Origin of the sequence: Micromonospora sp. NPDC049101 (assembly GCF_040648675.1) — a bacterium.
Lineage (GTDB): Bacteria > Actinomycetota > Actinomycetes > Mycobacteriales > Micromonosporaceae > Micromonospora.
In genome coordinates this window covers 112,532-218,991 of sequence record NZ_JBEZED010000011.1, presented here as the reverse complement: position 1 = coordinate 218,991, position 106,460 = coordinate 112,532, and the positions used below count along the sequence as shown (strand labels likewise).

Sequence of the window (106,460 nt, the reverse complement as noted above, 5' to 3'; positions counted from 1 at the left end):
CGGGGCGCGGGGCGCGGGGCGCGGGGCGCGGGGCGCGGGGCGCGGGGCGCGGGGCGCGGGGCGCGGGGCGCGGGGCGCGGGGCGCGGGGCGCGGGGCGCGGGGACGGAAAAAGCCGACCGGAGGCCCCCTCGGGGTACCTCCGGCCGGCTATGTCGGTTAGCGGATCTAGTTCGCCATCAGATCGGCGCCACGCCAGCTGAAATCGGGCTCCGTTGCGAACCGCTCGGTGATCTTCACGAGATCCTCCGCGTACTTGTTCGCGTGGTGCCCGCAGAACACCAACTCACTCCCACCCGTGAGAGTGATCCGGAGCTTCCCGGCAGCATTGCAGCGGTCGCACCGTTCATCGGCGGCTGGGGGAGCCGCCGTCACGGGCGGCGGCGTGAGGGTCGGGGTCATCGCCTTCCTCCTCTGGTCGTCACCGATGAACAATCTCTTCGGTCGTTGCTCACCTATGGTGCAACACCCTTACTAGGCACTGCCTTCCCTGTGTGCCCGCGGGGGACCGAGGTCACACCTGGCAGGGACAGTGTGCCGTGCACCAAGGGTGCCACGTCAACGATCACATTCGTGCATCCGGACGATCACCATCTCGTGTTGCACACCAGGTGGTCAAAACGACACGTTCGGTTGACGAAACCCGCTCAGTCCAGGTAATCCCGGAGGACCTGCGACCGGGACGGGTGACGCAGCTTGGACATCGTCTTGGACTCGATCTGCCGGATCCGCTCCCGGGTCACCCCGTAGACCTGGCCGATCTCGTCCAGCGTCCGCGGCTGACCGTCGGTCAGGCCGAAGCGCAGGCGTACCACACCCGCCTCACGCTCGGAGAGCGTCTGTAGCACCTGCTGGAGCTGGTCCTGGAGGAGCGAGAACGAGACCGCGTCGACCGCGACCACCGCCTCGGAATCCTCGATGAAGTCACCGAGCTGGCTGTCGCCCTCGTCACCGATGGTCTGGTCCAGGGAGATGGGCTCCCGAGCGTACTGCTGGATCTCCAGCACCTTCTCGGGTGTGATATCCATCTCCTTGGCCAGCTCCTCCGGGGTGGGCTCACGGCCCAGATCCTGGAGCAGCTCGCGCTGTATGCGGCCGAGCTTGTTGATGACCTCGACCATGTGCACCGGGATGCGGATGGTGCGGGCCTGGTCGGCCATCGCGCGGGTGATCGCCTGCCGGATCCACCAGGTGGCGTACGTGGAGAACTTGTAACCCTTGGTGTAGTCGAACTTCTCCACCGCGCGGATCAGGCCGAGGTTGCCCTCCTGGATCAGGTCGAGGAAGGCCATGCCACGTCCCGTATACCTCTTGGCCAGCGACACCACCAGACGGAGGTTGGCCTCCAGGAGGTGGTTCTTGGCCCGCTCGCCGTCGCGGGAGATCCAGCCCAGGTCACGGACCATGTCCCGGACGAGCTTCTCCTCGCCCTCGTCGGCGGCGCGCAGCCGCTCGGCGGCGTAGAGCCCGGCCTCGATCCGCTTGGCCAGCTCCACCTCCTGCTCGGCGTTGAGCAGCGGAACCTTGCCGATCTGCTTCAGGTACGCGCGGACCGAGTCGGCCGAGGCGGTCAGCTCGGCGTCCCGCCGGGCCTGCTTGAGGGCCTCGGACTCCTCGTCGTCCCACTCGAAGTCGTTGTCGGTCGCCGAGGCGGCGGCGTCGGTCTCGGCGGCCTGGGCCAGCTCGGCCGGCTCCTCGACCACCACGTCCTCGATCGCGGCGGCCAGCTCCTCCGGGTCGATCTCGCCGTCGGCGCCCTCGCCCTTGGCCTTGCCGGCGGCCTTGGTCGGCTTGGCGCCGGCGGCCGCGGCCACCGTCGCCTTGGTGGCTCGGGTCGACCTGGTCGTCTTCGCCGGAGCCGCCGCGGCGCCCTCGGCGGGAGCGCCGGTGGCCTTGCGCGCGGCGGCCGCCTTGCGCGGCGTCGCCGGCGCGTCGTCGCCGGCCGGTGCCTGCTTCGGGGCCGGCGCGGCGGCCTTCTTGGTGGTCTTGGCGGTGGTGGCCCGGGACGCCGGCGTGGTCGACCGGGCCGCGGCGACGCGGCGGCGGGTGCTCGCCGAGCCATCCACCACTACGGTCACTCCCGCCTCGGAGAGCGCCCGCAGAATCTTCTTGGCCTGGGCCGGAGTCACCTCGGCGGACTCGACGGTGCGCGCGAGCTGGGCCGACGTCAGCTGACCACCGGCGCTCTGCGCGTGGGCGATCAGGGTGTCGGTGAGCGAGCGAACGTCGGCGCCGGTCTGGCGGGGTTCTGTCACGAATGACCTTCCGGAGGCGAAGAGCGGGCACGGCCGGGTCGTCCGGCACAGCGTGGGGCAACCGGCCGGGCGATGTGGTTGAGGGACCCTCGCGTCCCGGGCCGGCCGGTGGTCGGCGGTCCGTGGCACGTGGGCAGGGGTGAATTGTAACGCCGTCTGCGGCGAACATCCTGCGCCGCACTGCGTAATGACGGTGGGACCGCTGATTCGGCGCTGATCTGGACTTTGTAAGGATGATACCCGCGCGTGGCCCGGAACACCCCGGTCGTGCGGGAAGGGGACGTTGGGATGCCCGGTTCGAGGCCGTCACCTCGGGAACTTTTGGCGATCGCGCTCGACGTGGCGCGGGACGCGGCGGCCACCGCGTACCGGATGCGCGTCGAGGGTGTCTCCGTGGCCGCGACCAAGAGCACGGTCACCGACGTGGTCACCGCGGCGGACCGGGCTGTCGAACGGCAGGTGCTCGACGCGCTGAGACGGTCGCGACCGAACGACGCGGTGCTCGGCGAGGAGTACGGCACGGGGGACACCGGGCCGGTCGCGCCGGGCGGGGTGCGGTGGATCGTCGACCCGATCGACGGCACCGTCAACTACCTGTACGGGCTGCCGTACAGCGCGGTGTCGCTGGCCGCCGAGGTGGACGGGGTGGTGGTCGCCGGCGTGGTGCGCAACGTGAACACCGGCGAGGAGTGGACGGCCACGGCCGGGGGTGGCGCCTGGCGCGACGGTGTCCGGGTGCGCTGCTCCGGCGAGACGGACCTGGGGCAGGCGCTGGTCGGCACCGGGTTCGGCTACGACGCCCGTCGTCGTGCGCACCAGGCCCAGGTCGTGGCGGGGCTGATCGCACACGTACGGGACATCCGCCGACTGGGTGCCGCCGCACTGGACCTCTGCCTGGTCGCGGAGGGTCGGCTCGACGCGTACTTCGAGAAGGGTCTCGCGGCCTGGGACCTGGCGGCGGGTGGGCTGGTGGCCGCCGAGGCGGGTGTGCGGGTCGCCGGCCTGGCCGGTCGGCCGCCGGGGCCGGACCTGGTGGTCGCGGCCCCGCCGGCGCTCTTCACGCCGCTGCACGACCGGCTCGCCGAGTTGGACGCCGCCGGCGGGCCCTGATCGCTCGACCGCCCGGTTACGCCGTCACTTGGCGGGCGGGGACGGGCAGGAGCCCTTGGGTGCCTTCGGTGGGCCGGAGTCGCCGAGCGACTGGTTGACCTCGGTCGTGGTGGCGAGCTGCTGGAAGTTGTTGCCGAGCACCACGTCCACGACGTCGTCGGTGCGCGCCGGGTCGTAGCCCTGGGTGGCGTTGTTGAGGAAGTACGCCTGCAGCAGGTGCGCGGAGCCGACGCCCTTCGGGCCGTACCGCAGGACCGCGATGCCGTTGATCTGCTTCTTCTCGGTCGAGGTCTTCTGGACCTGGAACTGCCGGTTGCTCAACTCGTCGGCGACGGTGCGGGCGAGGCCGGGCTGGTCGGTGGCGTTGAGCACGTTGATCTTGACGTCCTTGCGCTCGCGCAGGTTCAGGTCGGCCAGCGGCCAGCCGTCCGGGCAGCCCTGGGCCGTGCCCGCGTTGCCCTGGCTGTCCCGCACGATCGCGGTGATCACGAAACCCAGGGCCAGCACCCCCAGCAGGCCGACGATGACGAGTGCTCGCACTCGCGCAAAACTCATCTGGGCACTCCCGGGACTTCAGGTGGGTGGCGGCAGCCGGCGACGATCGGACTGGCCGTCGGCCGTCGAATACGCCGCTGAGGTTAACGGTTGTCCGGCCGTCGCGTGGAAACAGCCCGACATGCCGGCGCGCCGACCGCGAACCGGGTACTACTACCCCTATCTTCGTGTCGCCTGAATCACATTGGGAACAACTTCGGGTGCAGGGGCGTACATCTCAGCCGCAAGGGCGGTATACATGCCTCGCCCAAGGGGGGGTAAGGTTCCGCGCTCGCAGGGGATCGCCCCAGCGAGCTCGACCCGTTCGGTCCCCGGGTCGGGTGCCCGACACAAGTGGCGGCCGGCCAGCGGAACCGAAACAGCGTCGTCCGGCGTTACAACCGGAAGCGACAACATCGATATGGGAGAGTGAAACCGATGGCCACCGACTACGACGCTCCGCGTCGCGACGAGGTCGACCTCGGCGAGGACAGCCTGGAAGAGCTCAAGGCACGGCGCGTCGACTCACAGTCGGGCGCGGTGGACGTCGACGAGGCCGAGGTGGCCGAGAGCTTCGAGCTGCCCGGTGCCGATCTGGCCGACGAGGAGCTCACGGTCAAGGTGCTTCCGATGCAGCAGGACGAGTTCCGGTGCGCCCGCTGCTTCCTGGTCCACCACCGTAGCCAGCTGGCAGTCGAGCGTAACGGCGAGCTGATCTGCCGCGAGTGCGTCTGACAACCACGACACCAGCGGCGGCCTCCTGAACGGGGCCGCCGCTGCCGGTGTAGGCATGCGCCCGTGGTGGGTACCTGCTTGACTCGAAGCGGGTAGCCACAGCACCGGGAGGTCCGATGAGCGATCGAGGCGGCACCACCGACGGCGGCACGGACAACCTCGGTGCCACCGACGGCGGCACCGACAAGCCCGCCGACGGTGGCACCGACAAGCCCGCCGCCACCGGTGGCGGCGCGGATGACCTCGGCGCTACCGTCGCGGCGTTGACCGCGGACGACATCGAGCCGGCCCGACGCCGTCAGCTGCTGACCCGGATGGTCGGGCAGGCCCGTGCCCGGGGCGTCTCTGACCTGTTCAAGCCCCGTGCCGCCATGCGGTGGATGGTCGACGCGGTCGCGGACATCGCCCCGCACGTGCCGGTACGCGACCTGGACACCCTGCGCCAACACTTCCCCGGCCTGGACGACGTCGCCCTGGCCGACCGGCTCATCCGCAACGCGTCGCGCACCACCGCCGCGATCGGCGCGGCCGGTGGGGGAGTCGCCGCCGTCGAGTGGACTGTCGCACCGACCCTGCTCTCCGCTCCGGTGCTGCTCGCCGCCGAGACGGTGGCCGTGGTCGCGGTGGAGCTGAAGCTGGTCGGCGAGCTACACGAGATCCACGGTGTGGAGCTACCGGCCGCCGGCAGCCAGCGGGCCGTCGCCCTGGTGCACTCCTGGGCCACCCAGCGCGGAGTCAACCCGATGGTGCCCGGTGTGGGGGTGGGCGCGGTGCTCGGCACCGCCGCCCGCAAGGAGCTGCGGGACATGCTGCTGCGGCGCTTCGGTCGCAACCTCACCACGCTCGGGCCGTTCCTGACCGGTGCGGCGGTGGCCAGCTTCCTCAACCGGCGGGCCACCCAGCAGATGGCCGAGCAGCTTCAGGTGGACCTGCGTCGGCGGGGCATCGCCCGACCCGCGCCACCGTCGGCCCTGCCCGGCCCGCCAACCGGCACCTGAGCGGGCCGGCGCGTCGGCTCAGCCCTGCTCGCCCGCCGCGGGACGGGCGAGCGTCCGGGCGTCCCGCGCGGTCAGCACCGCCTCGGCCAGCTCGACCGGGTGCCGCGTGCTGACCACCCAGAACGGGGTCGGGTCGGCCGGATCGTCGAGCACCACCTGCACGGCGCCGCCGATCCACGGCCGCTGCACGACGAAGGCGAGCGGGTCCGCGCCGACGCCCAGCACCTCACGGCGACCGGCGACGTCCAGCGGGATCACGTCGGCCACGAAACGCACCGGCAGCCGGGCGTCGTCCACCCGCAGCTCGGAGTCGACGACCGCGACCCGGATCCGGCCCAGCCACCACATTCCGGCGGCGGCGAGCGGCAGCAGCACGGCGAACGGCAGCCAGGCCCGGACGCCGTCGGCACCCATCCAGATCTCGACGGCCAGCAGCGCGGCGGCGACCAGCCCGGCCAACCACAGCCACCAGGGCAGATCCAGCCGTTCCGTGTACGCCGGGCGGGCGGCGACCGGCGGCTGACCGGCGGACGGGGAGGGCGACATGCTCACTCCTGCGAGGGTACGGCGCACGGCGGCTCGGCGAACCGGCAGGATGGCAGGGTCACCCCGCGAACCGGAGAAGAAGAGGGGACCCGTGACCGACGTCGTACCCGTGCCCGTGCGGCTGCTCGACTCCGAGCTGCCGCTGCCCACCTACGCCCATCCCGGCGACGCCGGGGCCGACCTGGTGGCGGCCGCGGACGTGGAGCTGCCGCCCGGCGGTCGTGCCCTGGTGCCCACCGGCGTGGCCATCGCGCTGCCGGAGGGGTATGTGGGTCTGGTCCACCCCCGGTCCGGCCTGGCGGCCAGGCTCGGCGTGACGGTGCTCAACGCGCCCGGTACGGTCGACGCCGGCTACCGGGGTGAGATCCTGGTCAACCTGATCAACCATGATCGGGATGTGCCGGCGAAGATCTCCCGCGGCGACCGGATCGCGCAGCTCGTGGTCCAACAGGTCGCGCGGGCGCGGTTCGAGCCGGTGACCGAGCTGCCCGCGTCCCGGCGTGGGACCGGCGGGCACGGGTCCACCGGTGGGCACGCCGGGCTGGTGCCGTCGCCGGCGGGCCAGGACCGGGTGGGGCAGCGGCCAGACGAGCCGGGCCGCGGGCAGACGGAAGAGGTGGCAGGGTGAGTGTGAACAGCGGAGGGCAGGCGCAGTGATCTTCTCCCGAAAGCGGGCCGATGCCGAACGGCACACCCGTGACGAGCGGGCCGTCGAGGTCCCGGACCAGGGTGATGCGGCGCCGGCGTTGGTGCGCGGCCCGTACGACATCTCGGAGCGCCACGACGACGTGCAGCGCCTCGATCTGGGCAGCCTGCACATCCCGGCGATCACCGAGGTCGAGGTGCGGGTGCAGGCCGACCCTCAGGGCGTGGTCCAGCAGGTCGTGTTGGTGCACGGCGACAACGCGCTCCAGCTGGGTGTCTTCGCCGCTCCCCGGTCCGAGGGGATCTGGGACGAGGTGCGCGAGGAGATCCGCCAGTCGCTGCTCCGCGACGGCGCGAGCGCGCAGGAGGTCGACGGCGAGTACGGCCCGGAGCTGCACGCCCAGGTGCGTACCCCGGACGGCGTGACGAACCTGCGGTTCGTCGGCATCGACGGGCCGCGCTGGATGGTCCGTGGTGTGTTCCAGGGGCCGGTGGCGACCGACCCGTCCGTGGCCGGGCCGCTCGTCGAGTGCCTGGACGGCCTGGTGGTCGACCGTGGCCAGGAGGCGAAGCCGGTCCGCGAGCCGTTGCCGCTGCGGCTGCCCCGGGAGATCTCCGACCAGACCGACGCCGAGGCGGGGGACGCCGCCGCCGAGCCGCGCCAGGTCTGACCCGCGCACACCGGCCCGCCGGAACCAGCCCCGTCGGCGTACGCTGGCGGCACGGTTCCGGCGCCGCCGGGGCCGGCCGGGGACGGCGAGCGTGGAGAGGGTGACGCGGAGGTCATGACGACCGACGAGGGCCGGGTGTCGCTGCGGCGCATCCTGCAACGGTTCACCGCCAGCGAGGCCGAGATCGACGCGCAGGAGCTGCGTCGGGAGAGCGCCCAGTGCGGCGGGATCCCCGCCCAGCAGTGCTCGCGGGGTCAGCTGGTCTCGGTCGCTGGTCGGCTGCGCACGGTGGTCTACACGCCGCGCACCAACCTGCCCACCCTGGAGGCCGACCTCTACGACGGCACCGACGTGGTCACCCTGGTCTGGTTGGGTCGACGGCACATCGCCGGGATCGAGCCGGGCCGGCACCTGACCGCCCGGGGCCGGGTGGCGGTCCGCGACGACCGCAAGGTCATCTACAACCCCTATTACGAGCTGGACTCGCCGAAGTGACGGCGCTGCGGACGGAAGGCCGGCGATGACGACGGGACAGCACCGGGCGGCACAGCCGGAGACCGGCCCCCCCGAGGAGGAGCCGCTGCCGACGATCGCCGAGCAGATGGCCGACCAGCTTGGCGGCTGGCGGGGGCTCGTCGAGTCCAGCATCCCGGTCGTCGTCTTCGTGGTCGCCAACATCATCGGCGAGCTGCGACCGGCGGTGATCGCCTCGGTCGCGATCGCGCTGCTGATCGCCGGGTTGCGGCTGGCCCAGCGCCGGCCGATCCGGCACGCCGTCAACGGCCTGTTCGGTGTCGGGATCGGCGCCGCCATCGCCTGGCGCACCGGCGACGAACGCGACTTCTACCTCCCCGGCATCCTCTACGGCATCGGGTACGGCATCGCCCTGCTGATCTCGGCGGCCATCCGGCAGCCGCTGGTCGGCTGGATCTGGTCGGTGCTGGTCGCCAAGGGCCGCTCGGAATGGCGGCACGACCCGAAGCTGGTGCGGACCTTCACCCAGCTGACCGTGCTCTGGGGTGTGGTGTGGTTGGCCAAGGTGGGCGTGCAGGCCGGGCTCTACCTGGCCCACCAGGACACCGCCCTGGGCGTGGCCCGGCTGGCGCTGGGCTACCCGCCGTACGCGCTGCTGCTGCTGATCACCGTCTGGACGGTGCGCCGGGTCACCCGGGAGCCGCAACCGACCCCGCTGCCCGGCGCCTGAACCCGGCGACCCGGGCCGCCCCACTCGCGCCCGCTCAGCGCGAGCCGCGGGTCCGTTCGACGCTGTCCGGCCCGAGGATCACCGCACGGACCTGGTCCTCCACCTCGGCGGTGCAGACGAAGACCAACTCGTCGCCGGCCTCGATCGGGTCGTCCGGGCTGGGCACCAGGACTCGCTTGCCGCGCAGGATCGCCACCAGCGCGGAGTCGCGGGGCAGCGGCACGGCGTGGATCGGCTGCCCGACGTAGGGCGCGGTCGGTGGCAGGGTGATCTCGACCAGGTTCGCCTCGCCCTGCCGGAAGGTCATCAGCCGGACCAGGTCGCCGACGGTGACCGCCTCCTCGACCAGCGCGGCCATCACCCGCGGCTTGCTCACCGCGACGTCCACCCCCCACTGCTCGGTGAACAGCCACTCGTTCTCGGCCCGGTTGACCCGGGCGACCACGCGGGGCACCGCGAACTCGGTCTTGGCCAGCAGCGACAGCACCAGATTGGTCTTGTCGTCACCGGTCGCCGCGACCACCACGTCGCAGCCGGCGACGTTGGCCTCCTCCAGGCTGCTCACCTCGCACGCGTCGGCCAGCACCCACTCGGCGGCCGGCACCCGGTCCGGGCGCAGCATCTTGGGCTGACGCTCGATGAGCATCACCTGGTGGCCGTTGTCGATCAGCTCCTGGGCGATCGAGCGGCCCACGTTGCCCGCGCCCGCGATGGCGACCCGCATGGCTCAGTGCCCCCCTTCCGGCGGTGCCGCCGCCACCGACGTGACAGTCGCCACGATGTCATCACTGACCAGCATGAACACCTGGTCACCCTCCTGCACGACGGTAGAGCCGGTGGCCAGCGTGCCGATGCCGAAGCGGATCAGATAGGCCACCCGCGCGCCGGACGCGTCCTCCAACGCTCGTAACGGTCGACCGATCCAGTCCTTGTGCACCGGCACCTCGACGATCGACACGGTGCTCGTGGGGTCGCGGAAGATCTCCACGTTGCCCTCCGGCACCAGGTGCCGCAGCATCCGGTCGGCCGTCCAGCGCACGGTCGCCACGGTGGGGATGCCGAGGCGCTCGTAGACCTGCGCGCGGCGCTGGTCGTAGATGCGGGCGGCGACCCGGGACACGCCGAACGTCTCGCGGGCCAACCGGGCCGAGATGATGTTGGAGTTGTCGCCGCTGGAGACCGCCGCGAAGGCGTCCGCGCGCTCGATGCCGGCCTGGCGCAGCACGTCACCGTCGAAGCCGGCCCCGGTCACCGTGATCCCGGCGAAGTCGGGGCCGAGCCGGCGGAAGGCGTCGGCGTCCTGGTCGATCACCGCCACCGAGTGCCCCCGGGACTCCAGGCTGTGAGCGAGGGTCGACCCGACCCGGCCACATCCCATGATCACGACGTGCACGCTGTCCCTCCCAAGGTGCGTACCACTCCGGCTGCCGGTGGCCTGACGACTGCGAGCCTGCCACGTCCCGGTGGGAAGCGGGGACCGACCGTACCCCGTCGTGTGGAGCAGCGACGATCGCCCACCCCCGTGCTCCCACGGTGGTGGTCGTACTCTTGGCGTTCGTGGCCAGTCCCACCTCGCTGTTGAAGCGGCTTCTCCTCGGTCGACCGTTCCGGTCCGACCGACTTCAGCACACCCTCCTGCCGAAGCGCATCGCGCTGCCCGTGTTCGCCTCCGACGCCCTGTCCAGCGTCGCGTACGCGCCCGACGAGATCCTGCTGACCCTCTCCATCGCCGGCACGTCGGCGTACTTCTTCTCCCCGTGGATCGCGCTGGCCGTTGTCGTGGTGATGCTCACCGTGGTGGCGAGCTACCGGCAGAACGTGTACGCCTACCCCTCCGGCGGCGGCGACTACGAGGTGGCCACGGTCAACCTGGGTCCCAAGTTCGGGGTCGGGGTGGCCAGCGCGCTGCTCGTCGACTACGTGCTCACGGTGGCGGTGTCGGTCTCGTCCGGGGTGGCCAACCTCGGCTCCGTGGTGCCGTTCGTGGCCACCCACAAGGTCCTGATCGCGGTGATCGCGGTGGTCCTGCTGACCGCTGTCAACCTGCGCGGCCTGCGGGAGTCCGGCACCGCGTTCGCCATCCCCACCTACGGCTTCGTCATCGTGATGGGCGGGATGCTGCTCACCGGGCTGTTCCGGGTCTTCGTGCTGGGCGACGACCTCCGGGCGCCCAGCGCCGACCTGGTCATCCAGGCGGAGCACAGTGTGACCGGTTTCGCGTTGGTCTTCCTGCTGCTGCGGACGTTCAGCTCGGGCGCCGCCGCGCTCACCGGCGTCGAGGCGATCTCCAACGGCGTGCCGGCGTTCAAGGCCCCGAAGAGCCGCAACGCCGCCACCACGCTGCTGCTGCTGGGTGCGATCTCGGTGAGCATGCTGGTCGGGATCATCTGGCTGGCCCGGCTGACGCACCTGCAGTTCGTCGAGGATCCGGCGCTCCAGATCGTCGGCGGCCCCGACGACTACGTGCAGAAGACGGTGACCACCCAGCTCGGCGAGACGGTCTTCGGCTCCGGCTCGATCCTGCTCTACGTGGTCGCCGGGATGACCGCGCTCATCCTCTTCCTGGCCGCGAACACCGCGTTCAACGGCTTCCCGGTGCTCGGCTCGATCCTCGCCCAGGACCGCTACCTGCCCCGCCAGTTCCACACCCGGGGCGACCGGCTGGCCTTCTCCAACGGCATCACCTTCCTGGCCCTGTTCGCGATCGTGCTGATCGTCGGCTTCCAGGCCGAGGTGACCCGGCTCATCCAGCTCTACATCGTCGGGGTCTTCGTCTCGTTCACGGTCTCCCAGGCCGGCATGATCCGGCACTGGAACCGGCGGCTGCGCACCGAGCGGGACGCGGAGGCCCGGCGCCGGATGTACCGCTCCCGGGCCATCAACACGTTCGGCATGGGCCTGACCGGCACGGTGCTGGTGATCGTGTTGATCACCAAGTTCCTGCTCGGCGCCTGGATCGCGATCGCCGCCATGGCGGTGATCTACCTGCTGATGCTTGCCATCCGCCGGCACTACGACCGGGTGGCGGCCGAGCTGACCCCGCCGGACGAGGGCCGGGCCGTGCTGCCCGCCCGCAACCACGCGATCGTGCTGGTCAGCAAGCTGCACCAGCCGACGCTGCGGGCCATCGCCTACGCCCGCGCCACCCGACCGGACACGCTGACCGCCGTGACCGTCAACGTGGACGACCAGGACACCCGGGACCTGCAGGCCGACTGGGAGCGACGGGAGATGGCCATCCCCCTCACGGTGATCGACTCGCCGTACCGGGAGATCACCCGGCCGATCCTGGACTTCGTCGCCAACACCCGCCGCAAGTCACCCCGGGACGTGGTCACCGTCTTCATTCCGGAGTACGTGGTGGGTCGCTGGTGGGAGAACCTGCTGCACAACCAGAGCGCCCTGCGCCTCAAGGGTCGGCTGCTCTTCGAACCGGGGGTGATGGTGGTCAGCGTGCCGTGGCAGCTCGCGTCGACGGCGAGCAAGAACCTGGACCGGCTGGACGCGACGCTGTCCCGGACCCCGGCACGCGGGCCGCGGGGCATCCCGCCGCCGGCCGACGCGCCGGTCGTCTCCACCCCGGCCCCGGAGAGCCGCCCGAGCGACGGTGGCCCGGTCGGGAGTGGCCGTGACTGAGCCCGGCGGGCGCGAGCCCGCGACCCCCGCGCTGTCGTCGTCGCCCTCGTCCTCGTCGTTGCTTGAGCGTGGTCTGGCCGAGGCGGAACAGGTCGAGCTGACCGTCGACGCGGTCGCCCCCGGCGGGCACTGCGTGGCACGGGTGGACGGGCAGGTCGTCTTCGTCCGGCACGCGCTGCCCGGCGAACGGGTCATCGCCGAGGTCACCGAGGTGCACCGAGGGTTCGTCCGGGCCGACGCGGTGACCGTGCTGGACGCCTCCCCGGACCGGGTCGAGCCACCCTGCCCGTACGCGAAGCCGGGCGCCTGTGGCGGCTGCGACCTCCAGCACGTCGCCCCGGCCGCGCAACTGGCCTGGAAGACCGCCGTGATCCGCGAACAGCTCGTCCGCCTGGGCGGGTTGACCGACGTCGAGCTGGACCGGCTCGGCGTCCGGGTCGAGGCGCTGCCCGGCGGGCTGCTGGGCTGGCGCTCCCGGGTCCGCTACGCCGTGGACGCCGCCGACCGCGCCGGCCTGCTCAAGCACCGGTCGCACGAGGTGGTGCCGATCGACCGCTGCCGGATCGCCCACCCCGACATTCAGCAGTTGCCGGTGCTCACCGAGCGCTGGCCGGCCGCCGAGGCGGTGGAGACCGTCGCCAGCACCGGCGGGGACGTGACAGTCACCGAGGTCCGCGACGGGGTGCCCAACCCGGTCAGCGGCCCGGCCGAGGTCCGCGAGGTGGCCGCCGGACGGGACTGGACGCTGCCCGCGTCCGCGTTCTGGCAGGTGCACCCCGCCGCGGCGGACACCCTCTGCACGGCGGTGCTGGAGCTGCTGGACCCCCAGCCGGGCGAGATCGCCTGGGACCTCTACGGCGGTGCCGGGCTGTTCGCCGCGGCCCTCGCCGGCCGGGTCGGCGACGCCCGGATCACCCTCGTCGAGTCGAGCCGGGACGGGGTGGACGCGGCCCGGGCCAACCTGGCCGACCTGCCCCAGGTCGAGGTGGTGGCCGCCCGGGTGGAGACCGCGCTGACCCGCCGACGGATCACCGGCCCGGTCGACGTGGTGGTGCTCGACCCGCCGCGCTCCGGCGCGGGCGCCCAGGTCGTGCGGGACATCGTCGCCGCCGGCCCGCGAGCGGTCGCGTACGTGGCGTGTGACCCGGCGGCCTTCGCCCGGGACGTGCGCACCTTCACCGAGCTGGGCTGGCGGCTGGCGGCGCTGCGGGGCTTCGACCTGTTCCCGATGACGCAGCACGTCGAGCAGGTCGGGCTGCTGCTGCCCCCGGCCGGGCGTTGACCGGAGATCCGCGTACCCCGGGAGCCCACCGCGGCGGCCGCGGGTCCGACTCTGAGCAGGCGCTCAGCGGACCCGTCCGGCCCGGGGCGCTCGGCCCGGGCTGCGGAGTGTCGGGCGGCCGATAGACTCTCCGGTCATGAGCGTTGAAGAGGACACGGCCAACCACGGCCGGCTGCTGGGCACGGTCCGCGGTCCGCAGGACGTCAAGCGGATGTCCGGTGAGGAACTGGACGTCCTCGCCGCGGAGATCCGGGACTTCCTGATCGCCAAGGTCTCCCGCACCGGTGGGCACGTCGGGCCCAACCTCGGTGTGGTCGAGCTGACGCTGGCCATGCATCGCGTCTTCGACTCCCCCCGCGACCGGCTCCTGTTCGACACCGGTCACCAGTCGTACGTGCACAAGATCCTCACCGGGCGTCAGGCCGGCTTCGACAAGCTCCGCCAGCGCGGTGGCCTCTCCGGCTATCCCAGCCAGGCGGAGAGCGAGCACGACCTCATCGAGAACTCGCACGCCTCGACCGCGCTCTCCTACGCCGACGGCCTGGCCAAGGCGTACGCCCTTCGCGGCGAGGCGCGCAGCGTCGTGGCCGTGGTCGGCGACGGCGCGCTGACCGGCGGCATGTGCTGGGAGGCGCTGAACAACATCGCCACCGCCGGCAACCCGCTCGTCATCGTGGTCAACGACAACGGCCGCTCGTACGCCCCGACCATCGGCGGGCTGGCCGACCACCTCTCCTCGCTGCGGCTCAACCCCGGCTACGAGAAGGTCCTCGACACCGTCAAGGACGCCCTCGGCTCGACGCCGCTGGTCGGCCGACCGATGTACGAGGTGCTGCACGCGGTCAAGAAGGGCATCAAGGACGCGGTCGCCCCGCAGGCCATGTTCGAGGACCTCGGCATCAAGTACGTGGGCCCGGTGGACGGGCACGACGTGGCGGCGGTCGAGGCTGCGCTGCGCGCGGCGAAGAACTTCGGCGGCCCGGTCATCGTGCACGCGGTCACCCGCAAGGGCTACGGCTACCGCCCCGCCGAGGAGGACGAGGCGGACTGCCTGCACGGCCCCGGCAGCGCCTTCGACGTCGAGACCGGCGCGCTGCTGGCCGCCCCCTCGGTGAAGTGGACGCACGTCTTCGCCGACGAGCTGCTGGCCGTCGCCGACGAACGCCCGGACGTCGTCGGTATCACCGCCGCGATGGCCGAGCCAACCGGCATCGCCAAGCTGGCCCGCAAATACCCCGAGCGGGTGTACGACGTGGGCATCGCCGAACAGCACGCCGCCACCTCGGCGGCCGGGCTGGCGCTCGGCGGCCTGCACCCCGTCGTCGCGGTCTACGCCACCTTCCTCAACCGCGCCTTCGACCAGGTCCTGCTGGACGTGGCGATGCACAAGCTGCCGGTGACCTTCGTGCTGGACCGGGCCGGCATCACCGGCCCGGACGGCCCCAGCCACTACGGCATCTGGGACATGTCCGTCTTCGGGGTGGTGCCCGGGCTGCGCATCGCCGCTCCCCGGGACGCGGCCACGCTGCGCGAGGAGTTGCGCGAGGCGGTCGCCGTCGACGACGGCCCCACGGTGGTGCGCTTCCCGACCGGCGCGGTCGCCGCGGACCTGCCGGCGCTACGCCGGGTGGGCCCGGTCGACGTGCTGGCCGAGTCGGCCCGCACCGACGTGCTACTCGTCGCCGTCGGCTCCTTCGGCCAGCTGGGCATGGAGGTTGCCGCCCGGGTCGCCGAGCAGGGCTACGGGGTCACCGTCGTCGACCCCCGCTGGGTACGCCCGGTCCCGGCGGAGCTGGTCGACCTCGCCGCCCGCCACCGGCTCGTGGTCAGTGTCGAGGACGGCGTCCGGGTGGGCGGGGTGGGCGACGCGCTCGGCCAGGCGATGCGGGACGCCGACGTCCGGGTGCCGCTCAAGGACCTCGGCGTACCGGCCGACTGGCACCCGCACGGCACCCGCGCGCAGATCCTCGCCGACCTGGGCCTGACCGCGCAGGACGTGGCCCGCAACGTGACCGGCTGGATCTCCGGCCTGGACGCCACCCCGGACCGCCTCACCGCCAGCGACGCGGCCGCGCAAAACTGACCCACCCCGCGACACCAACGGCGGGCGGCCCCTCCAGGACCGCCCGCCGCCCCCTGTCCCCGCCCCCGCGCCCGCCCCCGCGTCCACGCCCCCGGCCTTCGTCGATCATGGACTTGTGGTGGTCGATGAGCGATGATTCACCCCTTTTGTGGGGCACCACAACTGCATGATCGACCCGGGCGGGGGCGGGCGGGGCGGGGCGGTGGGGCGGTGGGGTGGGGTGGGGTGGGGTGGGTTAGCGGGGTTTTACTGAGCGGTAGTGGGTTTTGTCGGAGTTGGCGAGGCTGTAGGTCTGGGAGCGGGACGGGCTGGGGATGACCGCCAGGCCGGGGCGCTCGACCAGCAGCGGAGTGCCCGGGGGGACGGACAGGGAGCTGTCCCGGGTGGGCCGCCAACTGAGCACCACCAGCGGCTGGCCGGGCACGGGCAGTTGGTACGCCTGCAACGGGGTGGCCCGGTCGGCGGGCGAGACGACGGGCGTGCCTCCGTCGGCCGGTCGGTAGATCACCGCGGTCATCGCGCCGGCGTCGGTGTCCCAGCTGAGCTGCTGCAACTCCGCCGCCGCACCGCCGCCGAGGGCGACCTCGCCGAGCGAGCGCACCGTGAGCTTCGCCATCGGCCACGACGTCGGCACCGAGCGCGGTGCGTCCCGGTCGCCGATCCGGCGGGGGATGCTGCCGAACGGGCCCCGGTCACCGGCCAGCACGCAGGTGTCCAGGCCGGTCAGTGCCCGCCGTCCAGTGCCGGACTCGTCGCGGATCAGGGGATAGCGCGGATCGACGGTGCCGGTGCCCAGGTCGAGCAGCCGGTCGGCGGCCCGCCCACGGGGCAACGACTCGGTGGCTCGGAGGGTCGCGGTCACTCCGACGGCCGTGCAGGATGGCACGTCGACCGGCGCGCTGAGGCCATCCGCGACGGGCAGCGTCCGGTCCTGTGGCCCGACCAGGGTCTGCACCCGGGCGGAGACCAGGTAGCGCCGACCACCGGCGGTCTGTATCGGCAGGACGTCGGAGTAGACGAGGTAGCCCGGGTCGGTGTACTCGGTGGCGCGGGTCACCGCGTACCGATCGCCGTCGCGGGTGAGTTGCAGCAGCCAGGAGGCGCTCTCGCCGGGCACGTCGGCGGCCACGATCGCCACCGGGGCGCCGTCGACCCGACCGGAGAAGAGGATGCCGGACGAGGGCAGGTGCGCACGGTCGTCGGCCGGTGACCGCCAGCCACGGACCGCGTCGGTGACCGCTGCCGTCGCCGTGGTGTCCCGGGCGAGGTCGCCGCGCGGCGGCCACACGGCCAGCGTGCCGTCCAGGCTGTCGTACCCGACCCGCAGGTCCGCTGGCTTCCGATCGGCTACCGGACCGCACGCCGTGGTGGCCAGCAGCGCGCTCAGCAGGACGGGAACCGCCCTGCCGTACCGACGGCCTGGAGTCACCTGGCCCGCCCCCGATCGCCTCGCCGTCGCTGTCGGAAAGCGCCATAGTACGAGATGTCCGATGCGGGACCTCCGGTGGCCGTCGCCGGAGCAGCCACAGTGGACATCACCGGGGCTAAGGTGGGTTTTCTTTACTCCGGTAGACTCCGCCGACTGTGACGCCTGCCGAGTCCCGCGCCCTGCCCGCGCCGCACCCGGAGTCGGCAGCCGGCTCCGACGAGATGGTGAGCTATCGCACTCCGGCCGGTCTCTTCGTTGGCCCCGCCGCCCTGACCAGCACCTCCACCGCGTCGACCGAGGCACAGCGCGCCACCGACCCCACGCTCGCCACCCCCACCGAGGCCGCCGCGCCCGCTCCGGCTGAGGCCGCCGCGCCCGCTCCGGCTGAGGCCGCCGCGCCCGCTCCGGCTGAGAGCGCCGCGCCGGTTGCCGTGGAGGCTCCGGCCGGGTCTGCGGAGGACGTGGCGGCCGTACCGGCACGGGTCTGGTGGCGTCGGTGGACCCGGCGGCGGCAGCACCTGGCGGTGGGCGCCCTGTTCCTGCTGGCCGCGGTCTGGGTGACCAGCCGGATCTGGCTGGACCCGTCCGGTCGGGTGGCCTCGCTCTACACCGGTGATCCGGCCCAGGTGCAGTTCTTCCTCGCCCACTCGGTACGCGTGGTGCTGCACGGCGAGTACCCGTTCTACACCGAACAGTTCAACTATCCCGACGGCGTCAACCTGATGGCCAACACGGCGGTGCTGGCGTTGGGCATTCCGATGGTCCCGGTGACGCTGCTGTTCGGGCCGGCGGTCTCCTTCGTGGTGCTGGTGACGCTCGGCCTCGCCGGCACCGCCATGGCCTGGTACCTGATGCTGTCCCGCCACGTGGTGCGGGTCCCGCTCGCGGCGGCGGTCGGCGGCTGGTTCTGCGGGTTCTCGCCCGCGATGCTCTCGCACGCCAGTTGGCACCCGAACATCATCAGCCAGTTCCTGCTGCCGTTCATCGTCTGGCGGGTGCTGGTGCTGACCCGCTCCCGCAAGCCGGTCCGGGACGGCGCGCTGCTCGCCCTGCTGGTGGCCGTGCAGGCGTTCATCAACGAGGAGATTCTGCTCTTCACGGCGCTGGCGTGCGGCGTCTTCCTGCTGGCGGTGCTCGTGCAGGAGCCGGCCCGCTGGCGGGCGGCGTGGCGGCCCCTGGGCGCCGGTGTGGTGACCTGTGCGCTGCTGGCCGGGGCGCTGCTGGCGTACCCGCTGTACGTGCAGTTCGCCGGGCCGATGGCCTACCACGGCCTCAGCGACGCCGTGAAGGACTACGGCAACGACATCGCCGCCTTCTTCGCCCCGGGCTCGCCCACCCTCGGCGGCAATCAGCGAGCCAACATCAACCTGGCGCCGAACTACTCCGAGGAGAACGCCTTCTTCGGCTGGAGCCTGTCGCTGATCGCCATCGGCATCGTGGTCTGGTTGCGTCGGGAGTTGATCGTCCGGGCGCTCGCGGCGACGGGCCTGCTCTTCGCCCTGCTCTCGCTCGGCGAGCGAGTCTCCTGGTGGGACCGGGAGTTGGTCACCGGGCCGTGGCAGTGGCTGGTGCACCTGCCGCTGCTGGACGCGGTGGTGCCGACCCGGTTCGGTCTGATCACCAGTGTGGTGATCGGTCTGCTGCTCGCGCTCGCCGTCGATCGGGCCTGGGCGTCGCGTCCGGTCGACAGGCGTACGGTGCGGCTCACCGCCGCCGGCCTCGCGTTCGCGCTGCTGCCGATCGCCCCGATGCCGCTGCGGATGGTGTCTCGCCCGCCGGTGCCGCACTTCATCACCGCGGACCGTTGGCGGGCGTACGTCGGGCCGGACCAGACGCTGGTGCCGATCCCGGTGCCCAGCATGGGCAACACGCACGGCATGCGCTGGGCGGCGGCCACCAACCTCGACTTCAAGATCCCCGGCGGCTACTTCCTCGCACCGCGAAACGGCAACACCGGTGACGCCGGCCGGTTCGGGGGCCGACCCAGCGGGGTGGGCCAGATGCTGGAGGAGGTGGCGACCACCGGTCGTACGCCGAAGCTCGACGACCGGCAGCGCCGCCGATTCACCGACGAGCTGCGGCACTGGCGGGCGGCGATCCTGGTGCTGCCGTTGCGCCAGCAGAACGCCGAGCCGCTGCGACGGACCGTCGAGGAGCTGGTCGGTCCGGGTCGCCAGGAGTTGGACGTCTGGGTCTGGGACGTCCGGACACTCACCGACCGTTCGGCCTGATGACCACCGGGACGACGTCGGAGACCACGTCGCCTCCGGCGGCGGCCAGCACGTCCCGGTCGGCACGGCTGCGCGACGTGCTGGTGGTGGCCGGCTACCTGGGCCTGGCCGTGGTGCTGACCAGCGCCCAGTGGGGTCATCCGTGGCGGCTGTTCCACCAGGCGGGTGACCAGATCCTCTTCGAGTGGATGTTGGCCCACGCGGCGCACGCCGTGGTCGCGGGGGAGAACCCGCTCTACAGCGCCGGGTTGAACGCGCCCGACGGGGTCAACCTGATGGCGAACACGTCGGTGCTCGGCCTGGGTGTTCCGCTGACCCCGGTCACCCTGCTCTTCGGGTCGCAGGTGGCGTTCTGTGTGGCGGTCGTCTGCTGCCTCGCCGGCACCGCCACCGCCTGGTACGCGCTGCTGCGCCACCGGCTGGTCACCAGCCGCTGCGCGGCCGCGGTCGGTGGGCTGGTCTGCGGCTTCGCCCCGGGCATGGTCGCCCAGGCGGGGGCACACCTGCACATCGCCGCGCAGTTCCTGGTGCCCGCGATCCTCGCCCTGGTGTTCCGGCCCGCCTCCGATACGACGCGCCACGGCGTGTGGCGGCCCGGTGTGAGCCTCGGGTTGCTGCTCGTCTGGCAGGTCTTCGTCGGTGAGGAGGTGCTGGTCTTCCTCGCGCTCGCGGCCGGGGTGTTCGCGCTGGGCTACGCGCTCGCCGACTCCGGGGCCGCCCGGCGGCTCGCACCGGCCCTCGTCGGCCGGCTCGCGGTGGCGGGCGGGGTGGCGGCGGTGCTGTTGGCGTACCCGCTGTGGTTCCAGTTCCACGGCCCGCAGCACTACTCGGGGATGGCGTTCGACACGCACGGCTTCCAACTGGACGCCGCGTCGTTCACCGCGTCGGCCCGGCAGACCGTCCTCGGCGACGACTGGCTGCCGGGGTTGCTGTCGCCGAACCCGACCGAGGAGAACTCGTTCTTCGGCCCGGGGCTGTTGGTGCTCGCCGTGGTGATCGTGATCTGGCAGTGGCGCCGACCACTGGTCCGGGCACTGGGCGGTTGTGGCCTGGTCTTCGCCCTGCTCTCGCTCGGCACCGAGGTGCGGGTGGACGGCACCGCAACCGGGATCCCGGGGCCGTACCGGCTGGTCGCCGCGCTGCCACTGCTGGACCTCGCCGTGCCGGCCCGGTTCGCGCTGGTCTGCGTACCGGTGCTGGGTGTGTTGGTGGCGCTCTCCCTGGACCGGGTCCGCACCGTGCGCGGGCCGGCGGCGGCGCCGGGCCTGCCGGTGCGGTTGCTGTGGGCCGGTGCGGTCGCCGCCGCGTTGCTGCCCCTGGTCCCGACACCGATCCGGGTGGTGCCGGTCGCGCCGGTGCCGGCGTTCGTCGCCGACGGCGGCTGGCGTGCGCTGGTGCCGCCCGGCCGGACCGTGGTCGGGGTGCCCCCGGTCACCGGTGCCGGGCGCAGCGCGGTGATGCTCTGGTCGGCGCGTACCGGTCTGGCGTTCCCGGCGCCGGGTGGTTACTTCATCGGCCCCAGCGGCCCGGACGACCCGGCGGCCCGCTGGGGCGCGCCGGACCGGCCCACGTCGGTGCTGTTACGTCGGGTGGCCGAGTCCGGCACGGTGCCGGTGCTCGGCGACGCCGATCGTGACCAGGCCGTCGAGGATCTGCGGCACTGGCGCGCCGCGCTCGTCGTGCTCGGCCGACTGGACCACGGTGACGCGGTCCGGCGGACCGTCGACGATCTACTCGGCCCGGGTAGACCGGTCGACGGCGGGTGGGTGTGGGACGTTCGGGACCGGGTCGGTTAGTCAGCCCACCAGGGCGCGGACGTCCCAGACCCAGACGTCGTCGACCCGCTGGGGCGGCCCGATCAGGCCGGTGACCAGCTCACGCAGCACCGCCTCGCGGGGGTGCGCCCCGAGCACCACCACCGACGCCCGCCAGAACCGCAGGTCCTCGACGGCCTGGCGGCGGTTCTCGTCGGTGAGCACCGGGACCGCGTTCTTGTCCATGGTGGAGTAGACGAGGGTGCTGGTGGGCCGGTTCGGCGCACCGAAGACACCCTCGCCCAGCTCGTTCGGCCCGATGAAGTAGCCGCCCGGGACGGGGAACTCCTGCCCGGTCAGCGCACTCCAGCGCAGCGTCGGCAGGCCGTGCACGTTGCTCGGGATCGGCACCGGCACCAGGGTCCGGCCCGCCGGCACGTACGGTCGCCAGCCGCCCGCGCTGATGAAGTGCGGCGGCGGGTCGATCTGCTGGGCGGGCAGCGGTCGGGGCAGCAGCGGCAGCACGGCGAGGGTGACCGCCGCGTACCCCAGCGGGCGCAGCCACCGACGGCGTGCCGCGACCGGCGCGGGTGCGCCCGGGTCGTCGGACGTCGCCGGGGTCGGCTCGTCGACGCGCTGGGCCGGCACCCGCGCGGGCTCGGCCACCGCGCGCCCCTGGCGGTGCGCGGCGTCCCAGGTCAACGCCAGCAGTACGCCCACCGCGGCGGCGACCACGAGCGTCAGGCGGGTCGGCATCATCATCTCGACGAGCGGCAGGTCGTCCGGCACGTACGACCACGGGCCACGCACGGTGGTCTCCACACCGTCGAAGCGCACCATCGGCCCGATCGCGGCCACGGTGAACACCACGATCAGCACCGCGACGATCCGCGTGACAAGCGACCGGCGCACGAGCAGGACCAGGGACACCAGCGACAGCAGCACCAACGGCCAGCCGAACCAGGTGTTCTGCTCGGTCAGCCCGATCGTCTGCTCCACCGCCGGATCACCGGCCCAGGTGTCCCGGGCGAAGGTGACGAAGGCCATCAGGTCCTCGCCCCAGTTGTGGAAGACGCCGCCCTGCAACCCCCGGTAGGACTGCGGGCCGTTGAACTGGAACCAGATCGGGTACGCCGCGAGCACCAGGGCCAGCCCGCCGGCGACCCCCAGCCCGGCCGCGAACGTGCCGGCGGCGGCCCAGGCGGCGCGCGGTCGCTGCACGGCGTACGCCAGCACGACGACCAGGCAGGCCAGCGCGGTGAGCAGCAGCATCTCCTCGTTGATGAAGATCTGGTACGTCACCAGCGCGCCGAGCACCAGCCCGTTGCGCCGCCACCGGCCCGGCTCGCCGAGGCGCAGCACCCGCACCACGATCAGTGGCAACAGGAAGTTGGACACGAAGTTGGGTTGACCGTTGGCGTGGTGGATGATTCCCGGCGCGAAACCGAGGAACGCGCCGCCGACGAACGCCGCCGCCCGGGAGCGCACCAGGTGGCGGGAGAGCATCCAGTACCCGGTGCCGGCGGTGGCCGCCAGCGCCGCGCCCAGGTAGAGCGGGTACATCACCTGGGGGCCGAGCAGCATGGTCAGCGGGGCCAGCGGCAGGGTCACCCCGAGCAGCGAGGTGTTGGCCATCATGTTCACCCCGTCCGGGGCGTTCTGCCGGGCCGTGAAGAGCGGGTTCTCCAGGTGCCGCACCGAGTACGCACCGTGCGCGAACAACCACTCGAACCAGCTGTGGTCGGTGGGCAGGTGAGAGGAAACCCGGCCGGTGACGTCACCCCAGTAGTTGAGGCAGACGAAGATGCCCAGCAGCACATAGGCTCCGAGAGCCAACAGGTCGGCGCGGGCCGGGCGACGTCGGGGCCGCCGTGTCGGCTCGACCTCGGCCGGGTCGGCATCGGTTACGGGATTCAGCGAAGGGTCTACCACCGGCACAGCCACGACGCGCCATCGTACAGGCGCGGGTGCGTCGCTTTTGCCGGCCCGGTGCACTCACGGTCGGTTTGCCGGACGTCACTCGACGGCCAGCACGGCGCGATCACGGAGGGACGGTCGTTGTCGATCATCGAGCTGGGTGAGATCGGGGACGAGTCGACCGCCGGTCCGCCGGTCCGCCGGCCACCCGCCGCCGACCGCCCGGTGCGCGGCGCCGCCGTGCTGCTGCTCACCCTGGTGCTGCTGGCCGGCGCGACACCGCAGCCGCGACGGACGATGACCGTGGTGCCGGCGTCGCGGGCGGACACCGCCTTCCTCACCGCGGACGGCGTCATCGTCATCGACCCGCCGACACCCGACGCGGACCGGCACCTGACCGTGTACGCCCGGCCGGCACCGAACGGCGCCGGTGCGCGGTGGCGGGCGCCGGTGCCCCGCGGCGACGACTACCTCGGCGTCCGGGTCGAGCGGGGGCTGGTGCTGGCCACGAGTGTCGATGCCGAAGACGGGGTGATCGAGACCACCGCCTTCGACGCCGAGACGGGCCAGCAGCGGTGGCGGCACGGGGGCGCCCCCGTGCCGATCGCCGACGGCGGGCTGCTGCTCACGGACATCCGTCAGAACGGGGCGGACCGGATGAGCCGGATCGAGCCCGACACCGGCCGGGTGCTCTGGTCGGTGCCCCTGCTGTCGCCGACCGGCCCCGGCTTCCACGTGAGCGACGATCGGATCGACAGGTTCGTCCTGGTGCAACCCAGCGGCGAGGTCCAGGTGTACGACGCCGACAGCGGTCGCCTGCTGCGCAGCGTCGACACGCTGCCCGGCGACCCATCGGTGTTCCAGCGGGTCCAGGTCGTGGACGACCTGCTGCTGCTCCTCACACCCGGGGAGGTCCCGACGGTGGTGGCCTACGGGCTGGCCGGGCTGGAGCACCGCTGGACGGCCCAGGTGTCTCCGGTGTCCTTCGTGGTCGGTTGTGCCGACCTGCTCTGCGTGTCGGGGCAGGACGGGAGCCTCCAGGTCCTCGATCCGGTCACCGGCGCGGTGCGCTGGTCGGACCTGGGCCGGGAGTTGCTTGCCGACGTGCGCGGCGACCGGCTGCTGATGGCCGGCTCCGGCCGGCGGTACGCGGTGCGCGACGCGGCGACCGGGCGGACGCACACCGAGCTGGGCGACTGGGACCTGCTGCCGGTGCTCTGGCGGGACGATCCGCTGGTCGGGCTGCGGCACGGCGACGACGGCCGGCTGGTCGTCGCCGAACTGGACCTGGCGGCCGGCCGGGCGCGGATCCTCGACGTGCTGCCGGACATCGCGGGCGGTTGCCAGGCGTCGCTACCGATCCTGCTCTGCCAGCGTCTGGACGGCTCGACCGCGCTGTGGCGGTTGCGATCGTGACCGGCCCGGTGATCGACCTCGGTGAGCTGCGGCACGGCCCGGATCCGGAGCCGCTGCCTCGTCCGCCCCGCACAACCGGTCGGCCGTTGCGCTGCGCGCTGGTCCTGCTGCTCGTGTTGGCCACGCTCGTCTCCGCCGCCGTGCCGCCGCGCCGCCCCGCCGCGGTGACGTTGCCCGCACAGCTCGCCGCCGAGACGCTGCTCACCGCCGACCTGTTCGTGGTGCTCGACCCGGACCCGGAGCAGCCGACGCGGCGGCGGATGAGCGCCTTCCGGTTGCCCGACGGCCCGTTGCTCTGGCAGACCGTGGTGCCGGTGCAGGGCCGCAACTGGGGGATCGTGGTGGCGGGCGGGACCCTGCTGGTCACGGTCTACGAGGCGCTGCCGCCCGAGGGGAGCATCCTGACCCTGGCGTTCGACCGGAAGACCGGGGCGTACCGCTGGCAGCAGCCGGGCCGCCCCGACCCGCTGGCCGACGGCAACGTGTTGCTGCAGTCCGGCGCCGACGACGAGCCGGTCAGCCTGCGCGCGGTCGATGCCTGTTGCGGCACCGCGCGCTGGCAGCTGCCCGACGCCGCCGATCACGTCAGCCTCCGGCAGAACTCCCGCGGAGTGGACCGGGTGATCCTGCACCGCAGGAACGGGTTCACCGAAGTGCATGACGCGATCACCGGCACGGCGCTGGCTGGGGCCAACCTGCCCACCGGGTCGCTCGAACAGGTACAGGTGGTGAACGACCTCCTGGTGACCACCCGCCCGGTGCCGCCCACGATCACCGCCTACGGGCTGGACCGGCTGGACCAGCGCTGGAGCACCGCCACCACCGATCGGATCGACTTCGTCGATGACTGCGGTCCCGTCCTGTGCTCGCAGCGACACGAGGCCGGGCTGTGGGGAGTGGATCCAGCGACCGGCCAGGTGCGCTGGCGCAGCGACGGCTGGGCGTGGGTCTTCCCGTACGACGGACGGGTAGTGGCCATCCCGACGAGCAACGCGCGCGCCACGGCCCAGCAGTTCGTCGTGCTCGATCCGCTGACCGGCCGGAAGCTGGCCGACCTGGGCCGGTGGGAGCTGGCCCAGTTCGACCTCGACGGCCCGCTTGTCGGCATGCGTCCACACCCGGACGGCGGGATGGTCGTCGCGGAGTTGGACGTCCGCGCCGGAAAGGCGCGCGTGCTGGACGTGCTCGCGGACGTCGCCGGAAACTGCCAGGCGGTCGTCGGCTTCCTGCTCTGCCAGTCGGTGGACGGCTCGTACCGGCTGTTCCGGATGCCGCGGTGACCGGCTCGATGATCGACCTCGGCGAGCTGCGGCACGGCCCGGAGCCGGACGCCGCGTCGTTGCCCCGCCCACCACGCGCCCACGGCCGGCCGCTGCGCTGCGTGCTGGTCCTGCTGCTCGTGCTGGCCACCCTCGCCGCCGCCGCCGCGCCACCGCCGGGGCGGGCCGTGGTGACGGTGCCCGCCCAGGCCGGCGCCGACATGCTCGTCGACGGCGACCTGGTCCTGGTGATCAACCCGGTCACCGTCCAGGCGCCGCAGTGGCGGCTCGCCGCCTTCCGGCTGTCCGACGGCGAGCCGGTCTGGGACGCGCCGCTGCCCGGGCAGGCCCGCTTCTGGGCAATCCTGCCGAAGAGCGGAATGCTGCTGGTCACCGGCTACGAGATCGGCGCGGACCCGCAGGCCAGCCTCACCGTGGCGCTGGACCGGGCCACCGGGGCGTACCAGTGGCAGCAGCCGGACAGCCCCGTCGAGCTGGCCGACGGCAACCTGCTCCTGCGCTCCAACGGCGAGGAGGAACCGGTCCGCCTGCGGTCGGTCGATCCCTGCTGTGGCACGGTGCGCTGGCAGGTGACCGCCCCCACCGTCGGCGTCGACGCGCAGCTCGCCGACGAGAGGGCGGAGCGGCTGGTGTTCACCGACGTGGACGGCCCGGTCGAGGTACGCGACACGCGGACCGGCGCGGTGCTGGTGCGCGCCGACCTGCGCCCACCCGGCGGTGGGCCACTCACCTACGTGCAGGTGGTGGACGACCTGGTGCTGACCGTCGGTGGGGAACCGAAGGCGATCACCGCCTACGGGCTGGACCGGCTGGACCGGCGGTGGAGCACCACGACCGACGAGGTCGACATCGTCCAGGACTGCGGCAGCGTCCTGTGTCTGCGTACCCGCTCCGCCGGGCTGTGGGCGGTCGACCCCGCGACCGGCGAGGTGCGCTGGCGCAGCGACCGCTGGTCGTGGGCCTGGCCGTCCGGCGGCCGGCTGCTGTCCAGCGTGATCAGCAACGATCCGGCGGGGCAGTTCTTCGCCATCGACGCGTTGACCGGCCGGGAGCTGGCCGACCTGGGCCGGTGGGAGCTGTCCGAGGTCGACACCCGTGGCCGGCTGCTCGGCGTCCGCCAGAATCCGGACGGCGGGGTGCTGGTCGGCGAGTTGGACGTCCGCGCCGGCCAGACGCGCATCGTGGACGTGCTGCCGGAGGCCACCGGGGCGTGCCAGGCGATCTCGGGCAACCTGCTGTGCGCCGGCACCGGCGGCTCGTACCGGATCTGGCGGTTGCGCGACTGACCGCCGGCCGGCCTGGGCGGGCGGCGAGGGAGGATGGTTGCTGGCTGGCACTAGGTTGTCGGTGGTCAGCAGCGAGGAGGCCGGGATGCGGGTACTGGTGGTGGAGGACGAGCGCAACCTCGCCGACGCGATCGCGCGCGGGTTGCGCAAGCGGGGGATGGCTGTCGACGTGGCGTACGACGGCGACGCCGGCCACGAGGCGGCGTTCGTCACCCGGTACGACGTGGTGGTGCTCGACCGCGACCTGCCCGGCGTGCACGGTGACCAGATCTGCGCGGACCTGGCCGCCTCGGGCGCACTGACCCGGGTGCTGATGCTCACCGCGAGCGGCACGGTGGCCGACCGGGTGGAGGGGTTGCAGATCGGCGCGGACGACTACCTGTCCAAACCGTTCGCCTTCGACGAGTTGGTCGCCCGGGTGCAGGCGCTGGGCCGGCGGGCCACCCCGGCCGCACCGCCGGTGCTCGAACTGGCCGACCTGGTGCTCGACCCCGCCCGCCGGGTGGCCACCCGCGCCGGGGTGCCGGTCGACCTGACCAACAAGGAGTTCGGGGTGCTCAGCGAGCTGCTCAAGGCGCGCGGCGCGGTGGTTTCCAGCGAGGAGCTGCTGGAACGGGTCTGGGACGCGAACACCGACCCGTTCACCACGATCGTCCGTGTCACCGTGATGACGCTGCGCAAGAAGCTCGGTGACCCGCCGCTGATCGAGACCGTGGTGGGCGCGGGCTACCGCACGGCCGAGGTGGGCGCGTGAGCCGCCGGGTGCGGCCCACCCTGCGGTTGCGGCTGACGCTGCTCAACGGCGTGCTGCTGGTCGGCGCGGGTGCGATCCTGGTGCTGCTGGCCTGGCTGCTGGTCCGCGACGCGCTGCGCCCCACCGACGAGCTGCTGCCCGGCACGACGGTGCTGCTCTCCGACGGCGGGCGGATGGACGCGGCCGAGTGGCAGCGGCGACTTGTCGACGCCGCGTCCGGGGAGCTGCTGGCCAAGGGTCTGGTCGCGCTCCTGGCGATCAGTGTGGTCGGGGTGGCCGGCGCGTACGCGGTGGCGGGTCGGGCGCTGCGCCCACTGCACCAGGTCACCGCGACCGCGCAGCGCCTCGGCGAGGCCACCCTGGACCAGCGGATCGGCTACTCGGGCGCCGACGACGAGGTGGCCGAGCTGGCCAAGACGTTCGACGCCATGCTGGACCGGATCGCATCCGCGTTCGAGGCGCAGAAGCGTTTCGTGGCGAACGCCTCGCACGAGCTGCGAACTCCGCTGGCCGTGATGCGTACCGAGATCGAGGTGACGCTCAGCGACGACGACGCGGATACCGCCGAGTACCGCCGGATGGCGACGGTGGTCCGGGACGCGTCCGAGCGGGCCAACGGCCTGGTGGACGCGCTGCTGGTGTTGGCCCGCAGCGAGGCGCAGGCCGGCCGGCAGTTGGGCCGGCGTACCGAGTGTGACCTGTCGGCGGGCACCGCGAACGCGTTGTCGGCGATGCGCCGCGAGGTGGAGCGGATCGGCCTGCGGGTGCAGACGTCGCTGGAGTCCGCGCCGGTGGTGGGTGACCCGGGGCTGCTGGACCGGTTGGCCGGCAACCTGATCGAGAACGCGGTTCGCTACAACCACCTGCACGGCCGGCTCTGGGTGCGTACCGGCACCGACGGTCACCGGTCCTGGCTGGTGGTCGGCAACACGGGGTTCGAGGTGGACCAGGCCGACGTGCCGGGGCTGTTCGAGCCGTTCCGGCGTGGCGGCCGGGAACGCACCGGGGCCCGCGGGTCCGGGCTGGGCCTGTCCATCGTCCGCGCGGTCTGCACGGCGCACGGCGGCACGGTACGGGTGATCGCGCAGCCCGGCGGTGGCCTGGAGGTCACTGTCACGCTGCCCTCGGCCGACGCCCCGGCGGTGAACGGCTCGGTGCCCACCGTCGGCTGAACGGGGTTGCGTGCCCCGCTCCGCCGATGGCAAGATCGCGTGGTCAGATCGAGACGGAAGGGGGTGCGTCGATGTCCACCAACCACGACTCCGCGCCCCGGGTCCACGAAGGCTGACTCCCCGAGGCGGAGCGTCCCATCCTGCTCGGAGGGAACACCCGTGTATCCACGGATCCGCAACATCAGTTTCGACTGCCACGACACGTACGCCCTGGCTGGCTTCTGGGCCGCCGTGCTCGGGTACGCCCGACACTCCGACGACGCCCCGGGTGACCCGGAGGCGGCCCTGCTGCCGCCGGACGACGCCACCCCGAACCTGTTCTTCCAAGAGGTGCCGGAGGAGAAGGTGACGAAGAACCGGCTCCACATCTGCCTGGAACCTGTCGACCGGACCAGAGATGAGGAGGTCGAACGGGTGCTCGGCCTCGGTGCCACCCTGGTCACCGACCGTCGGAACGCCGATGGCACGGGCTGGGCGGTGCTCGCCGACCCGGAGGGGAACGAGTTCTGCGTGCTGCGCAGCGCCGGGGAGCGTGTCGCCACCACCCCTGTGGAGGAACAGCTGTGAGTTCGACGATCCACAACATCAGCATCGACTGCCATGACACGTACGCCCTGGCCGGCTTCTGGGCGCAGGTGTTCGACTGCCCCCGGCATCCGGACGACTTCCCCGGCGACCCGGAGGCGATGCTCCTGCCGCCGGGTGGTCCGGAGGTGCTCTTCCTCGCCGTGCCCGAGGGCAAGACGGTGAAGAACCGACTGCACCTGGACCTGCAACCCGCCGACCGCACCCGGGCCGAGGAGGTCGAGCGGCTGATCGGCATCGGCGCGACGCTTGTCGCCGATCACGTCGGCCCGACCGGCGGCGGTTGGGTGGTGCTCGCCGACCCGGAGGGCAACGAGTTCTGCGTGCTCGGCAACGCCGCCGAGCGGGCGGCCGCAGCGGCGGCGCGGGCCGCGGTGGGCGAATCGGCCTGACCACCGACATGCGGCACGAGGCCCCGGGCACCCGAGGGTGGCCGGGGCCTCGGTCACGTACCGGTCAGGAACGCTGTTCGATCTGACCGCGGATCGTGGTGAACTCGGCCTTCGCCTGGTCGGCGGACTTGAAGTACATGACCACCGCGCCGACGCTGCCCCGGTCGGCCCAGATGCAGACGCCGAGCGGCACGCCATTTGTCGTGCCCGCGCCGCAGCGCGCCTTGCCACCGAGCGGACCCGGCTCGACCGGCGCCATGCCGGTCAGGCTCAGCTCGGTCTTGAAGCCGGTCTCCGCGTCGTTCAACTCCTTGTCCGGGTCCGCCCAGATGCCCGAGGCGGCGACCATCATGAGGAGATCCTGCTTGGCCGGGTCGCCGTAGAAGCCGCCGACGGCGCTTGTCTCGTTCTGCGCCGTCGACTTCAGGTCGGTGACCATCATCTCGGCGGCCGTCAGCAACTCCGGGTTGGTGTTCTTCGGCCGGCCGGCGAGGGTGTCCGGCGCGACCACCCGGGTGTTGGCGGCCTCGACCGCGTCGCCCACGTCGTCCTTGAGGGTGAACCAGGCGATCGCCGCGCCGCCCAGGCAGAGCACCAGCAGCGAGGCCAGCACGATCAGCACGATCTTGCCGACGTTCGACTTCTTCGCCGGCGGCGGGCCGGTGAGCTGGCCGGGAGCACCGTACGGCTGGCCCGGCTGCGCGGGCGGGAACCCCTGCTGCTGCGGCGGTGGCCAACCACCGGGCTGCTGCGGCTGGCCCGGCTGCTCCGGCTGGCCGGGCTGCTGCGGCGGGTTGGGGGAATCGTGCGGCGGGCCGTACGGGGTGGCCGGCGGCTGAGACATCAGTTAGCTCCAAGTCAGGGGTGCAAAGCGCGTGATCCTAACCCGCCCCGGCCACCGGTGCCGCCCCCGCGTGGCTCCCCTCCGCTGGCCGGCTGATCACAAACGGTCGCGGTGGTCGGCCGTCCACGAGGGGCGGTCCGACCACCGCGACGGTGGTGCTGCGCTCTTTCTCAGGCGGGCAGGCTCGCCGCCCCGCGGGGCAGGAACCGCTGACCGGTGACCCGCTCGGAGGTGCCGGTCCGATCCAGGTACGGCGTCACGCCACCCAGGTGGAACGGCCAACCGGCGCCCAGGATCATGCACAGGTCGATGTCCTGCGCCTCGGCGACCACGCCCTCGTCCAGCATCAGCCGGATCTCCTGCGCGAGCGCGTCGAGCGCGTTCTGGCGTACCTGCTCGGCGGTCAGCGGCTGGTCACCCACGACGAGCAGCTTGGCCACCTCGTCGTTGACCTGGTCGTCGACCACGATCGGCTGACCGGAGTCGGCGATCCGCCTGAGGTTCTCGCTCACGCCGAACCGGTCCGGGTACGCCGCGTGCAGGGTGCCGCCCACGTGGTACGCGACGGCCGGCCCGACCAGCTGGAGCAGGGCGAGCGGGCGCATCGGCAGGCCCAGCGGGTCCAGTGCGCTGTTCGCCACGTCGAGCGGGGTGCCGGCGTCCACGGCGGCGAAGACGGTGCCCAGGAAGCGGGTGAGCAGCCGGTTGACCACGAACGCCGGGGCGTCCTTGACCAGCACGCTCGACTTCTTGAGCTGCTTGCCGACCGCGAACGCGGTGGCCAGGGTGGCATCGTCGGTGCGCTCGCCCCGGACGATCTCCAACAGCGGCAGCACCGCGACCGGGTTGAAGAAGTGGAAACCGACGACCCGCTCCGGGTGCTCCAGCTCGGCGGCCATCTCGGTGATCGACAGCGAACTGGTGTTGGTGGCGAGCACCGCCTCCGGGGAGACGATCTTCTCCAGCTCGGCCCAGACCTGCTTCTTGACGCCCAGGTCCTCGAAGACCGCCTCGATGACGAAATCGGCGTCGGCGAAGGCGCCCTTGTCGACAGTGCCGCTGACCAGGCCGTACAGCTTGGCGGCGGTGCCCTTGTCCATCCGGCCCTTGGTGACGGCCTTCTCGATCTGGGTGTGCACGTAGCCGACGCCCTTGTCCACCCGGGACTGGTCCAGGTCGCTCATGACGACCGGCACCTGGAGACGACGGGCGAACAGCAGCGCCAACTGGCTGGCCATCAGGCCGGCGCCGACGATGCCGACCTTGGTGATGGTGCGGGCCAGGCCCTTGTCCGGTGCGCCGGCCGGCCGCTTGGCCCGCCGCTGCACCAGGTCGAAGGCGTACAGGCCGCTGCGCAGCTCCTCGGAGAAGACCAGGTCCGCGAGGGCCTCGTCCTCGGCGGCGGTGCCGGCGGCGAAGTCGCCGTCCTTGGCCGTCTCCAGCAGGTCCAGCGCCTTGTACGCGGCCGGGACCGCGCCGTGCAGCCGCTGGTTCAGCGTCTCCCGGGCGAAGTAGAGCACGCCCGCCCACATGTCCTTGTCGACCTCGGGCCGGGTGACCGTCACCTGACCGCGCACCACGTCGGCCGCCCACTCCAGGGAACGCTCCAGGAAGTCGGCCGGCTCCAGCAGGATGTCCGCGATGCCCAGCTCGGCGGCCTGCTTCGGCTTGAGCATCTTGTTCTGCATCAGCGGGTTCTGGATGATCACCTGGGTCGCGGCGGGGATGCCGATCAGGTTCGGCAGCAGTTGCGTACCGCCCCAGCCGGGCACCAGACCGAGGGAGACCTCGGGCAGCGCGAGGGCCGCCGCACCACCGGAGAGCGTCCGGTAGTGGCAGTGCAGCGCCAACTCCAGGCCGCCGCCCATCGCCGCGCCGTTGACGAACGCGAAGGTGGGGACCGTGCTGTCCTTCAGCCGGGCGAAGACCCGGTGGCCGAGGCGGCCGATCTCCAACGCCTGCGCGCGGTCGGCGAGCTGCGGCAGGCCCAGGATGTCCGCACCCACGCAGAAGATGTACGGCTTGCCGGTGACCGCGATGAACGCCGGGTCGGCGGCGAGCGCGGCGGTGATCGCCTCGTCCAGGCTGGCCAGCCCGCCCGGCCCGAAGGTGTTCGGCTTGGTGTGGTCGAGCCCGTTGTCCAACGTGATCAGGGCGGCGGGCCGGTCCAGCCCCGGCACGTTCACCTGGCGCAGCAGCGCGCGGGTGACGACCTCGTTCGGTGCGGTCAGTGCGCTCACTTGTTGCCACCCTCCCAGTGCGGGTTCTCCCAGATGACCGTGCCGCCCATGCCGATGCCGATGCACATCGCGGTCACGCCGTAGCGGACCTCGGGGTGCTCGGCGAACTGCCGGGCCAGCTGGGTCATCAGCCGTACGCCGGAGGACGCGAGGGGGTGGCCGATGGCGATCGCGCCGCCCCACGGGTTGACCCGCGGGTCGTCGTCGGCGATGCCGAAGTGGTCGAGGAAGGCGAGCACCTGCACGGCGAACGCCTCGTTCAGCTCGAACAGGCCGATGTCGTCGATGCTGAGCCCGGCGAGACGCAGCGCCTTCTCCGTCGACGGGATCGGGCCGACGCCCATCACCTCCGGCTCCACACCGACGAAGCCGAACGACACCAGCCGCATGGCGACCGGCAGACCCAGCTCGCGGGCGGTGGCCTCGTCGGCGAGCAGGCTCGCGGTGGCGCCGTCATTCAGGCCGGCCGCGTTGCCCGCGGTGACCTTGCCGTGCGGGCGGAACGGGGTCTTCAGGGTGGCGAGCTTCTCCAGCGACGTGTCCCGTGGGGCCTCGTCCACCGTCGCCAGGCCCCAGCCACCCTCCGCGTCCCGGATGGACATCGGCACCAGGTCGTCCTGGAGCTTGCCGTTGGCGTACGCCTTCGCGGTCTTCTGCTGCGAGGCGAGCGCGAACGCGTCGGTGCGGGCCTTGGTGATGTGCGGGACCCGGTCGTGCAGGTTCTCCGCGGTGGCGCCCATGACCAGCGCGGACGGGTCGACGAGCTTCTCCGCGATGATGCGCGGGTTGGGGTCGACGCCCTCACCCATCGGGTGGTGCCCCATGTGCTCGACGCCACCGGCGATGGCGACGTCGTAGGCGCCCATGGCGATGCCGCTGGCCACGGTGGTCACCGCGGTCATCGCGCCGGCGCACATCCGGTCGATGGCGAAGCCGGGAACGGTCTTGGGCAGACCGGCCAGCAGGGCGGCGGTGCGGCCGATGGTGAGGCCCTGGTCGCCGATCTGGGTGGTGGCCGCGATGGCGACCTCCTCGACCCGCTCCGGAGGCAGTTGCGGGTTGCGCCGCATCAGCTCACGGATGCAGCGGATCACCAGGTCGTCGGCGCGGGTGTTGGCGTACATGCCACCCGCCTTGCCGAACGGGGTACGGACACCGTCGACAAAGACGACATCCCGAACTTCACGGGGCACTTGAGCCTCCTATTCGACCACGATCCGACCTTCGCGGAGCGGCACTCCGGACCGGACAAGGGTCGCCGACACGGGCACGTTCCCCCAAATGCTACTCGCCAGTAACCACCCCGGTCCCCAAGCCCCCCTGTGGCCCACCCCACACCCCCACCCCCCGATCTTCCGTTGATCATGGAGTTGTTGTCACGACACGCCGGTGACGGTGGCTATAACTCCATGATCAACGGAGAAGTCAGGGGGTTAGGGCTTCGGTTAGGGCGGGGGTTAGGAGGCTGATCTGCCATTCGCGGGCGTTGAGGCCGCGCAGGGTCTCCGCGACCGCGTCCTCGGTGAGCTCCTCCGGCGGGGTCCAGGCCAGCCGGCGAATCGAGTCCGGGGTGATCAGGTTCTCCGGCGGCAGGTTGTGCTCACCGGCGATGCGGACCACCACCTCCCGACACCGGGCCAACCGGCCAGCCGCCACCGGATCCCGTTCGGCCCACCGGTGTGGCGGTGGTGGGCCCTCCACGGTCGGGGAGACCGGCAGCGAGTCGTCCGGCAACTGCCGGGCGTCGTCGAGCGCGGCGAGCCAGGTGCGGGCCAACCGCCGGACCGACCGACCGCCGAAACCGGGCAGGGTCAGCAGGGTCTTCTCGTCCTTCGGGTCCAACTCGGCAGCGGCGATGATCGCCGAGTCGGGCAGCACCCGACCGGGCGCGGCGTCCCGCCGGGCCGCGATCTGGTCCCGCGCGTACCACATCGAGCGGACCCGGGCCTGGGCCCGCGCCCCCCGCAGCCGGTGGATGCCGGAGGTACGCCGCCAGGGCTCCGCCCGGACCCGCGGCGGGCGCGCACCGGTGCGGACCAGCGCGGCGAACTCCTCCGCCGCCCAAGCCGACTTGCCCTGTCGGGTCAGCTCGGCGTCGAGTGCGTCGCGCAGGTCGGTGAGCATCTCCACGTCGAGGGCGGCGTACGTCAGCCACGACTCGGGCAGCGGTCGACTCGACCAGTCGGCGGCCGAGTGGTGCTTCTCCAGGGTGAACCCGAGCAACTGCTCGGTCAGCGCGGCCAGCCCGACCCGCTCGAACCCCGCCAGCCGAGCGGCAAGTTCCGTGTCGAACAACCGGCGCGGGCGCAGCCCCACCTCGGCCAGGCAGGGCAGATCCTGGCTGGCCGCGTGCAGCACCCACTCGGCATCCCCGATCGCCGCGTCCAGCGCACTGAGGTCGGGCAGTGGCAGCGGGTCGATCAGCGCTGTGCCGGCGCCGGCCCGGCGCAGTTGCACCAGGTACGCGCGCTGGCTGTAGCGGTAGCCGGAGGCGCGTTCGGCGTCCAGGGCGACGGGGCCGCTGCCCGCCGCGAAGCGGGCCACGACCTCGGCGAGCTGGGCCGGAGCGGCCACCGGCTCAGGGGTGCCGTCACGCGGTGCGATCAGCGGAACGGGCCCACCGTCGGTCGGGTCCACCCCGTCGCCCGCCGGCTGCGGCTGGGCCGACGGCGGGTGCTGGGGTGCGTTGCCCGGGAGTTCTTCGGTGGGCCGACGGCGCAGGGGTGGTTCGTCGGTCACCTGCCAACCCTAGTGCGCGCGATGATCCGGCGTGTGCAGCCGGTCCGGCGCGTGTCGGTCAGGTGTCCGCGGGGTGTCCTTCCGGGCGCCGACCATCAGGCCGCGCCGGCGGGGCGGCGGTCGGAGAGGGCTGTCACGCCGGGTGGGGGAAGGCCGGCTGTGGAGGCGAGCAGTGCGCACCAGCCGAGCAGGTGCGGGGTCAGGTCGTCGTCGACAGGCGTCCAGGAGGCGCGGATCTCGATGTCGCCCACCGTCGGTGGGCCGGCCAGGTCGCCGAACCGGGTCGACATGGTCTGCGTCACCGTCCCGCCGATCGCCCGGTGGCCGGCATCCTGGGCGTCCAACGCGTCGGTCAGCCACGTCCAGCCGACCCCGGGCAGCAGCGGGTCGGCGGCCAGGTCGACCTCCAACTCGGCGGTCACGTAGGTGACCAACCGCAGGGTGCCCTGCCACGCCTCGTGGCCGACCGGGTCGTGCAGCAGGATCAACCGGCCGGTCGCCACCTCGTCGCCGTCGCGCAGCACGGTCGCGGAGAGCGCGAACGTGTACGGGGCCAACCGTTGGGGGGCGCCGACCTCCTCCAGCGTGATCTCCGGCCGGGGGGTCGCCGATCGCAGCCCGGCGACCGCGCGGGCGAACGTCTCCGGGAGCGCGATCGGGGGGGCCATGTCGGCAGCCTATGCCGCAGTCGGTCCCCCGCTTCGACGGCGCGCCGACACCCGTGCCGCACCGGGGCTCCGGCAGAAGTCGCTCGTCCTTTCACCCCAGGTGGGGTGGGGGTGGTGGGCGTGGCACGATTGCGGCGATGACCACGGACACCACGGGCTCTGTCGCCCGAGACGGAGAACCCCGCCCCGGCGGACCAGCCGACTCGCCCTTCGTCAGGGCCTGCCGACGGCGGCCCGGCCCGCACACCCCGGTCTGGTTCATGCGCCAGGCCGGCCGCTCGCTGCCGGAATACCGGGAGATCCGGGCGACCGTGCCGATGCTGGAGTCCTGCCGCCGCCCGGAGCTGGTCACCGAGATCACGCTCCAGCCGGTGCGCCGGCACGGAGTGGACGCCGCCATCCTGTTCAGCGACATCGTGGTGCCGGTCGCCGCGGCCGGCGTCGACCTGGACATCGTGCCGGGCACCGGCCCGGTGGTCGCCGAGCCGATCCGCACCGCCGCCGACGTCGAGCGGGTCCGCCCGATCACCCGCGACGACGTCTCGTACGTGGACGAGGCGGTCCGGCAGTTGGTGGTCGAGCTGGGCGACACCCCGCTGATCGGTTTCGCCGGCGCGCCGTTCACGCTGGCCAGCTACCTGGTCGAGGGCGGGCCGTCGCGCACCCACGCGAAGACCAAGGCCCTGATGTACGGCGACGAGGCGCTGTGGCACGCGCTCTGCGGCCGGCTGGCCGAGGTGACGCTCGCCTTCCTGCGGGTGCAGATCGAGGCCGGGGTCTCCGCCGTGCAGCTGTTCGACTCGTGGGCCGGCGCGCTGTCCGAGGCCGACTACCGCCGCTACGTGCTGCCGCACTCCACAGCCGTGCTGAGCGGGCTGGTAGACGACTGCTCCGGGTCGGGGCGCGGCGACAGACGCGCCGAGCCGGAGCGGTCGCACGCCGGGGTGCCGCGGATCCACTTCGGGGTGGGCACCGCCGAGCTGCTCGGCGCGATGGGCGAGGCCGGCGCGGACGTGGTCGGCGTCGACTGGCGTACCCCGCTGGACGTGGCGACGCAGCGGATCGGCCCGGACAGGGCGGTGCAGGGCAACCTGGACCCGACCGTGCTGCTCGCGCCGTGGCCGGTGGTGGAGGCCGAGGTGCGCCGCATCCTGGAGCAGGGCCGGGCGGCCCCCGGGCACGTGTTCAACCTCGGCCACGGTGTGCTGCCGGAGACCGACCCGGAGGTGCTGACCCGGGTGGTCGCGCTGGTGCACGAGCTGTCCAGCCGCCGGGCCGACCAGGGCTGAGCAGGCGATGCGGCAGCCCTGGCGGGTGGCGGTGGTCGGCGGCGGGATAGCCGGGCTGGCCGCCGCGGTCCGGTTGCGCGAGCGCGCACCGGCCGGCACCGAGATCACGGTGTACGAGCAGTCCGGCGCACTGGGCGGCAAGCTGCGTACCGGGGAGTTGGCCGGCCAGCCGGTGGAGTTCGGCGCCGAGTCGTTCCTGCTGCGGGACCCGACCGGGGGCGAGTCCGCCGCGGTGGCCCTGATCCGGCGACTCGGGTTGACCGACAAAATCGTGCACCCGACGGTGGGGCAGGCCGCGCTGGTGATCGACGCTGGGCTGCGCCCCATCCCGGGCGGCACGCTGGTGGGCGTACCCGGGGATCTGGACCGGGTGACGTCGGTCGCCCGCCCGGCCGCGGGCGCCGACACCGACGACGGGCGGCCGCTGGTCGGGCCGGACGCGGACGTCTCGGTTGGCGCGTTGGTCCGGTCCCGCTTCGGTGACGAGGTGGTCGAGCGGCTTGTCGACCCGATGCTGGGTGGCGTGTACGCGGGCCGCGCCGACGATCTGTCGCTGGTCACGACGATGCCGGCGCTGGCCCGCACGGCCCGGGTGGAGCACACCCTGACCGGCGCGGTCCGGGCCGCGCAGGCCGCCGCGCCGCGTGCTCCCGGCGCCCCGGTGTTCGGCACCCTCGCCGGTGGGCTCACCGCCCTGGTGGAGGCGGCGGCGACGGTCAGCGGCGCGACGGTACGGCGAAACGCCGCGGTCCGTGAGCTGACCCCGACCGGCACGGGCTGGCGGCTCACCGTCGGCCCGACCCGCGATCCCGTGCTGGTCGACGTGGACGCCGTGGTGCTGGCGGTGCCGGCGCGACCGGCGGCCCGGCTGCTCGCCGACCTGGCCCCGGCGGTCGCGGCGGGCGTCGGTGCGCTGGACTACGCGAGCGTCGCGCTCGTCACCCTGGCGCTGCCACAACCGCACCTGCCCGAGTTGTCCGGCTTCCTGGTGCCCAGCACCGAGGGGCTGTTGATCAAGGCGGCGACCTTCTTCACCACCAAGTGGGGGCACCTGCGCCGGCCGGACGGGCTGGCGTTGGTGCGCGCCTCGGTGGGCCGGTACGGCGAGGAGGCGCACCTGCAACGCCCCGACGCGGACCTGGCGAGCACCGTGCATCGAGAGTTGTCGGCGGTGCTCGGCACCCCGCTGCCCGCCCCGGTCGACGGGCACGTGCAGCGGTGGGGCGGCGCGCTGCCGCAGTACGCCCCGGGGCACGCCGACCGGCTCGCCGCCGCACGGGCGGCGTTGCGGGCCGCGCACCCCACCCTGGTCCTCGCCGGCGCCGGTTACGACGGCGTCGGCATCCCGGTCTGCGTCCGCTCCGGCGAGACGGCGGCCGACGAGATCATTACAGCACTGGGAGGATCGGCGAGATGACCGAGCAGACCAACGCGGCCCGCCTGCGGGAGCTGAACGACAGCATCCGCTACACGATGTGGTCGGTGTTCCGGGCCAGTGCCCCGCTGCCGTCCCTGCGGGACAACGTCACCGGCGAGGTCGTGGCCCTCTTCGACGAGTTGGCCGGCAAGGACGTGGTGGTCCGGGGCGTGTACGACGTCTCCGGTCTGCGCGCCGACGCGGACGTGATGATCTGGTGGCACTCGGCGTCCCCTGACGCGCTGCAGGACGCGTACCTGCGGTTCCGCCGCACCACGCTGGGTCGGGCGCTGACCCCGGTCTGGTCGCAGATGGCGCTGCACCGGCCGGCCGAGTTCAACAAGAGCCACATCCCGGCGTTCCTGGCCGGCGAGGAGGCCCGCCCCTACATCTGCGTGTACCCGTTCGTCCGCTCCTACGAGTGGTACCTGCTGCCCGACGCCGAGCGGCGCGAGATGCTGGCCGAGCACGGCAAGATGGCCCGCGGCTACCCGGACGTACGCGCCAACACGGTCGCCTCGTTCGCGTTGGGTGACTACGAGTGGATGCTCGCCTTCGAGGCCGACGAGCTGCACCGGATCGTGGACCTGATGCGGGACCTGCGCGCCTCCAGCGCCCGCCGGCACGTCCGCGAGGAGGTCCCGTTCTACACGGGCCGCCGCCGCTCGGTCGCCGAGATCGTCAACTGCCTGGTCTGACCCCCCGGCTACCCGCCGGCCGGTGCCGCACCCCCGCCCGGGTGCGGCACCGGACGGAGGTCAACTGGTCGACGTGCAGGTGACCAGCGGAACCGGGTTGCTGCCGTTCCACGAGCCGAGGAAACCGAACGTGGTGCTCGCGCCGGCGGCGAGGGTGCCGTTGTGGTTGGCGTTGCGTGCGGTGACCAGCGTGCCGTTGGTGCTGACCGTGGAGTTCCACGATGAGGTGACCTGCTGGCCGTTGTTGTAGTTCCAGCTCACCGACCAGCCCTTGGTGGGCGAGCCGCCCGCGCTGACCTTCACCTCGGCCTGGAAGCCGCCGGCCCACTGGCCGGTGACCTGGTACGTCGCCGTGCAGGCCCCGGCCGGCGGCGGAGTGCTCGGCGGCGGGGTGGTCGGCGGCGGCGTGGTGGGCGGGGGCGTGGTGGGCGGGGGCGTGGTGGGCGGCGGGGTGCTCGTGCCGCCGCCGAAGGTGACGTCGCTGCACAGGTAGTACGACTGGTCGAAGTGGCTGGCCTGCCAGACGGTGTAGACCATGTGCCGTCCGGTGCGCCCGGGCGCGTTGACCGGGATCTGGATGGAGACACCACCGGTGTCCGGGTTCCACTGGGAGGCCGGGGTGTTGCCGATCTGACCGGCCAACTCCAGGTCGTCCCAGCCGAGCGGCTCGGTGAGCGCGTCGAAGCCCTGCTTGGTCACGTACACCCGGATGTAGTCGGCGCCGTGACTGGCCCCGTCGAAGAAGCGAAGCCGGAAGTTGTTCGACACCGCTGTGGTCTTCCACGCGCCGATGGTGTCCAGCGCGTTGTAGCGACCGTTCTGGGTGCGACCGCCGCTGCACAGTTGGCCGTTGGGGACGGCGGCCTGGTGGTTGCCGCCCACACCCTCACGGAACAGGCCGTTCCAGTTCCACATGGCCTGCGGGTCGGCCTGCCAGGCCTGCCAGCACATCGGGTCCTCGGTGGCCATCCGGGGGTTCTGGAACTCGGCGCCCCACCGTTGCCAACAGCTGTAGTTGCGCGAGGCCGGGTCGACGACCGACCCGTGCGCGGAGGCGGGCTGGGCCCGCATGGTGTTTATCGCGGTCGTCAACAGCAGCGTGCTGGTCGCCACGATGGCGAACAACCAGAGCACGCGTCGAGATCGGGTGAGAGTGGACATGGAGCCCCCGGGGGGATGAGGTCGGTCGGACGACGGCACCCGGATCGACGGGAGTTGCCCACTCCCGTGCCCACTCGCTGGCTCCCGCGATGGCTCTCCCCGGAACGATGCCAGGTTGATCGTCAGCCGTCAATGGCCTCGCGCCGCATCGGGGTGTGCGGGATGCCGTCCTCGACGTACTCCGGGCCGCTGACCGCGAAGCCGTGCCGGGTGTAGAACGCGACCAGGTGCGACTGGGCGTCCAGCACGCAGGGCCGGTTGCCCACCACCTCCAACGCCGCGGTCATCAGCCGGCCGGCGTGTCCGCCGCCGCGCGCCGCCGGGGCCACCACCACCCGACCGATCCGGGCGGCGCCGTCCGGGTCGGCCAGGATTCGCAGGTACGCCAGCGGCGCGCCGCCGTCGGTGAGCCAGAGATGCCGGGTGCCCGGCTCCACGTCGCGTCCGTCGAGTTCCGGGTAGGGGCAGTTCTGCTCCACCACGAACACGTCGACGCGCAGTTTGAGCAGGTCGTGGAAGGTGCGGGCGTTCAGGTCGGCGAAGGACGCCGTCCGGATCTCGGTGGTCTGCTGGGGCATCCACCGATGGTAGGTCGGGTCGGTCTACCTGGTGTCGTCCCGGTCGGGTGCCAGGTAGGTGGCGGCCACGGCGGTGAGCAGCAGGGCACCGCCGACGCTGACCGGCAGCGGCAGCGGCTCGTGCAGCAGGGCCACCGCCAGTGCCGCGGCGGTGAGCGGTTCGAGCAGGGTCAGCACGGCGGCGACGCTGCCCTCGGTCGTGCGCAGGCCGGCGTAGAACAACGCGTACGCCACCGCGGTGGTGACCACCCCGAGGTGCAGCAGCAGTGCCATGGTGTCCAGGCGTACCGGCACGCCGGCCCCGGCGACCAGGGCGAACGGCGCCAGGGTCAGCGCACCGACCACCGTGGAGATGGTGGTCAACGTCATCGGCGCGGTGCGCTGCGACAGGTCTCGGCTGATCAGGGTGGTCACCGCGTACCCCAGGCCGGAGCCCGCCGCGGCGAGCAGGCCGAGCAGTGGGGCGGGCGCCGCCACGCTGGGGTCCGCCGTGGCGCCGGTGATCAGGGCGAGACCGGCCACGGCCGCGACGAGTGTGCCGAGGCGCAGCGGGCCGGGAATCCGGCGGGCGCGCGCCGACTCCCAGGTCGCGGCGAGCACCGGGGCCAGGCCCAGGCTGACGACTGTGGCGACGCTGACGCCGGCCCAGGCCACGGCGGCGAAGTAGAGCGCCTGGTAGAGGCCGAGGCCGATGCCGGTGAGCAGCAGGGGTACGGGTGCCGCGCGCAGGGCGGACAGGATCGTGCCGAGTCGGCCGGCGGTGCACGCCAGCAGTACGAGCGCGGCGATCGCGAGTCGATGGAATCCGATGCTCACCGGGCTGAGCCCGGTGCTGTCGCGCAGGAGTTGCACCGCCACGCCGGTGGTGCCCCACAGCACGCCGGTGACGGTGATCTGGATCAGGCCGGTGCGGGCCGAACGGACGGTCGTGGCCGGGGCGGCCGGCGGCACGGTACGGGAGAGGGACACGGATGCGCTCCGAAGGGTGAGCCGTTGACGGGGACGACGTCGACGGAGCGCGTACGGCAGGGGGCCGAGCCGGGTCAGTCACCCGGTCGGCGAAGGCGCGGCGCTCCGTTCAGGAGCGCGGCGGGGGAAGAACACCCAGCGGTGGCCGCATGGCGACGACCGTACCGCAGAATCGCGGTCAGGCGGGGCGTGCGCCGACGGCGTCGCGGATCTCGGCGCCCTCGGCGCCCTCGACGGCGCGGGCGCAGTGCCCACAGCAGAAGAAGCGGCCGTTGACCTCGACGCCATGCCCAACGATCTTGACTTGGCAGTGCTCGCAGATCGGTGCCATCCGGTGGATCGCGCACTCGAAGGAGTCGAAGGTGTGCACGTCACCGCTGACGGTGTGCACCTCGAACGCCATCCAGTAGTCGTTGCCGCAGACCTCGCACGTGGCCATGACCAATCTCCCTCATTGCGCCGTTTCGCCCCAGAATGCCGGAAGTCTGTACGCGTGCGCGGCGAAATGCCGCTCTCCGGCGGCCCGGGCGGCGTGTCGGGTCCGGCGTGTTGCGCTACCTCGCCACCATCTGGATTTATCGATGGGGGTCTTTACTGTTAACAATGTTTAAATTACCTTGGGGGGCACCTACCGGACCCTGGAGAAGGAGCCGCCCCGATGCGTCGAAGAATCACCATCCCGCTGGTGGCGGCCGGTGCTGTCACCGCCACCCTCGCCCTCGCCGCTCCGGCGCAGGCGCACGGCTACGTCTCCGCCCCGCCCAGCCGACAGGCGCTCTGCGCACAGGGCCGGGTGCCCGACTGCGGGCAGATCAGGTACGAGCCGCAGAGCGTCGAGGGGCCCAAGGGCCTGCGCAGCTGCAACGCGGGCATCGCCCAGTTCGCCGTGCTCAACGACGACAGCCGCGGCTGGCCGGCCACCTCGGTCGGCAGCTCGCTGACCTTCACCTGGGTGAACACCGCCCGCCACGCCACCAGCAACTGGGAGTACTGGATCGGCAGCACCCGGGTCGGCGTGGTCAACGGCAACGGCCAGCAGCCGGGCGCCACGGTGTCGCACACCGTCAACCTGGGCGGCTTCTCCGGGCGGCAGAAGATCCTCGCGGTGTGGAACATCTCCGACACCGCGAACGCCTTCTACTCCTGCATCGACGTGCAGATCGGCGGCGGGTCGAACCCGAGCCCCACGCCGAGCGCCTCACCCACCCCACGGCCCACCCCGACCACCACCCCGACCACCACGCCCGCCCCGGGCGGCAGTTGGACGACGGGCCGGGCGTACCAGGTCGGCGACCAGGTCACCTACGGCGGAGCCACGTACCGCTGCCGGCAGGCGCACACGGCGATCCCCGGCTGGGAGCCGCCGAACGTACCGGCGCTCTGGCAACAGGTCTGACCCCCACGGGTGCGGCCACCTGCCGCACCCGTGTCGCCGTCCCCGCGTGAACGGAGCACCCGACATGCCCCGTCGTACCCGTCTGGTGTCCCTCGTCGCCGCGCTGCTGCTCACCGGCGGCTGCGGCGGGTCGCCCACGTCGAGCCCGCCGGTCGTGCCACAACCGGCGCCCGCGTCCCCGGCCGGACCGGCGTCGGCCGGGGGCGCCGCGTCCGGGGGCGCCGCGTCCGGGGGTGCCGTAGCCGCGATCGCGCCGGACGCGATGAGCGGGATCGACGTGGTCTTCCTGAGCACCATGGTCGGGCACAGCGAACGCACTCTGCAGATCGTCGCGCTGGCCCGGGACCGGGTGCGCGACGCCACGCTGCGTACCCTGGCCGCCGCGATCGAGGCGACCGAGGCTGACGAACTCACCGCGATGCGCGGCTGGCTGCCCACGGCCGGGCCGGGGGCCAGCGCGGGCGTACACCGGCATGACGGGCACGGCGACGACGCCGCGCTCGACCGGCTGCGGACCGCGCCCACCGCGGACGTCGACCGGGTGCTGCGCGAGGTGCTCGCCGAGCACCAGCGTGCGGCGGCCGACCTGGCCCGGGCCCAGGTCGGCGTCGGCCGAAACGAGCAGGTCCGCGACCTGGCCCGGCGGATCGAGCAGTCCCGGGCCGCCGAGGTCGACCTGCTCGGGGGTACGCCGTGAGTGCGTCGCCGGGCCCGGACCGCTCAGGTCAGTGGGGTTCCAGCCGGACCGAGATCGAGTTGACGCAGTGCCGGGTGTCCTTCGGGGTGAAACCCTCCCCGTGGAACACGTGCCCGAGGTGGCTGTCGCAGCGCGCGCAGCGGATCTCGGTGCGGGCCATGCCGAGGCTGCGGTCCTCGATCTCCTTCACCCGGCCCGGGATGGCGTCGTCGAAGCTCGGCCACCCGCAGTGCGAGTCGAACTTCGTGTCACTGGAGAACAGCTCCAACCCGCAGGCGCGGCAGTGGTAGACCCCCTGGGTCTTCGTGTCCACGTACTCACCGACCCACGGGCGCTCGGTGCCGGCCTCCCGCAGGACGTGGAACTCCTCGGGGGTCAACCGGACCCGCCACTCGTCTTCGGTGCGGGGCAGCTCGTTGTCGTCAAGACTCACCCGTCAACGGTACGTCGAACGTCGGGGGTGTGGCATAAGGTCGCGAGATGGCGGGCACCAAGGCGGCGGTCACCGAGGTCGAGGTGGCCGGCCACAGCGTACGGCTGAGCAGTCCCGATCGGGTGATCTTCCCCCAGCGGGGCTTCACCAAGGCGGACGTCTTCCACTACTACCTCGCGGTGGGCGACGGGATCATGCGTGCCCTGCGGGAGCGGCCCACCACGCTGCAACGCTTCCCCGAGGGCGTCGAGGGTGAGGCGTTCTTCCAGAAGCGGGTGCCCACCCGAGGGGTGCCGCCCTGGGTGACGACCGCCCAGATCACCTTCCCCAGCGGTCGCGGCGCGGCGGAGCTGTGCCCGGCCGACCTGGCACACGTGGCCTGGGCGGCGCAGATGGGCACCATCGTCTTCCACCCCTGGCCGGTGCGCGCCGCCGACGTCGACCGACCCGACGAGCTGCGCATCGACCTCGACCCGCAGCCCGGCACCGACTTCGCCGACGCGGCGCGGGCCGCCGCGCAGGTCCGCGCGCTCCTCGACGAGCTGGGCGTGACCGGCTGGCCGAAAACCTCCGGCGGTCGCGGCGTGCACGTCTACCTGCGCATCCAGCCCCGCTGGACGTTCACCGAGGTGCGCCGGGCCACCATCGCGCTGGCCCGGGAGGTGGAGCGCCGCAACCCCGACCTGGTCACCACCGCCTGGTGGAAGGAGGAGCGCGGCAGCCGAGTCTTCGTCGACTTCAACCAGATGGCCCGGGACCGGACGATCGCCTGCGCGTACTCGCTGCGGGCCAACGCACGGGCCACCGTCTCCACGCCGGTCACCTGGGACGAACTGCCCGACGTCGACCCGGACGACTTCGACCTGCGGACCGTGCCGGCCCGGCTCGCCGAGCGCGGCGACCCGCACGCCGGCATCGACGACGCACCGTGGGACATCACCCCGCTGTTGGAGTGGGCCGACCGCGACGCCGCCGCCGGCCAGGGCGACCTGCCGTACCCACCGGACCACCCGAAGATGCCCGGCGAGCCCAAGCGGGTGCAACCCAGCCGCGCCAAGCGCACTCCGGAGGGCGAGAGCGCCTGAGCGAGGCGCGGGGCGTCTTCGCTGGACATCGGTCACCGGGTCCATCCGACGAACCTTTCCCACAACTCACCTGGGGCGGCGGCGGACAGTTCGGCGGAGGCCACCGGATAGAGCGCCCCGCAGTACATGGCGAGGTTGACGCGATCCCGGCCGTACGCCTCAGCCAGGCGAACTCGGGCGGGATCACACGGCCACTGAAGGAACGGCAGCAGTGGTCGCACACATCGGATCGAGTTTGGATGTTCACCACAGCCGTCCCGTGAATGGGACGCTACGGGCTGCCAGGGGTGGCCAGGCGGCTGTGGCTGTCCGCCGCCTGTCCGCGCCTGTCCGCGGACACCCGCCCGGCTAGCCTGTGCGGGTGAGCGACTACGTGCAGGTGTCAACAGCCGCCCCCACGCGGGAAGCGGCGGTGAAACTGGCCGAAGGAGCAACAGCGGCTCGCTTGGCGGCAGGCGCGCAGGTAGCCGGACCGGTGCTGTCGGTGTATTGGCACCTCGGCGAGCAGGGCTCGAGCGAGGAATGGCAGGTGCTGCTGTACACCACGACCGACAGGTACCCGCAGTTGGAGACGCACCTCATCGACGCGCATCCGTGGGACAACCCGCAGGTCACCGCCACGGCGGTCGTTCACGCCTCGGCCGCCTACCTGGCGTGGATCAAACGGACAGTCGAGGGCGGGTAGACGCCTCGGCGGCCAGTGTCCGAAGCTCAACGACACATGGCATTCCGCCGTGTGGCCTCAGCCGGTTGAGGAACGAGTTGAGACGCTGCGCGGGCCGCACCGACCCCACCCCACCCGCGAGCCGCACTGCTGCGGCGGCAGTGGCGCAGGCATGTTCAACCTCGTTGGCGTCGAGGTAGGCGTCGGCCAGCCACGACAGGTAGAGGGCCTTGTCGCGGGAGTGGGTGTCATCGAAGCGAGCGAGGGCGCGCTCCAGCACGGGGATGGCGCGCATCGGCCGATGGAGCACCGTCCAACAGCGCCCAGTCATGATCTCGCCCTCAACGTCGTCGACCCAGTACACCCAGTCGGGTTCGGGTCGGTCGTCATGTTCGCTGAGACAGGTGGTGCCCTGCGCGAGCTGTCGGTCTGCCGCATCGGCGTTGCCCGCGACGGCGTGCGCCCAGGCGGCCCTCAGATGCAGCAGTGCCCGAACGGTGGGCGTGGCGGCAACTGCGGCGTCGCATGCGGCTGTGGCGGTGTCGGCAGCGGGCCGACCAAGGGCTAACTGTTGGTAGGCGAGGAACGCGTAGGCGTTGCCGACAAGAGCGTGGTCATTGGCGTCACCTGCGGCGGAGATGCTGGTTCGGTAGAGCCGGTTTGCGTCGGTATGCCGTCCAGCGTCGAATGCCGCCCATCCTGCGAGTTGGGTTTGTTCGGCGAGGACGGCTAGGAGTTGCCGGCCGACGGCCTCGCTGTAGGAGCCGTCCTTTATGAGTCGGGCTGTGGAGTCAGCTTCGGCCGCGTACAGGTGCTGGGTGTCGGCACCGCCGAGGAAGTTGTCGAGGCGGCGGAGCCGGGCGGTGCGTTCGGCGAGCCGCCCGGCGGTGCCAGGTCCGACGTGGCGACCGTGGCTGACGAGGGTGTGAGGTAGCGCGGCGGCAAGTCCGGCGGCGGCCACGAATTCCCGGCGCGGGATGGTGGGCTGAGCAGCAAGGGCGACAAGTTCGCCAGCGGCGTTGAGGGCGTCGTCGATGCGCTGGGCAACCTGGCTGGTGGGCGTTTTCACGCCGGTCTCCAGCTCATGCAGATACGTCTTGCCGTGAAACGTGATCCTCGCGAGGTTGCGCAGGGAGATGTGCTGCGCGTCGCGGAGCTGTCGCATACGTTCGGCGAACGACGGTTCGGTCACGGCGGGCCTGCCTTCGGGATAGAGGACCCGATGGCGGCACCGCCGGCCTCTACCCCGGTTGGCCGCCGACCGAGAGGCTACTCCTCGCATGTATCGCCGTCACGCTCCGCAGGCGTCAAGCATGAGTGCGCGCACCACACCATTTCGTTCGACCCTGCCCGGTCATCGGGAGGCGGGTCTGCTGGATTGGTGAAGACGCATTCGACATTCTCGGTACGCGACCGTCGGCGTCGCGGAAACTTGTCGTACACCTGTTCTAGGATTTGTTGGTGATCGATGAGTTGGCACGGGCGGAGCGTGCGGTGGCGACCTGCGCCGATGCCTCGGCCTGGGCGCTCTCCGAGCACGACCTGGTCGCGGCGCTCGACGCCACGCACCGGCTTCAGCAGCGGCTGGCGGCGGTGCAGGTGGCGGTCGTCCGGGAGTTGGACGGTCGGGGCACCGCGGTCGGGCAGGGCGCGTCCTCGACGACCGTCTGGTTGCGGCACCGCCTACGCCTCGACGTCGCCGCTGCCCGTCGGCTGGTCGGCCTCGCCGCCTCGCTCGACGGGGCACCGCCCGCCGTGCGTGCCGCTCTGGCGAGCGGGGCGGTCACCGTGGAGCAGGCCCGGGTCATCGCCGAGGCGGTCGCCACCGTGTCGGCCCGCGCCGGGGTCGAGGTCGCCGACAAGGCCGTGGGCGTGCTTGTCGACTGGGCCGCGCAGTTCGACCCCACCCTGCTGCGCAGGCTCGGCAGCCGGATCCTCGACCACGTCGCACCCGAGATCGCCGACGCCGCCGCGGCGGCGGCCCTGGAGGCCGAGGCCGCTCGGGCCGCCCGCGACCGGCACGTCACCGTCTCCGAGCGGGCCGGTGGGCGACTACGGCTCAGCGGCACCCTCGACGCGGAGACCGCCGCGCTCGTGCGCGCCGCCATCGACCCGCTCAGCGCACCCTGCGGGTCCGACGACACCCGCACCGCCAGCCAGCGTCGGCACGACGCCCTCGGCGAGGTGTGCCGGCTGGCGCTGCGTACCGGCGAGCTGCCCGAGCACGGCGGCGACCCGGCCCAGCTCGTCGTCACCACCGACTTCGACGGGCTGACCCGGCAGTTGGGTGCCGGCACCCTCGACACCGGCCCGCACCTCACCCCGGAGGCCGTCCGTCGGCTCGCCTGCGACGCCGCCGTCCTGCCCGCCGTGCTCGGCGGTGCCGGCCAGGTCCTCGACGTGGGCCGGCAGCGACGCCTCGTCACCGGCCCGCTGCGACGGGCGTTGGCGTTGCGCGACGGCGGCTGCGCCTTCCCCGGGTGCGACCGGCCACCCCGGTGGTGCGCCGCCCACCACATTCGACACTGGGCCGACGGCGGCCCGACAAGTCTCGACAACGCCGTGCTGCTCTGCGGCCACCACCATCGGCACCTGCACCAGACCGAGTGGGCGGTTCGGCTGGAGGGCGACGGCACACCGGAGTTCGTCCCGCCGGCCTGGCTCGACCCCGACCAGATCCCGCGCCGCAACCACTACCACCGGCGGACGTAGCCGATCCCCAGCGCTGCCTACCAACGACCAGGGCTGACGCGGGTTCTGGGTCAGCCCGGTGCGAGTAGGCAGAACTCGTTGCCCTCCGGGTCGGCGAGGACCGTCCACGGGATGTCGCTCTGGCCCAGGTCGACGGCGGTGGCGCCGAGCGCCCGCAGTCGGGCCGCCTCGGCCTGCGGGTCGTCACCCGGGTACGGGCGGACGTCGAGATGGACGCGATTCCATCCGGTCTTCACGTCGGGCGTACGGATGAACTCCAGATAGGGGCCGACGCCCTGGGCGGAGCGCAGCACCGCGCTGTCGTCGGTCACCTCGTGCAGGGTCCAGTCCGTGGCCCTGTCCCAGAAGCTGGCCAAGGCTCGCGGGTCCGCGCAGTCGACCACCACGGCGGCGATCGGCCCGGTGTCCTGGTAGCGCGGTCGGGGTTCCAGCACGCAGAATTCGTTGCCCTCCGGGTCGGCCAGGACCGTCCAGGGCACGTCGCCCTGGCCGATGTCGGCGGGTGTCGCACCGAGATCCAGCAGGCGCGTGACCAGTTGCGCCTGCTGGGCCGCCGAGGTGGTGGCGAGGTCGACGTGCACGCGGTTCTTCACCGTCTTGGGTTCCGGGGAGATGACGAGGTCGACGCAGACGGCGACGGGGTCGGGATAGACAAAGCCCTCGGGTTCGAGGTTTGTCACACCGGGTCCCTCGCTGGAGACTCCCCAGCCGAGTGCCTGCGCCCAGAAACCGCCCAGGGTGGAGTCGTTGCGAGCCTTCATGTTGATCTGCACGAGCCGCGTTGCCATGGCGACGATGCTAGGGCGGGGGCGGGGCGCGGCGGGCAGTGGGTCGGCGTGGCAACAGCGTCGGTCGTGGCGGTTAGCCTGCCGTCATGGCGAGCCCCGAGCTGGATGAGTTGATCGTCGCGGACGCCGACGCCCTGCGCGTGTGGTTGTCGGCCAACCACGCCACGTCCCCCGGTGTCTGGTTGGCCCTGACCAAGAAGGGCGGCACCGTCACGACGCTGACCTGGCAGCAGGCGGTCGACGAGGCCCTGTGCTTCGGCTGGATCGACGGGCAGGCCCGGAAACGGGACGAGGAGGCGTCCTGGATCCGGTTCACCCCACGCCGGTCCCGCAGCTCCTGGTCGCAACGCAACGTCGCCCACGTGGCCCGGCTGGAGGAGCAGGGGCTTATGCAACCCGCGGGCCGCGCCGCTGTCGAAGCCGCGAAGGCGGACGGGCGGTGGGCTGCCGCGTACGCCCCGTCGTCGGAAGTCGAGGTGCCGGCCGACCTCCTCGCCGCCATCGCGGCCGACCCCGCCGCGCAGGCCATGTTCGACGTGCTCACCAGGACCAACCGGTTCGCTCTCACCCACCGCGTCAATGGCGTCAAGAAGGCGCAGACCCGCGAGCGCAAGATCGCCGAGTTCGTCGCCATGCTGGCCCGCCACGAGACGATCCACCCGCAGAAGGCGAGGCCGGTGTCTGGGCCGACGCCTGTCCGGGCGGGAGACGACTCCTCGGCGAGCGATTGACTTTCGATAGGTAACGAGCGAAACTCGATGCATGGTTACAGAGCATCGAGCGGTAGCCGCTCTCAGAGTTTTTCTCGGGGTGCTGTTCGTGGTCCTGATCGGGTTCCAGACGTTCTCGCTGCCCGGACAGTTCGCGCACATGGCTCAGGAGTCCCCGGAGGATGCCTACCTCCGGTGGCCGTTGACCGCGATCACGGTGTTCTGGGTGCTGTGCGTCCAGGTGGTCATCGTGTCGACCTGGAAGCTGCTCAGCCTGGTCAAGAACGACCGCATCTTCACCGAGGCGTCCCTGAAGTGGGTCGACCTGATCGTGTGGGCCGTCGGCGCCGCGTGGGTGGTGCTCGTGGGTGTCTTCCTCTACGTCGGCTTCAACGCCGATGACCCGGGTGCTCCGATCCTGCTGTTCCTGCTGACGATGGGCGTCACGGTGCTCGGGCTTCTCATGGTGGTGATGCGTGCGCTGCTGCGACAGGCGACCACGCTGCGGAGCGACATGGAGGCGGTGATCTGATGCCCATCGTCGTGCGTATCGACGTGGAGTTGGCCAAACGCAAGATGAGCGTCGGTGAGTTCGCCGAGCGTGTCGGGCTCACGCCCGCCAACGTGGCGGTGCTCAAGAACGGCCGCGCCAAGGCCGTCCGCTTCAGCACGCTGGAGGCGATGTGCCGGGTGCTCGGCTGCCAACCCGGCGACCTGCTCGAGTGGGTCGAGGAGGACAACCCATGAGGTACGCCCTGACCGTCGGCGTCATCCTCGTGATCGCCCTCGGCGTCGCCGGCATCGCGCACGGGGAGGCCGACGACTCGCCCGGTCTCCAGCTCCTGGGCGTCGTGCTGGTGATCGGCGCGGCGGCGTTCGGCATCCGCAACCTCCGCGGCGGCAGCTAGCCAAGCGGCGGCAGCTAGCCAGCCGGGGCGCACGCCGATCCCGCTCCTAGTAACGATCATGTAACGGGCGCGAACCTTTCCCGGTAGGTCGCCTGTCTTGATGGTCGTCGGCCCGTCAGGGCCAGGGGAGGCGTCGGATGAAGCTGGTGTGGAGGCGGGCCCGGGAGGCGCGCGGGTTGCTGGTCGCCGCGGTGATCGCGGCCCTGGTCGCCGTCGCGTTGGTCACCGGGTTGTCCGACTACAACCGTCGGGCGGTGGATGCCGGGCAGCGGGCGCTGGTGGCCGCCTCGCCGGCCGAGGAACGTGGCCTCCTGGTCAGTGGGTCGGGTGGACGCGACGCGGCCGAGTTCGCCACCCGCGACGGGGCAGTCCGCGCCGAGTTCACCGACGGGCTGGCCGGCGTTCCGGTCAGCGTCTCGGTCGCCCGGTACGGCACCGGGCGGGAGCTGACCGGCTCGCTCGGATCCGTGCCCCGTACCGGCGACGAGCCCGTCTTCGCCAACCTGGCAACCCTCGACGACCTCGCCGCGCACGCGGAGCTGACCAGCGGGGCGTGGCCAGACCCGGGAGGCAACCCGATCCAGGTGAGCCTCCCGGAGCGGGCCGCGGGTGCGCTGGGCCTCAGCGTCGGGCAACGCATCCCGGTACGCGACCGGGCCACCGAACGGCGCAGCGAACTGGTGCTCGCCGGCACCTGGCGGCCCCGCGACCCGGCCGACGCGTACTGGCTGCTGGCCCCCGGGGTCGGTACGGGCAGTGCCGGTTCCGGCACCTCGTACGGGCCGTTCGCACTCGACCCGGCCGACTTCGCGGCGGTCTTCCCCGGCTCGGTGTCGGCATCCTGGCTCGTCGAACCGGATCTCGGTGGCGTCGACGTGGCCGACCTGCCCGCCGTGCGCAAAGCCCTCACCGTGGCGTCCACGGGGGTGCCCGAAGCCGCCCAACTGGGCACCTCCGGGCAGGCGGTGACCAAGATGCCGCAGCTGCTGGATCGGATCGCCCGCGCCGACCTGGTCGGCCGTTCCGCGCTGGCCACCCCGCTGCTGCTCATCCTGGTGCTCGGCGGGTACGCGCTGGTGCTGGTCGCCGCGCTGCTGCACGAGGACCGTCGCGCGCAGACCGCGCTGCTGCGTGCCCGCGGTGCCGCCCGCCGACAGTTGGCCGGCCTGGCCGCCCGCGAGGCGACCCTGGTGGTCGCCCCCGCCGTCCTGCTCGCGCCGGTGATCGCCACCGTGGCGCTGCGATTCGTCCGACCCGGCGGTGCCGAGCGGTTGTCCGCCGCCGGCGGCAACACCACCCTGGTCTGGGCGGCCGCCGCGGCCACGGCGGCCGGCTGCCTGGTGGCCATGGTCGCCCCGACACTGCGCGGCGCCGGCACGTACGTGGCCGACATGGCCGCCCGGTCCCGCCCGAACCGGGCGGCGAGCGTCCAGCGGGCCAGCGTGGACCTGGTGCTCGTGGCGCTCGCCGTGCTCGCCTGGGTGCAACTGCGCCGGTACGCCTCGCCGCTGGCCGGCTCGGGCGGCCGGCTCGGGCTCGACCCGCTGCTGATCGCCGCCCCGACGCTTGGTGTGCTGGCGGGTGCCGTGCTGGCGCTGCGGGTGCTGCCACCAGTCACCCGGTTCGCCGAGCGGTTCGTCGACCGGCGGCCCTGGACGGCCACCATGTTCGGCATGTGGCAGGCCGGTCGGCGTCCGCACGCCGGCCCGGTGCTGCTGCTCGCCCTCGCCGTCGGTGGCAGCACCCTGGCCTGGTCCCTGATCAGCACGGGGGAGCGGTCCCAGGTCGAGCAGGCCGGGCACACCGTCGGCGCCGACCTGCGGGTCACCGAACGAGCCGGGGCCGCCCCGCTCACCCGGGCCGGTGAACTCGCCGCGCTGCCGAGCGTGAACCGGGTGCTGCCGGCGTGGCGGGACGACATCCGGGTCGGCCGGGAGGACCTGCCGGTGACCGTGATCGGCATCGACCCGGCCAGCGCCCCCGGTGTCGTCCGACTCGCCGACCGGCTCAGCGATGATCCGGTGTCGGAGCAGTACCAGCGCATGATCCAGGCGCGCGGTGCCAGCGGGGGAGTCGAGCTGCCGGCGGGCACCCGGGCCGTCACCGGCACCGTCCGTACGCCGTTCACGCAAACCGCCGAGCCGCACCGGATCGCGGTGGCGCTGCTGTTCACCACCGCCGACGGCCTCGCCTTCCGGCTGCCGGCGGTCGACGCGCCGAGCAGCGGACAGGCCACGCGGTTCACGGTCACGCTGCCGGACGTGGGCGGAGCACGGCTGCGGCTGGCGGGCTTCGAAGCCGACACCGGGAACGCGGGCGGCATGTCCTACGGGTTCCAGGTGGAAGGGTTGGCGTTTGTCGATGCCGGCGGCACGGCCCGGCCGGCCGAGCTGCCCGGTGACTGGACGGCGACGTGGCCCGGTGGGCCGCGCACGCTGGTGGAGTCGAGCGGTGCCGGGCTCGTCACCGACCGCCCCGTCCAGCTGATCACCGAGGGGGCTCGGATGGATCGGCCGGCGAGCCGATTCGTCGTCGTACCGGGAGTGGCAGGCGGACCCGTCGCCGCCGTGCCGGTGCTGATGACCCCCGGGGTACGCGACGCGCTGAGCCTTCGCGTCGGCGACACCGTCGAGCTGGCGCTCTCCGGGGTGACGCTGCGGGCCCACCTGGTCGGCGAACTGGAATCCGTGCCGACCACCACCGGCGAGGGCGTCCTGCTCGACCTGCCGGCGGCGGTCGACGTGCTTCTCGGTTCCGGCGGGACGATCCGCCCGACACCGGAGTGGTGGATCGGTGCCACCGACGCGACGACTGCTGCCGGCGCGGCCGCCGAGCTGCCCGGAGTGACAGTCCTCGACCGGCAAGCGGTGATCACCGCCGCGGCCGACGACCCGTACTGGCAGGGTTCGCGGACCGGCATGCTCGCCGCGGCGCTCGGCGCGGTGCTGCTCGCCCTCGTCGGCCTGATGGTGGACGTGTGGGCCACCGCCCGACGCCGGCTCAGCGAGTTCGCGGTGCTGCACACCCTCGGCGCCACGCCTCGGCTGCTGGCCCGGGCGCTGCTGGCCGAACAGACCTTCCTCGCCGGGATCGGCGTCGGGGTCGGTCTGCTGCTCGGCGCCGCGGTCGGAGCCACCATGGCCCCGCTGGTCATCCTCACCCCGGCCGCTGGTCGGCCGATCCCCCCGGCGACGTTCGCGCTGCCCTGGGTGCCGATCGGTCTGACCGCCGTCGGTCTGCTGCTGGCGGCGCTCGCCTTCAGCGCGTTCATCGCCGCCGGCATCCGTCAGCGGGTGGCGGCGGTGCAGCTGCGAATCGGGGGAGAACGATGAGCGTCGGCGCGGCGGTCCGGCGGGTCCGGGCGTACGGTGGGCAGTTTCTGCTGCTGGCGGTGCTGACCCTGGTGGTCACGCTGCTGATCAGCGGCGTGCCCCGGCTGGTCAACCGGCTCGCCGAACAGGGGCTTCGGGCGCAGCTCACCAGCGAGCTGCCGGCACGCCGGGATCTCTCGTACACCACGGGCGTGGGGTCCGCCCCCGCCCTGAAGCCGGCGATGGCCTACGCCCGCGAGCGGTTCGACGCGCTGGCCGCGGACCTGCCGCCGCAGGTGCGGTCGGCGGTGACCGAGCGGTGGTACAACGTGGACGCGGAACCGGGCCGGGTGGTCGGGCCGGACCTCGCGGCCCGCAACCTGCTCGTCGACCTGGGTCTGCGGGGCATGCCTGGCGTCCAGGACGCCAGCACCCTGGTCGAGGGGGCGTGGCCGAGCGAGACGTACCTTCCCGACCGGCCGATCGAGGTGGCGCTCGACGTCGACGTGGCCGGCAAACTCAACCTGCGCACCGGCAGCCAACTGCGCATCGGTTGGGTCGACGAGCAGAAGCGGCTCCGCGACGCCGTCCCGCTGACAGTGGTCGGGCTGTTCCGCCCCGTCGACCGTACGGGTGGCATCTGGGACGGGCTGCCGTCGATGCTGCAGATCATCTCACCGGAAGGGGACGGTCAGCCGTTCGTCGCCTCCGGTGTCGTCGCCCAGTCGACCCTCGACAAGCGGGCCGCGGCGGGTTGGCCGATCCGGTCGAACTGGCGGTACCGGCTGGGTGCCGACAAGATCGACGCGCGGAAGCTGGACCAGCTGATCGACGGTCTGCAGGAAACGCAGCGGAACGGGCCGGCCGACCTATCCCTGGCCCAGGGCGTCGACATCCCGTTGCGCGCGTTCGCCGCCCAGGTCAACGCCGCCCGGACCCTGCTGGCGGTGATCGCGGCCGGCGTACTGGCCACGCTGGCCGGGCTGATCGTGCTCGCCGCCATCCTCGCCACCCGCCGCCGCCGGGCGGAGTTCGTGCTGATCCGGGCCCGTGGCGGCGGGACCACGGCCGGCGCCCGACGAAGCCTCACCGAGTCGCTGCTGGTGGTGCCGGTCGCCGCCGCGCTCGGCTGGTGGCTGGGCACCCTGGTCCCGGGCGCTGCGGACCTGAGCACGCCGTACGTGATCGCCGCGACCGTCCTGGTCACCCTGGCGTTGCCGCTGGCCACGCTGGCCGTGCCGACCGGCGGGGCGTCCCGCCGCGACCTGGTCCGGATGCGCCCGTCGACCCGCCGGCTCACCGTCGAGGTGTCCGTGCTGCTGCTCGCCGTGCTCGCCGCGGTGCTGCTGCGTCGGCGCGGCCTCACCCTCGGTGAGGTGGACCCGCTGCTGGTGTCGGTGCCGGTGCTGCTCGCGATCGCCGCGGCGGTGCTCGCGCTGCGGGCGTACCCCTGGCCGTTGTTGCTGGTCAGCCGGCTGTCCGCGCGGAGGAGGGGCAGCGTCGCCTTCCTCGGCACGGCGCGCGCCGGCCGGTCGGCGGTCGCCGCCCCGCTGGTCGTCGTGGTGCTCGCGATCGGCACCGCGGCGTTCTGCGCGGTCGTCGCCGCCGGCGTCGACGCGAGCCGGGACCGGGCCGCCGAGCGGATCGTGCCCGCCGACGCGGTGATCCGCGGTGAGCGCTTCGCCCCCGACACGATCGACGAGCTGGGCCGCCTGCCGGGGGTCCGGGCCGCCACCGGAGTGCTGTTCGCGTCCGACGAGCGGTTGGCAGTCGACGAACTCGGCACCGACCCACGGCTCGGCGAGACGGCCGTACTGCTGATCGACGGTGCAGAGTTGGCCACGGTGGCCCGGGAATCGGCTGTGGATCTGCCGCTACCGGCCGCGCTGCGCACCGCCCGTCCCGAACCGGGGCCGGTGCCGGCGATCGTCTCGCCGGAGGTCGCCGCCGATCTCGCCAAGGCCAAACTCGACAGCTCCGCCTTCATCTCGGTGCAGGGCCAGCGGTACGAGTTCCGGGTGGCCGGCAGCGAGGAGAGCTTCCCCCTGCTGTCGGGGGACACCGACCGGTTCGTCATCCTGCCCTGGCAGGCGTTGCCGGCGCGCACCACCACACCGGTGGCCACCAGCCTGCTGGTCGCCGGCGATCGGCTGGACGCCGGGGCGCTGCGCCGCGCCGGTGACGAGGGACAGTTGCGGTACCAGCAGCAGGGGGCCGTCACCGGGGGGAAACGCCCGCTTGGGGTCGTCGTCGACACCCGGGCCGACGTTCGCCGGGATCTCGGTGCCGGCGGCGCGAACGGCGTACTGGCCTTCGGGTTCGTCGCCGGTGCCGTCGGTGGCTCCGTGCTCGGGCTGCTGGCCATCGCGTTCACCGTGCTGGCCGGTGCGCGCGCCCGCGGCCAGGTGCTGTCCCGGCTGCGTACCCTCGGGCTGTCCCGCCGGCAGTGGCGCGGGCTGCTGCTTGTCGAGTTGGCCCCGCTGGTCGGGGTGTCGGTGCTGACCGGCGCGCTCGTCGGTGCGGTGCTGCCCCTGCTGCTCAACCCGGTGCTCGGCCTGTCCGCGTTCACCAGTGGCATGCCGGTCCGGGTGGCGTTCGAGCCCGGCCTGGTGGCGGCGGTGCTCGCGCTCGGGGTGGTCGCCCTCGGCTTCGCGGTCGCCGTCGAGGCCCTGAACAACCGCCGGTTGCGCCTCGGTGAGGTGCTTCGGCTCGGAGAGGAGAGCTGAGATGACCGCTACCGCCCAGACTTCACTGGTGCCCGACCTGGCCTCCCTGCAACAGCGGGCAGCGCTTCGTGCCGCCGAACGGGCCGGCGGGCAGGACCGACTGCGCGGGCACATCGTCTGCGACGGCCTGGTGCGCATCTTCAAGACCGAGGGGGTGGAGGTGGTCGCCCTGCAGGGGCTCGACCTGGTCATCGACCGGGGAGAGCTGGTGGCGATCGTCGGCGCGTCCGGCTCGGGCAAGTCGACACTGCTCAACATCCTCTCCGGCCTGGACACGCCCACCGCCGGCATCGCCCGGGTGGCCGACTACGACCTGCTCTCGCTGTCCGCCAAGCGGCGGCTGAGCTACCGGCGGGAGCTTGTCGGTTTCGTCTGGCAGCAGACCGGGCGCAACCTGCTGCCGTACCTCACCGCGCTGGAGAACGTCGAGCTGCCGATGCAGCTGGCCGGCAAACGCGGTGGCAAGGCCCGCCGGGAACGAGCCAGGGAGCTGCTCGACATGGTCGGCGTGGGTTACTGCGCGGACCGCCGACCGGGGCAGCTCAGCGGCGGTGAGCAGCAGCGGTGCGCGGTGGCGGTGGCGGTGGCCAACGATCCGGAGGTGCTCTTCGCCGACGAGCCGACCGGTGAACTGGACGAGGCGACCGGCGCGGAGGTCTTCGCGGCACTGCGCACCATCAACGCCGAGCTGGGCGTGACAATCGTGGTGGTGACCCACGACCACGCCGTGGCCACGCAGGTCCGCCGGACCGTCGCGATCCGCGACGGCCGGACCGCCTCCGAGGTACGCCGAACCGCCCGGACCGACGCGGACGGCAACACCGAGTTGGTCAGCGAGGAGTACGCGGTGCTGGACCGCAACGGCCGGATGCAGCTGCCGGCCGCGTTCGTCGACGCGCTCGCGCTGAAGGAGCGGGTCCGGCTCGATCTGGAGCCGGATCACGTGCAGGTACGGCCCGGTGACCGGGCCACGGACGAGCGGGGGGCACGGGCATGAGTGGTCGGGACATGGTGGTGACCGGTGGGGCCGGGTTCGGCGGTGCGGCCGGGCTCGGCGGTGGGGCCGTGGCGCAACCAGTCGAGGTGGTCCGGGTCAGCGGTGTGAGCCGCACCTTCGGTCGGGGCGAGCACGCCGTGCACGCGGTGCGGGACGTCTCGTTCAGCGCCAACAAGGGCGAGCTCGTCGCCATCCGTGGTCGGTCCGGGGCCGGCAAGACCACCCTGCTGAACCTGATCGGCGGTCTCGACCGGCCGGACAGCGGCCAGGTGGTGGTGGCCGGGCACGAGGTGACCGCGGCCGGCGAGGCGGAACTGCTCCAACTGCGCCGGGGCACCGTCGGGTTCGTGTTCCAGACCTTCGGGCTGGTGCCGATCCTCTCCGCCGCCGAGAACGTGGGCGTGCCGTTGCGGCTGGCGCAGGTGCCGGCCGCCGAGCGGGAGCAGCGGGTCGCCGTGCTGCTGGAGATGGTCGGCCTGGGCGGCCACGCGGCGCAGCGTCCCTACGAACTCTCCGGCGGGCAGCAGCAGCGGGTCGCGGTGGCCCGAGCCCTGGCCAACGAGCCGGACCTGCTCATCGCCGACGAGCCCACCGGTCAGCTGGACTCGGAGACCGGTCGGTCCATCATGGACCTGTTGCGCGCGGTGGTGCACGCGCGCGGCATGACCGCGCTGGTGGCCACGCACGACCCGGCCCTGATCGACCTCGCCGACCGGGTGCTGGTCCTGCGCGACGGTCGCCTGGTCGACGACTGACCGCCGCGCCTCGGCGGTGGCTGCGGGGCCTGGGTTGTGGGCTGCTCTACGGGTGCTGGGGGGCGGCCCCAGCACCCGAGCCATTGGGGAGGGACCCGGCTAACGGGATCAGCAGGCAGCCCAGCAGGGCCAGTAGGATCCCGACGCCCGGCCGGCTGCGGAGCAGTTCCTCCTCGGCGTAGGGGTCATTGACTTCGAAGTACCAGAACGCGCCGGTGATGCTGCCGCAGGCGAGCACGTTGGAGACGAGCATCCCCAGGCTGGCCTGCCGCCACACCCAGCGGGACGGACCGGCGTTGGCAAGCGACAGCACCGCGAACACGGCGGCGATCACCGCGAACGGCAGCGTGTAGCCGATCACCTCTCTGCCCGGGGTGACATCCGTCCGGTCCAGGTACACGCTGCGCCAGGCGGGCAGCCAGAACGCGACGACGACCAGGAGGGCGCCGACCGCCAGGAGCGCTGCGCCAGTCCGTCGCCATGGCGGGCGCGGCGGTGCGGCGGCGGGCTTCGTCGGTCTGCTCACGGCAGCGAACGTAACCCGGTCGGGGTGATGCCCGCTGCCCCCGCCAGGTGGGCGTGACGGCGGGTCAGAGCGCGAGCTTCATGCCCTCGTGGCTGGCCGCGAAGCCGAGGCTCAGGTAGAAGCGGTGCGCGTCCGCACGGGACTTGTCGGTGGTGAGCTGCACCAGCGCGCAGCCACGCTGCCGGGCCTGGTCGACGGCCCAGGTCATCAGGTCCCGCCCCAGCCCCTGGCCGCGTCGGTCGGAGCGGACCCGGACCGACTCGATCAGTGACCGCTCGGCACCGTGCCGACCGAGGCCGGGGATGTAGGTGATCTGTAGGCAGCCGACCAGGTCACCGGCCTGCTCGGCCACGATCAACTGGTTGCGCGGGTCGGCGCTGATGGCCGCGAACGCCCTCTCGTAGGCCTCGTCGACCTCGGTGAAGTCGCGGGCCTTGCCCAGGACGTCGTCGGCGAGCAGGGCGATGACGGCGGGCAGGTCGGCCCGGACCGCCTCCCGGAAGGTCACGTCGCTCATGCTGGTGATCCTGGCACAGCGAAACCGGCGAATGGGCCTGTGCCAGTTGCGGGCAACAGGCAGCATGGGGCGGCATGGAGCTAGTGCTGCTGCCGTTCCGGTGGATATACCGGGCTTTGGTGTGGTTCGCCAACTCGCCCCGCACGCTGATCACCTCGTACCTGTTGATGATCGTGGTGGCCGGGGTCATCTACGGGGAGGTCGAAGAGCGCAGCCCGGCCGACGCCGTCTGGTGGGCGGTGGTGACCGCCTCCACCGTCGGGTACGGCGACATCTCGCCGACCACCTGGGCGGGCCGGACGCTGGCCGCGCTGCTCATCTCGACCATGGTGCTGCTGGTCATCCCGCTGATCACCGCGCACTTCGCGAGCCGGCTCATCGTCGACGACAACGCCTTCGAGCACGAGGAGCAGGAGCAGCTCAAGGCCGACGTGCGCCGCATCCGGGCGCTGCTGGAGGAGTTGGCGACCCGGCAGGGGATCGATCTGCCCCCGTTGCCCCCGCTGCCCCCGACCCAGCCGGTCAGCGGGCCGGGCAGCGCTTCCCCTCCGGCGGCACGGTCAGGTCGAGCAGGTACGCGTCGACCGCGTTGGTGATGCAGGACGTCTGCGGGTAAGCGGTGTGCCCCTCGCCCTCCCAGGTGAGCACCCGGCCGACACCCAGCATCGACGCCAGGCGCGGCGTCTGCTCGTAGGGCGTCGCCGGGTCGCCGGTGGTGCCGACCACCACGATCGGCGGCGCGCCGTCGGCCTTCCCGGTCGGGTACGGGTCACGCCCACCCGGCCACTCGACGCAGCTCAGCATGCCGACCGCCAGCGCCGGCCCGAACAGCGGATATTTCCCCCGCCACTCCGCCTGCAACTGCCGGATCTGCTCCCGGCTCGGCTTCTCCGTCTCGTCGGCGCAGTTGATGGCCAGGTTGGCGTCGAACAGGTTCGAGTAACGCCCGTCGTCGCCCCGGCCGGCGTACGCGTCGGCGAGCCGGAACACGTCCTTCGGGTCACCCTCGGCCAGCCGGTCGATCGCCTTGGCCAACTCCTGCCAGCCGGATTCGGTGTAGAGCGACGAGATGACCGCGTAGAACACCCAGCCGGCGGTGGCCTCCCGCCCGCCGGCGCCGCGTACCGGAGAAGCCTTGGCCTTGTCGATGGCCGACGTGACCGCGGCCCGCGCGTCCGGGGCGATCGGGCAGCGGCCGGCGTTCGCCGTACACCAGCGGGTGAAGTTGGTGAAGGCACGCTCGAAACCACGGGCCTGGCTCTCCGAACCCTCCACCAGCCGCTGTTGCGGGTCCACGGCGCCGTCGAGCACCAGCGCCCGCACCCGCTGCGGGTAGAGCTGGGCGTACGTGGCGCCGAGCAGGGTGCCGTAGGAGTAGCCCAGGTAGGTCAGTTTGTCGTCGCCCACGGCGGCGCGCACCGCGTCCATGTCGCGGGCGGCCTGCTCGGTGCCGAACAGCGGCAACTGGTCGCCGTAGCGGTCGCCGCAGCCGCGCCCGATCCGCTGGCTCAGGCCGGCGAAGCCGTCGAACTCCGGCTGGCTCGCCGGGTCCGGGTCGAAGCCGAAGCTGGCGTCCAGGTCGGCGTCGGAGATGCACTTCACCGGGCTGGACCGGGAGACCCCGCGCGGGTCGAAACCGACGATGTCGAAGCGCTCGGTGATCGAGGTGGGAAGCCCGCCGAACTGGGCGCCGAAGGAGAGGTAGACGGCGGTGTCGACACCGGACCCGCCGGGGCCGCCCGGATTGACGACAAGTGAGCCGATCCGGTCGCGTTGCTTGGTGGAGCGGGCCCGCAGCAGGGCGATCTCGAAGGTCTGACCGGCGCCCGGGCCGGCGCTCGCCCCGCCGCCGGTGCCCCAGTCGCGGGGCACCGCGATCCGGGCACACTCGTAGCGCATGTTGGGTGCGCCGCGCCCGACCAGATCCTCGGGCACCTCTGGGCAGGGCCGCCAGGTGGGCGCACTGCCGGTCGGCGCGGCCGAGCCCTCGGCCGCCACCTCCGTGCGTGGCGCGAACGCCGGCAGCGTGCAACCGGCGGTGAGCAGCACCGCCGCGGTGAAGGTGGCCAGAGTGAGACGGACCCGGCGACTGGTCGCCATCCGGGGCTGACGGGCGGTGCGGATCACGTGCTCCTCCGGGGTCGAGTCGACGGCCAGGCTACGCCGCGCCGTTGGCGGCCCGGTCCACGGTGGCTGCCGGGTCGCCGCGCAGCACCTGGTCCACATCGAAGCGGACCGGCCGGTCGAGCTGGTCGTAGCGGCAGGAGCGCGGATCGCGGTCCGGGCGCCAGCGGACGAAGCGGGCCGTGTGCCGGAACCGTTCGCCCTCCATCGCGTCGTAGCCCACCTCGACCACCAACTCCGGGCGGACCGGCTCCCACTCCAGGTTCTTCGTGCCGGTCCACCGGCTCACCCCACCCGGAATGCGTTGGCCGCGCTCGTGGTCGCCGTGCACCCACGGGTGCTCGCCGCCGGTGTCCCGGTAGGGGGCCAGCTCGTCCAGCAGCTCGGCGCGGCGGGCCATGGTGAACGACGCGCTCACCCCCACGTGGTGCAGGACCCCGGCGTCGTCGTAGAGCCCGAGCAGGAGCGAGCCCACCACCGGGCCGGACTTGTGCCAGCGGAAGCCGGCCACCACGGCGTCCGCGGTGCGGGCGTGCTTGACCTTGAACATCAGCCGCTTGCCCGGCTCGTACGGCAGGTCGGCCGGCTTGACGATCAACCCGTCCAGACCGGCGCCCTCGAAGACGTCGAACCACCGGCGGGCGGTGTCGGGATCGGTGGTGACCTGGGTGACGTGCACCGGCGGGCGCACCCCGGCCAGCGCCTGGACCAGCCGCTCCCGGCGGTGCGGGTAGGGCTGGTCGAGCAGCGCCTCGTCGTCGATGGCCAGCAGGTCGAACGCGACGAAGTCGGCGGGTGTGGTCTCGGCCAGCAGCTTCACCCGGGACGCGGCCGGGTGGATGCGCTGGGCCAGCAACTCGAAATCCAGCCGGGGCTGGCCACCGGGCCCGTCGCGCCGGATGACGATCAGCTCACCGTCGACCGCACACCGCTCGGGCAACTGCCGGCGGGCCTGGTCGACCACCTCGGGGAAATAGCGGGTCATCGACTTGCCGCCCCGGCTGGCCAGCTCGACCTCGGCACCGTCGCGGAACACGATGCACCGGAACCCGTCCCACTTGGGCTCGTAGGTCATCCCGGACGCGGTGGGGAGCTTGGCGACGCTCTTGGCGAGCATCGGCTCGACCGGAGGATTGATCGGCAGGTCCACGGCGCCAGTCAATCAGACGGCACCGACAGACGTGAGGCAGATCACCGTGGGCGCCGGGGGGTGTGTCCGTCCGCGCGCCGCTCGTCCCGCTCGGGCGAATCGAATAACCGCAGCTCAGAGCTACTTTCACGAGGTGGCCGAGTGGGTGTGTGACTGCTGCGGGAGGTGGCGGGTCAGCGTCGAGCTGATCCGGGGCCGCTACCGCTACCGGCTGACCCGCCGTTACCCGCAGCGGTTCGGCGGCGGCCGGAACGTGCTGGGCGAGGTCGGTTCGGTGCCCGAGCTGGAGGAACTGCTGCGGCGGCGTACCCCGTTGAGCCTGGCCGACCTGCGCGAGGCCGCCTGATCCCGACGGGGGTTGCGCGCGACTGTCACGATCCACCCGGCGGTCTCGTCCGCACCGGCGGGCGGTGCGCACCGGCGCCGCCGGGGAGGGGACGTGATGCGGTTCGAAGCCACCACGGAGATCGCCGCCGACGCCGAGCAGGTCTGGGCGGTGCTCGCCGACGTGGAGCGCTGGCCGGAGTGGACGGCCTCGGTGTCCCGGGTCGAGCGGGGGGAGCCGGGCCCACTCGCCGTCGGTGCGACCGCGACACTGACGCAGCCGAAGCTACGGCCGGCGGTGTGGCGGGTCACCGAGCTGACCGAGGGCCGGGAGTTCACCTGGGTCTCCGACACCCCCGGGGTGCGTACCCGAGGCGAGCACCGACTGCTGCCGCTGCCCGACGGGCGCACCCGGGTCGAGTTGGCCATCGTCCAGTCCGGGCTGCTGGCCGGTCTGATCGGCCGGCTGTACGGTGGCCTGCTGCGCCGCTACGTGGGCCTGGAGGCCGAGGGTCTCCGGCGCCGGTGCGAGCGGGGCTGACCGCCCCCAGGGCCGCCGCTCGGTACCGCGCGAACGAGTCAGTACCGCGCGAACGAGCGGATCGGGGCGCGCGGACCGTATTTCGGCGCGCCGAGGCCGGCGGCCGCCAGCAGCATGCAGACCCGGCCCCGGTGACCCCGGAACGGCTCCAGCAGGGCCAACATCCGGGCGTCGTCGCCTCGCGGCTCGCCGGCGAGCGCCCAGGCCACCGTGTTCGGGACGTGGTAGTCGCCGACGCTCACCGCGTCCGGGTCCCCGTACGCGACCCGGACCACCTCGGCGGCCGTCCACGGCCCGATGCCGGCGATGGCGGTCAGTCGGCGGGTGGCGTCGGCGGCGTCGGTGCAGCGCTCCAACTCCTCGGCGAGCGCGGCGGCGCGGCGCAGTGTGTCGGCCCGGCGTTGTTCCACGCCGAACGGGTGGAACACCCAGTACGGGGTGGCGGCCACCGCGGCGGCCTCGGGCGGCAGCAGCAGCGACGGCAGCGGACCGGGCGCCGGCTCCCGGAAGTGCCGCACGGTCGCCGCGTACGCCCGGTAGGCCTCCTTGACGGTGACCTTCTGCTCGAAGACCACGCGCAGCAGCCGGGGGAAGACCTGCCCGGTGCGGGGCATCCGCAGCCCCCGGTGCTCCCGTGCCAGCCGGGCCACCAGCGGGTGCGCCCCGGCCAGCTCGGCGAAGCCGGTCAGGTCGTCGTGCAGCCCGGCGATGGCGTCGGCCCGCGCCACCACGCGCTCGGCGCCCGGCCCGTAGCCCTCGGCGATCAGGTCACCGCCGGCCAGTCGCAGCGCCAGGGTGGCCGGCCCGTCCGGGGTGCGGGTGGCCCACCAGAACGTGCCGGCGACGACGCGGGCGCACGGGTCGTACGGGGTGAAGGTCAGCGCACGGACCGACGCCGCCAGCCGGTAGCCGACCGGCGGGCGCAGCACCCGGGTCGCGGCGGGTTCGGTTCCGGTCACCCCACTACTTTGCCAGGTCACGACGGTGGCCGGTCGCGGCCCTCCCCGGCTGCGACCGGCCACCGTACGTCTCGTGGCGCCTGGGGTCAGTACGAGTAGCCCGAGCCCCCGGCGTCGTTGGCACCGCTGTTCGCGGGCGGCGCGACCGGCTTCGGCGTGGAGGTGGGCAGGCACTCGAGGTTCTTCTTGCCGTCCGGCTGGACCACGAACCAGGTGCCACCCACCGCCTGACCCTTCCACTGGCCGGGCTTCTTGTCGCCGATGTAGCGGTAGACCGGCCAACCAGCGATGGTGATCTGACGGGTGCCGTCCTGGCGGGTCACGCTGCTGACCTTGTCGTCGGAGACGCCGGTGAGCTGCGGGTTGCCGTCGGTCAGCGCCGGGGGCCACACCTCGGCGCACTTGTCGACGCAGTTCGACGACGGCGGGTCGGCGGTGTCCTTGTCGAAGCGGTACAGGATCCAGCCGTCCTGGTCGGTGACCACCTTGCCCATCCGGGCGACGTTCTTGCCGACCAGTTTCTCGGTCAGGTCGACGTTCGCGGGCGGCGCGTCGGCGGCTGCCGGTGCCTCCGCGGACGCCGAGGCCTCGGCTTCCACCGACGCGCTGGGCTCGGCCGCGGCGACGGCGACCGGCTCGGCAGCGCTCGAGTTCGCCCCGTCGTAACCTGCGGGAGCGCAGGCCGTTAGTGCGACCATCGCGCTCGCGACGATGACGGTCCGCTTCATCTGTGCCACGTGCCCTCCTCATTCTCGGCAGTTCACCCATAGGTACGGGAGTTTGGCTGTCAAGGTTGAAGGAGTAACAGTGGTCAATTTCACGCGAATTGATTGAACCGATCGGGACATCGATCCGTACGCCCCCGGAGGGGAAGCGCTCTGCGGAAACGAATCGGCGCCGGTCATTGTGACAATGACCGGCGCCGACGCGTGCGTGAACCTACAGGGGCACCGTGACCAGCGGGCTCGCCACCCCACCGGCATCCACCGACTGCACCTGGAGTTGTTTGATGTCACCCACCACGGCCGACGTGGAGGCACTCAGCTCAAGACCCTGCGGTCGGGTGTTGGTGCCGTAACCGCCCTCCGGCACCGACCAGCTCGAGACCACCTCGGCCTCGGCGTTCTTACGGATCACCACCAGCCGGCAGACACGTGGGCCGGGTAGCTTTCGCAGGCTGAAATTGATCCGGGTGCCGTAGTCCCGCTTGACCAGGAACACGGTCGTCTGCACGCCCGTGGTCGGGTCGGTCGCGTCGACCTGGTCACCCTCCTCCTCGGTGCCACCCACACCCGGGCCGCTCGGCGGGGCCGTCGGCCCACTGGTCTGCGGGTCGATCGGCGCACTCGTCGTCGGACCGGCGACCGGAGTCGAACTGCTGTCCGTCACGCTGACGAAGCCATACCCGGTCAACCCGCCGAAGACCACCACCGCGGCGGCCGTCGCGAGCATCTGACGAAACCGGGTACGCCGACGGTCGGCCCGGACCGCGCCCAGCGTCCGGTTCAGCAGCGCCGGATCGGTCGCCGTCTGCTCCAGCGCCATCATCGTCTCGCCGTCGATGTCGGAGAGCAGCCCGACCACCGGCACCATCGTCTCCAACTCGGCCGCGCACGCCCAGCAGGCGGCGAGATGCTCCTCGAACCGCTCAGTGTCCTGCTCGTCGAGCACGCCGAGCGCGTACGCCGCGACGTCCATGTGATCTGGCCGACTCATTCTGTCACCCCCCGCTCCTGCAGAGCCGTGCGCAGCGCGCGCAGCGCGTAGTAGACCCTCGACTTGGCGGTGCCGAGTGGCAGGCCCAACTCCTCGGCGGCCTCCGGCACCGTCCGCCCCCGAAAGTACGTCGAAATCAGGATCTCCCGGTGCGACTGACTGAGCGTACGCAGCGCGTCCGCCACCGTCATGGTCCGCAGAACCCGGTCGGTGCTGTCCGCCTCGGCGAACGCGGTGAGATCACGGTCGTACGTCTCCGGCGGCCGGGCCTCCTGGCTGCGGTGCTCGTCGATGGCGATCCGGCGGGCCACCGTGACCAGCCACGGCCGCAGCGAACCCTGCCCCTGCGTGCCCAGGCGGTGCGCGTTACGCCAGGCCCGCAGCAGTGTCTCCTGGACGATGTCCTCAGCACGTTGCCGGTCCCCCCCGGTGAGACGCATGACGAACATCAACAACGGGCCGGCGTGCTCGGCATAGAGCATCCGGATCAGTTGGTCGGAGTGGCTGGCCTCGGTTGACGTCGCCTGGTGGCGCCCGGGCGCCGGTCGCGGCGTCACCGGACCATTCTGGCGAGACGTCGCGTGCGCGTCGACCCCCCGGGCAGACGACGTCGGCCGCGACGAGGACCGCGCCGACAACCAGTCCGCGCTCACCGCGTCGCCATGCCAACCGGCCGCCACCGCATGCATGCAGACCTCCGGGGTGTCCGTAACCATCGCCGGCCCACGAAGCGGGCCGCCCGGTGGTACGCGGCAACGCCCCGAGCGGATCAACGAACGGCGGAAATTTTTCCCCGCCGTCGTTGAGTGGGCGGTCAGCGGCGGACGGAGAACAGGCCCGGCGGCGGCGGATCGGAACCGGTGGCGTCGGCATCGTGCACCACCTGCGCGCCGCTGGCGAAACGGTCCAGCTCGTCGCCGGCCACCACCCGGCCCGGGAACCAGTCGCCGGCGGCGCGCCGGGTCAGCTCCGGCACCGGCGGGGTGGCCCGCCCGGCGACCAGCACCAGGTTTCCGTACCGGCGGCCCCGCAGCACCGCCGCGTCGCCGACCAGGCAGGCCTGCGGCAGCACCGCGCGGACCGTGGCGACCTGCCCACGCGCGTGCCGCAGTGGCGGGCCGTCGGCCAGGTTCGCCAGATACCACCCCGCGGGGCGCAGCACCCGGGCCACCTCGGCCGCGTACTCCACGGACGTGAGGTGGGCCGGGGTACGCGCACCGGCGAACACGTCGGCGACCACCACGTCGTAGGTGGCGTCCCGGGTGGCGGTCAACATGGCCCGCGCATCCTGGACACGGACCCGCAGCCGGGCGTCGGACGGCCACGGCAGCACCCTGCGGACCAGCTCGACCAGGGCGCCGTCCACCTCGGCCACCCGCTGGGTGGAGCCGGGTCGGGTGGCGGACACGTAGCGGGGCAGGGTCAGGGCACCACCGCCCAGATGCAGCCCCCGCAGCGGCGCACCGGCCGGTGCGACCAGGTCCACCGCCGCGGCCAACCGTCGCACGTACTCGAATTCCAGGTGCGTGGGGTCGGTCAGGTCGACGTGCGACTGCGGGGCGCCATCCAACAGCAGCGTCCACGAGCCGGCCCGGTCCGGATCCGGGACGAGCTCGGCCTGCCCGGTGTCGACAGGCTCGATCACCCGGTCAGCCGCCCGTTTACGTCCCATCGGAACCAGTATCCGCGGTCAACGGGCGGCGCGGGCCGCGGCGGTCAACGCGCGGTGCAACAGTCGGGAATCGCCGAGCAGGGCGCGCAGTCGGCGCTCCAGCCCGGCGATCGGAATCAGGTTCTGTGGGGCCCGCGGATCCTTGTACGGGTTCGAGGCGAAGCGCGGCAGGGTGACGAGCGACAGGTCGGCCAGCTCGATCGCCGCCTCGACGGGCAGGTCGGCGGAGCACTCCACCCGGACGATGCCCGCCCACGGCGCGCCGACCGCCACCGGCAAACGCAAATACCACGACCAACCACCCCAGGCGGTGCCCAGCCGGAACACCGGCGAGCGCTCACCCGATGCCATGCCCGTCACCACCGCGGTCAGCCGGGCATCCAGGTATTGGCTGTGCTGCGTCTTGATGTAGCCGAGCGTGCGGGGCAACTGCCGGCGACTGCGCAACGGGCCGTCCACCACCAGCAGGTCACCGTCGACCCGGGCGGCGTCGGACACCGCCACCTCCAACGCGGTCAGCGGGCCCTGCACGGCGGCCGGCAGCTTCGCCAGCTCGCCGGTGCCACCCACCCGGTGCACCGGGTAACGGATCGCGCCGGCCACCACGTCCTGCGCCGACGGACTCGCGGTGAACAGGCCCCGACCAACCCGGGTGCCGGCCAACTGCGCCGCGCCCCGGCCCAGGTCACACCGCACCACCCCAGCCGCGTACGAGGCGGCCAACCCGGGAAAGGACAGGCCGTCGGTCTCCGCCGTCCAGATGCTCGCGTCGATGCGGCGTACCCCGTCGACGAGCAGCACCACGTCGGGCGCCCGCACCCCCGGGCGTACCCCGATCGCCCGCCAGTCCACGGCGGGCACCTCCACGTCCGCGTCGACCTGCGCGCTGCTCGGCGCGGCCGGCCCGGCGGCCGACGCCTCGAACGACGCCCCGTACGCCGGATCCCACGAGTCGACGAAGAACGCGGCGTCGCTCACCGGCCGGTCCGTTCCACCCGGGCGGACCGGGCATCCTTGCGCACCTCGAAGCGGACCGGGATGCGCTCGGCCAGCGCCGGCACGTGGGTGACCACGCCGACCATCCGATCGCCCCGGGCGGCCAGGTTCTCCAGGGTCGCCGCCACCGTGTCCAGCGTCGCCGCGTCGAGCGTGCCGAAGCCCTCGTCCAGGACTATCGACTCCAGGCTCGCCGCCGTGGTCGACATCCCGGCCAGCTGCTCGGAGAGCGCCAGCGCCAACGCCAGCGACGCCTGGAACGTCTCACCGCCGGAGAGCGTCCGCACACCCCGGCGCAGCCCCGCGTCGTGGTGGTCGACCACCACGAACTCACCCTTGTCGTGCACCAGCTCGTACTGCCCGGAGGACAGCTCCCGCAGGATTCCCGACGCACCGTCGACAAGCAGGTCCAACGCCTCGGCCAGCAACCACCGCTCGAAGTTGTTGGCCCGCAGGTGACCGGCGAGCGCGCGCGCTACCTGCGCCTCCCGCTCGTGCCCGGCCCGCTGCTCGCGCAACGTGCCGGCCTGCTCGCGGCGCTCGGCCAGCCGGCGGCGATCGGCCTCGGCCCGCTCCACCGCCACCGTCGCCGCGTGCACCGGGTCGTCGCCGACCGGCACGTCCGCGTCGGCGAAGATGCCGGCGATACGCCGCCGCACCCCCTCGGCCACCGACTCGGCCTCGGCGACGGCGACGGCCCGGCTCACCCGGTCGGCGCGGCGGCGGTCCGCCTCGGTCGTCGCCCAACCGGTCAACGCGGCCCACGCGGCGGCCACGTCGTCCCGATCGGCAGCGGGTGGGCCGAACCGCGCCAACCCGTCGCGCGCGGTGTCGAAGGCCCGCCACGCCGCGCGCAGCCGCTCCTCGGCGGCGTCCACCCCGGCCCGCGCCTGCCGAGCGGCCTCACGGCCGGCCCGCACCGCGGTCGCCGCCTCCTCCAGTGCGCGCCGCAACCGGGCGTGCTCGGCCAACTCGCGGCGCAGCACCGCCGGCTCGGCCACGCCGGCGAGCTGCCCGTCCAACTCGGCCAGCCGGGCGTCCACCTGCTCCTGCCGGGCCCGCGCCTGCACCAACAGCCGCTCCAGGTCACGCGCCGCCGCGTCCCGCTGCTGCACCATCGTCTGCGCGGCCTTGGTCGCGGCCCGCGCCGCCTTGCCCGCCGCCGTCGCGGCCGCCACCGCCGAGTCGGCCGGCACCGCCGGCACCTCGGCCACCGGCTGCTCGCACACCGGGCAGGCCGCACCGGCATGCAGGTGCACCCGCAGGCTGACCGCCAGGTCGGTGGCCTTCGCCTCCTCGTGCGCCCGGAAGGCCGCCTCCAACTCGGCGTCGGCCCGCTCGGCCGCCGCGCGGGCGTCGGCCAGCGCCGCCACCGCCGCGGTGTGCTCGTCGGTCGCCGCCCGCACCGCGGCGCGGACCGTGTCGGCCTCGCCGGACAACCGATCCCGATCGTCGTACGCCCGCAGCAGCAGTCGCACCGCGCTCTCGTCGCCGGCACCGGCCAGCTCGCCGCGCAGCTTGTCCTCCCGCTCCTCGGCCAGCGACACCCCGCTCGCCGCCGCCTCCGCCTCGGCCCGTGCCGCGGTGACCGTGCGAGCCACCTCGGCCACCCCACGCGGCGCGCGGACCCCGGTCAGGACGGTCAGCTCGTCGTCGAGGGCGGTCAGCGCCGCCGCCGCCTCCCGGGCGGTGACCCGGGCCGCCGCCAGCTCCGGCACCGCGGCCGTCACCGCTGCGGCCAGCTCGGCCATCCGCTCGACCCGGGCGTCGGCCTCGGCCAACGCCTCGTCGTCCACGCCGGTCAGCCCCGCGAGCACCTGGTCGACCGCCTCCAGCCGGGCCTCCGCCTGGGCGGCCCGCGCCGTCGCCCGCTTCTGCACGTCCTCGTAGACACCGAGGCCCAGCAGGTTGACCAGGATCTGCTGCCGGGTCGCCGGCTTGGCGTGCAGGAAGTCGGCGAACTGCCCCTGCGGCAGCACCACACAGCTGGTGAACTGCTCGTACGGCAGCCCGACCGCCTCCAGCACCGCCTGTTCCATTTCGGCGGGGGTGCCGGCGACCACCTCGCCGAGGTCGTCCGGGCTCAACCCGGTGTCCAGTTTGGTCACGTCGAACCCGGCCGGCATCAGCTGCAACCCGGCGTTCGCGGTCTTGACGTTGCCCCGGCCGTCCCGGCGGACCACCCGGGTCGCCACGTAGCGGGCCCCGCCGGACTCGAAGACCAACCGCACCCGGGCCTCGGTCGCCGACGGTGCGAGCGCGTTCGCCAACCCACGGGCGCCACCCCAGCGGGGCACCATGCCGTAGAGGGCGAAGCAGATCGCGTCCAGCACCGTGGACTTGCCCGAACCGGTCGGACCGATCAGCGCGAAGAAGTCGGCGTCGGTGAAGTCGACGGTGGTCTCGTCCCGGAAGACCGTGAACCCGGCCATGTCCAACCGCATCGGCCGCATCAGTGCTCGACCTCCTCGAAAAGCTCGTCGAAGAGCTCCCGGACGCCCTCGTCGCCGTGGCCCCGGCTGTCCAGGTAGTCGCCGAACAACTCCCGGGGCGAACGACCCGATCGTTGCGCGATGCGGGCACCGCTGCCCGGCGCGGCCAGCAGCTCCGGGTCGATCCGGATCTCCAGCGCCCGGGGGAGCAGCTCCTGGACCTCCTCGCGCAGGCCGGCGCGAGGTTGCTCCCGTACGTACACCCGCAGCCAGGCGTCCGGTGCCTCGATCTCGGCGAGCTGGGCCAGGGTGCCCCGCACCGTGCGCAGCGCGCTCGCCGCGGTCACCGGCACCTCCCGCACCCGGGCGGCGGTGGTGGCGGTCACCTCGACAACCGTCACCGAGGGGACATTCTCCTGCTCACCGAAGTCGACAGCGAGCGGGCTGCCGCTGTAGCGCACCGGGCAGGGGCCCGCCACGCGCTGTGCCCGGTGCAGGTGGCCCAGCGCCACGTAGTGCGCGGTGGCCGGGAAGACGGTGGCCGGAACGGCGTAGCCCAGCACGGTGTGCGCGTCGCGCTCGCCGCCACCGGTGGCCGCGCCGGTCACCGTCAGGTGCGCGGTGACCAGGTGCACCCGGTCCGGTTCGCCGAAACCCTCGGTCAGTCGCCCCAGCACCCGGCCCAGGTGGTCGGCGTACGTCTGGTTGGTCTCCGCGGCGGTCAGCTCGTACATCTCCAGCGCGCGCACCGCGTACCGCTGGGACAGGAACGGCAGCGCGGCCAGCCGCCACCGCTCACCGCCGGCGGTGGTGCCGTCGATGACGTGCTCGTCGGGATCTTCCCGCACCCCGCCGCGCAGGGTGATGCCGGCGGCATCGGCCCACGGACGCAGCGCGTCCAGTGCGGGGCCGTTGTCGTGGTTGCCGCCGATCGCGACCACGTCCGCGCCGGTGCGGCGCAGCGCGGTCAACGCCCGGGTGACCAGGCGGGTCGCCTCCGAACTGGGCGCGGCGGTGTCGTAGAGGTCACCGGCGACGATCACCAGATCCGGCTGCTCGGCACGGGCGATGTCGATCACCCCGGCCAGCACGGCCTTGTGCTCGTCGGCCCGGGACTGCCCCTTGAGCACCTTTCCCACGTGCCAGTCGGAGGTGTGCAGGATCTTCATTGGGTGTGCCGGCCCCTGCCTAGAACGGGATGTCGTCGTCGGTGCTGCCGCCACCGGAGCCCACCACGGCGAACGGGTCGGCGGACTGGGTGATCGAGCGCAGCGTCTCCGATGGTGCGCGGCCCGCCTCGGAGACCCGGGTCGCCCAGGCGGGGAACGGGAACTCCAGGCAGAGCGGCACCGGGATGTCCGGCTGGTTGACGAACATTGTGCCGGGCTTGGCCAGCAGCGCCCGCTGCCGTTGCGCGGGCGGGAGGAAGCCGTATTCCGGGCGGGACGCCTCGGCCGGGTCGAGCCGGCCGACCACCCGGATCGCCGAGTTGGTGACGATGCGCCGCTCCACCTCGCTCGCCGTCTGCTGCGCGCCGATCAGGATCACCCCGAGCGAGCGGCCCCGCTCGGCGATGTCGAGCAGCACCTCCTTGATCGGGGAGGAGCCCTCCCGGGGGGCGTACTTGTTGAGCTCGTCCAGGACGACGAAGAGCAGCGGCTTGGCGGTGCCGGACTTCTCCTTGCGCTCGAACTCGCTCTTGAGCGTCACGCCGACCACGAACCGCTGGGCGCGATCCGGAAGGTTGTGCAGGTCGACCACGGTGACCTGCGCCGACTCGCTGGTGTTGATCGAGTGCGGGCGACGGGTGGCCAGGTCGCCACGGATCAGCCGGGCGAGGTCCTTCTTGCTGCCGATCAACCGCCGGGCGAACGCGTTGACGGTGCCCAGGCCCACCGCGCTGCCCGCCCAGTCGGAGCGGGTCTCGTCGTCGTTGAGCTGATCGACGATGTGGTCGACCAGGTCGCCGTAGGACCCGAGCCGGACCCCGTCGATGCTCACCCCGCCGTCGGCGGGCTGGGCGTAACGCGCCAGGTGCGCGGTCACCGAGTGGACCACCATCGTGTACTGCTGGCGCTCGTCGTCGGCGTCGGCGAACACGTACGGCAGGAGCCGGTCGGCGCAGAAATCGCTCAACGTCCAGTAGAACGAATCCACCCCGGTGAGCCGGCTGCTCACATCCGGTGTGCCGGCCGCGTCACCGACCCGCGGCGGAGCGTAGACCCGCACGTCGGGAAAGGCGCCGGCGCTCAGGCCGAGCTTCGCGTACGACGCGCGGGTGGGCTCGTCGAGACGGGTGTTGGGGTGGTCCAGGAAGAGCAGGTCCTCACCCTTGACGTTGAAGATCAGCGCCTTGGCGTTGACCGCGTCGCCGCCCAGCACCCCGGAGCGAAACACGGAGTAGAGCAGGAAGGTCGCGAAGCTGGTCTTGGTGGCCACCCCGGAGATGCCGGAGATGGAGACGTGCGCGCCCCGGCTGCCGTCGAGGAAGTCGGCGTTGAGGTAGACCGGCACCCCGTCCCGACCCATGCCCATCGGGATGCGCCGCTCCATCCGGTCGAAGTGCAGTGCCCGCGCTCGGGCGTCACCCTCGGCCCGGTGCACCACCGCACCCGGGGTCGGCGGCACGTACAGCTCCGGATCGACACGCGTCGTGGTGACCTCGGCCGCCTCCTGCACCATCGCGGGCAGCGTGCCGTCGGCGATGGCGAACACGTCGGAGTCGAACTGGGCGCCCTCGTGCCGAGCCCGGACCTGGGTGACCACGCCGGCGATCGTCACCGGCTCCCGGTCGGGCAGCTCCCGCCGGGTGACCACCACGTCGTCGAGTTGCAGGTAACTGCCGGGCGCCACGGCCGTCCAGAACTGCAACGGAGTGGCGTCGGCGGTGCCCAGCACCCGCCCGACCGCCTCGCCCGGGCTGTCGAGGTCGGCGTCGGTCATCGGGCGACTCGGGTCGGTCGGGCAGCACGGTCGGGAAGCATGCCCTGCATCCTGCCCGAGGAGTACGACAGGTCGCCACGCGACGCGTCGGACGACACCATCCGCCGACACGCGCACGACGCTGGGTGTGTGCCGGGGCGACGGCGGGTTACCGGCGGGCGTGGCGGAGCAGGAGGACGCCGTCCTCGGCGGCGAGCACGTGGCGCAACGGCAGGTGCCGGGGCGGCGTGGTGTCGCCCGCGGTGATCCGGCCCGGTCCCGGCCCGGCCAGCAGCGGCGAGACGGTCAGGCACAGCTCGTCGACCAGGTCGGCGGCGGCGAGCGCGCCGAACAGGTGCGGGCCGCCCTCACAGAGCAGTTGGGTGAGCCCGCGGCGGTGCAGCTCGGCGAGACCGGCGGCCAGGTCGACCCGCCCGGTGCCGCAGCGCAGCAGGTCGGCGACGTCGGTCAGGCCGGGCGGTGGCTCCGCGTCGGCGTGAGTGAGCACGATCGGCCGGGTCGGCGCGTCGGCGAAGGCGGCCTGCGCCGGATCCAGGTCGAGTGCGGCGGAGACGACCACCAGCGTGGGGTAGTCGGTCAGCCCGTGGTCGCGGCGCCAGGCGCGGCGACGCTCGTTGAGCCGGACCGCCCGGTAGGCCTCGTGGCGAAGCGTGCCGGCAGCCACCACCAGCGCGTCGCAGACCATCCGGAGCAGGCCGAACACCCGCTTGTCCGGCTCTCCGGACAGCCCGGCGGAGTAGCCGGCCACGCTGACCGCGCCGTCCAGGCTGGTGACGAAGTTGACCCGGAGTCGGGGCTCGTCGGCGCGGCCGTAGAGCGCGGTCAGCGCGGCGTCGTCGAGCGGCTGCGTCGACGGCTCCGGCCAGAGCCGCCGGATCGGCATTCCGACGGTCATTCGCTGGCCGGACCGGTGACCGGAGGGGTCGGTTGGGCGGTACGGTGCTGGCAGTCGCACCAGTTCCGGCCCGGGCAGTCGTCATGACGCCGGGCCCGGCACGCTCGGCAGATCATGCTCGCAGCCTAGGCCCGGGGAGGACAGGACAGCATGCCGCGTCAGATCTTCCAGCTGAAGGTGTCCCTCGCCGGCGTCCGCCCGCCGGTGTGGCGACGGGTGCTCGTCCCGGCCGGCTACACGCTGGACCGGCTGCACCGGGTGGTGCAGCACGCGATGGGTTGGCGAGACTGCCACCTGCACTCGTTCGAGATCGACGCCGTGCAGTACGGCGAGCCCGACCCGGACGGGGAGTTGGCGCTGCACGACGAGCTGGACGTGCGGTTGGACGCGGTGCTCGGCAAGGGCAGCCGGTTCTCCTACACGTACGACTTCACCGACTGGTGGGAGCACGACCTGGTGGTGGAGGACGCGCTGACCGTCGATCCCGACCAGCGGTACCCGCTCTGTCTGAATGGCGAGCGGGCCTGCCCGCCGGAGGGCGTCGGCGGGCCACCGGGTTACCAGGCGCTCCTGGTCGCGTTGGCGGACCAGGGCGACGTGGCCGACCCGCGGCACGCGATGCTGCGCGACTGGGCGGGGTCCGCCTTCGACCCCTTCCGGTTCGATCCCCGCCGCACCACCACGCTCCTGCGCCGCTTCTGCTGACCCGGCGGTGGGCGTTCGGTGGGGGCCGAATGGGGTGTGACCTTTGGGGGAGCATAGCGGTAACGATCTGGGAACGCTCCCATTGTCCTATTGACACTCCCGTTACCCGCCGGCAATCTCATGGGAGCGCTCCCGAGGGTGGCTTGTGTCACTCACGCACTCCCGGCCTGGCGCGATGAGCACCCCCCCACCACAAACCACCCAGCCTCACCACCGGAAAGAGGGGTCAGCGAATGATTGTCACCACGCGGCGTACCCGCTTGGCGGCCGCTGCCCTGGCCGCGATCACCGCAATTGGCGGTCTCGCGGCCTGCGGCAAGGACGACGACAAGCCGGCTGCCGGCGAGAAGCCCACCAAGCTGGTTGTCGATACCTTCAGCGAGTTCGGCTACGACGAGCTCGTCAAGCAGTACGAGAAGGACACCGGCATCAAGGTCGAGCTGCGCAAGACCGCGCAGCTCGGCGAGTACCGGCCGAAGCTGGTCCGCTACCTGGCCACCGGCAAGGGTGCGGCGGACGTCACCGCCCTGGAAGAGGGCGTGCTCAACGAGTTCAAGGCCAACCCGCGCAACTGGGTGGACCTCGCGCCGCTGATCCCCGACCACTCCAAGGACTTCCTGCCCTGGAAGTGGGAGCTGGGCAAGGCGCCGGACGGTCGGCTGATCGGCCTGCCGACCGACGTCGGCAGCCTCGCCGTCTGCTACCGCAAGGACCTGTTCCAGGCGGCCGGCCTGCCGACCGAGCGCGACCAGGTGTCGGCCCTCTGGCCGGACTGGAAGGGCTTCCACGACGCCGGTCTGAAGTACAAGCAGGCCACCGGTAAGGCGTTCATCGACTCGATCACCGCCGTCTCCAACGGCGTGATGTTCCAGGGCAACGGTGACCTGTTCTACGACAAGGAAAACAACATCATCGCGGACACCAGCCCCGCGGTGAAGAACGCGTGGGACACGGCCACCGGGATGGCGGACATCTCCGCCAAGGCGCAGACCTGGTCGCCGGAGTGGTCGGGTGGCTTCAAGCAGGGCACCTTCGCGGCCACCTTCTGCCCGTCCTGGATGCTCGGCATCGTGTCGGACAACTCCGGCGCGGCCAACAAGGGCAAGTGGGACGTCGCGTCCGTGCCGGGCGGCGGCGGTAACTGGGGCGGCTCGTGGCTCGCGGTTCCGGAGCAGAGCAAGTACCCGAAGGAGGCGGCGAAGCTCGCCGAGTACCTGACCAACGCGAAGAGCCAGGTGGACGCCTTCAAGCTCAAGGGCCCGCTGCCCACGAACCTGGAGGCGCTGAAGAACGACGCGTTCCTCAGCTACACCAACGAGTACTTCAGCAACGCGCCGACCGGCAAGATCTTCGGTGAGAGCGTCGCCAAGATCCAGCCGACCCACCTGGGTCCGAAGCACCAGTCGGTGAAGGAGAACGCGTTCGAGCCGGCTCTGCGGGCGTTCGAGAACGGGCGGGCCGACAAGGCAAAGGCCTGGGAGCAGTTCACAAAGGACGCCAAGACTCAGGGCGCCTTCTAAGTGATTCACTGCCGGTGGCGTTCGGGGCTTCCCGGACGCCACCGGCCGGTCCCCTCCGCGTAGCGCCCTGCGCGAGGGCCCCCGGGCCTCGCCGGAAAAGGAAATTCGCATGAGCCTGTCGGCCACGACGGCACCGCCGTCGCCAGCAGCACCGCCTCCTCCTGACGTCTCTTCCCGACGTAGCCGGGGAAGGTTACTCAACCGTCTCGATGTCAAGTACTCGCCCTACCTCTACATCGCCCCGTTCTTCCTGATCTTCGGCGTGTTCGGGTTGTACCCGATGCTGCGTACCGCGTGGATGTCGCTGCACGACTGGGACATGATCGGCGACCACTCGTTCATCGGCTTCGACAACTACACCCGGCTGGTGTCCGACGAGTACTTCTGGAACGCGCTGGTCAACACGTTCGGCATCTTCGCCCTGTCGACCATCCCGCAGCTGTTGCTCGCCCTCTTCCTGGCGAACCTGCTCAACCGGACCTTCCTGCGCGCCAAGACCTTCTTCCGGATGGCCATCTTCGTGCCGAACGTGGTGTCGGTGGCCGCGGTCGCGATCGTCTTCGGGATGCTGTTCCAGAAGGAGTTCGGCCTGTTCAACTGGCTGCTCAGCCTCGTCGGTGTCGACGCGGTCGACTGGGACGGGCAGCGCTGGAGCTCCTGGTTCGCCATCTCCACGATGGTCAACTGGCGGTGGACCGGGTACAACACCCTGATCCTGCTCGCTGGCATGCAGGCGATCCCGAAGGACCTCTACGAGGCCGCGGCGATCGACGGCGCCAGCCCGTGGCGGCAGTTCTGGCAGATCACCCTGCCGATGCTCAAGCCCACCTTCATCTTCGTGGTCATCCTCTCCACGATCGGCGGCATGCAGCTCTTCACCGAGCCCCTGCTCTTCGCCAACGGCAACATCATCGGCGGCGACCAGCGGGAGTTCCAGACGCTGGCCATGTACATGTACGAGATGGGAATCGAGAACCTGAACACCGCCGGCTACGGGGCCGCGGTCGCCTGGGCGATCTTCATGATCATCGTCGTGGTGTCGCTGTTCAACTTCCTACTCGTCCGCCGCTCGGCGAAGTGAGGAGAGCGCGATGATCTCGGGATCCCAGCGCCTCTGGCGCACCAGTCCGCTGACCTACGTGGCGCTCGTCCTGGCGGCGCTGCTGTCGATCTACCCGTTCTACTACATGCTGGTGATCGCCACCCGCAGCCTGGAATCCATCAACGACGTGCCGCCACCGGTAACCCCCGCCGGCGCGTTCGGTGACAACTTCGGGCGGGTGCTCGACAACGACGCCGCCAACTTCTTCACCGGCATGATCAACTCGATCATCGTCTCCTCGGTGGTCACCCTGTCGGTGGTGCTCACCGGTTCGCTGGCCGGGTTCGCCTTCGCCAAGCTGCGGTTCAAGGGCAGCAACGTCCTCCTGCTGGCGATTATCGTCACCATGATGATCCCGACCCAGATGGGCATCATCCCGCTCTGGGGCATGATGCAGGACCTGGGGTGGTACGACACGCTCTACGCGGTCACCGTGCCGTTCCTGGTCACCGCCTTCGGCGTGTTCATGATGCGCCAGTACGCCAGCCAGGCGATCTCCGACGAGCTGATCGAGGCCGGTCGGGTCGACGGGGCGAGCACGTTCCGGATCTACTGGAGCATCGTGCTGCCCGCGCTGCGCCCCGCCGCTGGCGTCCTCGGTCTGCTGACCTTCATGGAGACCTGGAACTCGTTCCTCTGGCCGTACGCCGTCCTCACCCCGGAGAACCCGACCCTGCAGGTCTCGCTCTCCTTCCTGTCGTACGCCTACTACACCGACTACTCCCAGGTGTTCGCCGCCACCGCGATCGGCACCATCCCTCTCGTGCTCGTCTTTCTCGTGTTCGGCCGCCAGATCATCGGCGGCATCATGGAAGGTGCCGTCAAGTCGTGAGCAACCCCGCCAGCCCCAACGCCGTCGACGTTCTCGACGACCGTCCCGGGCTGACCTTCCCACCCGGTTTCCTGTGGGGGGCCGCGACCGCGGCATACCAGATCGAGGGGGCGGCGGCCGTCGACGGCCGTACCCCGTCGATCTGGGACACCTTCAGCCACACCGACGGTCGGGTCGTCGCCGGGCACACCGGCGACGTCGCGTGCGACCACTACCACCGGCTCGGCGACGACGTCGCGCTGATGGCCGAGTTGGGCCTCAAGTCGTACCGTTTCTCGGTCTCCTGGTCCCGGGTGCAGCCCAGCGGCACCGGTGCGGCCAACCCGCAGGGGTTGGACTTCTACCGGCGACTTGTCGACGAGCTGCTGGCCAAGGGCATCGAGCCGTGGCTGACCCTCTACCACTGGGACCTGCCGCAACCCCTGGAGGACGCCGGCGGCTGGCCGGCCCGGGACACCGCGGCCCGCTTCGCCGACTACACCACGCTGGTGGCCGACGCGCTCGGTGACCGGGTGCGCTACTGGACCACGCTCAACGAGCCGTGGTGCTCCGCGTTCCTCGGCTACGGTTCCGGCGTGCACGCCCCGGGCCGCACCGACGGGGCGGACGCGGTCCGCGCCGGGCACCACCTGATGCTCGGTCACGGCCTGGCCGTGCAGGCACTGCGGGCCACCCGGCCGACCGCCGAGGTGGGCGTGACGGTCAACCTCTACCCGGTCGACCCGGCCAGCGACACCCCTGCCGACCGGGACGCCGCACGGCGCATCGACGGGTTGGCCAACCGGTTCTTCCTCGACCCGCTGCTGCGTGGGTCGTACCCGGAGGACCTGGTTGCCGACCTCAGCACCGTGACTGACTTCGCCCACGTGCGCGACGGCGACCTGGCGACCATCTCCACGCCGCTGGACCTGGTCGGGGTCAACTACTACAGCCGGCACGTGGTCGCCGCACCGGCCGAGGGCGTCGAGGCCGACCCGGCCCCCTCGTGCTGGCCGGGCAGCGAGGACGTCCGGTTCGTCACCCGGGGCGTCCCGGTCACCGACATGGGCTGGGAGATCGACGCCCCGGGCCTGGTGGAGACCCTGCGCCGGGTGCACGAGTACACCGACCTGCCCCTCTACGTCACCGAGAACGGCTCCGCGTTCGTCGACACGGTGGTCGACGGGCAGGTCGACGACGTCGACCGGCTGGCCTACTTCGACGCCCATCTGCGTGCCGCGCACGAGGCGATCGACGCAGGAGTGCCTCTGCGGGGATACTTTGCCTGGTCGTTGATGGATAATTTCGAATGGGCCTGGGGCTACACCAAGCGGTTCGGCATGATCCACGTCGATTACGACAGTCAGGTCCGCATTCCCAAGTCCAGCGCCAAGTGGTACGCCTCGGTGATCCGGCGCAACGGTCTGGCCGCACAATAGGCTCGGGCCAGCCATCAGGACGGCCCCGGCGTCCACCTCTCGCAGGTGGCGCCGGGTCCGCCCGCCGTCGGAGGAGCAGACGATGACAACGCAGCGCACCCGGTCACTCGGGCGTCCGACCCTCGATGCGGTCGCGGCACGCGCCGGTGTCGGTCGGGGCACGGTCTCCCGCGTGGTCAACGGCTCGCCGCAGGTCAGCCCGGAGGCCCGGGCCGCCGTCCAGCAGGCCATCGCCGAGCTGGGGTACGTGCCGAACCGTGCCGCCCGTGCGCTGGTCACCCAGCGGACCGACTCCGTCGCCCTGGTGGTGTCCGAGTCCGGCGAGCGGGTCTTCACCGAGCCGTTCTTCGCCGCCATCGTCCGGGGCATCAGCTCCGGCCTGCTGGAGACGCCGATGCAGCTCTGGCTGGCCATGGCGCAGTCGCCGGTGGAGCGGGAGCGGGTCGAGCACCACCTGACCAACCAGCACGTCGACGGCGTACTCCTGCTGTCGTTGCACGACTCCGACCCGTTGCCGACGCTGCTGGAGGAGCGCGGCCTGCCCGCCGTGCTCGGCGGTCGGCCCGCCCGGATGCTGCAACCGGGCGCCCAGCCGGCGTGGTTCGTCGACGTGGACAACGTTGGCGGGGCCCGGCAGGCGGTGGAGTACCTGGCGAGGCAGGGGCGACGTCGCATCGCCACCATCGCCGGCACCCAGGACATGGGCGTCGGCCTGGCCCGTCTGGCCGGCTACACCGAGGCGGTCAAGGCCACCGGGGCCGGCGTCAACCCCGACCTGATCGCGTACGGGGACTTCAGCGAGGGCAGCGGCGCGATCGCCATGCGCCGACTGTTGGATGCCTGCCCGGATCTGGACGCGGTCTTCGTCGCGTCCGACCTGATGGCGTTCGGCGCACTGCGGACGCTGCGGGAGGCCGGCCGGCGGGTGCCCCAGGACGTCGCGGTGATCGGCTTCGACGACGCGACGATCGCCCTCCGGGCGGACCCGCCGCTGACCACTGTCTTCCAACCGGTGGAGGAGATGGGCCGGCAGATGGCCCGCCTGCTGGTGGCCCGGATCCGCGGCGAGGCCCTCCCGGCCCCCCACATCCTCCTGGACACCCAGCTAGTCCACCGAGCCTCCGCCTAACCCCCACCCCCTGGGGGTCTCTGCGTTGATCATGGAGTTATTGCCATGACACGCCGATGGGACGGGCAATAACCTCATGATCAACGAGGGCGGGGAGAGGGCGGGGCGGGGGCGGGGTTAGTGGGTCCAGCGGCGGAGTTCGCGCTTTGCCAGGGAGTTGCGGTGGACCTCGTCGGGGCCGTCGGCCAGGCGCAGGGTGCGGGTCTGTGCCCAGAGGGCGGCCAGCGGGGTGTCCTGGCTGACGCCCGCGCCGCCGTACCCCTGGATGGCCTTGTCGATCACCCACTCCGCCATCGCCGGGGTGCCGATCTTGATGGCCTGGATCTCGGTGTGTGCGCCCTTGTTGCCGACGGTGTCCATCAGCCAGGCCGTCTTGAGCACCAGGAGTCGGGCCTGCTCGATGCGCACCCGGGACTCGGCGATCCACTCCCGGACCACGCCCTGCTCGGCGAGGGGCCGGCCGAACGCGATCCGCTCGTTGGCGCGGCGGCAGAGCAGCTCCAATGCCCGCTCAGCCATTCCGATCAATCGCATGCAGTGGTGGATTCGGCCCGGGCCGAGCCGGGCCTGGGCGATGGCGAAGCCGGTGCCCTCGACGCCGATCAGGTTCTCCGCGGGCACCCGGACGTCGACGAAGTCGATCTCGGCGTGCCCGCCGTGCGACCCGTCGGTGTAGCCGAAGACGGTCATGCCCCGGCGCACGGTCACCCCCGGGGTGTCCCGGGGGACCAGCACCATGCTCTGCTGGCGGTGCCGGTCGGCGGTCGGGTCGGTCTTGCCCATCACGACGAAGATCTCGCAGCGCGGGTCCATCGCGCCGGACGACCACCACTTGCGTCCGTTGATCACGTACTCGTCGCCGTCGCGGGTGATCCGGGTGGCGATGTTGGTGGCGTCGGAGGACGCCACGTCCGGCTCGGTCATGCAGAACGCGGAGCGGATCTCACCCTCCAGCAGCGGCATCAGCCAGCGCTGCCGCTGCGCTTCCGAGCCGAACTCGGCAAGCAGCTCCATGTTGCCGGTGTCCGGTGCCGCGCAGTTGACCGCCTCCGGCGCCAGGTGCGGGCTGCGCCCGGTCAGCTCGGCCAGCGGTGCGTACTGGAGGTTGGTCAGGCCGGCGCCGTAACGCGGGTCGGGCAGGAACAGGTTCCACAGGCCGCGCTTGCGGGCCTCCGCCTTCAGCTCGGCCAACACCGGGGTACGCGACCACGGGTCGCCGGCGGCCACCTGCTCGGCGTGCACGGCCTCGGCCGGGTAGACGTGCTCGGTCAGGAACCGGGTCAGCTCGTCGCGCAGCTCCTCGGTCCGGCTGTCGTATGAGAAGTCCATCACCGCTCCCTGGCAGCGGTCAGCCCGTGCGCGACCAGCGGTGCCACCATCTCGCCGATCCGGTCGAAGCCCTCGCCGAGCGTCTGCCCGAGGGTGTGGCGGTAGTGGATGCCCTCACAGATGACCGCGAGCTTGAAGCAGCCCAGCGCCACGTGCCAGTGCAGCGGCCCGACGTCCACGTCGCTGCGCCCGGCGTACCTGTCGATCAGCTCGTCGCCGGTGGGGAAGCCGGCGCGGGGGCCGAGCCCGTCGGCGACCGGGTTGCCCTCGGCCGTGTCGCTGCCGCCGAGCACGTCCCAGTACGTCAACAGCAGCCCCAGGTCGGCGAGCGGGTCACCGAGGGTGGCCATCTCCCAGTCGAGGACGGCGTGCACGGCCACCGGGTCGGCCGAGGCGAGGAGGTTGTCCAACCGGTAGTCGCCGTGCACGATCCGGCCGGCGTTCGCGCCCTCCGGGGCGGTGGCCGCGAGCAGGTCACGCAGCTCGTCGATGCCGGGCAGCTCGCGGCTGCGCGAGCGGTCCAGTTGCCCGCCCCAGCGGCGGACCTGCCGGGCCAGGTAGCCCTCCGGGCGGCCGAAGTCACCCAGCCCGACCGTGGCCGGCTCGACGCTGTGCAGCGCGGCGAGCGTGTCCATCATCGCCATGGCGAGGGCCCGGCGTTGTTCGTCGCCCAGCGGGTCGGTCTGCGCGCGGGAGCGGAACACCTCACCGGGCATCCGCTCCATCAGGTAGAACGGCGCGCCGATCACCTCCGGGTCGGTGCAGAGCAGCAGCGTGCCCGGGACCGGCACCTCGGTCGACGCCAGCGCGGAGATGACCCGGAACTCGCGGGCCATGTCGTGCGCGGTCGCCAGCACGTGCCCGAGCGGAGGGCGGCGCAGCACGACCTCGCGGTCGCCGAGGCGCAGCAGGTAGGTGAGGTTGGACTTGCCGCCCGCGATCAGCTCGGCCCGCGGCGGCCCGACCGCCAGCTCGGGCCGGTGCTGGGCCAGATAGCCGGCGAGCCGGTCCAGGGCGAGGCCGGCCGGAGAGGCGGAAACGGTGCCCGGTCGCGACGTGTTGGCGGCCGGATCACTCATCCGACTAGTTGATGGCAGCGTGCTCACGTTGTCAAGGTCAGAGTTTCCCCTCGGGTCATGCCTCTGCAACAGGGACGAAATGGTCAACCGGCAGGCTGTGACACAGCCTGCCGGCCGCTTGTCGCCGGCCCGCCGAGCGGAGGGACAGACATGTTGCTGCGAGTTCGGGTCACCCTGCCGGACCGTCCGGGCACCCTCGGCCAGGTCGCCCGCACGTTGGGCGTCTCCGGGGCGGACATCGTCCAGGTGGTGGTCCTCGAACGACTCGGCGGGCGCGCGGTGGACGACTTCACTGTCGTCTGGCCGGGTGCCGGCCGGGTGGAGCGGCTGCTTGCCGGTCTCGCGGCGATTCCGGGCGTGCGGGTGGACGGTGTGTGGCGGGCGATCGGCGCGCCCACCACCACCGGCCAGGACGCGGAGCTGTTGGCCCAGGTCGCGGCCAACCCGGTCGACGGGTTGGCCACCCTTGTCGACGCGGTCCCCGGGCTGCTGGCGGCCGACTGGGCCGTCGCCGCCGTGGTGCCTGTGGACTGGGCCTCACGGACCGGAGGCGGCGGGGCCACGGTGGGGCACGCGAGCTGGCGTACCCCGGTGCCCCTGCGGTTGCCGGAGGTGACCCCGCTGCGCGGTCGGTCGATGACCACGCCCGACGGCACCCACCACGCGATCGCGCCGTTCGGCCGGGCGGGCCTGGTGCTGGTGGTGGCCCGGGAATACAGCGACACCCTCTGCGCCGCCAACTTCCACAGCACCGAGGTCGATCGGCTCACCCAGTTGGTCCGGGCCAGCGCGGTGATCCTCGGCGATCGGCTGGACCTGGTCGGCGCGCCGCCGGTGGTCGCCGGCCCCTGACCGGCCGGCGAGTTCCCGGGCGCGACACCGCCGGGCAATCGCGCGGCAACAGCCGGCGACGAGGCTCTGCGGTGGGAAGGGAGCCAACCATGACGTTGTGGCGGATTCGGGCAACTGTGGACGACCGGCCGGGTTACCTGTCGGTGCTCACGGCGAGCCTCGCGCTGCGCGGGGTCAACATCCTCACCGTGCAGGTGCAACCCACCGAGCAGGGCGCGGTGGACGACTTCCTGGTCGACGCGCCCGACGCGCTCGACGAGGCGGGCCTGATCGCCGCCGTCGAGCGCGGTCGGGGCCGGGACTGCTGGGTGGCGCGCAGCGAGGCGCGCGGCCTGGCCGACCAGCCCACCCGGGTGCTCGGGCTGGCCAACCGGCTGGTGCGCGACCCGGACGCGACGGGCGAGGCGTTGCGCACCCTGCTCGGCGCCGACTCAGTCACCTGGCGACCCGCGTCGACAGACGTCGACCGGGGGATCACCGGCGCCACCATGACGCTTGCCGACCCGGCGGGCGGCTCGTTCGCGCTGCGCCGGGCCGCGCCGGCCTTCACTCCGGCGGAGTACGCGCGGGCACAGGCCCTGGTCGAGCTGGCCGCGACCGTGGCGCGTCGGGCCGCGGAACAGGTCACCCTGGTGCTGCCCGACGGGGCCGAGGTGGCCGTCCGGCCGGGCTGCGCGCACGACCTGTCCGGTGTGCTGGAGCTGCACGAGACGTGTTCACCGCGCAGCCGGCAGCGGCGTTATCTGGGCGGGGCGGCGCTGCCGCAGCCGGCCCGACTGCGCCGGCTGCTGGAGCCGGGGCGAGGGTTGACGCTTGTCGCAACCACCACCGGTGCCGACGGCGCGGGTGAGTCGGTGGTCGCCATGGCGAACCTGCTCGGCGAGGGCGACGAGGCCGAGGTGGCGCTGCTGGTGCGCGACGACTGGCAGCGGCGAGGGCTCGGCTCGGCGTTGCTGCGCCGGTTGGTCCGGCACGCCGACGCGGCCGGGTACGCGGCGCTGGTGCTGCACGTCCAGGCGGAGAACACTCCGATGCAGCGGATGCTGCGGCGGCTGGACCGGCCCAGCTCGGTGGAGCGCGACGGCGTGCTGCTCACCGTCACCGTTCCGCTCGCTCTGGCCGCTAGGTCGGACCGGCAGGGCGTGGCCTCTACGCCTGGCCTCTAGGGCCTGCTCGGCGCCGGGACGGCTCGCGGCGGCCCGAGACGCAGAACCGGTTGCCCTCGGGGTCGGCGAGCACCACGTACGGCGGCTCGGTCGGGTGCGGCTCGGTGGGATAGTGCCGCCAGTTGACGATCCGGGCACCGAGGGCGAGCAGCCGGTCGAGTTCCTCGTCGAGGGGTCGGTCGCCGGCGTCCAGATCGAGGTGGAGCCGGGGGAACTCCCGCGCGGGACTCTCGCTGAGGTCCATCGCGAGGGCCATGCCCGACACCCCCGGCGGCGGCTCCAGCACGATCCACTCGTCGCCGGTGAAGCGGGGCTCGCGGCGACGGTAGCCGAGGGCCGTGGCCCAGAAGGTTCCTGCCCGCTCGGCGTCGGACACGCCCAGAGACAGCTGCGCGATCAATGCCATCTCCCGACGGTACGCGCAGGCAATGGCCCTTTGCGCGTACCGAGCGTCCACAGGGGGCGTCTCGCGTTCTCGGTGTCGGTGTGGAGAGGGCCCTGCGCGCGAAACGCCCACGACCGGCCGCCGGAGTGACGTTCGGGGCCGGTCGCGGGCGTTCGTCGGTCAGCTGGTGAAGGTGATCCGGTCGCGACGGCGACGCGTCATCAGCAGGGCGCCGCCGCCGATCAGGGCGACACCGCCGAGTGCGAGGCTGGTGACGGCCACGCCGGTGAGCGGGAGGCTGCCCCCGTTGTCGCCGCCGCCCGCGCCTCCCGGGGTCGAGGCTGAGCCGCCGGCTGCCGGCGAGCCCGACGGCGGGACCGACTCCGACGGCGGGACCGAGCCCGTCGGCGTCGACGTGGCCGGGGTGGTCGGCGTCGGCGAGCCCGTGGTGGGCGTCGGCGTCGGGGACTCAGTGGTCGGCGTCGGGGTCGGCGACGCGGTGGTGCCGGCGCCGGCGCACGTGTGGCTGAGGTTGAACCTCTCACCCTCGCCGCTGACGAGCGCGCTGCCGCCGGTCAACGTCCATCCCGCCGGGGTGAAGAGATAGGCGTGCTTCACCTGCTTGTCGCCGCCGCCGTTGGCGGACAGGAAGTCGGTGTAGGGATCCGCGGGGTTCGGCACGGTCACCGTCACCGAGACGCCCGCTCGGTCCTTGAAGGTCAGCGTCAGGCTCTGGAAGTCACCGGCCCGCTTGGTGGGCAGCACGAAATGCCAGCCGTCCTGATTGGTGGGTCGCGTGCCGAACTTGGGGTCCTGGCACTCCTGCTGGAACGTCCCCGCCGTCGCGCCGGAATGCGCGGGGTTGAGGGGAACGACGCTCGACGCCCAGACCGGGGAGGCGATGGCGAGAACGGCCGTGGCGGCGGCGGTGGAGACGGCCGCGCGCGTCAGGCGCCGACGCAGTGGCATGAGGATTCCTCCGGTATTGGTCGAGGGGGCCGCTCATGATCCCATGTCGGGGGCCCGCCGCCGGCATCACTCGACCGGCCTGAGCTGGGCGACGTCTCGGTCGGGAAGTGCCTGCCGGGTCGGTGTTTCCTGCTGCCGCGCGCGTGTCGTCGTAACACCCACGAGCGCGGTGGCGCTGGCGATGCAGTACGGGCTTCCCAATCGATGACGGGCGCATTACATTGTCGGTTATCCATGGGAGCGCTTCCACGGCTTCTGTGGTCACACCGCCACCTCGCAGTCGCCGGTGGCCGTGCCGCCCGTACGCCGTCCCGCGTCGGTGCGACCGCCGGCGGCACCTCCGACAGGAGCCCGCATGCGCCACCTGACCCGGCCGTCCAGCGGCCACCCCGGTCGGTCACCGGTCGCCGACCAGCCTTGGCCCCGGCGCTTGCTGGCTGTCGGCGTCGCGCTGCTCACCGGCGCGTCCCTCGCGGTGACCGGGCCGCCGTCCGGGCCCGCGTCCGCCGCGCCGGCCGCGACCTACAACTACGCCGAGGCGTTGCAGAAGTCGCTGCTCTTCTACGAGGCGCAGCAGTCCGGCAAGCTGCCCGACTGGAACCGGGTCTCCTGGCGCGGTGACAGCGCCCTCACCGACGGCGCCGACGTCGGAGTGGACCTCACCGGCGGTTGGTACGACGCCGGTGACCACGTCAAGTTCGGCTTCCCGATGGCGTTCAGCGCCACCATGCTGGCGTGGGGGGCGGTCGAGTACCGCAGCGGCTACACCTCGTCCGGGCAACTGCCGCACCTGCTCAACAACCTGCGCTTCGTCAACGACTACTTCATCAAGGCGCACCCGTCGGCAAATGTTCTCTACGGACAGGTCGGCAAGGGCGACGACGACCACAAGTGGTGGGGTCCGGCCGAGGTGATGCAGATGGCGCGGCCCGCGTACCGGATCGACGCGAGCTGTGGCGGCGCGGACCTGGCGGGGGAGACGGCGGCCGCGATGGCCGCCTCGTCGATGGTGTTCCGGTCCACCGACGCGGCCTACGCGGACAAGCTGCTGGGCCACGCGCGGCAGCTCTACACCTTCGCCGACACGGTGCGGAAGTCCTACCACGAGTGCATCACCGACGCGACGAGCTTCTACCGCTCGTGGAGCGGCTGGCAGGACGAGCTGGTCTGGGCCGCGATCTGGCTGCACCGGGCCACCGGTGAGGCGAGTTACCTGGCCAAGGCCGAGAGTGAGTACGACAAGCTCAACACCGAGAACCAGTCCACCACCCGCTCCTACAAGTGGACCATCGCCTGGGACAACAAGCAGTTCGGCGCGTACGTGTTGCTGGCCAACCTGACCGGCAAGCAGAAGTACGTCGACGACGCCAACCGCTGGCTGGACTACTGGACCGTCGGGGTGAACGGGCAGCGTGTTCCGTATTCCCCCGGCGGGATGGCGGTGCTCGACTCCTGGGGCGCGCTGCGGTATGCGGCCAACACCTCGTTCGCCGCGCTCGTCTACAGCGACAAGACCACCGACACCACCCGCAAGGCGCGCTACCACGACTTCGCCGTCCGGCAGATCAACTACGCGCTCGGCGACAACCCGCGTAGCTCCAGCTACGTCATCGGGTTCGGCGCCAACTCGCCGAAGAACCCGCACCACCGCACCGCGCACGGTTCCTGGTGGGACAGCCAGACCGTGCCCGTGCAGACCCGGCACACCCTCTACGGCGCGCTCGTCGGTGGCCCGTCCGCGGCCAACGACGCGTACAGCGACAGCCGGTCGGACTACGTGATGAACGAGGTGGCCACCGACTACAACGCCGGCTTCACGTCCGCGCTGGTCCGACTGACCTCCGAGTACGGTGGCACGCCGCTGGCCAACTTCCCGGTCGCCGAGACGCCGGACATCGACGAGTTGACCGTGGAGACCACCGTGGCGCAGGCCGAGCCCCGGGCCACCGGGCTGAAGGCCATTGTTTACAACAAGTCGGCGTTCCCGGCGCGTGCGCTGACCGACGGGAAGTTCCGCTACTACTTCCGGCCCGACGGCACCGGACCGGTGCAGGTCACCGCCGGCTACACCCAGGGCTGCCCGTCCCCGACCACCGCCAAGCAGTTCAGCGGCGACATCTGGTACGTCGAGGTCGACTGCACCGGGCACACCATCGCCCCGGCCGGCCAGTCGGCGCACCGGATGGAGGTCCAGTTCAAGATCGGCGTGCCGGAGGGCGGCACCTGGGACCCGACCAACGACCCGTCGTACCAGGCCACCGCCGGGCCCAACCGGAAGGTGCCGCTCTACTCCGGCACCACCCGGGTCTGGGGCGACGAGCCGGGGCCGGTCGTGCCGGACACCACCGCCCCGACCACGCCGGGTAAGCCTGTCGCGTCCGGCCTCGCGCCCCGTTCGGTCACCCTGACCTGGCCAGCCTCCACCGACAGTGGTGGCAGCGGCCTGGCCGGCTACGACGTCCGCGAAATCCAGGTTGGTGGCGACACGGTGCTGAACCGGCCCGTCACCGGCACCACGCTCACCATCTCGACACTGCTGCCGGAGCACACGTACGAGTTCGCGGTGATCGCCCGCGACGGCGCGGGCAACAGGTCCGCGGCCTCTCCGGTGCTCACCGTGACCACACCGCCGACCGGGTCGGCCGACACCACCGCGCCGAGCACCCCCGGCACCCCGGTCGCGTCGGCGGTCACCGCCACCGGGCTCACCCTGGCCTGGACCCCGTCGACCGACAACGTCGGCGTCACCGGGTACCGGGTCTACCGCGAGGCCGGCGCCACCGACGCGCTTGTCGGCTCGCCGACCGGCACCACCGTGGCGGTGTCCGGGCTGACCGCGTCGACGGCGTACCAGTTCTACGTGGTGGCCGTGGACGCGGCCGGCAACACCTCCGCGGCGTCCGCGCCGGTCGCGGTGACCACCGCGCCCACGCCGGTCGGCGGCGCCTGCTCGGTGGGGTACGCCACCACCGACTGGAGCCCCGGCTTCACCGCCAGCGTGACGATCACCAACACCGGCACCACCGCGATCAACGGCTGGACGCTGCGGTTCAGCTTCCCCGGCGGGCAGACCGTCAGCCAGGGCTGGTCGGCGGCGGTCAGTCAGACCGGCGCGGCCGTCACCGCCACGAACCTGTCCTACAACGGCACGATCGCGCCCGGCGCGTCGGTGAACTTCGGCTTCAACGGCGCCTACACCGGCACCAACCCGAAACCGACAGCCTTCACCGTCAACAACACCACCTGCGCTCTCTCCTGAGCCCACAGTCGACGAGATCTTGGGCAGTTGTCGTTACGCCGAGACGACAACTGTCCGAGATCTCGTCACGTCCGGGGATAACCGCCCGGGATTCCGGGCAAGTCAGCCGCGTGGGGGAGTTGCTGACCGTCGGGCACGGCACCGCCGACCGGGTGCGGCTGGGAGAGTCGCTGACCGCCGCCGGGGTGGCCCTGCTGGTGGACGTGCGGCGGTACCCGGCCAGCCGCACCAACCCGGACGTCCACCGCGAGCAACTCGAACGGTGGCTGCCCGAGATCGGGATCGACTACCGCTGGGAGCCGGATCTGGGCGGACGCCGGCACGTCCCGGCCGGCGAGCCCGAGCCGGACACCTGGTGGAAGGTCGCCGCGTTCCGGGCGTACGCCGCGTACACCCGCACCCCGGCGTTCGACGCGGCGCTGACCGGGGTGCTGGCCGACGCGGCCCGACGGACCACGGCCGTGATGTGCAGCGAGAGCCTCTGGTGGCGCTGCCACCGCCGGCTGATCGCCGACGTCGCGACCCTCGGTCGGGCAACGCCGGTCGCACATCTCACGCCGGACGGGCGGCTCAGCACCCACCAGCCCGTCGAGGGGGCCCGGCGCCTCCCGAACGGGCACCTGTGCTGGGACGGGTGAGTCACTCCACGAGATCGTCGGCAAGCAGGTCCATCAGCAGGCCGTCGTGCCAGCGCCCGTCGTCGCCGCGCTCGTAGCGGCGCAGCACGCCCACCGGACGGAAACCGACCTTCGCGTACGCCCGGATGGCGGCGCTGTTCGCCGCGGCCGGGTCGATGGTGAACCGGTGGTGGCCGTACTCGTCGATCAGGTGCCGGGTCAGGGTGCGGATCGCGTCGACACCGAGCCCGGCACCGCGTACCGCCGGGTCGAGGAAGACGTCCAGGCTGGCGTGCCGGTAGTCGGGGTCGGGTTCGGCGTACCACTGGATCGCGCCGACCACCCGGCCGTCGTGCTCGATCGCGTACACGTGCAGGTCGTCGTCGCCGAGGTCGGCGCGGACGGACTCGGTCAGGTCGTCGCCGCCACGCCACCAGCGGCGCACCTCCGGCGTGGCCCGGATCGCCGCGAAGGCCGGCACGTCCGCGACAGTCGCCGGTCGCAGGGTCACCGACCGCCCGCGCAGCACCGGTTCAGCCCCTGCTCTCGCCGTGCTCGACGCAGACCGCCGACCAGCCGACCGGCAGCACCTGCACCTTCATCCGGCGGCGGCACCGCGAGCAGAACCGGGGCGGCTCCAACTGGCGGGCCGACGCGCACGCGGGGTGGGCGTCGGCCGTCGCCGACTCACCGCACCTGTCGCACCACAGCTCGGTCGTCGTCATGGTCGTCACAGCGTGGCAGAGAGCGCCTTGACCGGCATCTTCAATTCGTCCAGCAGGGCCAGGTCGGCGGTCGCCGGTCGACCCAGCGTGGTCAGGTAGTTGCCGACGATCACCGCGTTGATGCCGCCGAGCAGGCCGTCACGGGTGCCCAGGTCACCGAGGGTGATCTCGCGACCACCCGCGTACCGGAGGATGGTGCGGGGCATGGCCAGCCGGAACGCGGCGATGGCCCGTAGCGCGTCCTTGCCCTCCACCACCGGGCGGTCGCCGAGCGGCGTGCCCGGCCGGGGGTTGAGGAAGTTGAGTGGCACCTCGTGCGGGGCCAGCTCGGCGAGCTGCGCGGCGAACTCGGCCCGCTGCTCGACGGTCTCACCGAGGCCGAGGATGCCACCGCAGCACACCTCCATGCCGGAGTCGCGCACCATCCGCAGCGTTTCCCAGCGCTCCTCCCAGGAGTGCGTGGTGACCACGTTGGGGAAGTACGACCGGCAGGTCTCCAGGTTGTGGTTGTAGCGATGCACACCCATGTCGACCAGGTCGTCGACCTGCTCCTGGGTGAGCATGCCCAACGACGCGGCGACCTGGATGTCGACAGCGGCCTTGATGGCGGCGACGCCGTCGCGCATCTGCTTCATCAGCCGGGCGTCCGGGCCGCGCACCGCGGCGACGATGCAGAACTCGGTCGCCCCGGTCTCGGCGGTCTGCTTCGCCGCCTCGACAAGCGACGGGATGTCCAGCCAGACCGACCGCACCGGCGAGGTGAACAGGCCGGACTGGGAGCAGAAGTGGCAGTCCTCCGGGCAGCCGCCGGTCTTCAGCGAGACGATGCCCTCGACCTCGACTTCGGGGCCACACCAGCGCATCCGCACGTCGTGGGCGAGTTGCAGGGCGGCGGGCAGGTGCTCGTCGGGCAGGGTCAGCACCGCGAGGATGCCGGCCTGGTCGAGGCCGACACCGTCACCCAGGACCTGGGTCCGGGCCTGGTCGAGGATCTCTGGCATGCCTCGTACCCTACTAGGCCCCTGCCAAGGCCCCCGGTCAGCCGGAATGGCCTGGCAGCCCGGCGGGTGCTCGCGTCGAGTGGATCCGTCGGGCCGGCGGTGGCGGGTGGTAATTTCGCCCGGCAGGTGTCGGGCTGGCCGGCACGGACGGCGACGAAGGGGTGACGGTGGCGGACTGGCTGGCGGCGCTCGACCGCCGCGCGCAGTTGCGGGCGAAGGCGGGGCTGACGCGGCGACTGCACCCGCGTCCCGCCGGCGATCAGGTGACCGATCTGGCCGGCAACGACTACCTCGGCCTGGCCACCCACCCGGAGGTCATCGCCGCGGCCACGGCGGCACTGTCGGCGTACGGGCTGGGGGCGACCGGGTCGCGCCTGGTGCGTGGTTCCACCGACGCGCACCAGGCGCTGGAGGACGAGCTGGCGCAGTGGCTGGGCACCGATCGGGCCCTCGTCTTCTCCTCCGGCTACCTGGCCAACCTCGGTGCGCTGCGGGCGCTGGTCCAACCTCGGACGCTGCTCGTCTCCGACGCGCACAACCACGCGTCCCTGATCGACGGCGCTCGGATCTCCGGTGCGGAGACGGTGGTCACCCCGCACGTCGACGTGGACGCCGTCGCCGCCGCACTCGCGGCCGCACCGGGCCGCCCGGCGGTGGTGGTGACCGAGTCGATCTTCTCGGTCGACGGTGACCTCGCCCCGCTGGCCCGGCTGCACGCGGTGGCCCGGCGGCACGGCGCGCTCCTGTTGGTCGACGACGCGCACGCGCTCGGTGTGACCGGTCCGGCCGGCGCGGGTGCGGTGGCCGCCGCGGGGCTGGCCGGCGAACCGGACGTGCTGGTGACCGCAACCCTGTCCAAGGCGCTCGGTGGCGCCGGTGGCGTGGTCGCCGGCCCCGCCGAGTTCGTCCGGCACCTGGTGGAGACCGGGCGTACGTTCATCTTCGACACGGCGCTGCCGCCGGCGGTCGCCGCCGGTGTGCACGCCGCGCTGCGGCTGGCCCGGGTCGGCGACGACATGCGCGGGGAGTTGTCCGACCGGGTGCGGTTGGCCGTCGTTCGACTGCGGGCGGCCGGGCTGACCGTCTCCGCGCCGGACGCGGCGGTGATCTCGGTGACGGCTCCCGGGCCGGAGGCGGCCAGCGCCTGGGCCGTCGACTGCCGGGATCGGGGCGTCGCGGTCGGGTGTTTCCGGCCGCCGTCCACCCCGGACAGCCGCTCCCGTCTGCGCCTCACGGTCAGCGCCGGGGTGCCCCGGGCGGATTTCGAGCGGGCCCTGGAGGTCATCGTGGAGTGTGCCCCGCAGTCGCGAGCAGAGGTGGCGCCGTGAGCGCGAGGAGTGAGCCGGGTTTGCGAGCCCCGCAGTCGCGAGCAGAGGTGGCGCCGTGACCGGGTGGGAGGGACCGGTTCTGGTCACCGGCACCGACACCGAGGTCGGCAAGACGGTGGCGACCGCGGCGATCGCGGCCGCGGCGCAGGCCGCCGGGCTGCGGGTGGCGGTGGTGAAACCGGGCCAGACGGGTACGGCCGGCGGTGAGCCCGGCGACGTGGACACGGTGAACCGGCTGGCTGCCCCGCTGACCGGGCGGACCCTGGCCAGCTATCCCGACCCGCTCGCCCCGTTGACGGCCGCCCGGGTCGCCGACCTGCCGCCGTTGGAGCTGTACGAGACGGTGGACGCCGTTCGTGCCGAGGCGGACAAACACGACCTGGTGTTGATCGAGGGCGCGGGCGGGTTGCTGGTGCCGATGGGGCTGCGCCCGTCGGGGGAGGCGTGGACGATGGCCGACCTGGCGGTGTCGCTCGGCGCGCCGGCGGTGGTGGTCGCCCGCGCCGGGTTGGGCACGCTCAACCACACCGCGCTGACCCTGGAGGCGCTCGACCGGCGGGCGGTGCCGGCCGGTGTGGTGATCGGGGCCTGGCCGAGCCGGCCGGAGTTGGTGCACTGGACGAACCTCACCGAGCTGGTGCCGAATCTGCTCGGCGCGCTGCCCGACGGCGCCGGGGCGATGGACCCGGGCGTGTTCCGGCGTTCCGCGCCGGGCTGGCTCACCCCGGCCCTGCACGGGGTGCTCGACGACTGGCGGGTCTGGGCCGAGGAGAGCGGCTGAACACCTGACTTTCGTCGGTGTTCGCGCAGGTCGGGCGTGGGTAGCCTGGCCGCCGTGCGGATCCTCGACTTCCCGCTGCCAGGTCCGCTGGATCGGCGGCGTCACCTGCTGCTGGACGCGCTGCTCTGGGCGGTGGTCGCGGCCCCGGTCGGCTACGCCGGGGTCAGCCCGTCCTACCCGCGCTACGCGGTGCCGCTGCTGGTCGGCAAGTTGCTGCTGCTCGGCGCGGCCACGGTGGCGAGTCGACGCCGACCGTTGGTCGCCCTGGTGCTGGTGGTGCTCGGGTCGGTCGTCGACGGCAATTTCGTCTTCGCCATTCCGGTCTTCAGCTATCTCACCGGGCGGCGCAGCGTCTCCGCGGCCCCGGTGGCCGGGGTCTTCGCCCTGATCGTGGCCGGCGGGACGGCGCTCAACCTGGGTCTGCTCGGCACCGGCGAGGCCACCTGGTTCCTGCTGGCCTCGGTGTTGCTCTTCGCCGCGGTGTTCCCCTGGCTGGTGGGCCGGTACCGGCGTCAGCAGCAGGAGTTGGCCGCCGCGGGTCGTCGGCACGTGGACGCGCTGATCCGCGAGGAGCGCGGTGCCGCCGAGCGGATCCGGCTGCGGGAACGGGCCCGGATCGCCGGGGAGATGCACGACTCGCTGGGCCACGACCTCAGCCTGATCGCGTTGCGCGCCGCCGCCCTGGAGGTCGCCGCCGACCTGAACGACCGGCACCGGGCCGCGGCGGGGGAGTTGCGGGCCAGCGTCTCCGCCGCCACCGAGCGACTACACGAGATCATCGGGGTGCTCCGCGAGGACGGTGGCGCGTCGGTGCGTCCGAGTGGGGAGACCGTCGCGGACCTGGTCGACAATGCCCGGGAGGCCGGCATGGCGGTCCGGCTGGAGGCCGCCTCGGTGGTCGCGGAGCTGCCGGCGATGACCGGCCACGCGGCCCACCGGGTGGTCCGTGAGGCGCTGACAAACGCGGCCCGGTACGCGCCGGGCGCCCCGGTCGACGTTCGTCTCACCCGCGACGGTGAACGGGTCGAGGTGTGCGTGGTCAACGGTGCTCCGCCGGCGGAGCCGCTGCCGGCCCCGCCGTCGCAGGGCAGCGGTTTGCTCGCGCTCGCCGAGCGGGTCCGCCTCGCCGGTGGGACGCTCGACGCCGGGCCCCGTACCGGGGGTGGGTTCGTCGTCCGGGCGGTGTTGCCGGCGACCGCGCCGCGGGTGGAGGCGATCGAGAACGATCCTGTGCCGTCCGGGGGCCGGCCCGGCCCGGTGGAGCGGCCGGTGGATGCGGCGCGGCGGCTGCACGACGCCCGTCGGCGGGTCCGGCGCAGTCTGTTGGTGGCGCTGCTGGCACCTGCCGGTTTCGCCCTGGTGCTCTCCCTCGTCTACTACCCGGTGGCGACCGCCGGGACGGTGCTGGACCGGGCCACCTTCGACCAGATGCGCGTCGGCACGGTCCGCTCGGAGCTGGCGGGTCTGCCCCGGCGGCAGGTGGAAAGCCCCGTCGGCGTCGACCGGGCCGGCTGCGAGTACTACACCGACGGCAACTTTCCCCTCGCCGAGCCGACCTGGCGGCTCTGCTTCACCGACGGCCGGTTGGCCAGCAAGGAGTGGATCGCCTAGTGGACACCGACAGGGCCGGGGCAGCGCCGGTGCGGGTGGTGCTGGCCGACGACGAGGCGATGATCCGGGCCGGCGTCCGGGCCATCCTCGCCACCGATCCCGGTATCGAGGTGGTCGCCGAGGCCGGTGACGGACGCGCCGCGGTGGAGCTGGTCCGCGCGCACCGACCTCGCGTCGTGCTGCTGGACATCCGGATGCCGCGGCTGGACGGGTTGGCCGCCGCCGCCGAGATCCGCCGGCTCGTGCCGGAGACCGCGACGATCATGTTGACCACGTTCGGCGAGGACGACCATGTGGCCCGGGCGCTCGGGCACGGCGCCAACGGGTTCCTGCTCAAGGCCGGTGACCCGCGGGAGTTGATCGCCGGGGTGCACGCCGTGGCCGACGGTGGCGCGTACCTGTCGCCGAGGGTGGCCCGCCGGGTCATCGAGCTGGGGGCGGGGCGGTTGGCCCGCCGGCCGGCCGCGCGGGACCGTACGGCCGGGCTGACCGAGCGGGAACGGGAGGTGCTGGCCCTGGTCGGGGCGGGGCTGTCCAACGCCGAGATCGCCCGCCGGCTGCACCTGGTGGAGGGCACCGTGAAGAGTTATCTGACCAGCATCTTCACCCGCCTGGACGTGCGTAACCGGGTGCAGGCGGCGATCCTCGCGTACGAGGCGGGGCTGGTCGACGGCTGAGCGGGGGCCGGGAAGCCCCCGCTCACCTCGTCACGCGTCGCGGCGGCGCAGCGCGGCCCGGCCCAGCAGCAGCGTGGCACCGGCCCAGCCGGCGAGCAGGAGCAGCCCGACCAGGCTCGGGTACGGCTCGGTGTCGCCGGCCAGGAAGTGCCCGCCGGCCACGCCGGGGAACCCGTCGGCGATCCGGTTCAACACCTCGATGTCCGGGTTCTGGAGGGACAGCGGCACGATCATCAGGATGGCGAGGAGCACGGTGATGGTGAGCACCGCACTGCGCAGTGCGGCCCCGAGACCCAGGGCGAACACGCCGATCAGCGCCAGGTAGACCGCCACCGCCACGATGTCGCCGATCGTCTCGGCGGCCGGGGCGCTGCCCCACTCGCCGAGCACCGGCCGGGCGACCAGGGCGCCGACGCCGCCGAGCAGCAACCCGAGGGCGAAGGTGACGGCGCCGGTGACCACCGCCTTGGCCAGCAGCACCCGACCGCGGGACGGGGTGCACTGCAACGTGGTCCGGATGGTGCCGCTGGTGAACTCGGCGGTGATCGCCAGCAGACCCAGCGCCAGCACCACGAACTGGGTCAGCTCGACCGAGTCGATCAGCACGCTGCCGACGGTGACGATCCCCGGGTTGTCGGTCGGGTCGTCGTCGGTGTTGGCGTTCGCGGCGTAGATGGCCAGTTGGCCGGCGCTGGCGACCATCACCAGCAGCCCGGCCAGCGCCGTCCACCAGGTGCTGCGTACCGAGGAGAGCTTTGTCCACTCGGCGGCCACCGCCCCCCGGAAGGTGGCCGGCGCACCGGCGGCCGGCGTGTTGGTGGGGCGGGTGCCCGCGTCGGTCCGGGTGCTCATCGTTGCCCACCTTCGGTCGGACCGCCCGCGTACTCGACGCTGTCGGCGGTCAGCTCCATGAACGCCTGTTCCAGGGTCGCGGCCTGCGCGGTCAGCTCGTGCAGTCGCACCCCCAGCTCGTAGGCCAGGTCACCGACCCGGTCCACGGTGGTGCCGGTGACGGTCAGCTCGGTGCGGTCGGCCGCCACCACGCTCGCCCCGGTGGCGGTGAGGCGCGCGGCCAGGGCGGCCAGCCCGTCCGGGTGTGGGCTGCGCACCCGGACGGCGACCGTACCGCCGGCGATCACGTCGCCGATCGGCGCGTCGGCGAGCAGTCGGCCCCGCCCGATCACCACGAGTTGGTCGGCGGTGAGCTGCATCTCGCTCATCAGGTGGCTGGAGACGAAGACGGTCCGCCCCTGGTCGGCAAGCGAGCGCGTCAGGTGCCGTACCCAGCGCACCCCGTCCGGGTCGAGGCCGTTCACCGGCTCGTCGAACATCAGCACCGGCGGGTCGCCGAGCAGCGCCCCGGCGATGCCGAGCCGCTGGCCCATGCCGAGGGACAGGGTCCGGCCCGGTTTGCCGGCGGCCCGCCCGTCCAGCCCGACGGTGTCCAGCACCTCGTCGACGCGGCGGGCCGGGATGCCGTTGCTGCGGGCCATGGCGAGCAGGTGGGCCCGGCCGGACCGGGCCGGGTGGATGGCTCGGGCATCGAGCAGCGCGCCCACCTCGTGCAACGGTCGGCGCAGCTCCCGGTACGCGCGCCCGCCGATGAGGGCCTGTCCGGCGCTGGGACGGTCCAGCCCGAGGATCATCCGCATGGTGGTGGACTTGCCGGCGCCGTTGGGGCCGAGGAAGCCGGTGACCCGGCCGGGCGCGACGTCGACGGTCAACGCGTCGACAGCGACTGTCGCCCCGAACCGTTTCGTCAACCCACGTAATGTGATCATGCGCTGACGCTAGGCGTGCGACCCGCTGCCGCACCGCGCCCGAAGGGCACCACCCGACCCTGACTTTCGTCAGGTCGTCGGCGGGTCGGTCAGCGCACGTAGTCCTCCAGCAGCGCCGGCGTGAGCCCGGCCCGGTGGATTGCCCTGAGCGCGGCGAGCAGGTCGTCCATCAGCGCCGGCCGGAAGTGCATCAGCAGGATGTCGCCGGGCTGGATCACCTTCTCCGGGGTCTGGTAGCGCACCTTCCCCTCGTGCACGGTCTCGGTCCAGTGCAGGACCGCCTTCGCGCCGCAGTCGTGCGCGGCTTTCAACGTGGTGGCGTCGTGGTTGCCGAACGGTGGCCGGAACAGGGTCGCCCGCTTGCCGAACAGCGTCTCCAGCTTGTCCGCCGCCCCGCAGATCTCGTGCTTCTGGTAGTCGTACGAGCGGCCGGCCAGCGAGGTGTGGTTGATGGTGTGGTTCTCGACGACCCCGCCCGCCACCTGGATCTGCCGGAAGTAGTCGGTGTGCTCCTCGGCCGCCGGTGAGTTGAGGAACATCGTGACCGGGATGTGTGCCTGCCAGACGAAGTCGGCCACCGCGGGCGGGCGGGCCAGCCCACCGTCGTCGATGGTGATGAAGGCGACCTTCTGGTCGGTCGGCAGGCGGTGCCAGAACTGCGCGACGCCGGTCGTCGGCAGCGACACCGGTTGCGGCGGCGGCGCCTGCGGGAAGGTCGGGACCTGGGACACGTACCAGGCCAGGCTTCCCGGTGTCGGCTTCGCCGTCGGGGACGGCGAGGCCGAGGGCGTCGGCCGGGCGTACGGCGTCGGCAAGGCCGAGAGTGTCGGCTGTGCCGAGGGCGTCGGCTGTGCGGACGGCGTCGGCTGTGCGGACGGCGTCGGCTGGGTCGCGGTGATCTGCCGGGCGTGGGTCCGGTGGCCGGGGCCGACTGTGCAGGCGGTCAGCGTCAGCACGGCCAGAAGCGTTGCCACTGCGAGGATGCGGCGCGGGTGGGCTGATGACACGCCCGGAAACATAGCGGGTCGTGGTCAGGTCCCGTGCCCCGTGACGATCTCCCCGAGCGCTCTTGCCCGGGCGGCCTAGCCTCGGAGCGGAGTCGATTCGACGGACGGGGACGGCCGATGGTGCGGTGGATCCTGCAGATACTCGCGCTCGTCGGGTTCGGCGTGCTGCTGGGGTTCATCGGGTTGACGATGACCCTCAACCTGTTCGACTTCGTCGACTCGTGGTCCCGCCAGTTGTCCAGGAGCTCGTTGAACCGCCTGTGGGGGTTGCCCGACCAGGACCCGGCCGGGGTGCGGCAGGGCCCGGGCTTTCAGTTCGCGCGGTTCCTCGTCGGCGGCGGCGTCCTGCTTCTCGGCGCCGCCGCGATCGTCGGGGGCATCGTGCTACTGGTCCAGGGGCCGCTCGACTGAGCGCACCACGAAGGCGTCCGGCATCCGGAAGGTGAGATTGTCCGGACACCAGGGTGGGCGGACCACCGTCACCGCGTCCAGCAGTGGTGCCGCCTCGGCAACCACCACTGCCGCCTCCATCCGGGCCAGCACGTCACCGACGCAGCGGTGGACACCGGCCCCGAACGCCAGGTGTCGGCGAGACCCACGCTGCCCCGGGCGGAACTCGTCGGGCGACTGGACGACCGCGGGGTCACGGCCGGCGCGGGCCAGCCAGAGCACGAGGCTGCTGCCCGCCGGTACCGCCGTGCCGCCCAGCGTGCTGTCCGTCGCCGCCACCCGCCGCCAGGTGACGATGGGCGGCTCCAGTCGCAGCCCCTCCTCCACCACGTCGGCCACCGCGACCGCGCCGGTGCGCAGGCCGGCCCGCACCGCGGGTTCGCCGGCCAGCCGGTGCAGCAGCAGGGTGAGGAACTGCGAGGTGGTCTCCTGCCCGGCTACCAGCAGGAAAAAGAGCGCGCCGACCACCACGTCCGGCGGGTGCCCGGCCGCGCGCAACTCGCCGGCCAACCCGCCCCCGCTGGTGGCGAAGTCCCGCAGTACGCCGTGGAACCGGCCCACCTCGGCGGCGAGCGCCAGCTGCCGGTCGACGTCCAGCGGTGCCCAGAACAACTCCAGCGCGGCGCGGGCGAACTCCTTGACCGCACCGACAGGTGCGTCCGGCAGCTCGACCAGCCGGGCCAGCACCAGCAGCGGCAGGTCGGCGGCGAGGTCCGCGTACAGGTCGACTGACGCGCCGGTGTCGAGCCGGGCGCCGAGCCGAGCGACCCGGTCCCGGACCAGCGCGGTGAGCCAGGGCCGCTGCGCGGCGACCCGCTCGGGGTGCAACGCCGCCGCGACGATCGCCCGGATCTGGGGATGGCTGGCGCCCGAGTTGTTGGCCAGGGTCGGCGGCAGCCGGAACCGGTGCCCGGCGAGCACCCGCAGCGCGCTCACCGGCATCGGTGTCACCGCGTCCAGCGCGTTGTCCGGCCGGTAGGTGACCGGGTCGGCCAGCACCTGCCGGACCAGCGCGTGCCGGGTGACCACCAGATGGCGTACGCCGACGTGGTCGGTCACCTCGGCGACGTCCGGCCAGGGTGCCCCGACCGCGGACCCCCAACCGGAAAACAGCACGCCGACACGCTAGCGGGCGGCTCCGGGCAGCCCGGCGCGCAACTGCCAGACGGTGGTGCGCTTCACCCGGACACTCTCCAGCGCCTCCGGCACCGGCACGTCGTACACGGCCAACTCGTCGAAGCGGTCGCGGGGCAGGAACGCCCGGCCGGGGTCACCGACAAGTGCCGGTGCGCCGGCCCGGGCGGCGCGCAGCAGGAACCGCAGCACCCGCCGGGCCATCGCGTCGCTGTAGAAGACGTCGCCGGCGAGCACCACCTCGGCGTCCCCGGCGTCGGAGTCGAGGATGTCGCCGAATTCGGCGTCGACGCGTACCCCGTTGGCCTCGGCGTTGAGCGCGACGGCCGCGACCGCCAGTTCGTCCACCTCGACGGCCCGCACCGACGCCGCGCCGGCGCGGGCGGCGGCGATGGCCACCAGGCCGGAGCCGGAGGCGAGGTCGAGCACCCGGCGGCCGGCGACCAGCGCCGGGTGGTCGGTCACGTAGCGGGCGAGCGCCTGCCCGCCGGCCCAGGCGAACGCCCAGAACGGCGGCGGCCGGTCGGTGGAGAACTCGCCCTCGGTCAGCTCCCACAACCCGATCGGCTCGTCGGCCTGGTGCAGTCGCACCTCGGGAACGAAGGGGACCGGGGCCAGCCGGGCGTGCAGCCGGACGAACGTGCTGGAGAGCTCGGACACCCGGCGATTCTCGCGCACCGGTCATCCCGGGCGGCGCGGGGAGGTGGACCGGTACGGGTAAGGGGTTCACCACTGTCGGTGAAATCACCACTCGTCCTTGACGTCCGGTGCGAAGACACCCCTCTGTCCGACCCGCCCGCTTCCTCCTAGCGTTTTGCGCAGGAGACGAGAAGAGGCGAGGTGATGGTGATCGTGTGGCGGTACGCGCTGCGGATCGGGGCGTTGGTTGCCGGTGTGGCCGGGGCGGTGCTGACCCTGGCCGCGCCGGCACAGGCGGCCTTCGCCACCGAGATGAGCGGCCTGCCGGCCCGGTTCACCGCCGGTGACCAGGTGCGGACGATCTCGGCGGTGGTCTCGCAGACGGATCGGCGCGGCGGGTGCGCGAAGGTGCGCTGGTCGATGGTGCTCAGCGTGCAGGGCCTCCGACTCGACCAGGTGAAGATGGACCGGGTGGAGGAGACCGGCGACTTCCCGCTGGAGATCCAGACCGAGGGTGACGTGGCCCGGCTGACCGACCGGCAGCTCGACCCGGGCACGCTCTGCCCGGGCCGCACGGTCACCGCCCGCTACCGGGTGGCCTTCGCCGAGGACGTCACCCAGGGGCGGGTCACCCTCGCCGCCGAGGCGTACGACGCGAACCGGCGCCTGCTGGCCCGACAGACCGCCACCCGCTCGGTGGTGGGGGCGGGTGGCACCCCGACCGGTACGCCGAAGCCGACCGCGACGCCGTCACGGCCCAGCGACCCGCCGAGTGAGCCGGCCGTGGAGGAGAGCACGACGGCCGAGGAGCCGGTCGGGGACTACCCGGCCGACGCGGCGCCACCGGCCGGCCGGCAGGTCTCGCAGTCCGGCGGGTTCGGCATCGTGCAGGCGGCGTTCCTGCTCGGCGCGTTGCTGCTCTTCCTCGGGATGGGCCTGCTGCTGCGGCTGCGACACCTGACCCGGCCCGCGTCCGACGAGGGCGAGGACCCGACGGTGGACCGGCGCTGGGAACGGCCGGCCCCGGCCGACCGCTGGCGACCGGCCCGCCGCTGATCGGGGGCTGAGGGGCCGGCGGACTACCCGCCGGCCCCTCGGCGTCACTGCGAGAACGCCTGGAACTCGGCGATCCTGACCTGCGTCCGGGCCGGGCTGGCCGTCGCGCAGTCCGTCGTCGTCGCCGGGTCGTCGTCCTGCTCGCCCGCGTACCGGGGGCCGCCGGTGCACTGGCTCGCCAGCACCTCCAGGCGCAGGTGGGTGGCGAGGGTCGAGGGCACCGCGAACGTCCGCAGGTTGATGTCCCGGCTGTACGACCGGTACGCCCCGCCGGGGAACGCGTCCCCCGCGCTGGTGTAGATCCGCTGCCAGCGGGCCGGGTCCGCGCAGTCGGTGGTGGTCGCGTCGCAGGCGGACACCGCGAACGAGCGCAACGCACTGAGCGCGTTCTGGCTGCCGGTGTCGGCGTCCCCGGTGATCGCCGGGCGCAGCATCGCACTGACGTTGAGCCGTTTGACCGTCTGCGGGGTGTCCCCGGGCAACGCCACGGTGAGCTGCCGTCCGGCCACCCCGTCCAGGGAGGCCCAGTTCGTGGCCTCGGTGTCGTCGGCGATCCGGTCCAGGTTGACCCCGTCGCCGGTGACCGTCGCCCCGGACGCGGTGGACGCCAGGTTGCGGCTCATCCGCAGGTCCACGTACCCGTCCTGCTCGGCCTTGGCGACCACACCGAGCCGCTGGTGCCCGAAGCCGGGTGCCACGGCGAGCAGGTCGTACGTGCCAGCCACCAGCTCCACGGTGTCCGGGATCGGCGTCGCCGGGTCGGTGTCCGCGATCGGCGTGGCCCGCGCCTCGTACGCCCCGACGTACACCCGGATCGGCGCGTCGACGCTGTCCCCGCGCGGGCGCAGGGTGAGTGTCGCGTTGCCGCCGCGCGGCGAGGCGAAACTCGGCGTCGGGTCGGTGTCGCCGGCGCCGTTGGTGGCGGCGTCCCGGCCCATCCCGGAGCGGGCGAACTCGGCCCAGATCAGGTCCTGGTTGGCGCCGCCGAAGCGGAGCAGGTCGGCGGTGAGCATGTTGTCCCGCATGTCGAGCATGCTGACCTGGCTGGCGGCCTGGAGCAGGAACGAGTCGAAGACCAACTGCGACCAGCGCCGGTTGCCCGGGCACTTGTCGGCGGCGACCTTCCCCTGTGCGCAGTCGAGCTGCCGCTGCGGAGTGCCGAGGCCGTACCGCTTGACCAGTGCGGAGCGGACCCGGAAGTTGGTGGCGCCCCAGATCTCGCCGTCGGCGTGCACGGCGGGACCCGCGGTGTTGTAGCCGATGTCGGAGTAGTTGAGCGGGCTGCGGCTCAGGTCGTAGTTGCGGATGCCGCTGACCAGGTTGCCGGTGACGTAGCCGCCGGTGACGAAGGGCGTCTCGCCGGGTGCGCGCAGCCCGTTCTGGAACAGGTACTCGGCGGCGAGCAGGTCGCCCCA

General features: G+C 72.5%; 101 protein-coding genes (1 of these 101 cut by a window edge). 54 read left to right on the top strand and 47 right to left on the bottom strand.

Translation table 11 applies throughout. From position 1 onward, the window contains the following. Positions 1-166 precede the first annotated feature (166 nt). Together AB0B57_RS17760 and AB0B57_RS17755 are read right to left on the bottom strand one after the other, a co-directional pair. Entirely contained in the window at positions 167-400 is a 234-nt protein-coding gene (locus AB0B57_RS17760) for a hypothetical protein (protein ID WP_030489368.1), read from the bottom strand. A gap of 245 nt (positions 401-645) precedes the next feature. Beyond that, positions 646-2,253 (bottom strand): RNA polymerase sigma factor, encoded by a 1,608-nt coding sequence (locus AB0B57_RS17755; protein ID WP_357070308.1) that lies wholly within the window; start codon positions 2,251-2,253, stop codon positions 646-648. A 288-nt stretch (positions 2,254-2,541) separates the two neighbouring features. On the opposite strand from AB0B57_RS17755, the gene AB0B57_RS17750 reads away from it, so the two are divergent. Further along, the gene (locus AB0B57_RS17750; protein ID WP_357070306.1) at positions 2,542-3,363 is read left to right on the top strand and encodes an inositol monophosphatase family protein; all 822 of its coding nucleotides are present in this window, start codon (positions 2,542-2,544) and stop codon (positions 3,361-3,363) included. A gap of 24 nt (positions 3,364-3,387) precedes the next feature. Here AB0B57_RS17750 and AB0B57_RS17745 read toward each other — a convergent pair whose 3' ends face one another. Next, a complete protein-coding gene (locus AB0B57_RS17745; RefSeq protein ID WP_357070417.1) occupies positions 3,388-3,903 on the bottom strand; it encodes a LytR C-terminal domain-containing protein in 516 nt (171 codons plus the stop codon). A 432-nt stretch (positions 3,904-4,335) separates the two neighbouring features. On the opposite strand from AB0B57_RS17745, the gene AB0B57_RS17740 reads away from it, so the two are divergent. Beyond that, on the top strand, positions 4,336-4,632 hold the full coding sequence (locus AB0B57_RS17740; protein WP_007075406.1) for a DUF4193 domain-containing protein: 297 nt from the start codon (positions 4,336-4,338) through the stop codon (positions 4,630-4,632). Between the two features lie 116 nt (positions 4,633-4,748). Beyond that, the gene (locus AB0B57_RS17735) at positions 4,749-5,630 is read left to right on the top strand and encodes a hypothetical protein (RefSeq protein WP_357070304.1); all 882 of its coding nucleotides are present in this window, start codon (positions 4,749-4,751) and stop codon (positions 5,628-5,630) included. Between the two features lie 18 nt (positions 5,631-5,648). Here the strand turns inward: AB0B57_RS17735 and AB0B57_RS17730 are convergent, their stop codons facing one another. After that, positions 5,649-6,176: a DUF3093 domain-containing protein gene (locus AB0B57_RS17730; RefSeq protein ID WP_357070415.1), complete on the bottom strand. Its 528-nt coding sequence runs from the start codon at positions 6,174-6,176 to the stop codon at positions 5,649-5,651. A gap of 91 nt (positions 6,177-6,267) precedes the next feature. Here AB0B57_RS17730 and dut point away from each other — a divergent pair, with 91 nt between their 5' ends. The 4 genes from dut to AB0B57_RS17710 all read left to right on the top strand — a co-directional run bounded on the left by dut (position 6,268) and on the right by AB0B57_RS17710 (position 8,696). After that, a complete protein-coding gene (dut, locus tag AB0B57_RS17725; RefSeq protein ID WP_357070302.1) occupies positions 6,268-6,804 on the top strand; it encodes a dUTP diphosphatase in 537 nt (178 codons plus the stop codon). Between the two features lie 25 nt (positions 6,805-6,829). Then, positions 6,830-7,492, top strand: a complete 663-nt coding sequence (locus AB0B57_RS17720) for a DUF3710 domain-containing protein (protein ID WP_357070300.1) — start codon at positions 6,830-6,832, stop codon at positions 7,490-7,492. A gap of 114 nt (positions 7,493-7,606) precedes the next feature. Next, on the top strand, positions 7,607-7,987 hold the full coding sequence (locus AB0B57_RS17715) for an OB-fold nucleic acid binding domain-containing protein (protein WP_357070298.1): 381 nt from the start codon (positions 7,607-7,609) through the stop codon (positions 7,985-7,987). A 25-nt stretch (positions 7,988-8,012) separates the two neighbouring features. Beyond that, positions 8,013-8,696, top strand: coding sequence for a DUF3159 domain-containing protein (locus tag AB0B57_RS17710; RefSeq protein ID WP_357070296.1), 684 nt, complete (start codon positions 8,013-8,015; stop codon positions 8,694-8,696). Positions 8,697-8,730: 34 nt separating this feature from the next. Here the strand turns inward: AB0B57_RS17710 and AB0B57_RS17705 are convergent, their stop codons facing one another. Both AB0B57_RS17705 and AB0B57_RS17700 read right to left on the bottom strand, forming a co-directional pair. Continuing rightward, positions 8,731-9,420: a TrkA family potassium uptake protein gene (locus AB0B57_RS17705; protein WP_357070294.1), complete on the bottom strand. Its 690-nt coding sequence runs from the start codon at positions 9,418-9,420 to the stop codon at positions 8,731-8,733. A gap of 3 nt (positions 9,421-9,423) precedes the next feature. After that, a complete protein-coding gene (locus AB0B57_RS17700; RefSeq protein WP_357070292.1) occupies positions 9,424-10,089 on the bottom strand; it encodes a TrkA family potassium uptake protein in 666 nt (221 codons plus the stop codon). Positions 10,090-10,253: 164 nt separating this feature from the next. Here AB0B57_RS17700 and AB0B57_RS17695 point away from each other — a divergent pair, with 164 nt between their 5' ends. The 3 genes from AB0B57_RS17695 to dxs all read left to right on the top strand — a co-directional run bounded on the left by AB0B57_RS17695 (position 10,254) and on the right by dxs (position 15,697). Further along, positions 10,254-12,332, top strand: a complete 2,079-nt coding sequence (locus tag AB0B57_RS17695; protein WP_357070290.1) for an APC family permease — start codon at positions 10,254-10,256, stop codon at positions 12,330-12,332. A gap of 58 nt (positions 12,333-12,390) precedes the next feature. Next, positions 12,391-13,614, top strand: coding sequence for a TRAM domain-containing protein (locus AB0B57_RS17690; RefSeq protein ID WP_357070413.1), 1,224 nt, complete (start codon positions 12,391-12,393; stop codon positions 13,612-13,614). Positions 13,615-13,750: 136 nt separating this feature from the next. Continuing rightward, positions 13,751-15,697, top strand: a complete 1,947-nt coding sequence (gene dxs, locus AB0B57_RS17685) for a 1-deoxy-D-xylulose-5-phosphate synthase (protein ID WP_357070288.1) — start codon at positions 13,751-13,753, stop codon at positions 15,695-15,697. Between the two features lie 235 nt (positions 15,698-15,932). Here dxs and AB0B57_RS17680 read toward each other — a convergent pair whose 3' ends face one another. Continuing rightward, positions 15,933-17,087 carry a hypothetical protein gene (locus tag AB0B57_RS17680; protein ID WP_357070411.1) on the bottom strand — a complete coding sequence of 385 codons (1,155 nt, stop codon included), beginning with the start codon at positions 17,085-17,087 and terminating at the stop codon, positions 15,933-15,935. Between the two features lie 194 nt (positions 17,088-17,281). Here AB0B57_RS17680 and AB0B57_RS17675 point away from each other — a divergent pair, with 194 nt between their 5' ends. Then, positions 17,282-19,357, top strand: coding sequence for a hypothetical protein (locus tag AB0B57_RS17675; RefSeq protein ID WP_357070286.1), 2,076 nt, complete (start codon positions 17,282-17,284; stop codon positions 19,355-19,357). Continuing rightward, the gene (locus tag AB0B57_RS17670; RefSeq protein ID WP_357070284.1) at positions 19,357-21,153 is read left to right on the top strand and encodes a hypothetical protein; all 1,797 of its coding nucleotides are present in this window, start codon (positions 19,357-19,359) and stop codon (positions 21,151-21,153) included. Before AB0B57_RS17675 ends, AB0B57_RS17670 begins: the two co-directional genes overlap by 1 nt. Here the strand turns inward: AB0B57_RS17670 and AB0B57_RS17665 are convergent, their stop codons facing one another. Then, on the bottom strand, positions 21,154-23,049 hold the full coding sequence (locus AB0B57_RS17665; protein ID WP_357070409.1) for a hypothetical protein: 1,896 nt from the start codon (positions 23,047-23,049) through the stop codon (positions 21,154-21,156). Between the two features lie 120 nt (positions 23,050-23,169). Between AB0B57_RS17665 and AB0B57_RS17660 the strand changes: the two genes are divergently transcribed. The 7 genes from AB0B57_RS17660 to AB0B57_RS17630 all read left to right on the top strand — a co-directional run bounded on the left by AB0B57_RS17660 (position 23,170) and on the right by AB0B57_RS17630 (position 29,913). Further along, positions 23,170-24,444 carry a PQQ-binding-like beta-propeller repeat protein gene (locus AB0B57_RS17660; RefSeq protein WP_357070282.1) on the top strand — a complete coding sequence of 425 codons (1,275 nt, stop codon included), beginning with the start codon at positions 23,170-23,172 and terminating at the stop codon, positions 24,442-24,444. After that, on the top strand, positions 24,441-25,724 hold the full coding sequence (locus tag AB0B57_RS17655) for a PQQ-binding-like beta-propeller repeat protein (RefSeq protein WP_357070280.1): 1,284 nt from the start codon (positions 24,441-24,443) through the stop codon (positions 25,722-25,724). Before AB0B57_RS17660 ends, AB0B57_RS17655 begins: the two co-directional genes overlap by 4 nt. Then, entirely contained in the window at positions 25,721-27,010 is a 1,290-nt protein-coding gene (locus AB0B57_RS17650) for a PQQ-binding-like beta-propeller repeat protein (RefSeq protein ID WP_357070278.1), read from the top strand. Before AB0B57_RS17655 ends, AB0B57_RS17650 begins: the two co-directional genes overlap by 4 nt. Positions 27,011-27,095: 85 nt before the next feature. Further along, a complete protein-coding gene (locus AB0B57_RS17645; protein WP_357070407.1) occupies positions 27,096-27,764 on the top strand; it encodes a response regulator transcription factor in 669 nt (222 codons plus the stop codon). Next, positions 27,761-28,936, top strand: coding sequence for a HAMP domain-containing sensor histidine kinase (locus tag AB0B57_RS17640; RefSeq protein WP_357070276.1), 1,176 nt, complete (start codon positions 27,761-27,763; stop codon positions 28,934-28,936). Before AB0B57_RS17645 ends, AB0B57_RS17640 begins: the two co-directional genes overlap by 4 nt. A 159-nt stretch (positions 28,937-29,095) precedes the next feature. Then, entirely contained in the window at positions 29,096-29,503 is a 408-nt protein-coding gene (locus AB0B57_RS17635) for a VOC family protein (protein WP_357070274.1), read from the top strand. Then, on the top strand, positions 29,500-29,913 hold the full coding sequence (locus AB0B57_RS17630; RefSeq protein ID WP_357070272.1) for a VOC family protein: 414 nt from the start codon (positions 29,500-29,502) through the stop codon (positions 29,911-29,913). Before AB0B57_RS17635 ends, AB0B57_RS17630 begins: the two co-directional genes overlap by 4 nt. Positions 29,914-29,977: 64 nt before the next feature. Here the strand turns inward: AB0B57_RS17630 and AB0B57_RS17625 are convergent, their stop codons facing one another. From AB0B57_RS17625 to AB0B57_RS17605, 5 genes are all read right to left on the bottom strand, one after another. Continuing rightward, positions 29,978-30,757, bottom strand: coding sequence for a hypothetical protein (locus AB0B57_RS17625; protein ID WP_357070270.1), 780 nt, complete (start codon positions 30,755-30,757; stop codon positions 29,978-29,980). Between the two features lie 170 nt (positions 30,758-30,927). Beyond that, entirely contained in the window at positions 30,928-32,997 is a 2,070-nt protein-coding gene (locus AB0B57_RS17620) for a 3-hydroxyacyl-CoA dehydrogenase NAD-binding domain-containing protein (protein ID WP_357070268.1), read from the bottom strand. Then, positions 32,994-34,190 (bottom strand): thiolase family protein, encoded by a 1,197-nt coding sequence (locus AB0B57_RS17615; RefSeq protein WP_357070266.1) that lies wholly within the window; start codon positions 34,188-34,190, stop codon positions 32,994-32,996. The genes AB0B57_RS17620 and AB0B57_RS17615 overlap by 4 nt, the downstream gene beginning before the upstream one ends. Before the next feature lie 232 nt (positions 34,191-34,422). Next, positions 34,423-35,736, bottom strand: coding sequence for a ribonuclease D (locus AB0B57_RS17610; protein ID WP_357070264.1), 1,314 nt, complete (start codon positions 35,734-35,736; stop codon positions 34,423-34,425). A gap of 95 nt (positions 35,737-35,831) precedes the next feature. Further along, on the bottom strand, positions 35,832-36,404 hold the full coding sequence (locus AB0B57_RS17605; RefSeq protein ID WP_357070262.1) for a DUF3000 domain-containing protein: 573 nt from the start codon (positions 36,402-36,404) through the stop codon (positions 35,832-35,834). Between the two features lie 137 nt (positions 36,405-36,541). On the opposite strand from AB0B57_RS17605, the gene hemE reads away from it, so the two are divergent. Genes hemE through hemQ form a run of 3 tightly spaced genes read left to right on the top strand, consistent with a single transcriptional unit; the run spans position 36,542 to position 39,808 of the window. Beyond that, positions 36,542-37,693 carry a uroporphyrinogen decarboxylase gene (gene hemE, locus AB0B57_RS17600; RefSeq protein ID WP_357070260.1) on the top strand — a complete coding sequence of 384 codons (1,152 nt, stop codon included), beginning with the start codon at positions 36,542-36,544 and terminating at the stop codon, positions 37,691-37,693. 7 nt (positions 37,694-37,700) lie between these two features. Next, positions 37,701-39,110, top strand: a complete 1,410-nt coding sequence (hemG, locus tag AB0B57_RS17595; RefSeq protein WP_357070258.1) for a protoporphyrinogen oxidase — start codon at positions 37,701-37,703, stop codon at positions 39,108-39,110. Then, positions 39,107-39,808 (top strand): hydrogen peroxide-dependent heme synthase, encoded by a 702-nt coding sequence (hemQ, locus tag AB0B57_RS17590; protein ID WP_357070256.1) that lies wholly within the window; start codon positions 39,107-39,109, stop codon positions 39,806-39,808. The genes hemG and hemQ overlap by 4 nt, the downstream gene beginning before the upstream one ends. 60 nt (positions 39,809-39,868) lie before the next feature. Here hemQ and AB0B57_RS17585 read toward each other — a convergent pair whose 3' ends face one another. The 4 genes from AB0B57_RS17585 to AB0B57_RS17570 all read right to left on the bottom strand — a co-directional run bounded on the left by AB0B57_RS17585 (position 39,869) and on the right by AB0B57_RS17570 (position 42,955). Further along, positions 39,869-40,969, bottom strand: coding sequence for a lytic polysaccharide monooxygenase (locus AB0B57_RS17585; RefSeq protein ID WP_357070254.1), 1,101 nt, complete (start codon positions 40,967-40,969; stop codon positions 39,869-39,871). A gap of 122 nt (positions 40,970-41,091) precedes the next feature. Continuing rightward, positions 41,092-41,547, bottom strand: coding sequence for a GNAT family N-acetyltransferase (locus tag AB0B57_RS17580; RefSeq protein ID WP_357070252.1), 456 nt, complete (start codon positions 41,545-41,547; stop codon positions 41,092-41,094). Between the two features lie 24 nt (positions 41,548-41,571). Continuing rightward, a complete protein-coding gene (locus tag AB0B57_RS17575) occupies positions 41,572-42,516 on the bottom strand; it encodes a DMT family transporter (protein WP_357070250.1) in 945 nt (314 codons plus the stop codon). Between the two features lie 178 nt (positions 42,517-42,694). Then, the gene (locus tag AB0B57_RS17570; protein WP_355051720.1) at positions 42,695-42,955 is read right to left on the bottom strand and encodes a Prokaryotic metallothionein; all 261 of its coding nucleotides are present in this window, start codon (positions 42,953-42,955) and stop codon (positions 42,695-42,697) included. 219 nt (positions 42,956-43,174) lie between these two features. Here AB0B57_RS17570 and AB0B57_RS17565 point away from each other — a divergent pair, with 219 nt between their 5' ends. Both AB0B57_RS17565 and AB0B57_RS17560 read left to right on the top strand, forming a co-directional pair. Then, a complete protein-coding gene (locus AB0B57_RS17565; protein ID WP_357070247.1) occupies positions 43,175-43,912 on the top strand; it encodes a lytic polysaccharide monooxygenase in 738 nt (245 codons plus the stop codon). A 64-nt stretch (positions 43,913-43,976) separates the two neighbouring features. Next, entirely contained in the window at positions 43,977-44,609 is a 633-nt protein-coding gene (locus tag AB0B57_RS17560) for a DUF305 domain-containing protein (protein ID WP_357070245.1), read from the top strand. Between the two features lie 28 nt (positions 44,610-44,637). Here the strand turns inward: AB0B57_RS17560 and msrB are convergent, their stop codons facing one another. Continuing rightward, positions 44,638-45,042, bottom strand: a complete 405-nt coding sequence (msrB, locus tag AB0B57_RS17555; protein WP_357070243.1) for a peptide-methionine (R)-S-oxide reductase MsrB — start codon at positions 45,040-45,042, stop codon at positions 44,638-44,640. Between the two features lie 47 nt (positions 45,043-45,089). On the opposite strand from msrB, the gene ligD reads away from it, so the two are divergent. Together ligD and cutA are read left to right on the top strand one after the other, a co-directional pair. After that, positions 45,090-46,127: a non-homologous end-joining DNA ligase gene (ligD, locus tag AB0B57_RS17550; RefSeq protein WP_357070241.1), complete on the top strand. Its 1,038-nt coding sequence runs from the start codon at positions 45,090-45,092 to the stop codon at positions 46,125-46,127. 355 nt (positions 46,128-46,482) lie between these two features. Continuing rightward, on the top strand, positions 46,483-46,812 hold the full coding sequence (gene cutA, locus AB0B57_RS17545) for a divalent cation tolerance protein CutA (protein ID WP_357070239.1): 330 nt from the start codon (positions 46,483-46,485) through the stop codon (positions 46,810-46,812). Here the strand turns inward: cutA and AB0B57_RS17540 are convergent. Further along, positions 46,787-47,956 (bottom strand): helix-turn-helix transcriptional regulator, encoded by a 1,170-nt coding sequence (locus AB0B57_RS17540; protein ID WP_357070405.1) that lies wholly within the window; start codon positions 47,954-47,956, stop codon positions 46,787-46,789. The two genes, cutA and AB0B57_RS17540, sit on opposite strands and share 26 nt — an antisense overlap. Positions 47,957-48,252: 296 nt before the next feature. On the opposite strand from AB0B57_RS17540, the gene AB0B57_RS17535 reads away from it, so the two are divergent. Then, positions 48,253-49,503, top strand: a complete 1,251-nt coding sequence (locus AB0B57_RS17535; protein WP_357070237.1) for a DUF222 domain-containing protein — start codon at positions 48,253-48,255, stop codon at positions 49,501-49,503. A 50-nt stretch (positions 49,504-49,553) separates the two neighbouring features. Here the strand turns inward: AB0B57_RS17535 and AB0B57_RS17530 are convergent, their stop codons facing one another. Continuing rightward, positions 49,554-50,291, bottom strand: a complete 738-nt coding sequence (locus AB0B57_RS17530) for a VOC family protein (RefSeq protein ID WP_357070235.1) — start codon at positions 50,289-50,291, stop codon at positions 49,554-49,556. 86 nt (positions 50,292-50,377) lie between these two features. On the opposite strand from AB0B57_RS17530, the gene AB0B57_RS17525 reads away from it, so the two are divergent. From AB0B57_RS17525 to AB0B57_RS17490, 8 genes are all read left to right on the top strand, one after another. Further along, positions 50,378-51,022: a YdeI/OmpD-associated family protein gene (locus AB0B57_RS17525; protein WP_357070233.1), complete on the top strand. Its 645-nt coding sequence runs from the start codon at positions 50,378-50,380 to the stop codon at positions 51,020-51,022. Between the two features lie 31 nt (positions 51,023-51,053). After that, on the top strand, positions 51,054-51,533 hold the full coding sequence (locus AB0B57_RS17520) for a DUF2975 domain-containing protein (protein ID WP_357070231.1): 480 nt from the start codon (positions 51,054-51,056) through the stop codon (positions 51,531-51,533). Further along, on the top strand, positions 51,533-51,748 hold the full coding sequence (locus AB0B57_RS17515; protein ID WP_357070229.1) for a helix-turn-helix transcriptional regulator: 216 nt from the start codon (positions 51,533-51,535) through the stop codon (positions 51,746-51,748). Before AB0B57_RS17520 ends, AB0B57_RS17515 begins: the two co-directional genes overlap by 1 nt. Further along, positions 51,745-51,909: a hypothetical protein gene (locus AB0B57_RS17510; RefSeq protein WP_357070227.1), complete on the top strand. Its 165-nt coding sequence runs from the start codon at positions 51,745-51,747 to the stop codon at positions 51,907-51,909. Before AB0B57_RS17515 ends, AB0B57_RS17510 begins: the two co-directional genes overlap by 4 nt. Positions 51,910-52,046: 137 nt before the next feature. Then, positions 52,047-55,241: an ABC transporter permease gene (locus AB0B57_RS17505; protein WP_357070225.1), complete on the top strand. Its 3,195-nt coding sequence runs from the start codon at positions 52,047-52,049 to the stop codon at positions 55,239-55,241. Next, a complete protein-coding gene (locus AB0B57_RS17500; protein WP_357070223.1) occupies positions 55,238-57,946 on the top strand; it encodes an FtsX-like permease family protein in 2,709 nt (902 codons plus the stop codon). The genes AB0B57_RS17505 and AB0B57_RS17500 overlap by 4 nt, the downstream gene beginning before the upstream one ends. A gap of 1 nt (position 57,947) precedes the next feature. Continuing rightward, positions 57,948-58,943, top strand: coding sequence for an ABC transporter ATP-binding protein (locus tag AB0B57_RS17495; protein WP_357070221.1), 996 nt, complete (start codon positions 57,948-57,950; stop codon positions 58,941-58,943). Then, complete coding sequence (locus tag AB0B57_RS17490) at positions 58,940-59,698, top strand: ABC transporter ATP-binding protein (protein ID WP_357070219.1); 759 nt, start codon at positions 58,940-58,942, stop codon at positions 59,696-59,698. Before AB0B57_RS17495 ends, AB0B57_RS17490 begins: the two co-directional genes overlap by 4 nt. Before the next feature lie 46 nt (positions 59,699-59,744). On the opposite strand, the gene AB0B57_RS17485 is transcribed toward AB0B57_RS17490, so the two are convergent. Both AB0B57_RS17485 and AB0B57_RS17480 read right to left on the bottom strand, forming a co-directional pair. Further along, complete coding sequence (locus AB0B57_RS17485) at positions 59,745-60,224, bottom strand: hypothetical protein (RefSeq protein WP_357070217.1); 480 nt, start codon at positions 60,222-60,224, stop codon at positions 59,745-59,747. A 64-nt stretch (positions 60,225-60,288) separates the two neighbouring features. Then, the gene (locus tag AB0B57_RS17480; RefSeq protein WP_357070215.1) at positions 60,289-60,741 is read right to left on the bottom strand and encodes a GNAT family N-acetyltransferase; all 453 of its coding nucleotides are present in this window, start codon (positions 60,739-60,741) and stop codon (positions 60,289-60,291) included. A 74-nt stretch (positions 60,742-60,815) separates the two neighbouring features. Between AB0B57_RS17480 and AB0B57_RS17475 the strand changes: the two genes are divergently transcribed. Next, positions 60,816-61,337 (top strand): potassium channel family protein, encoded by a 522-nt coding sequence (locus tag AB0B57_RS17475; RefSeq protein ID WP_357070213.1) that lies wholly within the window; start codon positions 60,816-60,818, stop codon positions 61,335-61,337. Here the strand turns inward: AB0B57_RS17475 and AB0B57_RS17470 are convergent. Together AB0B57_RS17470 and AB0B57_RS17465 are read right to left on the bottom strand one after the other, a co-directional pair. Next, positions 61,264-62,841, bottom strand: coding sequence for an alpha/beta hydrolase (locus AB0B57_RS17470; protein WP_357070403.1), 1,578 nt, complete (start codon positions 62,839-62,841; stop codon positions 61,264-61,266). The genes AB0B57_RS17475 and AB0B57_RS17470 overlap by 74 nt on opposite strands. Before the next feature lie 58 nt (positions 62,842-62,899). Then, positions 62,900-64,015 carry an ATP-dependent DNA ligase gene (locus tag AB0B57_RS17465; protein WP_357070211.1) on the bottom strand — a complete coding sequence of 372 codons (1,116 nt, stop codon included), beginning with the start codon at positions 64,013-64,015 and terminating at the stop codon, positions 62,900-62,902. Positions 64,016-64,148: 133 nt separating this feature from the next. On the opposite strand from AB0B57_RS17465, the gene AB0B57_RS17460 reads away from it, so the two are divergent. Continuing rightward, entirely contained in the window at positions 64,149-64,361 is a 213-nt protein-coding gene (locus tag AB0B57_RS17460; RefSeq protein WP_357070209.1) for a hypothetical protein, read from the top strand. Between the two features lie 96 nt (positions 64,362-64,457). After that, the gene (locus AB0B57_RS17455; RefSeq protein WP_357070401.1) at positions 64,458-64,880 is read left to right on the top strand and encodes an SRPBCC family protein; all 423 of its coding nucleotides are present in this window, start codon (positions 64,458-64,460) and stop codon (positions 64,878-64,880) included. 38 nt (positions 64,881-64,918) lie between these two features. Here AB0B57_RS17455 and AB0B57_RS17450 read toward each other — a convergent pair whose 3' ends face one another. From AB0B57_RS17450 to AB0B57_RS17405, 10 genes are all read right to left on the bottom strand, one after another. Beyond that, a complete protein-coding gene (locus AB0B57_RS17450; RefSeq protein WP_357070207.1) occupies positions 64,919-65,839 on the bottom strand; it encodes a DNA-3-methyladenine glycosylase 2 family protein in 921 nt (306 codons plus the stop codon). An 86-nt stretch (positions 65,840-65,925) separates the two neighbouring features. Further along, positions 65,926-66,576, bottom strand: a complete 651-nt coding sequence (locus AB0B57_RS17445) for a hypothetical protein (RefSeq protein ID WP_357070205.1) — start codon at positions 66,574-66,576, stop codon at positions 65,926-65,928. A gap of 202 nt (positions 66,577-66,778) precedes the next feature. Next, on the bottom strand, positions 66,779-67,555 hold the full coding sequence (locus tag AB0B57_RS17440) for a zf-HC2 domain-containing protein (protein WP_357070203.1): 777 nt from the start codon (positions 67,553-67,555) through the stop codon (positions 66,779-66,781). Then, entirely contained in the window at positions 67,552-68,244 is a 693-nt protein-coding gene (locus tag AB0B57_RS17435) for a sigma-70 family RNA polymerase sigma factor (protein WP_357070201.1), read from the bottom strand. The genes AB0B57_RS17440 and AB0B57_RS17435 overlap by 4 nt, the downstream gene beginning before the upstream one ends. 125 nt (positions 68,245-68,369) lie before the next feature. Further along, positions 68,370-69,227 carry a fused MFS/spermidine synthase gene (locus tag AB0B57_RS17430; protein ID WP_357070199.1) on the bottom strand — a complete coding sequence of 286 codons (858 nt, stop codon included), beginning with the start codon at positions 69,225-69,227 and terminating at the stop codon, positions 68,370-68,372. 18 nt (positions 69,228-69,245) lie between these two features. Next, positions 69,246-70,205, bottom strand: coding sequence for a hypothetical protein (locus AB0B57_RS17425; RefSeq protein WP_357070197.1), 960 nt, complete (start codon positions 70,203-70,205; stop codon positions 69,246-69,248). Beyond that, entirely contained in the window at positions 70,202-72,676 is a 2,475-nt protein-coding gene (locus AB0B57_RS17420; protein ID WP_357070195.1) for an SMC family ATPase, read from the bottom strand. The genes AB0B57_RS17425 and AB0B57_RS17420 overlap by 4 nt, the downstream gene beginning before the upstream one ends. Next, positions 72,676-73,824, bottom strand: a complete 1,149-nt coding sequence (locus AB0B57_RS17415) for an exonuclease SbcCD subunit D (RefSeq protein ID WP_357070193.1) — start codon at positions 73,822-73,824, stop codon at positions 72,676-72,678. The genes AB0B57_RS17420 and AB0B57_RS17415 overlap by 1 nt, the downstream gene beginning before the upstream one ends. Positions 73,825-73,843: 19 nt before the next feature. Further along, positions 73,844-75,598 carry an ATP-binding protein gene (locus tag AB0B57_RS17410; RefSeq protein ID WP_357070191.1) on the bottom strand — a complete coding sequence of 585 codons (1,755 nt, stop codon included), beginning with the start codon at positions 75,596-75,598 and terminating at the stop codon, positions 73,844-73,846. A 148-nt stretch (positions 75,599-75,746) separates the two neighbouring features. Next, entirely contained in the window at positions 75,747-76,493 is a 747-nt protein-coding gene (locus tag AB0B57_RS17405; RefSeq protein WP_357070189.1) for a pyrimidine reductase family protein, read from the bottom strand. A gap of 150 nt (positions 76,494-76,643) precedes the next feature. Between AB0B57_RS17405 and AB0B57_RS17400 the strand changes: the two genes are divergently transcribed. From AB0B57_RS17400 to AB0B57_RS17375, 6 genes are all read left to right on the top strand, one after another. Continuing rightward, entirely contained in the window at positions 76,644-77,198 is a 555-nt protein-coding gene (locus AB0B57_RS17400) for a plasmid pRiA4b ORF-3 family protein (protein WP_357070187.1), read from the top strand. Positions 77,199-77,431: 233 nt separating this feature from the next. Then, positions 77,432-78,718, top strand: coding sequence for an ABC transporter substrate-binding protein (locus AB0B57_RS17395; RefSeq protein ID WP_357070185.1), 1,287 nt, complete (start codon positions 77,432-77,434; stop codon positions 78,716-78,718). Between the two features lie 109 nt (positions 78,719-78,827). Next, positions 78,828-79,799 carry a sugar ABC transporter permease gene (locus AB0B57_RS17390; RefSeq protein WP_357070183.1) on the top strand — a complete coding sequence of 324 codons (972 nt, stop codon included), beginning with the start codon at positions 78,828-78,830 and terminating at the stop codon, positions 79,797-79,799. Between the two features lie 10 nt (positions 79,800-79,809). Next, positions 79,810-80,652 (top strand): carbohydrate ABC transporter permease, encoded by an 843-nt coding sequence (locus tag AB0B57_RS17385; RefSeq protein WP_357070181.1) that lies wholly within the window; start codon positions 79,810-79,812, stop codon positions 80,650-80,652. Beyond that, entirely contained in the window at positions 80,649-82,070 is a 1,422-nt protein-coding gene (locus AB0B57_RS17380; RefSeq protein ID WP_357070179.1) for a GH1 family beta-glucosidase, read from the top strand. Before AB0B57_RS17385 ends, AB0B57_RS17380 begins: the two co-directional genes overlap by 4 nt. A gap of 82 nt (positions 82,071-82,152) precedes the next feature. Continuing rightward, positions 82,153-83,199, top strand: a complete 1,047-nt coding sequence (locus AB0B57_RS17375; protein WP_357070177.1) for a LacI family DNA-binding transcriptional regulator — start codon at positions 82,153-82,155, stop codon at positions 83,197-83,199. A 117-nt stretch (positions 83,200-83,316) separates the two neighbouring features. Here the strand turns inward: AB0B57_RS17375 and AB0B57_RS17370 are convergent, their stop codons facing one another. Both AB0B57_RS17370 and AB0B57_RS17365 read right to left on the bottom strand, forming a co-directional pair. Next, entirely contained in the window at positions 83,317-84,528 is a 1,212-nt protein-coding gene (locus AB0B57_RS17370; protein ID WP_357070175.1) for an acyl-CoA dehydrogenase family protein, read from the bottom strand. Next, positions 84,528-85,607, bottom strand: a complete 1,080-nt coding sequence (locus AB0B57_RS17365) for a phosphotransferase family protein (RefSeq protein WP_357070173.1) — start codon at positions 85,605-85,607, stop codon at positions 84,528-84,530. Before AB0B57_RS17365 ends, AB0B57_RS17370 begins: the two co-directional genes overlap by 1 nt. 150 nt (positions 85,608-85,757) lie before the next feature. On the opposite strand from AB0B57_RS17365, the gene AB0B57_RS17360 reads away from it, so the two are divergent. After that, a complete protein-coding gene (locus tag AB0B57_RS17360; protein ID WP_357070171.1) occupies positions 85,758-86,459 on the top strand; it encodes an amino acid-binding protein in 702 nt (233 codons plus the stop codon). A gap of 89 nt (positions 86,460-86,548) precedes the next feature. Further along, positions 86,549-87,625 carry a GNAT family N-acetyltransferase gene (locus AB0B57_RS17355; protein WP_357070169.1) on the top strand — a complete coding sequence of 359 codons (1,077 nt, stop codon included), beginning with the start codon at positions 86,549-86,551 and terminating at the stop codon, positions 87,623-87,625. On the opposite strand, the gene AB0B57_RS17350 is transcribed toward AB0B57_RS17355, so the two are convergent. Together AB0B57_RS17350 and AB0B57_RS17345 are read right to left on the bottom strand one after the other, a co-directional pair. Beyond that, entirely contained in the window at positions 87,609-88,031 is a 423-nt protein-coding gene (locus tag AB0B57_RS17350; protein ID WP_357070168.1) for a VOC family protein, read from the bottom strand. The genes AB0B57_RS17355 and AB0B57_RS17350 overlap by 17 nt on opposite strands. A gap of 159 nt (positions 88,032-88,190) precedes the next feature. Then, complete coding sequence (locus AB0B57_RS17345) at positions 88,191-88,979, bottom strand: LPXTG cell wall anchor domain-containing protein (RefSeq protein WP_357070166.1); 789 nt, start codon at positions 88,977-88,979, stop codon at positions 88,191-88,193. A gap of 355 nt (positions 88,980-89,334) precedes the next feature. Here AB0B57_RS17345 and AB0B57_RS17340 point away from each other — a divergent pair, with 355 nt between their 5' ends. Together AB0B57_RS17340 and AB0B57_RS17335 are read left to right on the top strand one after the other, a co-directional pair. Then, positions 89,335-92,238 carry a glycoside hydrolase family 9 protein gene (locus AB0B57_RS17340; RefSeq protein ID WP_357070164.1) on the top strand — a complete coding sequence of 968 codons (2,904 nt, stop codon included), beginning with the start codon at positions 89,335-89,337 and terminating at the stop codon, positions 92,236-92,238. A 110-nt stretch (positions 92,239-92,348) separates the two neighbouring features. Further along, positions 92,349-92,876 carry a DUF488 domain-containing protein gene (locus AB0B57_RS17335; RefSeq protein ID WP_357070162.1) on the top strand — a complete coding sequence of 176 codons (528 nt, stop codon included), beginning with the start codon at positions 92,349-92,351 and terminating at the stop codon, positions 92,874-92,876. Position 92,877: 1 nt separating this feature from the next. Here AB0B57_RS17335 and AB0B57_RS17330 read toward each other — a convergent pair whose 3' ends face one another. Genes AB0B57_RS17330 through bioB form a run of 3 tightly spaced genes read right to left on the bottom strand, consistent with a single transcriptional unit; the run spans position 92,878 to position 94,581 of the window. Further along, a complete protein-coding gene (locus AB0B57_RS17330) occupies positions 92,878-93,384 on the bottom strand; it encodes a GNAT family protein (protein WP_357070160.1) in 507 nt (168 codons plus the stop codon). A 4-nt stretch (positions 93,385-93,388) separates the two neighbouring features. Further along, positions 93,389-93,580, bottom strand: a complete 192-nt coding sequence (locus AB0B57_RS17325) for a hypothetical protein (protein ID WP_357070158.1) — start codon at positions 93,578-93,580, stop codon at positions 93,389-93,391. A gap of 5 nt (positions 93,581-93,585) precedes the next feature. Next, positions 93,586-94,581: a biotin synthase BioB gene (bioB, locus tag AB0B57_RS17320; protein WP_357070156.1), complete on the bottom strand. Its 996-nt coding sequence runs from the start codon at positions 94,579-94,581 to the stop codon at positions 93,586-93,588. Between the two features lie 167 nt (positions 94,582-94,748). Here bioB and AB0B57_RS17315 point away from each other — a divergent pair, with 167 nt between their 5' ends. Genes AB0B57_RS17315 through AB0B57_RS17300 form a run of 4 tightly spaced genes read left to right on the top strand, consistent with a single transcriptional unit; the run spans position 94,749 to position 98,978 of the window. Further along, positions 94,749-95,909 carry an 8-amino-7-oxononanoate synthase gene (locus AB0B57_RS17315; RefSeq protein WP_357070154.1) on the top strand — a complete coding sequence of 387 codons (1,161 nt, stop codon included), beginning with the start codon at positions 94,749-94,751 and terminating at the stop codon, positions 95,907-95,909. Positions 95,910-95,964: 55 nt separating this feature from the next. Beyond that, positions 95,965-96,690 (top strand): dethiobiotin synthase, encoded by a 726-nt coding sequence (gene bioD, locus AB0B57_RS17310; protein ID WP_357070152.1) that lies wholly within the window; start codon positions 95,965-95,967, stop codon positions 96,688-96,690. Between the two features lie 54 nt (positions 96,691-96,744). Continuing rightward, positions 96,745-98,301 (top strand): histidine kinase, encoded by a 1,557-nt coding sequence (locus AB0B57_RS17305; RefSeq protein ID WP_357070150.1) that lies wholly within the window; start codon positions 96,745-96,747, stop codon positions 98,299-98,301. Continuing rightward, positions 98,301-98,978: a response regulator transcription factor gene (locus AB0B57_RS17300; RefSeq protein ID WP_357070148.1), complete on the top strand. Its 678-nt coding sequence runs from the start codon at positions 98,301-98,303 to the stop codon at positions 98,976-98,978. Before AB0B57_RS17305 ends, AB0B57_RS17300 begins: the two co-directional genes overlap by 1 nt. A gap of 30 nt (positions 98,979-99,008) precedes the next feature. Here AB0B57_RS17300 and AB0B57_RS17295 read toward each other — a convergent pair whose 3' ends face one another. From AB0B57_RS17295 to AB0B57_RS17285, 3 genes are all read right to left on the bottom strand, one after another. Continuing rightward, entirely contained in the window at positions 99,009-99,830 is an 822-nt protein-coding gene (locus AB0B57_RS17295; protein WP_357070146.1) for an ABC transporter permease subunit, read from the bottom strand. After that, on the bottom strand, positions 99,827-100,759 hold the full coding sequence (locus AB0B57_RS17290; RefSeq protein WP_357070144.1) for an ATP-binding cassette domain-containing protein: 933 nt from the start codon (positions 100,757-100,759) through the stop codon (positions 99,827-99,829). Before AB0B57_RS17290 ends, AB0B57_RS17295 begins: the two co-directional genes overlap by 4 nt. An 89-nt stretch (positions 100,760-100,848) precedes the next feature. Next, entirely contained in the window at positions 100,849-101,733 is an 885-nt protein-coding gene (locus AB0B57_RS17285; RefSeq protein WP_357070142.1) for a polysaccharide deacetylase family protein, read from the bottom strand. 150 nt (positions 101,734-101,883) lie between these two features. Between AB0B57_RS17285 and AB0B57_RS17280 the strand changes: the two genes are divergently transcribed. After that, positions 101,884-102,177, top strand: a complete 294-nt coding sequence (locus AB0B57_RS17280) for a hypothetical protein (RefSeq protein WP_357070140.1) — start codon at positions 101,884-101,886, stop codon at positions 102,175-102,177. Here AB0B57_RS17280 and AB0B57_RS17275 read toward each other — a convergent pair. Further along, entirely contained in the window at positions 102,151-103,275 is a 1,125-nt protein-coding gene (locus AB0B57_RS17275; protein WP_357070399.1) for a cytochrome P450, read from the bottom strand. The genes AB0B57_RS17280 and AB0B57_RS17275 overlap by 27 nt on opposite strands. Positions 103,276-103,341: 66 nt before the next feature. Next, on the bottom strand, positions 103,342-104,010 hold the full coding sequence (locus AB0B57_RS17270; protein WP_357070138.1) for a 50S ribosomal protein L11 methyltransferase: 669 nt from the start codon (positions 104,008-104,010) through the stop codon (positions 103,342-103,344). Between the two features lie 183 nt (positions 104,011-104,193). Between AB0B57_RS17270 and AB0B57_RS17265 the strand changes: the two genes are divergently transcribed. Then, positions 104,194-105,045, top strand: coding sequence for a hypothetical protein (locus AB0B57_RS17265; protein WP_357070397.1), 852 nt, complete (start codon positions 104,194-104,196; stop codon positions 105,043-105,045). 44 nt (positions 105,046-105,089) lie between these two features. On the opposite strand, the gene AB0B57_RS17260 is transcribed toward AB0B57_RS17265, so the two are convergent. Beyond that, positions 105,090-106,460: the end of a M36 family metallopeptidase gene (locus tag AB0B57_RS17260; RefSeq protein ID WP_357070136.1), read on the bottom strand. It continues 1,560 nt past the right edge of the window; the window shows 1,371 of its 2,931 coding nt (coding positions 1,561-2,931); its start codon lies beyond the right edge, outside the window — the gene reads right to left on this strand; it ends in the stop codon at positions 105,090-105,092.

Excerpts from the sequence above, each read along its gene's own strand:
- AB0B57_RS17760 (WP_030489368.1), bottom strand. The coding sequence starts at position 400 with ATGACCCCGACCCTCACGCCGCCGCCCGTGACGGCGGCTCCCCCAGCC.
- AB0B57_RS17750 (WP_357070306.1), top strand. The coding sequence starts at position 2,542 with ATGCCCGGTTCGAGGCCGTCACCTCGGGAACTTTTGGCGATCGCGCTC.
- AB0B57_RS17740 (WP_007075406.1), top strand. The coding sequence starts at position 4,336 with ATGGCCACCGACTACGACGCTCCGCGTCGCGACGAGGTCGACCTCGGC.
- AB0B57_RS17735 (WP_357070304.1), top strand. The coding sequence starts at position 4,749 with ATGAGCGATCGAGGCGGCACCACCGACGGCGGCACGGACAACCTCGGT.
- AB0B57_RS17730 (WP_357070415.1), bottom strand. The coding sequence starts at position 6,176 with ATGTCGCCCTCCCCGTCCGCCGGTCAGCCGCCGGTCGCCGCCCGCCCG.
- AB0B57_RS17715 (WP_357070298.1), top strand. The coding sequence starts at position 7,607 with ATGACGACCGACGAGGGCCGGGTGTCGCTGCGGCGCATCCTGCAACGG.
- AB0B57_RS17710 (WP_357070296.1), top strand. The coding sequence starts at position 8,013 with ATGACGACGGGACAGCACCGGGCGGCACAGCCGGAGACCGGCCCCCCC.
- AB0B57_RS17705 (WP_357070294.1), bottom strand. The coding sequence starts at position 9,420 with ATGCGGGTCGCCATCGCGGGCGCGGGCAACGTGGGCCGCTCGATCGCC.
- dxs (WP_357070288.1), top strand. The coding sequence starts at position 13,751 with ATGAGCGTTGAAGAGGACACGGCCAACCACGGCCGGCTGCTGGGCACG.
- AB0B57_RS17670 (WP_357070284.1), top strand. The coding sequence starts at position 19,357 with ATGACCACCGGGACGACGTCGGAGACCACGTCGCCTCCGGCGGCGGCC.
- AB0B57_RS17645 (WP_357070407.1), top strand. The coding sequence starts at position 27,096 with ATGCGGGTACTGGTGGTGGAGGACGAGCGCAACCTCGCCGACGCGATC.
- AB0B57_RS17625 (WP_357070270.1), bottom strand. The coding sequence starts at position 30,757 with ATGTCTCAGCCGCCGGCCACCCCGTACGGCCCGCCGCACGATTCCCCC.
- AB0B57_RS17605 (WP_357070262.1), bottom strand. The coding sequence starts at position 36,404 with ATGGCCCCCCCGATCGCGCTCCCGGAGACGTTCGCCCGCGCGGTCGCC.
- hemE (WP_357070260.1), top strand. The coding sequence starts at position 36,542 with ATGACCACGGACACCACGGGCTCTGTCGCCCGAGACGGAGAACCCCGC.
- hemG (WP_357070258.1), top strand. The coding sequence starts at position 37,701 with ATGCGGCAGCCCTGGCGGGTGGCGGTGGTCGGCGGCGGGATAGCCGGG.
- hemQ (WP_357070256.1), top strand. The coding sequence starts at position 39,107 with ATGACCGAGCAGACCAACGCGGCCCGCCTGCGGGAGCTGAACGACAGC.
- AB0B57_RS17585 (WP_357070254.1), bottom strand. The coding sequence starts at position 40,969 with ATGTCCACTCTCACCCGATCTCGACGCGTGCTCTGGTTGTTCGCCATC.
- AB0B57_RS17580 (WP_357070252.1), bottom strand. The coding sequence starts at position 41,547 with ATGCCCCAGCAGACCACCGAGATCCGGACGGCGTCCTTCGCCGACCTG.
- AB0B57_RS17570 (WP_355051720.1), bottom strand. The coding sequence starts at position 42,955 with ATGGCCACGTGCGAGGTCTGCGGCAACGACTACTGGATGGCGTTCGAG.
- AB0B57_RS17565 (WP_357070247.1), top strand. The coding sequence starts at position 43,175 with ATGCGTCGAAGAATCACCATCCCGCTGGTGGCGGCCGGTGCTGTCACC.
- AB0B57_RS17560 (WP_357070245.1), top strand. The coding sequence starts at position 43,977 with ATGCCCCGTCGTACCCGTCTGGTGTCCCTCGTCGCCGCGCTGCTGCTC.
- ligD (WP_357070241.1), top strand. The coding sequence starts at position 45,090 with ATGGCGGGCACCAAGGCGGCGGTCACCGAGGTCGAGGTGGCCGGCCAC.
- AB0B57_RS17540 (WP_357070405.1), bottom strand. The coding sequence starts at position 47,956 with ATGCGACAGCTCCGCGACGCGCAGCACATCTCCCTGCGCAACCTCGCG.
- AB0B57_RS17530 (WP_357070235.1), bottom strand. The coding sequence starts at position 50,291 with ATGGCAACGCGGCTCGTGCAGATCAACATGAAGGCTCGCAACGACTCC.
- AB0B57_RS17525 (WP_357070233.1), top strand. The coding sequence starts at position 50,378 with ATGGCGAGCCCCGAGCTGGATGAGTTGATCGTCGCGGACGCCGACGCC.
- AB0B57_RS17520 (WP_357070231.1), top strand. The coding sequence starts at position 51,054 with ATGGTTACAGAGCATCGAGCGGTAGCCGCTCTCAGAGTTTTTCTCGGG.
- AB0B57_RS17515 (WP_357070229.1), top strand. The coding sequence starts at position 51,533 with ATGCCCATCGTCGTGCGTATCGACGTGGAGTTGGCCAAACGCAAGATG.
- AB0B57_RS17510 (WP_357070227.1), top strand. The coding sequence starts at position 51,745 with ATGAGGTACGCCCTGACCGTCGGCGTCATCCTCGTGATCGCCCTCGGC.
- AB0B57_RS17505 (WP_357070225.1), top strand. The coding sequence starts at position 52,047 with ATGAAGCTGGTGTGGAGGCGGGCCCGGGAGGCGCGCGGGTTGCTGGTC.
- AB0B57_RS17500 (WP_357070223.1), top strand. The coding sequence starts at position 55,238 with ATGAGCGTCGGCGCGGCGGTCCGGCGGGTCCGGGCGTACGGTGGGCAG.
- AB0B57_RS17495 (WP_357070221.1), top strand. The coding sequence starts at position 57,948 with ATGACCGCTACCGCCCAGACTTCACTGGTGCCCGACCTGGCCTCCCTG.
- AB0B57_RS17490 (WP_357070219.1), top strand. The coding sequence starts at position 58,940 with ATGAGTGGTCGGGACATGGTGGTGACCGGTGGGGCCGGGTTCGGCGGT.
- AB0B57_RS17480 (WP_357070215.1), bottom strand. The coding sequence starts at position 60,741 with ATGAGCGACGTGACCTTCCGGGAGGCGGTCCGGGCCGACCTGCCCGCC.
- AB0B57_RS17475 (WP_357070213.1), top strand. The coding sequence starts at position 60,816 with ATGGAGCTAGTGCTGCTGCCGTTCCGGTGGATATACCGGGCTTTGGTG.
- AB0B57_RS17470 (WP_357070403.1), bottom strand. The coding sequence starts at position 62,841 with ATGGCGACCAGTCGCCGGGTCCGTCTCACTCTGGCCACCTTCACCGCG.
- AB0B57_RS17455 (WP_357070401.1), top strand. The coding sequence starts at position 64,458 with ATGCGGTTCGAAGCCACCACGGAGATCGCCGCCGACGCCGAGCAGGTC.
- AB0B57_RS17440 (WP_357070203.1), bottom strand. The coding sequence starts at position 67,555 with ATGAGTCGGCCAGATCACATGGACGTCGCGGCGTACGCGCTCGGCGTG.
- AB0B57_RS17435 (WP_357070201.1), bottom strand. The coding sequence starts at position 68,244 with ATGCATGCGGTGGCGGCCGGTTGGCATGGCGACGCGGTGAGCGCGGAC.
- AB0B57_RS17430 (WP_357070199.1), bottom strand. The coding sequence starts at position 69,227 with ATGGGACGTAAACGGGCGGCTGACCGGGTGATCGAGCCTGTCGACACC.
- AB0B57_RS17420 (WP_357070195.1), bottom strand. The coding sequence starts at position 72,676 with ATGCGGCCGATGCGGTTGGACATGGCCGGGTTCACGGTCTTCCGGGAC.
- AB0B57_RS17415 (WP_357070193.1), bottom strand. The coding sequence starts at position 73,824 with ATGAAGATCCTGCACACCTCCGACTGGCACGTGGGAAAGGTGCTCAAG.
- AB0B57_RS17410 (WP_357070191.1), bottom strand. The coding sequence starts at position 75,598 with ATGACCGACGCCGACCTCGACAGCCCGGGCGAGGCGGTCGGGCGGGTG.
- AB0B57_RS17405 (WP_357070189.1), bottom strand. The coding sequence starts at position 76,493 with ATGACCGTCGGAATGCCGATCCGGCGGCTCTGGCCGGAGCCGTCGACG.
- AB0B57_RS17400 (WP_357070187.1), top strand. The coding sequence starts at position 76,644 with ATGCCGCGTCAGATCTTCCAGCTGAAGGTGTCCCTCGCCGGCGTCCGC.
- AB0B57_RS17395 (WP_357070185.1), top strand. The coding sequence starts at position 77,432 with ATGATTGTCACCACGCGGCGTACCCGCTTGGCGGCCGCTGCCCTGGCC.
- AB0B57_RS17390 (WP_357070183.1), top strand. The coding sequence starts at position 78,828 with ATGAGCCTGTCGGCCACGACGGCACCGCCGTCGCCAGCAGCACCGCCT.
- AB0B57_RS17385 (WP_357070181.1), top strand. The coding sequence starts at position 79,810 with ATGATCTCGGGATCCCAGCGCCTCTGGCGCACCAGTCCGCTGACCTAC.
- AB0B57_RS17375 (WP_357070177.1), top strand. The coding sequence starts at position 82,153 with ATGACAACGCAGCGCACCCGGTCACTCGGGCGTCCGACCCTCGATGCG.
- AB0B57_RS17370 (WP_357070175.1), bottom strand. The coding sequence starts at position 84,528 with ATGGACTTCTCATACGACAGCCGGACCGAGGAGCTGCGCGACGAGCTG.
- AB0B57_RS17365 (WP_357070173.1), bottom strand. The coding sequence starts at position 85,607 with ATGAGTGATCCGGCCGCCAACACGTCGCGACCGGGCACCGTTTCCGCC.
- AB0B57_RS17360 (WP_357070171.1), top strand. The coding sequence starts at position 85,758 with ATGTTGCTGCGAGTTCGGGTCACCCTGCCGGACCGTCCGGGCACCCTC.
- AB0B57_RS17355 (WP_357070169.1), top strand. The coding sequence starts at position 86,549 with ATGACGTTGTGGCGGATTCGGGCAACTGTGGACGACCGGCCGGGTTAC.
- AB0B57_RS17350 (WP_357070168.1), bottom strand. The coding sequence starts at position 88,031 with ATGGCATTGATCGCGCAGCTGTCTCTGGGCGTGTCCGACGCCGAGCGG.
- AB0B57_RS17345 (WP_357070166.1), bottom strand. The coding sequence starts at position 88,979 with ATGCCACTGCGTCGGCGCCTGACGCGCGCGGCCGTCTCCACCGCCGCC.
- AB0B57_RS17340 (WP_357070164.1), top strand. The coding sequence starts at position 89,335 with ATGCGCCACCTGACCCGGCCGTCCAGCGGCCACCCCGGTCGGTCACCG.
- AB0B57_RS17325 (WP_357070158.1), bottom strand. The coding sequence starts at position 93,580 with ATGACGACGACCGAGCTGTGGTGCGACAGGTGCGGTGAGTCGGCGACG.
- bioB (WP_357070156.1), bottom strand. The coding sequence starts at position 94,581 with ATGCCAGAGATCCTCGACCAGGCCCGGACCCAGGTCCTGGGTGACGGT.
- AB0B57_RS17295 (WP_357070146.1), bottom strand. The coding sequence starts at position 99,830 with ATGAGCACCCGGACCGACGCGGGCACCCGCCCCACCAACACGCCGGCC.
- AB0B57_RS17290 (WP_357070144.1), bottom strand. The coding sequence starts at position 100,759 with ATGATCACATTACGTGGGTTGACGAAACGGTTCGGGGCGACAGTCGCT.
- AB0B57_RS17280 (WP_357070140.1), top strand. The coding sequence starts at position 101,884 with ATGGTGCGGTGGATCCTGCAGATACTCGCGCTCGTCGGGTTCGGCGTG.
- AB0B57_RS17265 (WP_357070397.1), top strand. The coding sequence starts at position 104,194 with ATGGTGATCGTGTGGCGGTACGCGCTGCGGATCGGGGCGTTGGTTGCC.